The sequence below is a fragment of the Acinetobacter sp. YH12140 genome, assembly GCF_013418475.1.
Taxonomy (GTDB): domain Bacteria; phylum Pseudomonadota; class Gammaproteobacteria; order Pseudomonadales; family Moraxellaceae; genus Acinetobacter; species Acinetobacter amyesii.
Window position 1 is genome coordinate 519043 of record NZ_VPBZ01000003.1, and the last position, 94761, is coordinate 613803.

Here is a 94761-nt window from a genome sequence, read left to right on the forward strand (position 1 = left end):
CTTCAGGCTGATTCCATAAACAATGTTTTAAAATTAATAAATCACTCAAAATCACCGATGAACGATCATTTAAAAATGCACAGGCTTTGACTAAATAAGCCACACGTTGCCAACGACGGTCAGAGACATAGACCACGTGATCTTCAAAGTTATGATTGAGTCGAGTTTTAAGTTGATCAAACAGATTTAAAATCGATTCGGGTAAATCCACCTGATAAATCTGTTCCCGCCAATCTTGTAACTCTGCTTTTGTTATTTTTAAAGTTGCATCGACTTCAACACTGACTTGACTCGGTTTGGCCTCTAATAGTGCATGGAAGTTTTCTGCAATAGCAATCGGCGGCACTTCTAAACGCAAAATAAAACGATCATACAATGCATCTAGACCTTGATTTGGTTCGGGAATTTCATTCGATGCACTAACCAAAACATTCAATGGAACTTTTTGGACAATGTCACCATTTTTAAAACTCCGCTCATTCACCAAGGTCAGTAAAGTATTTAAAATCGCAGGGCTGGCTTTCCAAATTTCATCTAAAAAAGCAAAATCTGCCCGTGGTAAATAATGTTCTGTTTTACGTATATATTGATCTTCTTTTAAAGCTTTAATAGAAACTGGCCCAAAAATTTCTTCCGGCGTACTGAAACGATTCATCAAATATTCAAAATAGTCATGGACTTCAAAAGCAGAGGCTATTCGACGCGAAATCAAACTTTTTGCTGTGCCGGGCAAACCATATAAAAAGGTATTCATACCCGCAACACCAGCCAACAAACTCAAAGCAATAATCTGCTCACGTTCATACATATTTTTGCTGATTTCAGAAATTAAAGTATTGATCCGTGCTTGCATCTGATTATCTGTTTGACCGAAAACTGAATTGTAACGCCCTAACCGATGTTTCGCTGTAGCAGATGCAAAAATATCGCTTTTTAAATACAGCGCAACAGCGTGATATTGTATTTTCAGGTTATAGTAAAATTACACATCCCTTTGGAACTCTAGAAACTTTTCATCATGTTGCCCTTCTTTCCTACACTCATCCGACTGTTAAAACTTGATGGTTTTAAATATCGATCCCTCACGGCAGGTGAAATATCCATGTGTCAGAGTGTGTTTGGGGATTTGATTCAATATGAACAAGTGAAAGTGATGAATCACCCTTTTTTGCCTTGGCAATCGGCGCATGTGGTCATGGCGCCTCAGGGGTATATCCATGCACGAAATTTACTGTTTAAAGCGGACTATGCCAAAGCGTCCTTAGGATATCGCGCCCTGTTTATTCATGAGATGGCCCATGTTTATCAATACCAGCAGCAGATCAATGTTTTGGGCCGGGGTGCTGTTTTACAGATGGCGTATTTCTTCAGTTTTAAAAAATATAATCCTTACCGCTATACCCTCAAACCACACAAGGCATTTTTTGACTACAACATTGAGCAACAAGGTGACATTGCTCGTGACATCTATTTAAAGCGAATTAAAAATATTATTTTATATCCAGAACTTGTTCATCAAATTGAGCTGTAAAGCGTCAATGCTCTTTGACGAATATTTATAGATAAAATTAAATATCGCCTGATCATTCTATTTCACGCTATTGCTCGACCATTGACGCTATTTTAAGTACAAAAAAACAGCATTAATATTTACTTTATGGCACATAAGCTCAGCTAGGCTTTTAAAAGCTATGAATACCTCTAGTATCTCGCTTAAATTCAGATAAAATAGGTTCACCTTATTTTTTTGCTTTGCATCAAAACAAGTGAATTATCATACGATGATGGTGTTTTGTTTTCGCCTTTCGGCAGTATTTTTCGTATCTAAATACACTCGCTGAATAATCACAATAATACAAATCAGTGTGTTAAGTGTATTCACCTATAGGAATAGGATTTAGTTGGAATGAATAGTTTTAAAATTGCACTTGCTCAGTTCTCTCCGCATATTGGTAACCTAGAATCAAACGCAGCAAAAATGCTTCAACAAGCCAATGCTGCAAAAGAACAGAACGCAGATATTATTGTTTTTCCTGAACTTTCTACAGTTGGTTATCCTGCTGAAGATTTATTATTACGTCCAAGTTTAAATAAACGTACACAGCAAGCTTTTGAACAATTGGCGAACGTTAAGGACATCGTTTTAGTCTTTGGTTTTGTGAATCAAACTGAAGATGGTCAGCGCTATAACTCTGCTGCTGTCATGAAAAATGGTCAAGTTCTCGGGATTTACAATAAACAAAATCTTCCAAACTATAGCGTTTTTGATGAAAAACGTTATTTCAGTGAGGGTCATCAACACCTTGTCTTTGAATATTTAGGTCATAAGTTTGGTGTGTTGATTTGCGAAGATGTTTGGGCTTTACCAACTGTTCAACAGCTTGCTCAGTTAAATGTTGAAACCGCTTTGGTGTTGAATGCTTCACCTTATGAAGTTGGTAAACCACAGCATCGCATTGAAACCATGGGTGCATTGACCAAACAATTGAACATCAATCTGGTTTACTGCAACCAAGTGGGCGGTCAAGATGACCTTGTCTTTGATGGCACAAGCTTTGTGATGAACAATTCAGGTGAAGTTGCGTTGCAAGCACCAAGTTTTGTTGAAGATCTATATATCGCAGAATACGATGCTGAACAAAAAGCCTTTAAAACAGGTGCAATCACGCCTGTATTAAATACCATGGCTGAAATCTACCAAAGCCTTGTGATCGCAACACGTGACTACGTACAACGTTCAGGCTTCCCTGGCGTGATTTTAGGTCTATCTGGTGGTATTGACTCAGCATTAACTTTAGCGATTGCTGCCGATGCGATTGGCGCCGATAAAGTTCAAGCGGTCATGATGCCATATACCTATACCGCGCAAATCAGCGTTGAAGATGCTGCTGAACAAGCCAAGAATATGGGCGTAACTTTTGGTATTGCCGAAATCAATCCAATTGTGAATGGCTTTATGCAAACCTTATTCCCTTTCTTTGGCGCTGCACCGACTGATGCGACTGAAGAAAACCTACAAGCGCGTTCTCGTGGTACGTTGCTAATGGCCTTATCGAACAAGTTCGGCAATTTAGTCCTTTCTACAGGGAACAAGTCTGAATTATCTGTTGGCTACTGTACATTGTACGGTGACATGGTCGGTGGCTTTGCGGTTCTTAAAGACGTTTATAAAACGATTGTATTTGAACTAGCAAAATACCGTAACAGCATTTCAGAAACACCAGTGATCCCTGAACGTGTAATTACTCGTCCACCTTCTGCGGAACTTCGTCCAGATCAGAAAGACCAAGACTCATTACCTGAATATGAAGTATTGGATGCCATCTTGTATGCGTATATCGAAGAAGACATGAGCCAAGATGACATCATTGCCAAAGGTTTTGATGCTGAAGTCGTGAAAAAAGTCATCCGTTTGGTTGATCTAAACGAATACAAACGTCGCCAAGGCGCGATTGGTCCACGTATTAGCTCACGTGCATTTAGCCGTGAACGACGCTACCCAATCGTGAATGGTTGGAAACCGGGTATCTAATTACTCGATTCAAATTAAAAAAAGCCCAGTTCTATAACTGGGCTTTTTTATAGGCGCAAAATACGCAGCAGTAAGAATAAAAAATAATTGAGATGTGTATTTCAAAAGTTAGGACATCAATTCATAACATCAAAGATTTGAGTTCTCTTTTATTTCTACATTAACATCGTAAATAGATTATTTTATTAGTGCTGTAATTATTTCAATCTATTTGACTTTTTCTAGGCACAAAAAAAGAGACCAAGCTGAGAGCTTGGTCTATAAAAATGGTGGCTATGACGAGACTTGAACTTGTGACCCCCGCATTATGAGTGCGGTGCTCTAACCAACTGAGCTACATAGCCGTAAACTGTGGTGGCATTATCTAGATTTCACACATTATCGTCAAGCATTTTTGTTTGCAATTGTTCAGAGTTTAAACAAGCAAAGTTCAAGATGTTACTATTTAAGCAAATTATGCTATTTTTAGCCCTATTTACTATATTTTTTGATTAAAAATTAGAGTTTTATCATGCAATTCAATTCGATAAAAAAAGCCTGTCTGACCCTCAGCCTTGCCGTCATGACCTTAACGGGCTGCCAAATCGTCTCACCTATTTTTGTTGACTATAATGGTGTGCGACGTGATGTGGCGACTTGGATTAATAAACAGCCTTTATTGAGCATGCAACAAAAGCGCAGCATGGCTCAACTTAGCCGAGCACAGCAATCAATCATTCGTCTCGACTTCAATGATCAGGAGAAATTAGTCAGTGTTGCGCGCGCTAATGAAGCTGCGATGTATTGTGCCAATCAGCATTTATCAGCGCGACAAATTCAACGCCTGCAAAAACAGATTTTCCCTGAAGATGCGTTGCATAAATTAAGCTTGCTTGAGCAACAAGCGTTGCATATTACCCTGACAGAGCAAGAGAAACGGTGTGATTGAAACCATGTCCACTGATGGATGAATTATCTAGGCTTAATTTTTTCAGCACCAAATTGTCTTACAATCTAGACATAGCTGCTTACATTATTGAGCATTTTTGCTATCGCTAAGCGAGGTGAAAACAAGTCTATATTTTTGCAATATTTTTATTGCAAATTTCGCAATATCCTTATGAATTTACTTGGTTTTATTCCCAAATAAAAAAGCGTATGATGAAACTATGATCAATGTAAGTAGCACTTTTTTTCAGGTTTTTCCATCCAAATTCAATTGATCAGATAAGGAGAAATAAGATGGCTTTAAATAATATTTTAGTTCCAGTGGACGGTTCAGAAACTTCTTATGCTGCGGTGGCTAAAGCTGTCGAGTTTGCAAAAACTTTTGGCAGTAAAATTACTGTGGTTCAAGTACTGACGCTCGATCCATATATTGCTGCAGAGTATATTTCAGCAACACAAACCAATGATTTAATTGAACGTGCTCGTGCATCGATTTTAAATACACTTGAAGAAGCAAAAGCGAAATTTTCAACTGAAGGTGTCACTGTTGAAACTCGCTTACTTGAAGGTCAAGTGGTGCATACTGAACTGGTTAAAGCTGCAGAAGAAACACATGCGGACTTGATTATCATTGGTTCACATGGCCGTACAGGGATCAAAAAATTCTTCTTGGGCAGCGTAGCTCAAAGCGTACTAGGTGCTTCAGACATTCCTGTTTTGGTTGTACGCAAATAAGCCATTAGATTTATAGCGTGAAATAAAAAGCCTTCTGATCCTAGAGGGCTTTTTATTGACTACTTCATCAATTATAAAATTAAAATTCTATGTTTAAGGCAAGGATTTTTTAAGGTATCCATTGATATTGTTTCAATGAGATGCGTCCATTCACCACAAAGACATTTTCAGCTGCCAATTTCAATTGCTGGATATTTTCACCTTTTTCATTGCAACGCTGCGTGCTGATTTTTCCCTGAGCATTCACCACCCGATGCCATGGGATCGTTGATGTTGCATCTAAATGCTTGAGTACATAGCCAACCAGTCGTGCATGCTTCGGTAAACCCGCTAATTTGGCAATTTGTCCGTAAGTGGCAATCTTCGCCTGCGGTATCAATTGAATGACCGACAAAATTTGCGTTGCCAATTCATCACTCTGCTTCATCTGATCTCCTTTGAGCCGCATAAAAAAAGAGAACCCGAAGGTTCTCTTTGATTAATACTTAATTTTGACAGATTAGTACAGTAATTGGTTGTGATCGATTAAGTCTTGCAAAGTCACATCGGTATTTTTCAAAGTGAGTAATTCAACTTTATCACCAAATTTAGACCCTGTTCCATCACGATCAATGCTGATCACAGTGTTGCCCTTGCCATCAGATTTCACCGAAACAAACTGATCAATATTCGACTGATTGACATTTTGACCTTGTAACAAGGCTTTGATATTCACTTTATCACCTTCAGACGCATTAAAGTCATTCCAAGTATCATGTCCATTGCCACCCGTTGCATCTGCTTGATCCAATACTTTATAAATAACTGTATCAATGCCCGCTTTGGTGGTGAATTGATCATTGCCTACTTTATCTGTCACAGTGACTTCAATGGTTTCACCATTGGTTAATTAATTTTTAAATTCAACATCAAAATTCCCTGATAAATCCACTGTGCCTGCGCCAATGACTTTGCCATCTTGATCTTTTACTTCTACCGTTGTACCCGGCTCACCTTCACCTGTGACGTGCTCACCATCATCGGTGATCACCACATCTTTAGACGCGTGAGGTTTAGTCGTATCCTTAGAACCACCAGAATAATCAGATTCACCAACAATAGCTGCCCCCAATAAACCAGCACCATCTGCTCCCGCAATTCAGGGTAAAATTACATCCGTCAATGAATCGTTATAAAGCAGCAGTTTAATTTCTTCTAAAAGTTGATACTGAATAACATCCGCAATATCACCATTGGCTGTTGTAAATTTTGCCCAATACCATGTACCGTCTTCACCCTCAAATACCAAACTATTGTCTGGTGTCGCCTCACTAAAATAGTTTTGTACAGTAATCACTTCCCCATTTTTTTAAGGTGATTATTACGTCAGCACCATTCTTTGTAATTGAAGCAACATCCTCTTTCCGGATTTTGACTACGATGACAGAATTTTCGATAAGCCCAATTTGATTGGATTCAACTTGATCTAAGACTTTATGACTTTCTTTAGAAATGACAGAAATTTGCGGCATAGGTAAAACCTCATTTATTTGTATTAGGGCCGTTTTTATGCTTTTTGGTTTTGTAATGAATTGTTGGTGACTAATAATTTCTTTGATTACAACTCATTAAAAACAATTTTTTTAATTGTGTGCGTTCTATCATGCTTTGTGTATTTTTTTGCATAATTGTTTGAATATTTTAATATTTTTATCAATACATTCAGATTTTAGATCCATCTTTATACAAGTAATAACAAACACTTATTTGTGTGATGCAAGTCACAATAATACCGATGAATGACCAGTCATAATTTCCCGACTTTTGATGTTACTTGATGGAACACAACTAGAAATAAAAAAGGAAATGCCCAAGCATTTCCTTTTTTAAGTCAAACAAATCAGTTTTAGAAGTTTTCGGGGTTCTCTAAACGACGAACTTCTTGCACTTTTTCTGGGTTATGTACCGCAGCTACACCATCATCTGCTTTAGTATCGATTAACGCTTCTGGGTTATAAACCGTAATAGTTTCATTACCATGGATATCTTCACCCACAATATATTGGAAGCCCTTTTTATTCATTTTATGGCACATTCTTTGGTACCAACCTTTAAAGCCTTTGGTTTCTTCATTGGGATTGTAATAAAAAGCATTCATCACAGCAGGTAAACCTAGACCACACACGAGCCCCGACATTAATACCGCAATAAATGTATATCCAATCAAAATACTACTGTATTCACTAAGTTCAGGAATATTGGCAACAGCGAGAATCAAAGCCAATGAAATGCCTCCACGAACCCCACCCCAGGATAAAATCGCAAGACTACCGTTATAGCTTTTTTTACGGAAACTCGGGAAAAATGCGAAGGATAAATAGTTTGCTGCAAAGCGCGATGCATGCAAAATAATAAACGCTACCATACCACCTAAAATCAAGCTGATACTTAAATCTAAGATAAATAACTCGAGACCGATCAGGGTAAATAAAAAGGAATTGATGATTCCTTCCACGGTATGCCAGAAATGGTTCACTTCCCTTATTTCTCGATCTTGAAGAATTTCTTTCCATTTATTCCCAACGATCAAACCACCAATAACACATGCGATTGGTGCAGATGCATGTGCGAATAAAGCGACTAGATATGAACCACTTGCCAATAATGCTGTGGTTAAAATCAAGGACTCCATTTCATGTTTACCGCGGAGTAAACGTAAAATCCCTAAACCAAATGCCCAACCAATAATGATTGCAACAACAATTTCATATAACAGTGTTTCAAGCGTACCAAGGACGGTAAAATGCTCACCTTGCAAGACATTGAGTAAAGTCATAAACACGGCAATACACATGGCATCATTAAAGAGAGATTCGCCTTCTAATTTCACCATCAAATGATGTGGCGCACGTACCGAACTTAGTACACCTTTGACCCCAATCGGGTCGGTCGCACCTAAAGCCGCACCTAATAATAACAACACCAATAAATCAACATGATGACCAATTAAGAACTGATAACCATATAAAGCAACACCAAAAAACACCGCACAAAGCACCAAGGCAATACTGGCCAATATACTGATCGGCTTCCAATGCAAACGTAAATCTGAAACTTTAAATTTCAAGGCAGATGAGGTCAAAATAAAACAAATCACGCCATTAATTAAAAAGTCATAAAAGTCGATATGACGAACGGCCTCTTCAATATTGTGCAAATTAATCGTCACAAATTGATTGCCATTGAGCAGGCTTGCGCCCCATTGCAAAATAAAGACAAAAATTGCAGAAACAATGGGAACACCTATGGCTTGTGGAAAACCCAAGATACGTTTATTAAAAATCGTGGTTGCAATCGAAAGTGCAAAAATAACGGTAAAAACCTGTAGAAAAAAATAATTTCCCATTTCGTTCCCAATTTTGGTGCTGTGTCGCCTACAGAGTGAGATATAGGTATTTTAAAAATAAATACTAAATTATTTGGTATTTAAAAATAAAATATTTTAACGAATTTTATCTAAATACCGTGTATCAATTCAGTTTTTTTCACATCTTTTATCAAGATCATTTAACATAGCAAGCCTGCATAGATTTTATGCATTTTCATCATCTACATGATTTCTCCTATGCATCAGACTATTAAAACTGTTTTTCGACTCTTTTTTGCTGCGGTGATCTTTATCATTACGGCGGCCCTGATCCTCACTTGCTATAGTAAGACACAGGAAATTTTACGTGCTGAGCACTATTTTAGTCAGGCAAAAACGATCTCACTGGATTCAACACCCAAAGAACAATTGGTTTTGGTCTCCAATAATGAATCACCCGATCGTGCGATATTTATCATGCTGGCGAATAATGGTTATCTTGCCAAAATGAATTGTGAAAACTATGCACAAGATATTTGTCTCGATGAATTTAATCAGCAACACACCCGACAAATTCAACACCTCGATTTACTGAAAATCGGACAATTTCAATATATCCAAAATGTGAGTTTCATCAATAGCCGCACTGGACAAAAACAACAATTACGCTATAGCGATGCCCAATTAAAACAGTTCTATCAAAACGATATTTCAGGCCTTAAATATACAGTTTTTGGCGTGGCTTTATTTGCATTTGCCGCATTGTATGTCAGCTATCGTATTGTTCGAAACTTCAAATCATTTCTCAACAAATAAGCTTCAATCTATTTTTCAATGAAAAAAAGAGGATGTTTTGCATCCTCTTTTTTGTTTTAAATGGCTTGATTAAAGGTATCACAGCTATTGATATTGCCTGATTTCAACCCTGTCTGGAACCATTTCATACGTTGTTCACTGGTGCCGTGCGTGAAGCTATCTGGGACCACTTGCCCTGTTGCACTTTTCTGTAAATAGTCATCACCAATCTTATGTGCAGCGTCCATCGCTTCTTCTACATCACCCTGCTCTAAAAATTGGGTACGCTGTTGATTATGATGCGCCCAAATACCCGCAAAGCAGTCTGCTTGCAGTTCTTGCATAACCGAATAACGATTACCCTCAGCTTTAGATGCTTGCGCACGGGCCTGCTGGACTTGCTCAGAAATGCCTAAAATCGTTTGGATATGATGTCCAACTTCATGGGCAACGACATAGGCTTGCGCAAAATCTCCCGCCTGATCTTGGCGACTCAATTCTGTTTGATTTTGTTCACCCGTGATGCCCATTTGCGTACGCATATCTTTAAAGAATGCAGTATCAATATAGACCTTCTGATCTGCTGGGCAATAAAACGGCCCCATTGCCGCTTGTGCTGTACCACAACCTGAATTGACCACACCATTAAACATAACCAATTTAGGCGCTTTATACTGAGCATTTAACTGTTCTTGGAAGACTTTAGTCCATGTATCTTCCGTATCGGCCAAAACCGTTCCAACAAAATCCATCGCTTCTTGTTGTTCAGGCGTTGGATTATCCAGACCTTTAACTTCAGCCGTTTGACCCTGTGAAGTCACTTGTTTAGTCGCCTGATAAGCTTGCTGCGGATCTACACCAAAAAATTTCCACGCAACAAATGCCACAACCAAACCGAGAATACTGATACCACCCGCTTTTGCACCGCCACCACCGCGACGGTCTTCTACGTTTGAACTAACTCTTCGACCTTTCCAGCGCATAGTGATCTTCCTTATATAAAATAGTTGATATCCGTGCGTTTACAGATTAATCCTTTTGCGACTTTGGCCATACTTTTTGAACTAAAGATACGACGCACAGCACGATTAAACCTGCAATAAAACCTGTCACTAAATTGATTAAAGTCGGTGTTAATGCACCCACAATACTGCCAACTGTAGGAATATGTTCTGCATAATCTACAGAGCCTTCAATAAAATGGTGTAGTAAAGGCACACCATGGGTAATGATGCCACCACCCACTAAAAACATGGCAATCGTACCGACAATGGTCAATGTCTTCATCAACTTAGGTGCAAATGCCAACAAACCTTGTCCAACGGTCTTTTTAAATTGTGATGCTTGTTGAGTGAGATAAAGCCCTAAGTCATCAATTTTGACAATCATCGCGACAAAACCATAAACACCAACGGTCATTATAATTGCAATCACCGAAAGCACCATGACCTTGGTCCCAAATGCAGCGGTTGCAACCGTACCCAATGAAATCACCACAATTTCAGCAGATAAAATAAAATCGGTCCGGATGGCACCTTTGACTTTTTCTTTCTCAAAAGTTACCAAATCCGTTTCAATATGAGTCATCTCTTCACGAGCAACTTCTTCTGTTTTGGCTTTTTTATGATGCAAACTATGCAGGACTTTTTCCACACCCTCATAGCATAAGAACAAACCACCAATCATCAAAAGCGGTGTAATCAGCCAAGGTGCAACCACACTGATCAATAAAGCAGCCGGAACCAAAATTAATTTATTAACAAAAGAACCTTTGGCCACAGACCAAACAACTGGAAGTTCACGATCCGAGCGGACACCACTGACTTGTTGCGCATTCAGTGCTAAATCATCTCCAAGGACACCCGCTGTTTTTTTGGCTGCCATCTTACTCATGACAGCAACATCATCCAGCACAGTTGCAATATCATCAAGTAAGATTAATAAGCTACTCGCCATTATTTTTATCCTTTAGGCATTTTTTAATATTCTAATTCTATTTAACGCTAAAATTGTATTTAGTTTTTTAATAATTAACAAAATATTCACCCATTTTTTCAGTCAATTGTGCTGTGTCAGTAACAATCAAAAATAGAATGCCGTACAATGGGGACATTCTTTGAAAATCAGCCGTAGCTTTGACTACCACTTTGGAACAGATAATGAGTACTCAAGATAATCGTCCAGTGATTTTGACTGGCGACCGTCCGACTGGACAATTACATTTAGGTCATTTTGTAGGTTCTTTACGTTCACGTGTAGGTTTACAAGATTCGCATCATCAACATCTTCTTTTAGCTGATGCTCAAGCCTTAACTGATAATGCTGATAACTTCGAAAAAGTTCGTCGCAATATTATTGAAGTCGCAACCGATTATCTTGCTGTAGGAATTGACCCAACCAAAACCACGATTTGCGTTCAATCATGCTTACCAGCATTGAATGAATTGACCATGTTATATTTGAACTTTGTGACGGTTTCTCGCTTAGAGCGTAATCCAACCATCAAATCTGAGATTCAAATGCGTGGATTTGAGCGTGACATTCCTGCAGGTTTCTTATGCTACCCAGTGGCTCAAGCTGCCGATATTACAGCGTTTAAAGCATCTGTCGTTCCTGTCGGCGAAGACCAAATTCCAATGATTGAACAAACCAATGAAATTGTTCGTCGTTTAAATCGTCAAATTGGTCGTGACGTACTTCCTGAATGTAAAGCTTTACTCTCTAATGTAGGTCGCTTGCCAGGTTTTGATGGTAAAGCAAAAATGTCTAAATCTTTGGGCAATACTATTGTGCTTGACGCAACTGATAAAGATATCAAGAAAGCTGTTAATGCAATGTATACCGATCCAAATCATTTACGTATTGAAGATCCAGGTCAAGTTGAAGGTAACGTCGTATTTACTTACCTCGATGCATTCGACCCTGATAAAGATGCTGTTGCAGAATTAAAAGAACACTATCGTCGTGGTGGCCTAGGCGATGGTACTGTGAAAAAGCGTCTTGAGGGTGTGCTAAAAGAGCTCATCGGCCCGATCCGTGAACGCCGTTTAGAATTGCAAAAAGATCCTGACTACATCATGGATATTTTAAAAACCGGTACCGATAAATGCCGTGATATTACCCAACAAACGTTGGATGAGATTAAATCTGGCTTGGGTGTATTCCACTTCTAAATTTAAAAAATTCTATAAAATTAAGCCTTTCCAATGTGAAAGGCTTTTTTTACAGGCACTTTTTGTGAAGGCATTCACAAAATCTCCTTAGTTTTAACGTTAGGTAACATCACTTAACGTGAACACCAATGAAATGACTGACCGTTCACTCTATTATTTACTTATGTTTTAGGAATACCTAAATTCATAACATTTCTCCTTTACCGAACCTGTGAAAGCAGATTCGTTGTTATACGCAATGAACACCCCAATCATTGCGTATTTTTTTGTCTGAAAATTGGCTAAGAAGAATTAAATATACCCTATTGAAACAATAAAAAACCCGCATTAAGCGGGTTTTTTATTTCAAAAACTAAATTAGTTTTTATGACGCATATGTGGGAACAAGATCACTTCACGGATACTTGCAGCATTCGCAAACAACATCACCAAACGGTCAATACCGATACCCTCACCCGCTGTAGGAGGTAAGCCGTATTCCAATGCTTCAATGAAGTCTGCATCGTAATGCATTGCTTCATCGTCACCCGCATCTTTTTCAGCAACTTGGGCTTGGAAACGTTCAGCTTGGTCAATCGGATCATTTAACTCTGAGAAACCATTTGCCAATTCACGACCACCGATGAAGAATTCAAAACGGTCCGTAATATGTGGATTTTCATCATTACGACGTGCCAATGGTGAAGTTTCCGCTGGATATTCTGTGATGAATGTCGGTTGACGAAGTTTTGTTTCAACAGTTTCTTCAAATACGATGGTTTGAAGTTTGCCTAAACCAAAACCAGGCTTTACTTGCTCTTTTAGTTCATTTTTAACGAAATTTGCAAGAAACTCACGGTCAGATACATTTTCAGCGGTGAACGTTGGGTTATGTTCAAGAATCGCATCAAACATCGAAATTTTCTTGAATGGACCTTTGAAGCTATACACTTCATCACCATAAGGCACATCAGTCGAACCTAATATGTCAATGGCCAATTTTTCAAGCATATTTTCTGTCAAAGCCATCAGGTCTTTGTAGTCTGCATACGCTTGGTAGAATTCAATCATGGTGAATTCTGGGTTATGACGTGTTGATACACCTTCGTTACGGAAGTTACGGTTAATTTCGAACACACGCTCAAAACCACCAACGACCAAACGTTTTAAGTAAAGCTCAGGCGCAATACGTAAAAATAAAGGCATATCTAATGCATTGTGATGAGTTTCAAATGGACGCGCAGATGCACCACCCGGAATCACATGCATCATTGGTGTTTCAACTTCCATGAAACGCTCATTGCTCAAATATGAACGAATACCTGACACCACTTTTGCACGAATTTCAAAAGTTTTACGTGTTTCTTCGTTCATGATGAGGTCTAAATAACGCTTACGGTATTTAACTTCAGTATCAGTCAAACCATGGAATTTGTCTGGAAGTGGACGGAGTGATTTGGTTAAAAGCTCAAAATGTTCAATATGAACATAAAGGTCACCTTTACCAGAACGACCAATATAACCTTCAATGGCAATAATATCGCCCAAATCGAGTGCTTTAATTGTTGCAAGAACATCAGCATCCAACTCTTTACGTGGTACATAAAGCTGGATACGACCAGTCATATCTTGGATTACGATGAATGAACCACGGTTCAACATCACACGACCAGCAACTTTTACATAAACCTTTTCGCCTGCTTCAATTTCTTCTTTTGATTTTTCAGCGAATTGATCTTGTAGGTCTTGTGCATAGTGTTCACGCTTAAATGTGTTAGGCCACGGGCTAACACCTGTTTCCTTGGCGTGCTCTTTGATGTGCTCTAACTTGGCATGACGCTGTGCAATTAAATCGTTTTCGGAAATGGCTTGTTCAGAAGTCGATTGAGCGTTATGTTGCGTCATCTCTGTCTCAAATAGTTAAAAAACGGTAGTTGCATAGCATAGCAGATTTCCTTTGAATTGAGCAGTAAGCAATGCGCGCATTTTTTTAATAAGTAGAAATTTATCGAAGTAAGATGTTTTAATCGTTATACCTTCAGGTAGACATAGAACCTACCTTACAGATGTGCAGTAGATAAAAATTAAATACTCAAGCTCGAAAACCTACATTTTAATGATATCAGATGATAACTAAAAGCTTTAAAAAAATACTCATAACTATCAATACATTAAAATATATATCAATAACTTAATTCAACCTTTTAATCTATTTTCTTTAAGACTAAAGTCTTTTAAATGCCTACAAATTAGACCAAAAGCTAAATTCTCTTTTTGACAATTCTCTCTACAATGAAGTCATAAAATTGTTGAAAAATAAAATATTCAACACATCCAAAAATGTTTGAAAACAGTGTGTAGAAAAACAATGACTTCCTGCTTATCGAAAATTCTGTTTTTACATGGATTGGATTCTTCCCGTGAATCTACGAAGTTCCATGCCATCAATGCAAAACAAAAATTCTGCATTGAAGTGGACTATCGCAACTTAAATTTTCAAACTGTTGCGGACTTTTACCACGAGAGTATTGAAACCATTAAACCCGATATCATCGTCGGTCATAGTCTCGGGGCATACTGGGCTTTGAAAATGTCGCTGTTTCATCGCATTCCTTGTGTGATTGCTAACCCGAGTCTGCATCCAGACTTTCGTGACGACTACCCGGCAATCAATGAAATGGATTTGGATCACGATATTCCACAAATTGCATATATCGAACGTGGTGATGAAATCTTGGATATGTATGAGGCAGAAAAACAACTCGAAGACTATATGCAGGTTCAAGTCATGGATGGCGGACATCATCGCCTTCAATGCCCTGAAAATATTAATGATTTAATCCAACATATCGAATTAAATTACTTAAAAAAATAAGTCATCATATAAACATAAGCAGCAACGTCGTTTTATCGGACATTAAAAAGCCTTGTCATAGACAAGGCTTTTTACATTTTAAAACTGACGCTTAAGCTGCATCTGCTTCAGGACGTGTTTTATCATCTAAAACAGACCAAATATTTAGTCCTAAATCTTTATGCAAGTCAGGTAAATCTAAGAAAATGCTTGCGCCTAAAACTTGGTGTTTACATTTTTCAGCCAATTGTTTCACTGCACGAAGCGTACCGCCCGTCGCCAATACGTCATCCACAATAATTACTTTTTGTGATTCGATTTCAGCTGACATTTCAAGACGATCTAAACCGTATTCAAGGCTATAACCAACACCGACAACAGGTGGTGGTAATTTTCCGGCTTTACGTACCAACACCAAACCTTTGCCTGTACGCTGAGCAAGTAAGCTTGCCAAAACAAAACCACGCGCTTCAACTGCAATAAAGCTATCTACTTCTGCCAATTGCTCAGCTGGAATACTTGCAATTAGGGCATCAGTTAACGATTCGATGTTATTCATAAATAACGGCGTAAGGTCAAAGAAGCAAATTCCTGGTTTTGGGAAATCTTGGACAGTACGAATGTTAGACCACAATGCCGCAGCAGTAGAATTACTCATAATAGGAGAAAATAAATTAAGGAAGGAATGTGTGAATTTTAACGCGATTTGAGAGAAAAGAACAGCTAACCCCCGACTAAAATGCATATTTAAGATACAGCAAATTTACATAAGTTATTGATTATTAATATTGTATTTATTTAAAAAATATCAAATATATATTTTCCTAATCATAAAATAAAAGATTTTAGAGATTTTTTCTGCAAGACTTTAGTCTATGAAGATAGAAAAAGCGGTATTTAGAACCCAATTCACGGAAATGAATTCCAATATAGCTTTCAATAGGCATAAATATTGTCAGACAATTTTTCCCAGATCTGGGGTTTTGATGATATTTATTGTCCCTCACTGCCATTCTGCTTTTAATTTCACTCATTAAACTCTTAGCCACTTTACTTTATCGTTAGAACTGCGTAAAAATTTAACATAAGAGTCTACTGTATAAGGCTAATTAACCTTAAGGTATAAACTTATACAGTTATGAAGTATTTACTGACTTAATTTTGTGTCAGTTTTTGGAGAATGGAATGAAAAAGTATCAGTGCATCGTTTGTGGATGGATTTATGACGAAGCAGAAGGCTGGCCACAAGACGGTATCGTGGCAGGAACGAAATGGGAAGATATCCCAGATGATTGGACTTGCCCAGACTGTGGCGTCTCAAAAGTAGATTTTGAAATGGTTGAAATCTAATAAATAGAATCTAAGGCCATCATCGTTATGGTCTTTTTTTTGTCTTTAAAAAATATGAAATGTGTTTGGAGTTGAGTATGCACCCTATTGTCATTATTGGTTCTGGTATGGCGGGATATGCCGTTGCACGTGAATTTCGAAAGTTAAATACTGAACTAGAACTTATTATGATCTGTGCGGATGATGCCATTAACTACGCTAAACCGACATTATCCAATGCGCTCGTTGGTAATAAAACTCCTGAGCAAATCCCTCTAGGGGATGCCGAAAAAATGTCGGCTCAACTCAATATGCAAATCATCAATAAGAGTTGGGTTAAATCCATTGATGCAGCAAAACATGAGCTTACTATTGAAAGCCAAAATGGAACTCAAACACAACTATATTCAAAACTCGTTTTAGCCGTCGGCGCAAATCCAATTCGCTTAGCTATTTCGGGTGATGGCAGTGAAGACATTCATGTCGTCAACAATTTGGATCACTACAAAGCATTCCGTAAACAGCTTGCAGCACGTGAAGATAAACGTGTGGTGATTTTAGGGGCAGGCTTGATTGGCTGTGAATTTGCCAACGACCTCCAAAATACTGGGGCGAAAGTATCGGTGGTCGATTTAGCTCCGCAACCTTTGGGTCGTCTGCTGCCGTCTCATGTTGCAGCTAAATTCCAAAGCAATTTAGAAGAAACGGGTATTCAATTCGTTTTAGGTACGACAGTCGACAAAGTGTCACGTATTGAAAATGGTGATTATCAAGTGAGCCTTGCCAATGGTCAAAGCTTAGTGGCAGATGTTGTGTTGTCTGCGATTGGTCTACAGCCTGAGATTAACTTAGCAAAACAAGCCGGTATTCACACCAGTCGTGGCGTATTAACCAATAAAAGCTTAGAAACCAACTTGGCAGATATCTATGCTGTCGGTGACTGTGCTGAAGTCAATGGTACCCTTCTGCCATACGTGATGCCAATCATGCAACAAGCGCGTGCTTTGGCAAAAACCCTCAATGGCGAACATACCGCAGTGCATTATCCTGCCATGCCTGTAGCTGTTAAAACACCTGCTGCACCTTTAACTGTCCTTCCTGCGCCTATTGATGTAGAAACCCAATGGGAAACAGAAGAGCTTGAAGATGGCATGATTGCCCGTGCGATCGATCAAGATGGCGTATTACGTGGATTTGTACTGCTCGGTGCAACTGCTGGGAAGCAACGCTTAACTTTGACTAAGCAGGTTCCGGACTTGATTCCTGCTTCAGTTTAAGGTTTAAATACAAGGACGTCCTGATAATAATAGACGTCCTTTTTAAAGGAAAATAACAATGAATAGTGCCCTTCAGTTTAATATTTCACCTTATGCCTCTTTTATGCATGAAACTCGCGTAGAGTTAGGCAATGGCATTGAACTTCATGTCGAGGTGGGTGGTCATCCTGAAGATCCTGCAATCTTATTGATTATGGGACTCGGCGCACAAATGTTGTATTGGCCTGATTTCTTTTGTAAGTCCCTAATAGACCAAGGTTACCGAGTTATTCGCTTTGATAATCGCGATATTGGTCTGTCGAGTAAAATTCGTAACCCAGGCCCACGTCTTAACACCTTTAAACTGATGGGACGTTTTGCCTTAGGTCTAGAGAATCAAGGTGCGCCCTATGATCTCTACGATATGGCAGACGATGTTGCACTATTAATTGATCGTATGGGACTTGATAAAGTCCATATTTTAGGCGCTTCGATGGGCGGCATGATTGCTCAAATCGTGGCGGCACGCTATCCAGATAAAGTGCACAACTTAAGCTTACTTTTTACCAGTAACATCCAACCCTTACTTCCACCGCCATTTCCAAAGCAATTATTTAGTCTAATTGAAAAACCTGAATCTAACGATGAAGATGGCATTATTAACCATAGCCTGAAAGTTTTTAATATTATAGGCTCTCCAGGCTATATTAATCAGCTTGAAGCGATACAAACTGCACGTAAACTCTATAAGCGGAGTTTTTACCCAGCGGGTGTACTTCAACAGTTTTTAGCAATATTATGTACAGGTTCCCTGCTGCAGTTGGATAAACAAATTCAGCATAAAACCATTGTGGTTCATGGAGCTCGTGACCGTTTGCTGCCGCCAAGCCATGGTAAGGCCGTTGCAAAGGCTATTTCAGGTGCTAAATTTGAATTAATTGATGGAATGGGGCATGATATCCCACCGCATTTTATTCCATATCTTAGCGGTTTGTTTGCTGATCACTTTAAATCATAAATTAGGACACTATGGCTGCATTACCATCCTTAAGACAGCTGTCATATCTAGTAACACTGTCAGAAACGCTACACTTTACTGAAGCTGCGCGTCGTTCTTTTGTCACCCAGTCTACTTTGTCTGGCGGGATCATGGAACTTGAGCGTTTACTAGGTGGCGTATTGGTAGAACGCGACCGTCAAAACGTGCGTTTAACTCCTCTTGGCGAACAAGTTGTCGGACGAGCCCGAGTTCTATTGGCAGATGCGCAAGACCTAATGCGTTTAAGTCGTGAAATGAGCGAACCTCTAACGGGTGATTTACATCTAGGGGTCATTCCCACTATTGCGCCATTCTTACTTGCGCCATTATTAGAAGAAGTGCATAAGCAATTACCAAAAATTCAATTGCATTTACATGAAGCACAAAGTGAAAAAATTGTTGAGAAACTCGAGCACGGTAATCTAGATATTGTATTACTTGCTCTTCCTTTCGATACACGTAGCTTGAAAGTTGCAGAAGTAAACAAAGAAAAATTGTTCTTGGTGTACAACAAAGCTGATCAAAATGCTGCTCAAGCGAAATCTCTAGACGACTTAGATTTATCTCGTTTAATGTTGCTTGAAGAAGGCCATTGCTTACGTGATCATGCTTTGAGTGCTTGCCCGATTGGTGAACGTAAAAATGACCATCGATTAAAAGCAAGCTCATTGCCAACTTTGGTTGAAATGGTTTCCGCAGATTTAGGCTTTACTTTATTGCCTGAAATTGCAGTTCATACCAATATGATCAAAGCCAATGAAGATTTGGCTGTGAAAGAAATTGAAGCAAGTCCTACACGCACATTGGCATTGGTAACACGTAAGAGTACACCGCTTCAAAGTGAATTTGATGTATTGCTTCAAATCTTGCAGAAAATCACTAACAATCTGCACTAACTAATCAGTGTGAAAATTAAAGAGAGCCCTGTGCTCTCTTTTTTATTTGGCAGAAATGAATAATGCAGAAGTAATAATATTGAGATGAGTTTACAATTGAAAATGAAAAATACATTCTCTAGAAAAAAGAAAAGGCTAACCCAAATAGGTAGCCTGATAAGGTAATATATGACTTGATGTATATCTCAATTCATCGCCTCAACAATATCTTCACACTAGCCAGATAAGTAAGAAGATAAATACATCTTAGTAAAATATAACTTTCGTTAAAATCACTAGTTTCAGGTATTTTAGATAAAGTATTTCTGATTCATTTTTCAAAGGGCTTTTTTTATAGTTGTGTTTTGTGCTATAAAATAAATATAGATGAGAAATAAATCACATTATTTTAAATAATCACTAATATTTATGTTTAAAATAACTAATCAATTAGTCAATATTAACTCATCTCAGAAATAGTTCAATTTATCGGTTGTCAAAATACTGCTTTCACATTTCAATTATTATTTTCAATTCGAATCTAAATCTGATGATTATTTAATCAATATTCTAAAAATAAAAACGAAAAAACTATAAATCTTTGCATTCAACATAATGAAAAACACAAAAAACCATACATTAATTAAATTCTATTATATCACAATAACTTAATTATACTTTGATATATAAATCACTACTTCTAGGTATATTTTTCTAATTCACTTTCATGCACATTATGGAAATGCAATTTGATTAAAAATAATAAATGAGCGAAATGTATGATGAGTGAATTTTTATTACCAGTGCCCGTTTTGATCATTGATCATCAAGCAATGACTTCAAAAACAGTGCTGTTTAACATCTTAGGAAACCTCGGTTATCCTGAAGATCTCATCACATTTTCAGAAAACTTAGCAGATGCAGAACAACAAATTTTCAATCAATTACCTAATTTAATTTTTTTAGTGATCACTCAGCAGTCCGATATCTCTTTCATCCATAAAATCAAAAAGATCTATCCCTCGAGTAATCTCATCATTTTAGTCAATGAACAATCTACAGATTTAACCTTACATGCCATTCAGTTAGGTGCAACTGCCTATATGTTGATTCAACAACCGATGGAAGATACCTACAACCAACTGAAAACTATTTTAAGAGGTGGCGCTGCATTGCATCCAAGTTTTGCTAAATTTTTATTGAGTGAAACTTTTAGTCCGCAAAATGCAGCACCTAAACAGCTCAGTCTGAATCCAGCTGAATACCAAATTTTAGATATGGTCAGCCATAGCGCGACTCAAGAGCAGATGGTCCGTGAGTTAAAACTTTCAACGTATCAAATTGATGGTTTTGTTAAAAATATCTACCGAAAAATTAGTAGCTACAGCTAAATTTAGTTCAGATAAATGATTCAAAAAACTTATAAATTAAAAAAATAAAGGGAGCATTGCTCCCTTTTACTTTTCTAACGCATTTATTTAAATGCTTCTATAAGCACATGCTGTGAATTATGTGCTTCCTCACCCTCTTGAACATGCGTACGAATCCAACGCCCATCGCTTTGGAGTAACCAAGCTTGCTGATTATCTTTTAGATAATTTACTAAACCTAATTGATAAATACGCTTTTTCAACGCTGGATCTTCAATTGGGAAACAGGCTTCCACGCGATTAAATAAATTACGATCCATCCAGTCTGCACTTGAACAGAAAATACGTGAATCACCATTATTACTGAAATAATACACTCGAGTATGCTCTAAAAAGCGCCCAACAATAGAGCGCACGCGAATATTTTCAGACAGCCCCGGTAAACCTGGACGCAAACAACAAATAGAACGAATAATTAAATCAATCTGTACACCTGCTTGTGACGCTTCGTACAGTTTATTGATCAACTGAACTTCTGTTAATGCATTAACCTTGACTATAATTTGCGCAGACTTACCCGCTTTAGCATTAGTAATTTCATTATCAATATAATTGATGAGTTGAGTATGTAAGGTAAATGGCGCATGCAGCAGTTTTTTTAGCTTCGCCATTTTACCCATACCGGTCAATTCTTGGAAAATACGATGTACATCTTCACAGAGTTCTTTATCTGTGGTTAATAGACCGTAATCCGTGTAGATACGCGCATTTCCCGCATGATAGTTGCCCGTACCTAAATGCACATATCGCACCAATTTATTGTTTTCGCGGCGTACCACCAAAATCATTTTGGCATGAGTTTTATAGCCCACGATGCCATACACGACAACTGCGCCTGCTTCTTGTAATACATTGGCCACAGCAATGTTTGATTCTTCATCAAATCGTGCTCGAAGCTCAATTACAGCGGTGACTTCTTTACCATTACGTGCTGCTTCCGCTAAAACTTGCACAATCTCCGAATCTGCGCCACTTCGATAAAGCGTTTGTTTAATGGCCAAAACTTGTGGATCACGTGCAGCTTCACGCAGTAAATTAATTACCGGTGCGAATGATTCAAAGGGATGGTGCAGCAAAATATCTTGCTTTTGCATCGCACTAAAAATGTTTTCAGATTTTTTGAGTACTTTCGGTATAACAGGAATATGCGCGTCATAACGTAGATGTGGACGTTTAAAGTTTGACAGTAAACGTGCAAGGTTAACCGGCCCATCCACTTTATAAAGTTGCTCTTCTTCTAAATCGAACTCATCGAGCAAATATTCATAAATATGCTGCGGACAATTTTCTGTCACTTCCAAGCGAACGGCGCGACCAAAACGACGTGAATTCAACTCACCTTTGAGGGCTTTAGCCAAATCTTCAACATCTTCATTTAAAGCCAAATCGGCATTACGCGTCACGCGGAATTGGTAGCACCCCGTCGCCGTCATGCCGGGGAACAAATCAGAGACATGTTCATGAATAATTGCCGATAGCATCACATGATGCTCTTTGCCACCAGTTAATTCATCAGGAAGCCGAACGACACGTGGCAGCGAACGTGGTGCAGGTACAACAGCTAAGTCAATCTGACGGCCAAACGCATCCTTCCCTTCTAAAGTCACAATAAAGTTCAGCGACTTGTTGACCAAGCGAGGGAATGGATGTGCGGGATCTAAGCTAATTGGCGTTAAGACTGGAGCAACTTGCTCTTGAAAATATTTTTTCACCCATGCCGACTGTGCAGGGGTTAACTCACCACGACGTAAGAAGCAAATGTCTTCTTCACGCAGTTTGGGTAAAATTTCTTGATTTAAAATACGATACTGGCGCTCAATTGCCGCATGCGCTGTCGCAGAAATTTCATCTAATACTTGTTTTGGTGTTAAGCCATCTGGACTGCGGCTTTCATTACCTAAGTCTAGCTGTTCCATCATTCCCGCAACACGAATTTCAAAAAATTCGTCTAAGTTACGTGAAAAGATCAGCAAGAAATTCATGCGTTCAAGTAATGGATGTATCGGATCAACCGCTTGTTCGAGCACACGCAGATGAAAGTCGAGAATCGATAACTCTCGATTGATATAACGATCATTATAAGTATATTCAGTAGGTACTTGCGCGACTTCAGCTGCGGTATTCATCTCAAACCCATATAAAAAATGTGTGCTGTACTCAGTTTAGTATGCTTCAAATTTATGACAATTTCATAAAAAAAGCCCATAAAGATGAGCTTTTTGTTGTAATTCAAATCACTGCCATGCCATTTGACGGGTGTGTCGATTGTTCTTAATCTGGGATATGGCTATAACGCATATATTTTTGGATCATGCGCTTACGATAATTTAGCTTACGATCTTGTCGATTTTCATCATAATATTTTGGATTAGGTAAAATCGCCGCAATAAATGCCGCTTGCTCTCGGCTCAAACTCCGTGAACTTTTACCAAAATAGTGCTGTGTTGCAGCTTCTACACCATAGATGTTGTCCCCAAACTCAACCGAGTTGAGATATACCTCTAAAATGCGCTGCTTCGTCCACATGCGTTCCATCATCCATGTTGCAACGGCTTCCTGTCCTTTTCGGATAAATGAACGCTTGTTATATAAAAATAAGTTTTTTGCTAATTGCTGAGAAATGGTAGACCCACCTGCGACTACTTTGCCTTTATCTTTATTGCGTTCTAAGGCATTTTGCATGCCTTCCCAATCAAAACCTTTGTGTTGTAAAAACTTGCCATCTTCCGCGGCAACAACAGCATGTTTGACATAATCACTGATTTGGTCGTAATCACGCCATTCGTGTTTAATCGGTTTTGATGGCTCAGACCAATAATCTAAACGCATCATCATCGTGGATTCCACAGGATGTGTACGCCACCACACCAGACTACCAAAGATCCAAAGCTGTACCAAAAGCACAAGACTGACAAGAATTAACAATGTACGAACAATAAAGGCTTTCATGTCAGTGTGTTACTCCAGAAATTCTGTTTTTTCATGTTAAGCTTATTTTTAAATATTTTGACACAGTACAAGAATAGCATGTCTGAACTCAGCCCTCCTGCTGTATCAACCCGTAAGCTGCAAATCCAACTGTGGTGGATCACGGCACTCTTAATTACCATCAATGTTGGACTCTTTGGCTGGCAAGTGCTGCATGGAATGAACGTAAGCCAACCCGACACACTGGATGCTTTGCGTTGGGGTGCTGATTATGCACCTTTAACCTTTTTAGAGGAACCCATCCGCTTATTCAGCAGTATGTTTTTTCATTTTGGCCTGATTCACCTGATGTTGAATATGTGGGCTTTGTATATTTTTGGCAGTGTTGCCGAGCAAATGTTAGGTCGTTTCTACTTCCTTGGCCTGTATCTTTTAGCCGGACTGATGGGAAGTTTGTTGAGTGGGTATTTAACCATTCAAGACAGCTATGCATTATTGGCCGAAGGTGCAGCCAATCAGCAGCTTTTCCCGAGTATTGGTGCAGGTGCATCGGGTGCAGTGATGGGACTGGGTGCGGCGTTGACGATTATTTCGCTGCTTCCGATGTTACCTAAACAACAATTTTATCTGGATAAAAAAACCTTATTGATGGTGATGGGCATTAACCTCGCGATGGGCTTTATGATCAGTGGGATTAACAATGCCGCGCATATTGGAGGCATGTTGATGGGGGCTGCGTTGGCTTTCATTTGGTATGTGGGACAAAAAGTACATCAATCCCTAATCATTCAAATGATCGGTCTAATCGCCGCAACTGTCGGATGCTATCTGTTTTATCTGCATTGCCAACAATTAATCCAACCGATATTACCGCTTTGGGAACACTTTATCCTGCTGATGAAGCAATCTCTCGCAGCACGTTAAACTGTGGAATGAACCCTGTGGCTATCAACACGGATATGTTGAAAACACATCAAATCATGTCTAAACCTGAACTGCGCACTGGGTTCCTGCTCCACTCTTAACTTGCTCGGCTGTTAACCATCTCCACCCTTAACTATTTAGTTCACGTAAGCTTTCTAAGGGTGGGATGTCGCAAAGATAACTTAAGCGATAACGTCCGATCAATGTACAGACTAAGGTCATTACCAATGGGAGGATCAACCAAATTTCTGCATGTAGCTGGATGACCAGTTCCATTTTATAACTGACAATCGCACTGATTACTTCGGCAAAAATACATGCCACGACACCTGAAATTAGCCCCATCAAACCGACTTCCAAACTGAGCATCGACTTTAACTTTTGCTTGGAACTGCCGAAGGAACGCAGTAATGCCACTTCTTTTTTGCGTTCATCCATAAATAAGTTCAAACATGCAACCAAGACTAAAATGCCTGAAATACTGACCAACAGCGCCAAGATAGTAATAATCTGAACCAATACGCTGACGATGCGTTTGATCTCATCCAAAATCAGACTGACATCAATAAACACCGTATTCGAAAACTGCTGAATTAGACCAATTAACTGATTTTTATCTTGCGGTGGAACATAGAAACTCCCCAAATAGCTGCCTGCATTTTCATCCATGGTTTGGGGAGAGAAAATAAAGAAGAAATTTGGACTAAAGCTTTCCCACTCCACACTGCGAAGGTTGATCACCTTGGCTTGTAAAATCCCTTCAGGAAGGCTAAAACTCAGTCGGTCTCCAATTTGAATACCCAGTTCTTGTGCGGTTTTCACTTCTACCGATACTTCATTGACCTGTTGAAACTGCTGATTGCCCGCGATGATTTGATTATCTTTTGGAAAAGTTGCAGCCTGCGTGAGATTCAATTCACGGCGTAATGAATTATTGCTTTTAATTAAAGCATCCGAAAAAGGGAGATCATTTTTGGCAACTAATCGTCCACGAATATTCGGGTACATCGGCGTCCCTTGCCAACCATGCAGCTTAAGTTGTTGATTAAAATCCTGCAACTCAAATGGTGGTAATCCATAGACAAATTGGTTAGGTGTTCCGTGTGGCAATTGTTGTTGCCAACGTTCCAGTAAATCTGTACGCAATACCGCTAAAACCGTGATCAGACTTAGCCCCAATGCCAATGCAGTAATTTGAAATGCCGTTTGATACGGTGTGCGTATATACGCTGAGATTTTTGTCCCCCAACTTTTCAAGGCTCTCAAACTGAGCCAGACCATCATATATAGGCCAACACACAGGAAGATGATGGCGCAAATCAGCCACAGTGTGAGTTGTAAATTTTCAGTTAATACCACACAAAACACCACCAAACTGAGCGTGCCGAAACTGAGCATCCAAAGCATGGAACGTACAGAACGCTCTTGTTGTCGTATCACCCGTGCTGGCGGTGTCCCTAATAATTGCCAAAGACTTGGAAGAACAAACCCTAATAGCACAATCGCACTGGTGAATATTGCAATTGGAAGCGGGCCAAGCAGCATAGACAGGGCTGAAAACTCTAATTGTAAATTTGGAATCAGCTGTAGCATCAGTTGCAATAAGCCATAACCCAATCCCAGACCAATCACACTTCCAAACAGGATTGAAAGCCCGAGTACAACCAACAGTAAAGCCAGATAAGCACTTAATATTTGCTGTTTGGTCGACCCAATACAGCGCATCAGTGCAATGGCATCCTGATTTTGTTGGACATAGCGCTGACTGGTTAATGCGATGGCGATACCACAAAGTAGAATGGTTAAAATATTCGCCAGTTGTAAAAACGTTTCAAGATTGGCAATCGGCTTCATTAAGCGAGTATTGCCTTCACTGGCATTTCTCATTTTTAAACTGCTTTGAGCTGCATCCTGAACCTGCGTATGATCTGAGTTAGCGGAACGGTCTTCGCTTTGATCACCAAATTTTTGCTTATACAGTTTTTCAAAGCGCTGGGTATTTTGTGCATCTCCTGCCATTAACAGGCGATATTCAATCCGACTCCCGACTTGAATGGCATTGGTTCTCGCCACCTCAGACTGCGCAATCATAACTGTCGGTGAAAAACCACTGAAGCCAAGCTCTTGATTGGTATCATGAATGATTTTGGCACTGACTTGAAAAGCAGCATCGGCAATATTGATCTGATCTCCAACCTTTACACCCAATAAATCCATGGCACGAGGACTTAACCAGACCTCACCTGCTTGTATAGAACGGTTTAGTTTCGGTTCTGTTTCGAGTTCACCTCGTAATGGAAATGCAGCATCAACGGCTTTGACATTGACCATGACAAATTGCTGATCAGTGTGCGCCATGCTGCTAAATAGCGTGACATTCGATTGTTTTAATTGCTGTGCTTTGGCTTGTTGTTGCCACTCTTGTGGAATTGGTTCATTGGCTGTCAGCACCAAGTCTGCTGCCAACATTTCAGCAGCTTGTAGCGCTACTGCATTTTGAATTTGTACATTACTAAACTTTAAAGCCGTGGTGGCACTGATCGCCAAGATTAGTGCGATCAATAATAAATACACACCCGTGGTTTTAAAACTCAGCTGTAAGAGTGGTCGAAACAGTGCCAAAAGATTCATGCAGCATCTCCTGTTCGATGCTCAATCAATTGACCATTGACCAATTCAAAATGGCGCTGACATTGACGGGCCAACTCGGCATCATGCGTCACCAATACCAAAGTGGTTCCCATTTCACGATTTAACTGAAATAACAGTTGTTCAATTTCCTGTGCCGTTGCACTGTCTAAATTACCTGTCGGTTCATCTGCAAAGATCAGATCGGGTTCACTCACCAAAGCACGGGCAATCGCAACCCGTTGCTGCTCACCACCCGATAAAACTTTAGGGGCTTGATGCGCTTGGCGTTCTAGTCCGACCTTTGCTAACAGTTTTAATGCTTTTTCTTCGGCAGCTTTGACCTGAAAATTTGCTTGTAACCGTAGCGGCAGCATGACATTTTCCAGAGACGTTAAATGTGGCAACAACTGGAAAGACTGAAAGACAAAACCAATATGGACCAAACGGACTTGAGCACGCTGTTCTTCATTTAATAGATGAATGTCCTGGCCACAGACCCGTAATTGTCCCGAACTGGCCTGATCTAGTGTTGCCAAAATACCCAACAAGGTGGATTTACCTGAACCAGAACGACCAGTAATCGCAACTTGTTCCCCTGCAAAGATTTCAAGATCGAGTTGTTCAAAGATCGATAACTGTTTTTGTGGAAGTTGTATCTTTTGTGTCAATTGCTGTGCAGAAATAATCGCCTGTGGCATGATGTCAACATCTGTCGTGAGTTGGGTCATATCTTCCCTATATGCAAAATCGCATTCAAAATAATCGTCTATTGAGTTACTTGCTGGCTATTGCACTGATGTTCTGCCCGATGCTGCTCTCTGCCAAAACCATTATGATTTTGGGCGATAGCTTAAGTGCGGGTTATGGTGTTTCAGTGCAGCAAGGCTGGGTTCACTTATTACAAAAACGTCTAGACCAACAGTATCCGAAACAACATAAAGTGGTCAATGCAAGTGTCAGCGGTGAAACCACCAGTGGTGCTTTGGCACGACTGCCTAAACTGTTGCAGACCCATCGTCCAGACCTTGTGGTGATTGAGTTAGGTGGTAATGACGGTTTACGCGGACAGCCCCCTGCAAAAATTCAAAAAAATTTAGCGCAGCTGATTCAAAAAAGCCAACAGGCCAAATCGAAAGTGATTTTATTTGGAATGAAAATTCCACCGAATTATGGCAAGGCATATAGCCAAGCTTTTGAAAATAACTATCAAGTGTTGAGCCAACAGTACAAAGTCAAATTATTACCTTTCTTTATGCAAGGCGTGGCGGGGCATAAAAATTTGATGCAACAAGATCAAATTCACCCAAATGCCAAAGCGCAACCAATTTTGCTGAACAATGCATATCCATTGATCAAAGCAAGCTTATAAATTTAGTGGGTGAAAATGGATTCGTTAAAAAAGGCGCATCATTTGAGCGCCTTTTTTTAAATCTTGTATTTACTGTAATTTGCTTAGAAATCGTAGAAGCTCACTTCACCCGTTTCGAGTGAATACTCAGCGCCCACCACTTTTAATTTGCCTTGCGCAATTAAGTTTTCGAGGACTGCTGAACCATGACGCAGTTGATTTACTGATGCAAAAACGTTTGAACGTACTGCATGCATTGAAAGTTTTTCGAGGTCATCTTTCAATTCAGTTTGCATGAGTATTTCTACAGATGGACGAACGCGGTTCACAATCGACATCAAATTTGCTGATGGCGGTGTCGCAGGGTTAGTTAAAGCTTCAATCGTAGAATGAATCGCGCCACAGTGTGTATGACCCAATACAATGACCACAGGACATCCAAAACTTTCTGCTGCAAATTCCACGCTACCGACTTGAGACGGTGCCACAATATTACCTGCAACACGAATCACGAATAAATCGCCTAAGCCTTGGTCAAATACCATTTCAGCAGGAACACGTGAGTCTGAACACCCTAAAATAATCGCAAAAGGTTCTTGGCTTTCGGCCATTTCAGCACGTTGTTGATGCGTCAAAAGCTTCGGGTGATTCGTTTCACCGTTTACAAAACGTTGATTCCCTTTCTTTAAACGATCTAAAGCTTCTGCTGCTGCTAGCATGTTCTAATTACCCTTATCCGAAGTTGCAATATTTTAATCCCAGTCGAATCGATTGTCACTTGCAAAAACAATTGCTGTGAATTTTTTCTACGACGATGCAACTTGATAGAAAATGCTAGTCTACATTCATCAAAAAAAAATATTTTTTCTGTAATGGTTCACATTATTAAAACGCAAGTTTAACCACGTCAAAAAAGCAATGGATGACAAAGGTCATTTTTAATTTACAATATATTTCATAAATATACGCTTTTGCTATTTCAGCCCATTCTGATAATAGTCATATAAATGATCTAAAAAATATATCTATTCGATTTAACTGGGGTAAACGTCAATGAAAGGACATCATTCACGCGTTTTTGACTTTTTCAAGCTAGCAACAATTTGCTGTATGACGTTTACTGCCAACCATGCTTTGGCTGCAAATCCGTCTCCCATCAGCAAAAACCTGGCTGTACCCTCTATCGTGCAAAACTATTTGAGCCAAGAACGTAAAGCGGCTGGTTTAGTTACACATAGCGTTCAAGTCGGCAATGTGAATTGGAGTTATAGCGAAGGTGGTCAACGCTCTAAACCCACCATCTTGCTGATTCATGGTTTAGGCGGCTCACGTGATAATTGGAATCGTGTTGCGCATTATTTAACACCGAACTATCACGTAATCATCCCTGACCTTCCGGCCAATGGCGATACCCATGTCCCTGTCGATTTTGATGTCTCTGTCCCGAATGTCACGGAACAACTACGCCAGTTTGTCCTTAAAATAGATATTGAAGATAAACTGAATGTTGCAGGTCACTCATTGGGTGGTTCCATTGCCACGGTATATGCCTCTCAATATCCTTTTGATACACAAAGTTTATTTTTACTCAACAGCGCGGGCATTTATAAACAGGCCAATACCAGTTACACCCGCGACCCGTATAAACTTAAAAATTTAATCGTTTCAAAACCGGGGGATTTAGATGATGTCATGCATAAACTGATGCAAAATCCGCCCAATGTTCCAACACAGCTCAAAGAAGCGCAGGAAAATATCTTAATTGCGCGTGCGCCCTTCACCAGTAAAATGATCGATCAAGTTGTCACGCTCAATCGAATCTACACCCCTGAAACTTTTGCTCGTTTAACACGAACAGTAGAAGCCCCAACCCTGATCCTTTGGGGCAAACAAGATAAAATCTTTAATGTGGAAGTGGCTGGCGAACTCAAGTCTTTACTGAAACGTGCAGAAACCCCAGTGATTTTAAATAATGTCGGTCATATGCCAATCTTAGAAGCTGAACAACAAGTTGCAGAGCATTACTTGCCTTTCCTTGCGAAAAGTCAAAAGTTTAAAAACCCTTTGGTAGATAAACTGATTCAGTTAAACTGAGCATTCGCCATTTTTAGATACCCATGACTGGGACTTCAGGGAAAGTATGCAGAAAAACCCGATGATTGAGCAGTTGATTGACGCTCAACTGAACTTTTTAGATCAGAGCTTTTCACACAATGATACCGTAGCCACTGAATTCACCCATTTTTATCAATGGTTTCGTAAACAATCTTTGCAGCAGATTTGGAGCTTTGATCAAATCAATGCCTTGTTGCAGAAACAAATTTTAAATACCCCTGCAAGTCAATTCCTAATTGAGCAAATTGCTGAACATATCAAATTTGCACTGATTCACCCTGCAAATGACAGCACCACGATTGCCGAAATCATCCCAGTATTGACCATCGATAAAATTGCGCAGTATGTGGCAAGTAAACAAGGACATCGTCAGCGTTTAATTCATACCATGGTCAACAATCCTGCATTTTCAGCCATGATCAGTCAGTTGATTCAACATGCGATACAAGATTATTTAGACAACTCAGTGATTGCAAAATCGGTACCCGGTGTTTCACGATTTATGAAAATGGGGAAATCGGTACTGGAAAATGTCACAGATACCAATTTAGATAATGCGGTCAGCAAATACTTACAAAAGAATATTTTAAAGCTCAGTCAAATGAGTGAAACCGTGTTAAATCAGCACTTTGATGATCATAAGCTGTACCATTTCCAAGCCAATTTGTGGCATAAAATTAAAGCGCTGCCAGTTTCGGTATTAAAGAACTATGTTGAAGTTCAGGACTTGCCGCAAACGGTTGCCATGGGTCATGAAATTTGGGACTTTATGCGGCAGTCCGAGTATATGAAACAGCAAGTGCATGATGGCGTATACGCTTGGTACGTGCGTAATGCAGAACGCCCTTTTGATTTATTGCTACGTGATTTAAATATTGATGAAGCACTGATTCAGCATGAACTTCAAAACTTACTCAATCCTATCGTTCAACAAATGATTGAGTCGGGTTATTTGCGTGAGCGTTCACGTCTCTATTTAGAACAATTCTACTACTCAAGTGAAGCACTGAAAATTTTAAATATCCCAACATAAAAAAAGCCGCGTTAAGCGGCTTTTCTTTTGGACATACTTAGAACTGGTATTTCAAACTTGCATAATAAGCTCGACCCGGCTCGTTATATGTTTGGTTGACCGTTTTATCACGCAGTTTTTGCTCATCAAATAGGTTATTCACACCGATACGAGCACTTAAAGCCGCATTAAATTTATAACCAAAGTTAATGCCTGCAATGCCATAACTTTTCACGCTATCCATCGCCAAGCCATTTTTGCTTTCAAGACTGGTTTCTGCATATTGACGTGGTTTTTGACGACCATATTGGGTATAGACAAAGTTACTGTCTAATCGATCCGTGATGTTGTAGTTCAAAATAGAGTTTATGGTGTAATTTGGAATCACTGAAAGTGGATTGCCAGTACGTTTATCTTCAGAGTTGATCATATAGGTGACGTTATTGGTCCACGTGATATCACCCCAGTCCAAAGAAATACTTCCTTCAACACCTTCCACCAAGGCTTCTGGCGTATTCATCCAACGCAGTACATTATATGTTGTTCCATTTACTTCTAGTTCTTCTAGACGTGTATCCCCTGCAACGATCTTATTTTTATAATCATTACGGAACCATGCAAAGCTTGCATTTACGATGTCTTTTTCAAACTGTACACCTAATTCTTTATTCACTGAAGTTTCAGGTTTGAGATCGCCATTACCTTGTAATAGACATTGGCTCAGCCCAATCGGACAGCCATTACCGCGAGTGCTTAACAGATAACCTTCCGCATTTTGGTACATATTGGGTGCTTTATACGCCTTAGCCACACCACCTTTTAATGTCCAATAGTCGCCAAGCTTTTGCGTAATATTGAGACTTGGACTCCAGCTATCACCCGATTTACTATGATTATCATAGCGTAGTGCCAAAACGACATCGGTGCTCTCGCCCAAATTCATATTGTTTTCAATATAGGCCGACGCAATCCGTGAATCCATGTGTGAACGGTCACCTGAAGTCAGCACATCACCAAAACCGCCTGCGCCAGCTTGTGTATTAACCGTATCGATAAAGTCATCTTCAACCCATTCAGCGCCTAAAGTTAATACCTGTGGAACATACCATTGGAACGGCAGATTGGTTTCTGCATTAAGACGAACGGTTTCTAGATGTGACGTTTGTTTATTTTCAAGATTATTAATCTGTCCCTCTGTACTACCGCCTGTACCTTCAGGTAAGCGCTTATTTTTGGTTTTGTCATATTGCGCTATGATTTTACTGTCACCCCAACCCCACGTACCTTCATGGGTTAATGCAAAACTATCACGATAAATGGTATTGGTTTCTTCACCGATTAAAGCCGATAAGATTGGCGCTTTATTTGGATCCGCTGGATCAAATACACTGTTTTGACTGTCACCTGCAAAACGGTTACCTTGGCGGCCAACACTTGCGTCAAACATCAAGACTTGTTGATCGTTCAACTGCCAAGCCAAGCGCCCTGCGATATCTTTATTTTCAACGCCTTCTCGACCCGCCATACGCGCGCCATTGTCCATTAGAGCATTAATATCCGCAGCATCTGAATCGGTTTTGTTATAACTACCGTATAAACGATATGAAAGGACATCTTTGAGAATTGGCCCGCTTAAGTTAAAGCTTTCACGGTGACTTGCACCCTCTTTAGCGTCTTCAGGCTGATTGGTAAAAACTTCCACAGAGCCATGCACTTCATTGGTCACTTTCTTGGTTTTAATATTGACCACACCACCCATCGCACCTGAACCATAACGCGCTGCTGCTGGACCACGCAGCACTTCAATCGATTCAATGGCATCAGCAGGTACCCAGTTCGAATCGCCACGTGTATCACGCTCACCGCGCCAGCCATAACGTACTGAGTTTCTCGAATTTACAGGCTTGCCATCAATTAAGATCAACGTGTTTTCAGGCCCCATACCACGGATATCAATCTGACGGTTATTCCCTCGCTGGCCTGTGGCACTGTTACCAGTCAAATTTACACCCGGCATACGGCGCACATATTCTGAAATATCATTCACAATCGGCATTTTTTCTAAATCTTCTGCCGTAATTTTTGAAGCACCTAATGATTGTTTAACTTGTTCTGCTGCAGTAACAACAATGGTTTCCATCTTCGTTACGGATTCATCTGATGCTTCAGTGTGCACATCTTTTGCATGCGTCAAACTTACCAATGCACAGAGTATTGAAAGTGTAAGCGTTGATTTTAATAGTTGTTTGGTCATTGAGTGCTTCCAAATGAACGTATTTATGGAGAAATCTAGAATAATGTGTTGCACATTGTAACTACCACGAACAATATTGCAACTAATTTTAATAATCATTCTCATTTATATTTATGATATAGCTTATCATCTCGCTGTAAAAACCTCAGAAATCATTTAAAAATCTTCGTTTTATTTGATTTAGACAATAAAAAAGCCGCATCATTGCGGCTTTTTATAACAATACTGAACTTATTTGAAATAAGCACCTTCAGTATTACTGTGATCCGTTTGGTCAACAACGCGCATTAATTCAGGTACATGCTGCTTCAATGTTGTTTCAACACCTTGTTTTAAGGTTAAATCGATTGAAGAACAACCTTGACAACCACCACCGAATTTAAGCACTGCAGTTAAACCATGTTCTGCATCTTCAACCACCTCTACCAATGCACAGTTACCACCATGACCTGCAAGGCCAGGGTTAATTTCTGACTGTAGAACATAAGTGATACGCTCTTCTACAGAGGCATCTGGACCCACACGTGGCACTTTTGAGTTTGGTGCACGGAATGTTAACTGACCACCAAAACGGTCTTTGTTATAGTCAATCACCGCATCCAAAAGATATGGAATTGATGGGGTATCAATAAATGCAGGGAAATCTGGATAGTCTTGTTTATAGTCTGTAGGCACAACTTCTTCTGGTGCACTGTAAGCCATACAACATTCAGCACGTGGCGTACCCGGATTTTCCACAAAAACACGTACACCAATGCCCGGTGTATTTTGTTTATCCAAAAGATCTTTCAAATACTCTTGGGCATTTGGAGTGATCAATAGGTTTGGAATTTCTTCAGCAACTGCTGTGCTGTTGTTCTCAGTCGACATTACAATATTTCCTCAAGCTGAAGTCGCTATTTTAACTTAAGATGCGGGGCATTAGAAAAAAATCAACTAAAATTGTCGGAATTATTCTGAAAGTTCACGCTTTAGGCAGATTTAATGGCATTATTGAGCATAAATTTTAACAAGTAGAATAGTCATATATGTTGGGCCTACCCTTTAACCACACCGTGACCATTATCCTGATTACGGTGGTGATTTCACTGATTGCATTTTCAAATCAGAAAGTGATGAATCGTTTGTTATTTTGGCCGCCAGCCCTCAGTCGTGGCGAATATGACCGATTTATTAGCCATGGTTTTATTCATGCAGATGGCGCGCACCTATTGTTCAACATGATTACCTTATTTTTCTTTGGTAGCGTGATTGAAAGTTTTTATCGCCAATATTTCTTCGACATGGGCTTTGTATTGTTTTATTTAGGCGGTTTGATCGCTGCGATTATTCCGAGTTATTTAAAACATAAGCATGATACCCATTGGGCAAGTTTAGGGGCTTCTGGGGCAGTATCTGCAGTACTCTTTGCGTATATCTTGTTTGAACCGTGGAAACTGATTTTTGTATTCTTTATTCCTGTTCCTGCGATTATTTTTGCCGTGCTGTATGTGGCTTACAGTATCTGGTCAGGTAAACGTGGCAACAGTAACATTAACCACAGCGCGCACTTATGGGGCGCAGCTTATGGTGTGATCATGACGATTATTCTTGAACCGAAACTTATTCCGCATTTCTTAAGTCAGTTACTAAATGTTCCTTTCTAACGTTAAGTCTAAAAAATCAGTCTGATTTAAGCTGTAAAAATGATAGCCTAAACCGTTTCAGTTTAGGCTTTTTATTGCGCCGAGTTAAACCGCATGTCCTTTGATCTTTTCTTTAGCCAATTTCCCACATCTACAACACCGCACTTTGAATATCGAGCTATACAATTTCACAGCAGATTGAAACGCTATCTATCCTTGCCCTGATTTAAACTGAAATGACACAGAATAAAAAGGGAAAATTCCTATGAAAATAGTCCTGATGTTCTCAAGTTTGCTGTTGACCTGCGTGTTGAGTGCTTGTGCCGTTCACACTCGTGAAGGCAGTATCGTGGTCGACCCAGATCGTAATCACTATCCTTATAATTACCCAGATCGCCATGGCGACTTTTGCCCGCCCGGACAGGCTAAAAAAGGCCGTTGTTGATTTGCCGTTGCTGATTTCATACCCTCTTCTTTTAAGCCTTCAAAACGAAGGCTTTTTCAATTCCGACAATAAAAATTGACGCTGTATATTCTACGAAAGTTCACAAAAGCACATGACAAATCATATAAATCTGGCACTTTATGCCACCCTATTTTTTAATTTGGCATAGATAATGTATACATCTGTATATTAATGACAAAATTAGCTGAGATATTTTGCATGTCGAGTTCAACTGAAGGTCTTCAATTTCCCATTTCGGCTTCAAACCAAAAGCCGAGTACATCTAAAACTGGTCGTGAAATTATTGCTGAAGCCTTAGCTGCAGTTGACCATCAGTCTTCTGTACGTGCAAAACAAGAAAAAAACTGGCGTAAAAAATATCCTGAATATTTTAAAGCCTTGGTTGAACAAGGGATTCAATCATCTGAAGCAGCGATCAAAATTGCTGAGCAAGGTTTAAATAAAGCGCATCACGTCTTTGAGTTTTATCGTGATCAAGAAAAGCATACGCTCAAAGATGCAGTAGCTTTGACTGCACATCCGCTGCATACCGTGAAATTAAAAGGTGAAAGTGACGCAGCGCCTGAGTGGTATGTGCCCTATCATGGTCAAAAACTTCAAGGTGAGGCTTTACTGGCTCAGATTCAAAAATGGCAAGATGCTGGCATCATTGAAGCCAGTCATGCCGACGCATTACGTGAAGCCATTGCACACCCAGAATGGTTCGATTTGTCAGATCGGACTATGGTGCTTTTTGGTGCTGCCTCCGAAGCTGGCCCTCTGACGTGGTTAGCAAAATGGAAAGCCAATATTGTGGCAATCGACCTCAATAATGAACGTGTTTGGGATCGAATCTTAAGCACGGTTCAGGCCGGTAATGCCACTTTATATGCACCAAGTCTCGACGCTGTGCATGAAGACACACCCATTCAAGAACTAAAACACAAATTGGGCGCCAATTTACTGACACAAATTCCTGAAATTGCACAATGGCTTGCACATAGTGAACATCAACTAGATCTGGCTGCAATTGCCTATTTAGATGGTGAAAAGCATGTTCGTGTTGCAATGGCAATGGACAGCATCATGGCCTATGTCAGCCAACAAAAAGCCGACACCAGCTTGATGTTTATGTGTACTCCGACCGATGTCTATGCGGTTCCAGAAGAGATTGTTACGGCAGCGCAAGCCAAATTCCAAAACCGTGCTTCTGCACAAAAACTATTGACACAAAGTATTGCCAAAGTCACAGGTCAGCATTTCTTTAAGCAAAATAATGAGCAAACCACCACAGCAGACAATGGAAAATCCTATGGTATTGCTGACTGTCTGGTGGTGGAACAAGGTCCAAACTACGCACTCGCAAAACGTATCCAACAATGGCGCGCAACTGTCGCACGTCAAAATGGTCAGCGGGTTAGTATCAATATTGCGCCATCCACCACGACCCGCTCAGTGACGAAGAATCCATTATTAAAAGCCGCATTTAATGGTGCGAGTTTATTTGATGTGGAATCGTTTCAACCTGAAACCACTAATGCACTCATGGCGGCTTTATGGATTCACGACTTGAGAAACCCTCAATCGGTTGCTAACCCTGAAACAGCGCTAGACCATCCATTAGAACTCATGATGCATGGTGCCAACCATGGTGGCTTATGGCGTGTGGCTTATTTGGCGCGTACTGCCTTACCTTTTGCAGCGCTGTATGGTTTTGCTGAAGAAAAACTGCCCGTTAAAAAAGTATTGGGGCTGTTTAAAAAAGCGTAATTGCATTGGTTCAAATAAGTGTTGAACTTTGCAAAGTTTCAACTCGCTAGTTTGATTGTTCTAATTCAGCTCTCAGTCATCCCATTAAAATCGGTGATGTCTGAGATACAGCCATAAAAAAACGCTGCCGAAGCAGCGTTTTTTTATATCTGGAATTTGAGTTGCTTAGAACACTTTCAAGAATAACCAGTACAAGCAACCTGATAGACAGATCGTTGCAGGTAAAGTGAAGACCCAAGCTGATAGAATGGTTTTCACTGTTGCAAAGTTCAGACCCGATTTATTCGCGACCATGGTACCTGCAACCGCAGAGTTCAATACGTGTGTGGTCGATACAGGCATACCAAAACCATCCGCAGCAGCAATCGTTGACATAGCAACAAGCTCGGCAGACATGCCCTGACCATAGGTCATGTGGTTTTTACCAATACGCTCACCTACAGTCACGACAATACGTTTCCAACCCACCATGGTTCCAAGACCCAGTGCCAATGCAACAGCGACTTTCACCCATGTTGGAATGTACTGTAAGAACGAGTCTAAGTGACTACGATATTCCTTCACAGTCTTTTGTTCAGCTTCTGCCATTGCTGGTAGTTGGTCAGCTTTATCTAGACGTTTAAAAGCAGTAGTACTTAAGTACATGTCATTACGAATCGAAGATACTTCTTGTTCAGGAATATCTTTTAAGTCGCCATACTGTGCAACACGCTCACCTAAATGATCGGTCAAACTTGCTAAAGCTGGCACAACTTCTGGGCTGACTTCTTTGGTTTGAATGTATTTGGTGAGTACATCACGCGCTTGTGCATCAGGAATATCCTTATGCTCTGCGTAGATCGCAGTCGCAGTTTGAGCAGATAACTGATGGAAAGATTGAATATGTTGATTATCTAAGTTCTTATTCAATGAATAAGCCAATGGCACACATCCGATCAAAATCAGCATGATCAACCCCATACCTTTTTGACCATCATTTGAACCGTGCGCAAAACTTACACCTGTACAGGTAAAGATCAAAATTGCACGAATCAGTGGTGGTGGCGGCTTATTGCCTTCTGGTGGCTGAAACAATTCTAGCTGTTTGCGGAAAATACGCTTCACCAACAAGAAAACTAGGGCTGCAAATGCAAAACCAATCAGTGGAGAGAACAATAAAGCCTTACCGACTTTAAGCACCTGCTCCATATCTACACCGCTCGCACCACCGCCTGCATTTAACAGGTAGTTCATGATGCCAACGCCAAGAATAGAACCAATCAAAGTATGCGAACTAGACGCTGGGATGCCTAAGAACCAAGTCCCTAAATTCCACAAAATCGCTGCGATCAGCATTGCGAAAACCATGGCAAAACCTGCACCTGAACCAACGTTCATAATCAATTCAACAGGTAATAAAGCAATAATGCCGTAAGCAACTGCACCACTGGCAACCATTACACCCAGAAAATTACAGAAACCCGCCCACATTACTGCAACCGGTGCTGACAAGGCGTTGGTATAAATCACTGTTGCTACTGCATTTGCAGTGTCATGGAAACCATTTACAAATTCAAAGCCAAGTGCGATGAATAAGGCTGTGCCCAATAAAATCATTGAATAAAGACTTAAAGGCGGAACATGCGCTAAATCGGCAGTCACCTGAAAACCAATATAAATCAACGTTGAAATAATCACCGTCAAAAATACCGGCATAAAGAATTTCGGTGTAGGCACATGAACATTCGTGGACTTTTGAGGAGTCGACGTGTGCGCTGAATCTACGGGAGTTTGTTTAGAATTCATGCAGGCAGGAATAGAGGATTTTAAAATCCCCATATTGTTCAATTTAATTATGACAATTATATGACAAAGCGGTGTCATATAAAGCAATTTTTCATGCTTTATTTGTTTTTTTTAAGTGTTAAAAACCGACTTCCCTACTCTACTTTCATAAAGTAAATCAGTTATTTAATCTGCGTATTTAAACTTTATTTTCTTTGAAACCCAATATTTCAACTTATATTTCATCTGTCATGTTTTTTTGTCATTTTGCATAGCCCTAATGGATGTTTTTTAATCTTGCCTGAGCAATATGACAAATTCATGAAGCTTTCCATACATTTATATGAAATTGGAATATGAAATTATCAAGTTGCAATATTGCTCATTAATTCAACAAGCTAATAATTGCGTGCTGTGAAGATCATTGAATATCAATAAAACTGCAATGAATTCTGTTAATATATTTGCCGATTTTATATTCCATCGGATTGGGGTTATTTATGTCCACGCTTGCCACCCTAAAAGAGCTGCTCGCTCAACGGATTCTGATTATCGACGGTGCAATGGGCACCATGATTCAGCGTCATAAACTCGAAGAAGCTGACTACCGTGGTGAGCGTTTTGCAGATTGGGCATCTGACCTCAAAGGCAATAATGACCTATTGGTGTTGACTCAGCCGCAAATTATTCAAGGCATTCATGAAGCCTACCTCGATGCTGGCGCAGACATCATTGAAACCAACAGCTTTAACGGCACTAAAGTTTCAATGTCTGACTACCACATGGAAGATTTGGTATCAGAAATCAACCGTGAAGCAGCGCGTATTGCCAAAGCAGCTTGTGAAAAATACTCAACGCCTGAAAAACCGCGTTTTGTAGCAGGTGTGCTTGGCCCGACTTCACGTACTTGCTCGATCTCGCCAAATGTAAATGACCCAGCATTTCGTAACATTACTTTTGATGAGTTAAAAGAAAACTATATTGAAGCTGCGCATGCCCTGATTGAAGGCGGTGCAGACATTCTTTTAATTGAAACAGTATTTGATACTTTGAACTGTAAAGCTGCCATTTTTGCAGTGAAAGAAGTCTTCAACCAAATTGGCTACGAATTGCCATTGATGATTTCAGGCACGATTACCGATGCCTCTGGCCGAACTTTAACTGGCCAAACTGCTGAAGCGTTCTGGAACTCTGTGCGTCATGGTGATTTATTGTCGATTGGCTTTAACTGTGCCCTAGGTGCAGATGCCATGCGTCCGCATGTAAAAACCATTGCTGACGTTGCCGATACTTTTGTTTCGGCGCATCCGAACGCTGGCTTACCAAATGCCTTCGGCGGTTATGATGAAACCCCTGAACAAACCGCTGCCTTTATTAAAGAATTTGCAGAAAGTGGCTTGATTAACATCACTGGCGGCTGCTGCGGTACAACGCCGGATCACATCCGTGCTATTGCCAATGCCGTAAAAGACATTGCGCCGCGCCAAGTGCCAGAAACCAAACCCGCTTGCCGTTTAAGCGGTTTAGAGCCGTTCAACATTACAGAAGATTCGCTGTTTGTAAACGTCGGTGAACGTACCAACGTGACAGGTTCTAAAAAATTCCTACGTTTAATCCGTGAAGAAAACTTTGCCGAAGCTTTAGAAGTTGCACAGCAGCAAGTTGAAGCCGGTGCTCAGATTATCGACATCAACATGGATGAAGGCATGCTGGATTCAGAAGGCGCAATGGTGCACTTCCTTAATCTTGTAGCCTCTGAACCTGAAATTTCACGTGTGCCGATCATGATTGACTCATCTAAATGGGAAATCATTGAAGCGGGCTTAAAATGTGTACAAGGTAAAGCGGTTGTTAACTCGATTTCCTTAAAAGAAGGCTATGACGAGTTCGTTGCAAAAGCGCGTTTGTGCCGTCAGTATGGGGCTGCCGTGATTGTGATGGCCTTTGACGAAAATGGTCAGGCCGATACAGCTGCACGTAAAAAAGAAATCTGTAAGCGCTCTTATGACGTGTTAGTGAATGAAGTTGGCTTCCCTGCTGAAGACATCATTTTTGACCCGAACGTGTTTGCAGTGGCAACAGGTATCGAAGAACACAACAACTATGCTGTGGACTTCATTGAAGCGACTGGCTGGATTAAGCAAAACTTGCCGCATGCCATGATTTCTGGCGGTGTGTCTAACGTATCGTTCTCTTTCCGCGGTAACGAGCCTGTACGTGAAGCGATTCACTCAGTGTTCTTATACCATGCCATTCAGCAAGGCATGACCATGGGTATCGTCAACGCTGGTCAAATGGCGATTTATGATGAAATTGATGCTGAACTGAAAGCTGCGGTTGAAGATGTGATCTTGAACCAAAACCAAGGTGAAAGCCATCAAGAAGCTACAGAAAAGCTGCTTGAAGTTGCTGAAAAATACCGTGGTCAAGGTGCTGCGCAAAAACAAGTGGAAAACTTGGAATGGCGTGAGCTTCCAGTTGAAAAACGTCTTGAGCATGCTTTGGTGAAAGGTATCACAACGTTCATTGATGAAGATACTGAAGAAGCGCGTTTAAAATCAGCTCGTCCTTTAGATGTGATTGAAGGCCCGCTGATGGACGGCATGAACGTGGTGGGCGATTTGTTCGGTTCGGGCAAAATGTTCCTGCCGCAAGTCGTGAAATCTGCACGTGTCATGAAACAGGCTGTAGCTTGGCTGAATCCGTTCATTGAAGCGGAAAAAACAGCTGGCCAATCTAAGGGTAAAGTCCTAATGGCAACGGTGAAGGGCGACGTGCACGACATCGGTAAAAATATCGTGGGCGTGGTGTTGGGCTGTAACGGCTATGACATCATCGACCTTGGCGTGATGGTGCCTTGCGAGAAGATTCTGCAAACTGCCATTGATGAGAAAGTCGACATTATTGGTCTATCTGGCCTGATTACGCCGTCACTGGATGAAATGGTTTTTGTTGCGAAAGAAATGCAGCGCAAAGGCTTTAATGTTCCATTGATGATTGGCGGTGCAACCACTTCTAAAGCGCATACGGCAGTGAAAATTGATCCGCAATATTCAAATGATGCAGTCATTTATGTTGCCGATGCTTCACGAGCTGTGGGTGTAGCAACAACTTTACTTTCTAAAGAAATGAAGCCTAAATTTGTTGAAGACACACGTGCTGAATATGAAAAAGTCCGTGAGCGTATTGCCAATAAACAGCCAAAAGCTGCCAAGCTGACATATGCTGAATCTGTAGAAAATGGCTTAAAAATTGACTTTGCTGCCAATGCGCCTGTGAAGCCAAACTTTATTGGTACGCAAACGCTGACCAATTATCCATTGGAAACATTAGTTGAGTACTTTGACTGGACACCGTTCTTCATTTCTTGGAGTTTGGCAGGCAAATTCCCTGCTATCTTAACGGATGAAGTTGTAGGTGAAGCAGCAACTGACTTGTATGAACAAGCACAGACCATGCTAAAAGACATCATCGACAACAAACGTTTTGATGCTCGTGCTGTGTTTGGTATTTACCCTGCTAACCGTTCTGCAGCGGATTCGGTTGAAGTGTATAGCGAAGATGGTCAATCGGTTACGCATACCTTCCATCACATTCGTCAACAGTCTGATAAAGTGACAGGTAAACCAAACTTGTCATTAGCGGACTTTATTGCGCCTAAAGGTGTCGCAGAAGACTACTTGGGCGGTTTCACTGTATCGATCTTTGGTGCAGAAGAAATGGCCAATGAGTACAAAGCTAAAGGCGATGACTACTCTGCAATTCTTGCACAATCTTTAGGTGACCGTTTTGCGGAAGCGTTTGCTGAGCATTTGCATGAGCGCATTCGTAAAGAGTTCTGGGGTAACCAAGCGTCTGAAACGTTAAGCAATCAAGAATTAATTAAAGAGAAGTATGTGGGCATCCGTCCTGCACCGGGCTACCCTGCTTGCCCTGAGCATTCTGAAAAAGCGCCGTTGTTTGACTGGTTAGGTTCTACTGACAAGATTGGTACGCAATTGACCACTAGCTTTGCAATGTGGCCGCCTTCATCTGTCAGCGGTTTCTATTATGCAAACCCTGAAAGCCAATACTTTAACGTAGGTAAAATCGCAGGCGATCAGCTTGAGGATTATGCAAAACGTAAAGGCTGGACGTTGGATGAGGCGAAGCGTTGGTTAGCACCGAATTTGGATGATTCGGTTCAATAATTAGTTTGAAAAAATCCCCTCGAATGAGGGGGTTTTTTATTTATAATCAAAAATCTTAAAAACACATAAACGAATTTTATAAAATGAAAAAATATTCTTACTTTTAGTTTTACCTTTTATTTCATCTTTTGCTTTTGCAGAATGTAAGACAAGTAATGTTTATGATGAAATTGCCTGTTATGAAAAAGAATTAAAATCTAATAAAACCAAGCTCAACCAAACTTATCAAAAGCTTTATAACACTATGGATGAGGAAGGTCAGAAAATTTTAGAAACCTCTCAAAAGAATTGGTTGTTATATAAAAATAGTCATTGTGATGAACTCGTATCTTATCTATCTAGCAGTGTACAAGGTGCGGGATCTAAGCTAATCAATCTATCATGTAATGCCGATCTTATTGATCAACGAATTAAAGACTTAAAAGATTTACTTTAATTTTTAGGTAATCCCCCTAAATCCCCCTTTTACAAAGGGGGACTTTCGCGTATCGAATTCATTACGTGACAGCTCTTCGTTTTGTAAAGGAAGGTTGGGAGAGATTAATTGCTATAAATAAAACTAGTATTTAAAATACTTAAACCCATGAAAAATTTAAGATTGAAAAATGGCAATAATAAAAAGTTTAGATCTAGGAAGCCTAGAAAGTATCTGTAAAACTTTAGGTGAAACTAATAACGGGCTTTCAGGAACAGAAATCACCAAATATCTGACTGAATGTAATATCAAAGATCTTCAACTAAATTCAACAAAATGGAAACGTTTATATGATGCTCTATCCTCAAAACAAACTGAAGATCGCTGTTCTAATAATGTCTTAGCTTTTATTAAATATGTTATGCGCCCTTCACGTCATATCCATAGAAAAGAATGGTTTGAAAATATACGAACTGAATTGAATTATGTTTTGTCATTTGAAGGTTTTGAACTCACTGATAGTGGCGAACTCAAGCAAGCAGACAAAGTTCAAACTTTTGATGAAGCTGAAGCACGGGCGCAAAATTTAAGAAAAACTTTATTAGATAGAAAAATACATCCTGATGTCTTAGCGTTTTGTAGAGCAGAACTACTCGTAGATAATTATTTTCATGCAGTTTTTGAAGCAACTAAAAGTATTGCTGAAAAAATTAGAATCAAAACAAAACTAACCAGTGATGGTTCTGAATTAGTAGATCAAGCTTTTGCGTATAAAAATAAAGTTCCTTATTTAGCCTTAAATAGTTTAACTACACCAAGTCATCAGAGTGAACAAAACGGTTTTATGCATTTACTTAAAGGTATATTTGGAACATTTAGAAATACTACAGCTCATGCCCCTAAAATTACGTGGAATATAGATGAACAGGATGCTTTAGATATTTTATCAACTGTGTCCTTAATTCATAGAAAATTAGACAAAGTAGCTGAAGCTAAAAAAATGTATGAAGGACAAATATAATCCCTCCTAACCTTCCTTTTAAAAGGGAGGAACTACACGAATCCAAAACCATCATCTAATTCGCGTGAAGTCCCTCTTTCTTAAAGAGGGATTTAGGGAGATTTCTTAATACAGTAAAGATAAATAGCTTCCACTACTCCATCAATCTCCCTCAACACCTGCCCATTATCAAATCTCAACACCTTTAACCAAAGCTGAGCCAAAGCTTCATCTCGAATTCGATCTGCCTCTAATTCTTCAGGCGAAAAGTGCTGACTACCATCGCACTAAAGCCTACATTCAAGCCCTCACCCCAGCCCTCTCCCAAAGGGAGAGGGAGCACCATCTAATTTAATAATCAGGTTAATTCAATAGTGAAAGTTCCCTCTCCTCTCAGGAGAGGGTTAGGGAGAGGTAAATCAGTCATGTTATTGCGTAAATCACGCGAGGCTTGTTTTAAATTTTTATTGTAGGGTTTCATTTTATTCTTCTATTTTAATATTTTTAATCCCTCCTAACCTCCCTTTAAAAAAGGGAGGGACTATCACGTAATTCATTTAATCACATGAAAAAGTCCCCCTTTGCAAAAGGTGAGAAGCGTAGCTTCGCAAGAGAGGGATTCTATCGAAGAATATATACAACTGAGACGTCAATTTTCCACCACACTCATCGATCAACTGCCCTTTTTTACACTTTTATGTCAGACACCACGCCAATTTCCTTATAATAATCACTTTAGATCTCCCCAAATTCATAACCCATTGGTGCATTAATGAAAAAACTCATGAACGGTGCAGAAAACATCGTAATTGAAATGTGCAAAGGCTTTGTTCTTGCCCATCCAGAACTCGCATTTAACGAGTCGCACAAAATCATTACACGCAAAGAAAAGCACAATAACGTGGCACTTATCAGTGGTGGTGGTAGCGGTCACGAACCTGCCCATGCAGGTTTTGTCGGTACAGGCATGTTAGACGCTGCTGTGTGCGGCGACGTATTTGCATCTCCGTCGCAAATTCAGGTTTATAAAGCCTTACAGCAAGTCGCAACTGACAAAGGCGTGCTGATGATCATCAAAAACTATTCTGGCGATATGATGAATTTCCAGAATGGTGCAGCCCTTGCAACTGAAGACGGTGTCAAAGTTGACTATGTCAAAGTGGCAGATGACATTGCGGTCAAAGACAGCCTCTATACAGTCGGTCGTCGTGGTGTTGCAGGCACAGTATTTGTACATAAGATTGCAGGCGCAGCGGCATCAAAAGGTTTAGAACTTGTCGAAGTAAAAGCGATTGCTCAAAAAGCTGCAGACAACGTCATTAGCCTTGGTTTTGCTTATAGCTCATGTACCGTTCCTGCTAAAGGTACGCCAACCTTCACATTGGCTGATGACGAAATGGAATATGGCGTCGGCATTCACGGTGAACCCGGCATCCGCCGTGAAAAAATCTTGCCCTCTAAAAAAATGGCACAGCGCATCGTAGATGATTTATTCCTTGACCGCCCTGACATGAAAGAAGTTGCAGTCTTGGTCAATGGCTTTGGTAGCACACCGCTGCAAGAGTTGTACGTCTTCAACCATGATGTATGCGAACACCTTGCACGTAAAGGCATCAAAATTTACCGCACATTTGTCGGTAACTATATGACCAGTATCGACATGAATGGTGCATCTGTGTCCTTACTTGCTGTCGATAATGAATTGAAAACTTACCTCGACGCAGCAGCCAACACCCCTGCATTTAAAATGGATGGTTCAGCAGCACAGCCTTTAACTTTTATATCCAAAGATGCTTCAGCCGAAGCTGTAGTAAACACACAAGTTGAAACACAGCCTGAACATGCGGTGATCAGCAATGAGCAATTCACCATCGAAAACATGCGCTATGTGGTGGATGTGATGTCTGCCTGCATCATTAGAAATGAAGTGCCATTCTGTGAACTAGACGCGCATGCAGGTGATGGCGACTTCGGTATGAGCGTGGCGAAAGGCTTTAAGCAATTAAAACGTGAATGGCAAAGTCTGATTCAAGCGCAGCAGATGGATAAATTCATGCTGAACTGCTCAATGATCATTATGGAACATTGTGGTGGCGCGTCTGGCCCAATCTGGGGTTCAGCATTCCGTGCGGCAGCGAAATCAATTCAAGGCAAATCAGTTTTAACTGTCGCTGATTTTGCTGAGATGCTGCAAGCAGCGGTCAAAGGCATTCAAACTACAGGTGAGCGTTCATTTGGACGCGGCGCAGTGGTGGGTGATAAAACCCTGATTGATGCACTTGTGCCATGCGCAGATTCTTGGTCTGCCCATACAGATAAAACCTTTAAAGAAAACTTTGTACTTGGTGCAAAAGCGGCGGTTCAAGGCGCTGAAAATACCAAAGAGATCGTAGCGCGTATGGGACGTGCGGGAACTGTAGGCGACCGTAGTCTTGGCTATCCAGATGCTGGCGCACATGGTTTAGGTGTAATCTTTACGGATATTGCAGAACATATTAAATAACTGAACATCTTTAAAAATTGCCAGACTACATCAAAAGCATCGATTCGTCGGTGCTTTTTTTATGGCTATTTTAAAGCACTTTTTTTCATCAAATATCTCATGCATACAATACCTTTAGCATGAAATCCTTTTTCGAATAGTGCTTAAAAATTAACACAATTGAGCTGCTTTATCACCCAGCGCTTTGCTAAGTTAAAACACATAACGATAAAAAAGGATGAGACATGGATTTCACTCAAATATTCATCCATGACACTACATGGACTTTTGCTGCCGAAGTGATTTTGCGTAGCGTCATTATGTTCGTTTTAATCATCGTATTCTTACGCCTAACGGGCAAACGCGGCGTGCGACAGTTATCCATATTTGAAGTTGCGATACTCCTTGCTTTGGGTTCTATTGCAGGCGACCCAATGTTTGAAGAGGAGCTCCCCCTCCTGCAAGCTCTCATTGTGATGACGGTGGTAATTGGTTTATACTGCGTAATCACTTGGCTCATGATGAAATACCAACCCTTTGAAGATTTAATTGAAGGCAAAGCCCTCTACATTGTTGAAGATGGTGAATTGGTTTTAGAAAAGATTAAACAAGGTAAAATGTCACATGATGAATTCTTCTCTGAAATGCGTCAGCAAAATGTGGAGCATCTTGGACAAGTTCGAGTTGGTTTATTAGAAAGTGATGGAAAATTTAGTATTTTGTTTTATCCACCTGAACAAGTGCGTTAGGGACTGCCACTATTTCCGAAACCCTATAAAGCGGTTCGCGATATCAAAATGCATCAGCTGTATGCCTGTACGCACTGTGGCAAAACCATGTACATTTACGGTGCTCAGGATACCTGCCCGCGCTGCGGATGTTGTGACTGACTGGGCTGAAGCGATTAATACACAGCGTTTAGCTTAAGCATTCAACGCTTAAACTTAAAACTCCTGTGCCGCTTCAATTAAACACGTCATCAAATACAGTTAGATCCAACGACCATCACCACAGATTCACCCCTTGAATGTTTTTCGCCATCTAAAAGTGCAGCAGCAGCAGAGATTTCATTGGTTAATATCTGTGCATTAATTCAGTTCAGGCAAGACATACAGATTTCAAGTTTTAATGACCCCAAGATGCTCAGACAGACTACCAAAAATGTATCATTCGTCAATTTTCAGTTTCATTCTCGCACTAACATCTATCATTCAGATAAAAATACAAAATAATGGGCTGCCCTGAATTAACTCAGAAATGGCGCTATTTGTTTTTCATTTTTTAAACAGATTCAAAAAAAATAGTTTTTCACTTAATAATCATTCATTTAATTTTCTCATTGCAAATCACCATTGCACTATTTTAGTGCATTGTTGTCATACTCATGCAAGTCTTTGCTTTATATCGAGTCTTCTACATTTTTTAGTTTTTTTAATCAAAATTTCCCTCTCTCAATCCTCTTTTCGAAATTATTCCGCTCGATATACTGAACTTCTTTTCGTGAACTAGCGCACTAAACTGGAACACCTTATGCAAAATATAGATCTCCTCTTTCTCCTTCTTGGTGCAGTCTTGGTTCTTGCCATGCATGCTGGCTTTGCATTTTTAGAATTAGGTACAGTACGACATAAAAATCAGGTCAATGCGCTGAGTAAAATTTTGACTGACTTTTCTATTTCCGCAATTGCATACTTTTTTGTGGGTTATTACATCTCTTATGGTCAGCACTTTTTTCATATTGGGGACACTTTAGCCGCCGATCATGGCTACAACTTAATGCGTTGTTTCTTCCTGCTGACTTTTGCCGCAGCCATTCCAGCGATTATTTCAGGTGGTATTGCTGAACGTGCAAAAATGCGGACTCAAGCGATTGCCACATTATTATTGGTCGCTTTGGTCTATCCATTCTTTGAAGGCATGGTATGGAATGGTAATTTTGGGCTACAAGCATGGTTAGAACGCACATTTGGCGCAGCATTTCATGATTTTGCAGGTTCGGTCGTGGTACATGCGATGGGCGGTTGGATCGCTTTAGCTGCAGTACTTTTACTTGGCGCACGTCATGGACGCTATAAAAAAGACGGTCGTATCAGCGCTCACCCCCCTTCAAGTATTCCTTTTTTGGCACTCGGTTCTTGGATTCTCATTGTCGGTTGGTTTGGCTTCAACGTAATGAGTGCTCAACGCCTTGATGCGATTTCAGGATTAGTCGCGATTAACTCTCTCATGGCGATGGTCGGTGGCACATTGGCGGCAAACTTCATGGGTAAAAATGACCCGGGCTTTCTTCACAACGGCCCATTAGCAGGTTTAGTCGCTATTTGTGCAGGTTCTGACGTGGTTCACCCTGTAGGCGCATTAATCATTGGAGCAATTGCTGGAGTTATTTTTGTAAAATTATTCACTTACACGCAGAACAAACTCAAAGTCGATGATGTACTCGGCGTTTGGCCACTACATGGTGTCTGTGGAGCTTTTGGTAGCCTAGCTGTAGGCTTATTTGGGCAAAAATGGTTAGGTGGCTTAGGTGGTATTTCAATGATCTCTCAATGTATCGGTACGCTACTCGCAATCGTGATTGCATTGGCTGGTGGTTTCATCGTTTATGGTCTACTCAAAGTAACGATGGGTATTCGCCTAGATCAAGAAGAAGAATTCCGTGGTGCAGACTTAAGTATTCACCGTATTTCGGCAAACTCTGAAGAAAACATGTTCTAAACAACACAATCTAAAGCGGCATTTATGCCGCTTTTTTTTACCCTGAACTTCGCTTAAAGCTTGAGTCTAAATCACCTTATTTTAGAAAATCTAAGACCTGATCCAAATGCTGAATTTTATTCGGAATGCTGTGCTGTTGTTCAGCACTTAAAGTATGAAAGCCTTCAAGCAATACGGCAGACATCCCTGCTTGGCTCGCACCATAAATATCATTGACAGGATGATCACCAATAAATAAACACTCGGTTTCCATCACGCCCAACTCACGACAACTGTGCTGAAATATTTCAACTTTGGGCTTACTGATGCCTGCACTTTCCGAGCTGATGATCTGATCAAAATACGATGCAAAACCTAGTCCATTCAAAATATTCAGGCGTGTGGCATGTCCACCATTCGACACCACCGCCAGTTTATACTGCTGCTGTTTTAGTTGCTGCAGCAAGGTCAATGCTCCCGGCATCGCCACGGCGAACTGACCAAAGTGCTGAAACCAAAATTGTGTGAGCTCATCAAAATCGGGTTGATGTATCCAATCCAGCTCCGTTTGTAGAGCATAAGCGACAGATGCCCCAATACTCGGATGAGTAAGGAGTTCTTTTTTCGGATATCCCCCATTATCTATACGATTAATAATACGTTTAATCTGTACAAGGTCTACCTCCACTAGCGTCGACTGATAAGACTCGGCTAAATACTGCGTATAGGCCTGAACGCTGTGATCTCGGTGAGTCAAGGTATTATCTAAATCAAAAAGGACTGCACGTATGCTCATAAATCTTTATTACTGAGTTTTCAAAAACTTTAACACAATGCCCGTTTTGCTTTATGCACCTTCTTCACTATCGATATCAATACAGTTCAAATAGCCGATTAAGTCTGATTTAAGTTTTGTGGTTTCAAATAGCAGCATTCAAACAAAATAATTTCGGCACATCACACGACTTATGCTCTCGAACCGTACCTTTTTATTGCGACAAACCCTGCTGCTCACACTCAGTTTGGTTGGCCTCCTTTATGTTTTTCCCGTCGGTGGTTCGCTCGACCAAGCTTTTATTCAGCCTTGGGTCGACCTACATGGTAGTTTTCCTCATCGTAATGATTGGGCACTTGCTGTGCTGAACCATCGCTATATCAAGAATATCGTCATAGGCGTTTATGTTCTCTATATCGCAGCATGGATATGCAGTTTTAAATATCCGCATCTGAAAGCACGTAAGTTTGAATTCGGTTATTTTATCGTAGTGGTTCTACTCAGCACGGCAATCATTGGGTTGCTCAAATCACAATCTGCGCATGCCTGCCCTTGGAATATGACTGTCGCCACAGCCCAAGGCTTTTCTTGGGATTTTTCAGCACGCCAAGGACACTGCTTCCCCGGTGGCCATGCTGCGACTGGTTTTGCCCTAATCACCGGATATTTTGTTTATCGAATACATCGACCTGCCCGTGCGTACTTCTTTTTATGTGCAGGGCTGATTTTAGGCTTTGCTTTTGGCTGGGCGCAAATGATGCGGGGTGCACATTTTCTCAGTCATAATCTATGGACAGCATGGTTTATTTGGGCCTTTAACACAGTCATTTATACATTTGGCTATCGTTATCTACCCACAGAAAAAATCAAAACTGCCTATAAACACTTTGAATGGATATAGGCTTTATTCGCAAGGAGTAAATTAAAATAATTAGGAGTTTAAAGGTCTTAGCGGAATCTGAATCGTTACTTTCAACCCACCCAGCGTTTCACTTTTCGCAAAATCTAAACGTGCACCAATATGCGCAGCGGCCTTATCCACGATCGCCAAGCCTAAACCACTTCCAATTTCTTCATGATTATAAATTCGATAAAAGCGTTTTCGAATTTGCTCATATAAAGCTGAGTCGATGCCAGGCCCACTATCTTCAACCTGTACAACCGCCTGCCCCGCATGTTCAAAGACGGAGACATTAATCATGCCCTGTGCAGGGGTATATTTAATGGCATTATCAATCAAATTAAAAATGATTGAATGTACCGTTGGCTCAAGACTATATAAGGCAATGCTTTGTTGTTGCTCCATGCCAAGGTCAATATCTTTTTGCATAGCCAAATGTACCAGTTGCTCCACGCAATTGGTTGCGACTTGCTTAAGATCAAAATGTTGTTTGCGCTCAAGTTCAAAGACCGAGGCATCTTGTTTTGCCAAACTCAATAATTGACTGACCAAATGCTGAATACGAATTAAACCTTTACTCAAATTTTGTAGAGCGTCATCTTGTGGAAATTTTTGTAGCAAAATCTGCATTTGCAAATTCAGTGCGGTAATCGGGGTCCGTAACTCATGCGCTGCGTCAGCAATAAACTGGCGCTGTTCCTGCTGCGACAACGAAATCCGTTCAAACAACTGGTTCATTTCAATAATGGTTGGTGCAATTTCCTCTGGATATGGCATTTGAGAGATTGGAGAAAGTTCAAAGGCATCCCGTTTTGCCAGTTCTTTTTTAAATTTTTCCAGTGGATTTAAACTGCGTTGAATCAACCATCCCAAAGCGATTAATGCAAAAGGTATAAAAACCAAATAGGGAATAAACATGCTACTGGCCAATTCTGCTGCAAGATGCTGTCGAACCGATTCTTGCTGACTGACCTGAATTTGCCGATCTGCGAGTGGCAAAATATAGGTATGCCACTCATCCTGTTGGGTACTGTGGGTATAAAAACCGGCTTTGGGCTGAGGCGCGACCAATAATTTTAATTGATGGGTTTGATGCGCATTGGATTGATAGGTCCATACATCGACAAATAAATCTTCTTCATGATAATGCTTATGTTGATCAAATTCGCTGCGAATGGGCTGCGGATCATGCTCTGCAACACGTTCCGCCAAATTTTGCATTTGCGCATCTAAAATTTCATTAATTTCTTCAAGTGCAATTCGATAAGCTGAAAACACCAAAAGACAGCCCAAAAGCATACTGAAAACAGACACATAAATAATTAGTCTCTTTTTCAGAGAATAAGGCTGCTGCATGGTTGATAATTCCTTTGCCTTAACCGAGTCGATAACCTAAACCACGAATAGTGCGAATAAAATCTTTGTCTAATTTTGTTCTGAGATGATGCACATACACTTCAATAGTATTACTGCTGATATCACTATCAAAATCGTAAAGCTTATCTTCTAAATTGGCTTTAGAAAAAATCTTATTCGGATGTGTCACCAATGGAATCAATATGGCCCATTCACGGTTAGATAAATCGACATATTGCCCCTTATAGCGTGCAAGATGCTGTTCGATATCTAAAATCAATTCACCATGTTTTAAAATTTTCTGCGGTGCTTCGACTGAACTCTGCCCTGTGCGTCGAAGGAGCGCATGAATCCGTGCAAGTAATTCATCAAACTCATAAGGCTTAATCAGATAGTCATCTGCCCCATGGTTTAATCCATCTACACGATTTTGTAATTGATCACGTGCAGAAATGATTAATACAGGCAATTTAGGCTGCATTTGACGAATTTGTTTCAGGACTTGCATACCATCCATCATCGGCAAACCTAGATCCAGCAAGACGATATCAATTCCCTCTTGCATTATGAGCTTTAAGCCATCGATACCATTATTCACCCACTCGACTTCAAACTGTTGATAGTTCAACAAAGTTTTGGTCGATTCGGCAATCATGAAATCATCTTCAATAATAAGTATTTTGTGCATGGCTTAAGTCCTGCGCTGTACTGAAGTACATTGTTGCAACATATTGTTTTTTTCATCAATCACTTGAGTCTGCACATCAAGCAAACTCAATAGCGATGGAAATAGATTATCCTGACTTAATTTTTGGCTTTTTTGTGCCATTAAACAAGTATATTGCGCTGAATTATTTTTTTGCCAAGCCGGTGAAAACCACATCAACATCGGCACATGAGTTTGCTGTGACGGTGCAATTGCGTATGGAGAACCGTGTAAATACAAGCCATGCTCACCTGTCGACTCACCATGATCAGACAAATACCACAGTCCTGTTTGATAGTGGTCAGTCACTTTTAAGGTGTTAATCAATTCACTCAGCACATGGTCGGTATAGATAATACTGTTGTCATAACTATTTATTAATTCTGTCGAGCTACATCCCTGTATGGCATTGCTATTACAGGTTGGCTTAAATTTTTGATACGCTGTGGTACTTCGTTTGAAATAGGCAGGGCCATGACTGCCCATTTGGTGTAACACAATTAAACGGGGAGTTGGATCTGCTTTGGGGATCGACGCCAAATATGCCTTCAAACCATCCACCAAGATTTCATCATGACATTCGCCATCGGCATCACACCACTTTTTCTTCAATGCTTCAGGAAATTCATATTTTTCAACACGTGTGCATGTACCCTTACAGCCTGAATTATTATCTAGCCACGTCACCTTATAGCCTGCACGCTGTGCAATATCGAGTAAACCTTCGCGATGACTTGCAAGCTGTTCGTCATATTCGGTTCTCGGCATGCCCGAGAACATACAAGGAACAGACACAGCAGTTGCGGTGCCACATGAACTGACTTGGCTAAAATTGATAATATTTTGCTGACTGAGTTCAGGATTGGTATTTTTAGCATAGCCATTGAGTGAAAAACTTTCCGCGCGCGCAGTTTCACCGACCACTAAAACCATCAATTTTGGTAAGCTTTTGGCGCTTACGTTTTCAACCATATGTGCATCTTCACCATAGATCAGCAATGGCAAATTCTGTTTCGGTGCTTTTTTGTGATAATAGGAAAATGTCGAAGCGATACTGTTTTGTGGTGAGAGCATGCCTTTTAAGTCACGATGCTCACGAAAGATCGCTGCATAATCAACAAAATAAACAAACAGCAAAGCACCCATGAGGATGAGCGATAGCACTATATGTAGACCCTTTTTGGCTACCACCGTGCTTAGGGCTTCTTTATGCAGTGGCAAAAGCCAGATCAATAGCACTGGCAAAACAACCAGTCCAAAGACCCAGATAAAAAATTGTGGCGAGATTAAATCCTGCACTTCCTTTACATCTGTTTGCATCATGTTCTGCACTTGGTCAGATGTAATGGTCACGCCTAAACTATTGACGAAATAAGCACTCAAGCCACCAATGATCAGCAAAACACTCGCCAAAAGTTTTGAATTCCATCGCCATTGCAGGAGTTGCATCAGCACATTATAAAGTGCCACCACCACCAGTACGGTTGCCGCTAAAAATAGTCCGGCCTTCAGCCCCGTATAAGGTGTGAGCTGCTGGATTTGCTGATAAAACGCGAGGTTCAAAACCACCCCAAGCCATAAGGCAAGCACGAGGTTAAATTGACTTAAACTAAGTCTTGGAATTTTTTGCTGTATTTTAGCTATGACCTGAAGCATATTGGCATCAATTATTGATCTTTGATGCCCTAATCTAAAAATTCAAACTTAAAAATCACTTAAAACTGATCAAAACCAAGCAAGAAAAATCAAAAAAGGCGATGTAAAACATCGCCTTTTGAACAACTTAAATCAAGGTCTTAGAATTTAAATTCTAGACCAGTACCTAGAACAGGTTGTTCGCTTTCATTCGAACCTTGTTCAAGTGCTAAGTAACCTGCATAACCATAAGCTTTCACTTGTTTGCTAAATGCATAATCTGCACCTGCAATGAATTGCTGCGCTTCGAAATCACCATACTCTTTCTTATAGGTCGTGGTATTTTGACTATATTGTGCTTTGACTGTCCACGCTTTTGCAGATGGTAGATTGTATTCTGCACCGACTAACCAACCTTGAGCATCATCAATATTTGCTGCATTCTCTGCATTCGTGTTTGTGTCTTCTTTGCTTGAATATGGTGTTTTTTCTACTTCAGACGTTTGATATAAAGCTTTCAGTGCCAAACCACCCTCAAGATTTACACGACCGATCGCACGAATTGTATTTGCTGCTGCAAATACTTTAGTTCCAGTTATTTCAGAATTAGAAACAACTTTATCATTCACGATATATGAACCACTATTTAGCATCCCTACACCACCAAAGTTCGATGGAATGGCTTTGTCATAGGCTAAACCTGCAACAACAACGGGGCTGTCATAGACAACAGACGCCGACCAAGCATCGCCAAGACCACGACCTGCAGTTTTTACTACACCTTTATCGCTCTTAATTCCTGAAGACTCACCTGTTGCGAGCAATGCATTAACTTTAATTGCACCTTCAGCAATTTTAAAAGCTGGTGATTCATAGACAACAACGTTATCTACACGGTTTTCACCCGTCATGATGCCTGTAACATCAGCACGGTTACCCACGTAGTTGTTGAATGTATCAACCGGACTAGACAATTGTTTTAATGGTGTATCGTGTGCACCGACTTTCAATGTACCAAGTTTCGCATCTTTCAAACCAACGAAGCGGTTACGCTTAGACCAGTCATCGCCTTCGCCGTCTGAGTTAAATGCCCATTCAATTGCATAAACTGCGCTTAAACGGTCAGTCAGTTTTTCATCGCCCTTTAAACCCAAGAAAGAACTGTTTGAACTGATTTCAACGACATCTTTGTCTGAAACACCCGTTTTATTATCTTCAGGTAAATAATCAACAGACGCATCAATTTCACCGTAGAGGGTTGGTGCTGCAAAGGTTGAGCCAGCCAAAAGGCTCAATGCGATAGCCGCTGCTAACTTAGTTTTCATCAAAAATTTTCCTTAAATTATTTTGTAACAGATATTACACACGGGAAACATATTACAAAATTATTAAAATAATATTTGCATTGCTCTTTTAGTGCTTTAGCTGATAAAAAACAACCAAAATCATGATTTAGAAGTGATTTTGGTCATTTTTTGATGCTTTTCCCCAAAATAGAATCGGGACTAAGCTCAATGCAGCCAAACCTGTGATCCAAAATAAATAAGTGCTATAACCCAACTGATCGGCCACTATGCCACTGATGCTATACAGCCCTCCACTCACCGTAGCCATAATGGCAACCTGAAATGTAAAGTCCGTTGCTGCAAATGCTTTACGACTATATTGCATCACCAAAGTCAGCATGATCACGAGCAGCATGGCTGAAATCATGTCTTCGGCAGCATTGATCCCATAGATCAGCCATTCATGGACGGGCCGTTTTGCCTCGAACTGCAAAGCCAGCCATGCATAGGCAAATAAACTGAATATTTTCAATACCGAATAGAAAACCAAGGCCTGCGCCCGAGAAATATACTTCAAGCTAAGACCTGCAAGCCCCGCCCCAATTAAAGCAGCCACCGCACCTAACATGGTGATATACAGACCAATTTGACTAAAGCTCAATCCTAAATCGACCATCAGTGGCTTAAGTAAAGGACCTGCCAGACCATCTGCAAGCTTAAAACTCAACAAGATCATCAGCCACAGTGAGAGAGTTTTAGTTTGAGTAAAATAAGTCAGATACTGGCGAATGGCGTAGAACAAGCCTGAAGTATGTTTATGGTTGTTATCATTCTCTTGAGAGGAAATTATGTTGATTGGTGGCTTTGAAGGTTCTCGATACAGAAAAATAGGAATCGTATTGATGAACACCAATGCCGCTAAAAACAGAAAGGTGGCTTGCCAATTCAACCAATCCAAGGCCCAAAGCACAGCGCCACCACCCACGATAAAGCCAAGTCTTGAACCAATCACCTGAAAGGTATTGCCCCAGTGCTGTTGGTCAGTTTTTAAAATATTGACAGCCAAGCCATCCGTTGCAACATCTTGAGTTGCACCGACCAAATTCATACTGAGTAAAGCCACAAAAAACAGCAGCAAATACATTGGTTCATTCAAGCTTTGGATCGGCAAAAAAGACAGGAAGACCAAGACCAACACGGACAACAACTGCATTGGAATAATCCAACTCCGATAGTGCCCTTTGGACCTTGAACCATGTCGATCAATCCACGGTGCCCAAAAAACTTTGATCGACCATGGCAGCATGAGTAATCCAAAGCCACCTATATGTGCCAAAGAAACACCTTGCGCTCTTAAAATCACTGGTAAAGCATGCGTCATAAAACCGACAGGTAACCCTTGCGCCCAATATAAAGAAAACAGTAAAAGATTGAGCTGACGAAGCTGGATCATAAGTTCCTAAATGTTGAGTGCGCTGAAGTTACATTTAGAGTAGTCAAAATACGGCTATTTTGCCAATGATCTAAAAAAATCATCAACCTAAGATAAAGGTCAATGCTGATGCCGTACTTTTAAATGTGCATCACATCAAAAATGGATTTCACCTATATAAGAATATGCAATGAATCAAAAGACTCAATTATTTCCAGTTTTGCCCGATCAAGTTCCATCACGCGGCTCCCCCCTGAGCCGCGCTATTTTTAAAAAACTTTTTTTGGCACAAGGATGGAAATTTGACGGCGAATTTCCCAACCTTGCCAAAGCTGTAGCGATCATTTCTCCGCATACTTCTAATATAGATGCATGGCATGGTTTTCTTGCCTTGCTTGGAATCGGGATAAAAATAACCATTTTTGGTAAAAACACCCTTTTTGATACCCCCTTAAAACCACTTTTGGATTGGGTCGGCGTGATCCCTGTGCAGCGTGAAAATCCACATGGACTGACACGTGAAATTGCTGAGATTGTCCAAGCGACAGATCAAATTTGGATTGGAATGGCACCTGAGGGAACACGAAAAAAAGCCGATAAAATCCGCAGTGGTTTTTACTATATTGCCTATGAAGCACAGATTCCTATCGTGATGTTTAGCTTTGATTATGCAAAAAAAACCATTCATTGCTTGGGTGTTTTTGAACCGAGTGGAGATTTTGAAACTGATCTTGAAAAAATTTTGATGATTTATGACGGGAAATTTTCCCCGAAAAATCCCGAATGGTTGGCCTTGCCGTTACAAAAGCACTGGAAAAAGCCCTAGTCAAATGGCTCTTTTTTTGATGTGATGTGCACTTTGTATATTTAACCATCAGATTTCACCCATGAAACTTTTGCAATACCTGATTCCTAGCCTCTTTGTATTGGCACTCACTGGCTGTGATTCTGCAACCAAAACGCCTGCGACCACGACACCAACACCAGCCAAAGCACGTGAACCGGTGATCGCGATTGCGCTCGGTGGTGGCGGTGCCAAAGGTTTTGCTCATATTGGCGTGCTTAAAGTGCTTGAATCGCACGGTATTAAACCTAAGATTGTGACTGGGACCAGTGCAGGTAGTTTTGTCGGTAGCTTGTACGCCAGCGGTAAAACGCCTTATCAAATGCAGCAATTGGCCCTAAATTTCAAAGAGTCTGATATTCGCGATTTAACCTTAAACAGCCAAGGCATTATTCAAGGACAAAAACTGCAAGACTTTGTCAATAAAAACGTCGGCAATAAACCAATTGAACAGTTTCCAAAACGCTTTGCTGCTGTAGCTACCCGTTTGGATAATGGCAGTAAAACTGAATTTAACCGTGGTAATGCAGGCCAAGCGGTACGTGCATCGTGCAGCATTCCGAATGTATTTGTACCTGCGACTATTGCAGGGGTGAAATATGTCGATGGTGGCTTAGTCAGCCCAATTCCAGTGAAAACCGCACGTGATATGGGTGCAGATATCGTGATTGCGGTGGATATTTCTGCGCGTCCTGATGGTAGCAAAGCCGTAAGCATGTTTGGTTTGCTCGATCAAACCATTAACATCATGGGACAACAAAGTATTAATGAAGAACTAAAAAATGCCAATTTCGTGATTCAACCTAAAGTGGGACATATTGGCACACTCGATTTGAAGTCGAGCAATGCGACGATTTTAGAAGGTGAAAAAGCCGCACAGCTCAAAGTGAATAGCATTATTAAGGCGATCGATAACTTTAAACAGTCCCCTGCGGCCTTTAAACCAGCACCAAAAGCGAAAATATAATTCAACGATTTTTTTTATATTCATTGAGTTATACATCTGCTACATTGATATAGATACTGGTTCATCTATATTAATTCACCCTTATATAAGAGTAGATGTATGGAATTTATTTTAGAACCTTGGCACTGGTTTGTATTGGGCGTCGTTTTGATGCTTTTTGAACTGATTTTGCCGTCTTTTGCTGCGCTATGGTTTGGCGTTTCTGCAATTTTGGTTGGGATCTTATATTGGATCTTTCCATCCATGGACTTTAATGTCCAAATTGTGGTTTGGATTATTTTTGCCGTGCTCTGCACATTTTTGTGGTTCAAATTTATTAAACCTTTATCCATCGATAAAACCAAAGCAGGTCTGTCCCGTGAAGCGACGATTGGCCAAGTGGGTATGGTGATTCAAACCCAGCTCAATCATGGCAGCGTTAAAGTTCGCTTCCCAATGCCTGTTTTAGGTTCAGACGAATGGCATTGCCGTACCCAAGATGCACTTCAAGTCGGCGATCGTGTTCGCGTGACCGATATTTTAGGCAATGATTTAGTCGTCCAACTGCACAGCAGCAACCACCCCACTGACAATCCATAAATAAGTGAGAAATGACATGTCTGGTGTTTCTATTGTTTTTTTAGCGCTCTTAGTTTTTGTAGCCGTCACCATTTTTAAAGGTGTCCGTATTGTTCCCCAAGGTTATAAATGGATTGTTCAGCGTTTAGGTAAATACCATACCACGCTCAATCCGGGACTGAACTTTGTGATTCCGTATGTCGATGAAGTGGCTTATAAAGTCACAACCAAAGATATCGTGTTAGATATTCCCTCTCAGGAAGTGATCACACGTGACAACGCGGTACTACTGATGAATGCTGTGGCTTATATCAATTTAACCACACCTGAAAAAGCAGTTTACGGTATTGAAAACTACACATGGGCGATTCAAAACTTAGTGCAAACCTCTTTACGTTCTATTGTCGGTGAAATGGACCTCGATGATGCACTTTCATCGCGTGATCATATTAAGGCTAAACTTAAAGCCGCAATTTCTGACGATATCTCTGACTGGGGTATTACGCTTAAAACTGTAGAAATTCAAGACATTAAACCTTCTCATACCATGCAAGCGGCAATGGAAGAGCAAGCAGCAGCGGAACGTCAACGTCGTGCGACAGTGACCAAGGCAGACGGTGAAAAACAAGCGGCTATTTTGGAAGCTGATGGTCGTTTAGAAGCCTCTCGTCGTGATGCAGAAGCTCAAGTGGTACTGGCAGAGTCTTCTCAACGTGCAATTGAAATGGTGAGTTCAGCCGTCGGCGATAAAGAAATTCCAGTTGCGTACTTACTGGGTGAACAATACGTCAAAGCCATGCAAGATATGGCTAAATCTAATAATGCCAAAACTGTGGTATTACCTGCGGATGTACTGAATACGATTCGTGGTGTAATGGGACGTAATAACTAAATCTTCACATTAGTAAAAATGGGTCGTGACATACGGCCCATTTTTATGCCCAAAACAAAAAAGAAGGCAAAGTTTGTGAATTTATGTTTAAATTTCACGTTATTTTTTTGACGTTTTAGGACTTATCGTTCGATTTCACCTACTTGGCTTAGGCAAATCCCATTGAGTCCCCTAATTAAACGCAATTGTCCAACGCCAAAGCGGATACCGTATGAGCTCCCTGAATCCCACCCTAATTACCTTTCTCTTTTATATTGTCGCCATGGTCGTGATCGGTTTACTTGCATACCGTGCGACCAGTAACTTTTCTGACTACATTTTAGGTGGCCGCCGATTAGGGAGCTTTGTCACTGCCCTTTCTGCAGGTGCATCGGATATGAGTGGTTGGTTGCTCATGGGTCTTCCGGGGGCGATTTACCTTTCAGGTTTATCTGAAATGTGGATTGCAATTGGTCTGATCATCGGTGCTTGGCTCAACTGGTTACTTGTAGCAGGTCGTCTCCGTGTACATACCGAAGTTCAAAATAATGCTTTGACCCTACCTGACTATTTCTCAAATCGTTTTAACGATCAAAAGAAAATCTTACGTATCGTGTCTGCTGTGATTATTTTGATTTTCTTCGCAATTTACTGTGCTTCAGGCATGGTTGCAGGCGCTCGATTATTTGAAAGTATGTTTGGTATGTCGTATAGCACTGCGCTTTGGATCAGTGCCATCGCAACAGTGAGCTATGTGTTTATTGGTGGCTTCCTTGCTGTGAGTTGGACCGATACCATTCAAGCGGGCTTTATGATTTTTGCCTTGCTACTTACCCCTATCGTGGTCATGTTGTCATTCTCTGATTTAAGCCAGTTCACTCTGGCACTAGAAGCAGCACGCCCTCAAGCGATGAATGTATTTGCTGACTTAAGTTTTGTCGCAATCATGTCATTATTGGCATGGGGCTTAGGCTATTTTGGTCAACCGCATATCTTAGTGCGTTTCATGGCAGCAGATTCAGTTAAATCGATTCCTAATGCACGCCGTATTGGTATGACATGGATGACGCTCTGCCTCGGTGGCGCAGTTGCAGCAGGCTTCTTCGGTATTGCTTATTTCCAACAGCATCCAGAACTGTCAAGTGTCGTTACAGCAAACCCTGAAACGGTCTTTATGGAATTGACTAAAATTCTATTTAACCCATGGGTGGCAGGTATCGTATTGGCTGCGATTTTAGCTGCCATCATGAGTACCTTAAGCTGTCAACTTTTAGTCTGCTCAAGTACATTAACTGAAGACTTTTATAAATCATTCTTACGCAAAAATGCTTCACAAAAAGAATTGGTTTGGGTCGGCCGTATTATGGTGTTAATGATTGCGTTGCTTGCGATCTATATGGCGGGTAATCCTGACTCTAAAGTCCTTGGTCTCGTCGCATATGCATGGGCAGGCTTTGGTGCTGCATTTGGCCCACTGATTATCATGTCATTGTTCTGGAAACGCATGACACTCAATGGTGCTTTAGCAGGTATGGTGGTTGGTGCTGTTATGGTTATTCTATGGAAAAACCTCTGGGGCGATACAGGCGTTTATGAAATTATACCGGGCTTCATCTGCTCACTCATTGCAATCATCATTGTGAGCTTAATGGGCAAAGCACCATCTGCTGAAGTCACTGAAAAATTTGAAGAAGCAGATCGTATCTATAAAGAAAGTATTTAAGACCAATAGCACTTAAATTTAAGTTCTAAATTTTAATATCTGCAAAAAAGGACGCCTAGCGTCCTTTTTTGTTTTTTATCATGTCATCCATTTAGATATTACTTAGAGGTTTCTTGACTTCTGTTCCAAATGTACTTGATATAAAAAAAGCCCACAACATGTTAAATGTGTGGGCTAATGTCTTTACTACGTCATATTAACTTTGACGTTTTAATAAAAACTGCGTGATCTTGTGTAATTCTGCCGCATCTTCTGCAAAATAATCCAAAGCTTGAAGTGCTTGTGCATGTAATTCTTCTGCATAAGCTTGCGCTTGCTCGAGACCCATTAACGCAGGATATGTGGATTTATCCACTTGTTGATCTTTACCCGCTGTTTTACCCAATGCTTCAGTGTCAGCAATAATATCTAAAATATCATCTTGAACTTGGAACGCTAAACCAATCGCGAGACCAAATTCACGGAGTTTAGGAATGGCTTGATCTGTGCCATTAAATATTGTCACTGCAGCCATCATGATTGCAGCAGAAATTAAAGCACCAGTTTTATTTCGATGAATATTTTCCAGTTCATCCTGACTGACATGCTTGCCTTCCGCTTGTAAGTCTAGAACTTGGCCATTGACCATTTTGGAAGTTGCAGTCGCTAAAATTTGCATTTGCTTTAAGATGATCGGCGCTTCAACGGCTGGGCCTTGATCAAAGAGACGGCTGCCTAAAACTTCAAAAGCCATCGATTGTAAAATATCGCCAGCAAGTAAAGCCGTATCTTCACCAAAAGCCACATGACAGGTTGGTTGACCACGACGGAGTAAATCGTTGTCCATACACGGCAAATCATCGTGTGCCAATGAATAGCAATGAATAAATTCGATCGCCACTGCAGCACGGCGTACGGCTGCAAAATTTGTATTGGGTTTTAACGCTGCTGTTGCATAACAAAGTGCCGGTCGAACACGTTTTCCACCCAACATCACAGCATGATACACCGCCCCTTTTAAGGGTTCTGGAATTGAAAATGCATCAAGCGCTGTCAGTAAATCCTGCTGAATACGCTGCTGCGCTTCTGTCAGGGCATGTGTGGAAACGTCTGTTAAAGAAGACACATTCACCTCAAATACTTTAAATATTTAACTGCTTCGTTCATTAGCAAATTGATTGCCAATGTTTTCTGTCAATTTTGACCTGTTGCATCATACTGCTTTCTCAGATCTTTCTCTATGTTACGGCCTAAATCTATGTGTTTTTCCCACAATTTGATGGTTTTTTAAATGTCGTTTCCTCAAATAGCGCCACATTTTGTCCATCATTAAAACAGGTACAATTTTTCGAGCCTTTCTTGGCTTGATATAAAGCCTGATCGGCACGTGCCAATGTTTCAAAAAATGACTCCGTACCATCCCACAAAGCCACTCCGCATGAGATAGACAGTTGTAGAGCCTTATCCGCATAATTCATCGAAGAAGCATAGATTTGCTCACAACATTGTTGTGCAATCGAACATGCAGTCGATATAGCCGTGCGTGGCAAAATCATTGCAAACTCTTCCCCACCCATGCGATATATTTGTGCATCTGCATGTTGACTAATTTGCATCCTTAAAAGCTGCGCACTTTTTCTTAAAACTTCATCGCCAAACGCATGACCGTAGATATCATTGATTTGCTTAAAATTGTCTAAGTCGAGCATCATCAAACAAATTTCATTGGCTTGTTCAACCGCGAAGCTTTTTTGCCACTGAGAAAGATCTAAATCAAAACCTCGTCGATTTTTTATCCCTGTCAGATAATCAAAATAAACTTGTTGTTCGAGTTGTTGGTTATGTTTCAACAGTGATAATTCGACTTGCTTTAAATTTGTAATGTCCGCACAGCACAACAGTACATGTTCCAAATCCCCACTTTGTTGAAACTTTGGTTTGAGCGTGAACCAATAATGCCGTTCATTTTCACTATACATAAAGGGTTCAATGCTATCGTTCTCTAAACAGCGTAAATCAAACTCAGAACTTGTGGCTTTGGTCTTTTGCTGCATCACAGACACGTGATTTAATACGATCTCTTGTAAGTCTGACTGAAATCGATGTTTAAATATTTGATTGGCGCATATCAGCTCAGCTGTCGCAGAAAATAACGCAGCAGGCATTGGCAACGCTTCTAATACAGCCAATTGTTCAGTAGGTAGGTCCGATTTTATTAAGTCTTTTTTAAGCATGGTTTCGCTACTTTTTTTCAGGGTAAAGCTACGCAAAATGCTAACAAAATTAATCTGACATAAATCACAGAAACTTTCTAATATTAAATGCAGTTCATATTATATAAAAATATATAACAATTCATGATTTGCTTATTCATATAAAAGATAAAGGCAAAAAAAAAGCCCCTGCAAAGCAGAGGCTGATTTCTATTTCGATGTTAAATGCTTAATCTAAACTATCCCCAGGAATACGCACCCAGCCTTCCATTAAGACACGCGCACTTCGGCTCATCACGGCTTTTTTAACGACCCACTGACCATTTTCATAAATTGCTTGCGCACCTACACGTAGCGTCCCAGATGGATGTCCAAAACGCACAGCTTCTCGCTCCCCACCACCCGCGGCTAAGTTCACAAGCGTCCCCGGTATCGCCGCAGCTGTACCAATGGCAACTGCCGCTGTACCCATCATGGCATGATGCAGTTTCCCCATTGATAAGGCACGAACCAATAAGTCCGTATCTTGTTCTGAAATATGTTTAGAACTCGAAGATGTATAGGCTTTCGGCTTTGAAACAAATGCAATCTTTGGGGTATGTTGACGCTGTTCTGCTTCAGCAATATCTGAAATCAAACCCATTTGCTGCGCACCATAAGCACGGATTTTTTCAAAACGGGCCAATGCCTTGGCATCACCATTGATCGCATCTTGCAGTTCAGTGCCGACATAACCAATATCTTCTGCATTTAAGAAAATGGTTGGAATGCCTGCATTAATAAATGTTGCAGGGAAACTGCCTTCATCGGGTACGGTTAAGGTATCGACCAAATTCCCTGTAGGGAACATAGCGCCGCCATCTTCACCATCATCTGCGGGGTCTAAAAATTCAATTTGAACTTCGGCTGCTGGGAAGGTCACACCATCTAGTTCAAAATCACCAGTTTCTTGTACTGCACCATCAGTAATAGGTACATGCGCAATAATGGTTTTTTGAATATTGGCTTGCCAAATACGAACCGTACACAAACCATTTTCAGGAATACGTGATGCCTCAACCAGACCATTTGAAATGGCAAATGCACCAACCGCTGCCGTTAAGTTTCCGCAGTTACCACTCCAGTCGACAAATGCTTTATCAATCGACACTTGTCCAAATAGATAATCTACATCATGCTCAGGCTGTGAACTTTTTGCCAAAATCACGGTTTTACTGGTACTTGATGTCGCTCCACCCATCCCATCAATTTGTTTGCCATAAGGATCTGGACTGCCAATCACACGTAATAAAAGTTGGTCGCGAACTTTTCCAGCTTGTTGTGCTGCAAGCGGCAAATCATCTAGCTTGAAAAATACACCTTTACTAGTACCACCACGCATATAAGTCGCTGCAATCTTAATTTGGGGAGCAAAACTCATTTTTATTGAATCCTTAATCTTTATCATTGTGTTTTGGCAGAGCGTTCTTTTCTGCGCTTTTGCATCATACAATGTTTAATTGAATTTTTAACAATCACATGACTTAAGTATAAAAAAACAACATTCGATACCTTTTCCATATAAAGCCAAGCATCAGAATTTCAATTAAAATAAAATTAATCTATTGATTCATAAATTTTTAATTCAGCATTTAAAACGAAAAATAGGTTATTAAATATATAAATATTTTTCATAAATTTTGAGCTACTAGGCTATTCATTCTCTATACATTACAATTACCAAAATTAAACCATTCTCGGGAAGAGTAACTTGACTACCAATTCCTCCGAACTCAAGCGTGGCTTAAAGAATCGTCATATTCAATTGATTGCCATGGGTGGTGCAATTGGTACAGGCTTATTCTTGGGCTCAGCGCATGTGATTCAATCTGCTGGACCATCCATTATTCTCGGCTACGCCATTGGCGGTCTGATCGCCTTTCTAATTATGCGTCAGTTGGGTGAAATGATCGTCCATGAACCTGTAGCGGGTTCATTTAGCCATTTTGCATATAAATATTGGGGGAAATTTCCAGGTTTCTTAACAGGTTGGAACTACTGGATTCTCTATATTTTAGTGGCAATGACAGAACTCACCGCTGTTGCGAAATACATCAATTACTGGTGGCCTCATATTCCAGCGTGGGCATCTGTATTGTTCTTCTTCGTGATTATTACCTTAGTAAACTTAGGTAATGTGAAGTTTTATGGTGAATCTGAGTTTTGGCTGTCGATTATTAAAGTCACTGCAGTTATTTCGATGATCGTATTCGGTTTGTATTTGCTACTGACTGCAGATGCTAACTCAACAGCATCATTTACCAACTTATGGAGTCAGGGCGGCTTTTTCCCAAATGGTTTTGAAGGCTTATTCTTCATGCTGGCATTCTTGATGTTCGCCTTCGGTGGTATTGAACTGATTGGTATGGCGGCAGCGGAAGCTGAAAATCCAAAAGAAACTATTCCAAAAGCAATTAACCAAGTTGTTTTTCGTATTTTGATTTTCTACGTGGGTTCTTTGACTATTCTATTGTCACTTGTGCCATGGAATCAACTTGAACTAGGTGGTCTAGACAAAAGTCCATTTGTGATGATCTTTAGCCAACTGGGTATTGATTGGGCTGCACATTTACTGAACTTCATTATCCTAACTGCAGCACTGTCTGTTTATAACAGCGGTATGTATGCCAATAGCCGTATGCTTTACAGCTTGGCAAAACAAGGTAATGCCCCAAAAGTTTTCGCTAAAACCAACAAAAGTGGCGTACCAATTCCAGCAGTATTACTTTCTGCAGTACTGATTTTCGGCTGTGTACTCTTAAACTACTTCGTACCCGAAGATGCACTTGGTCACTTAATGTATGTGGTGGTTGGTGCACTTGTCCTGAACTGGGCGATGATTACCATGACTCACTTACAGTTCCGTCGTGCAAAACGTATTTTGAATTTTACAACGTCTTATCCTGCACTTTGGGCACCAGTCAGCAACTACATCGTTCTGATCTTTATTGCTTTAGTTCTATTTATTATGTGGACTCAGGGCTTTATGGAATCTGTTCTAATGATCCCTGTTTGGATTACAGTCATGTTATTAATGTTTAACTATCTTAATCCTAAAGATTTGAGCGACATTGACCCCAATGAAGTTCATAAAGACTAAGTAATTTAAAAAGTTATTGTTTCGGCAATAACTTTTTTTTTAGCTAAAATAGGAGTACATTAGCCTCCGTCTTGCGCTCTTAGCTTAACTGGATAGAGCAGTTGCCTCCTAAGCGACCGACGTGGGTTCGAGTCCCGCAGAGCGCACAATTTCTGAGATATCCCTCCTCCCTGTATTTGTAATCCCCCATATATACCAATAAATATAAAGAAAGAACCTTTCACACTAAAAACCCATCAATTACAGTTTTTAACTTAGTTATTGTTTTTACAAAGATTACTGTTCAAAGACTATTTTTAAGAACAGTTAAATAGCGCTTTAAAATGTGCTAACCACCTACCTCTCAATGCAAAAAACGACACATAGTATGGTCCATAAGGCCAAAAAATCAATTTATGACTGCTCATATCAAAATTTTTTCAATTTTTTTCTAGGTTTAGAAAATAATGCGCTAAATGAAAATATTAAATAATAATCAAAATGTTATATATACTAATTAGTACTTTTACTCTAAAAATAGCAACTTTTAGCCATATTTTTCAATCTAGAGCATTTACTCTTATTTTAATTGTGCTATTTTTGTCACATGGAGTAACAATTAAGCCTAAGAGTATTAAGAAGTTTTCCATAACGAATATATGCAGTAACCATAAAAATCAAATTCGTATCTCAAGGAATGACGAAGAATGAAATTAAAAACTTTAGCTACAGCCATGATTCTTGCTTCAGTTCCAATGACAGGTGCTTTTGCAGCAGCACTAGATCGTTCAGGACAATCTATTTCTGCATTTTTACAACCAGGGAACTATTTTGAAGCAGGTATTTCGGTTTTAGATCCGAATGTTTCAGGGAAGATGAACAGCACTGCACCTGCTAGCAACCCAACATTAGGAGCTCTTGCTAATACATCACTAGATGACATGGCGGGTGATTACTATTTTCCACACGCAGCATTAAAATTACAGCTAACTGATAATTTTTCTTTTGGTTTACTATATGATCAACCTTTTGGTGCAGAAGCTAAATATAGTGCAACAGATCAAACACTACCAGTTGCAGGTAACCCTGGCGCATTCCAATTAATGGGCGAAACAACGGAAGTCGAAGTTAACACTCAAAATATCTCGATGATATTAGGTTTTCAACCGACTGAAAATTTCAACATATACGGCGGTGGTGTTTATCAAACAGTAAAAGGTGATGTTCAACTACGCGGTATTGCATATGGAGCAAACCAAGCTCTCGGTTTATATAATGCAAATATGAAAGAAGATAGTGCCGTTGGTTGGTTAGCAGGATTAGCGTACCAAGTCCCAGAAATTGCTTTAAAAGCATCTATTACTTACCGTTCTGAGATTGATCACGAAGCTGCAACCACTGAAACTGGAAGCAGTGCTCTACTAGGCGGTGCTTTTTCAACGCGTGCTGACACTAAGATCACCACACCGCAGTCTGTTAACCTTGATTTTCAAACTGGTATCATGGCCGACACTGTCGCATTTGCAAATGTACGTTGGGTAGATTGGTCAAATTTTGCAATTCGCCCAACCGCTTTTGGTAAAGCATCTGAAACATTAGGTGCCCTTGGTCGTGGTCCTGTTGGTGGATTTGACCTTGTTGCTTATTCTGACGATCAAATCAATGCCACAGTTGGTATAGGTCGTAAATTGAGTGAACAATGGGCTGGTAACGTTTCTGTAGGTTGGGATTCTGGTGCAGGCAACCCTGTATCAACACTTGGTCCTACTGAAGGCTACTGGAACGTTGGCTTAGGTTTACAATTCAGCCCAGCGCCTAACTACTTTATCGCAGGTGGTGTTAAATACTTCATGTTAGGTGATGCTGAAGCACAACCTGCATCAATGTTTGGTACAAATGAATCAGTAGCATCATTTGAAGATAACGATGCATGGGCTTACGGTCTAAAAATCGGTTACCGCTTCTAATTCTCGGTATCAGTAGATTGGAAATATATCCAATCTACTTTTGTAAAAATAATTTAATTCAAATGTTCATAGATTGAGCATTTGAATTTCTTAAGTTCAAAGATAAACATTAAGTTAAATACTCTATTTTTTTATTTATAAATCATAAACATAAATAACACCTTCTAGAATAATTACTCTAGCATTGCTTATTTTTTAACTTATACAGTTCATTTTTAGAGTAGCAACTCTTATTTACTGTTTTTCTATTTATGTTACTTTCCACACATTGAAATAACATCAAAAGTTACGAACAGGGAAAAGTATGCGCTTAAATCACCTTAGCTACGCAATTTTACTTACCGCTTTACCAACAGCATCATTATTTGCAGCGGGTCTAGATCGTTCAGGTCAGTCTATTTCAGCATTCTTACAACCTGGTAACTACGCAGAAGCTGGCATTTCTATTTTAGACCCAAAAGTAGAAGGTCAAGATTTACTGAAAAATAAAGTTGATGACATGGGTGAAGACTACTACTTCCCTTCAGCAGCAATTAAAGTACAAGCGACTGATAAAATTTCTTTAGGTTTGATCTATGATCAACCGTATGGTGCAGATGCAGCATACGACAGCAATTCACTTTTCTTCGGTTCAAACGGCACGGGTACAAGTGTTGAAGTTGATACACAAAACCTAACAGCGTTAATTGGTTACCAACCAACAGAGAACTGGAACTTCTATGCAGGTCCAGTATGGCAAACTGTTGAAGCAGATATCAAACTCCGTGGTTTAGCTTACCAAGGCCTTTCTGGTTATAACATCAAGATTGCTGAAGAAGAAGCATATGGTTGGTTAGCAGGTTTCGCCTACTCTATTCCAAAAATTGCTTTAAAAGCTTCTGTAACGTATCGTTCAGAAATTAAGCACAAAGCAACTGGTGAAGAAACTTATACGCTTTCATCTCCTATGACTGTTGCTCCTGGTGTTACTCTACCTACAGGTACTACGATCGGTTTAGCTGACGCTCGTGTTGATGCAATTACACCGCAATCTGTAAACGTAGATTTACAAACTGGTATTGCTGCAAACACTTTAGCTTTTGCTAACCTTCGCTGGGTTCATTGGGATCAATTTGCAGTAACACCGCAAGCATTATTCCAACGTTCAGGCGGCAACAATTTAATTGATTATTCTGACGATCAGTACTCAATCACTACAGGTATTTCTCGTAAGTTCAATGATAAATGGGCGGGTACTGCAGCTGTGGGTTATGACTCTGGTGCTGGCAACCCTATTACGACTTTAGGCCCTGTTGAAGGGAATTGGAATGTTGGTCTAGGTGGTCAATATAGTCCTGCTGAAAACTATTTCATCCAAGCAGGTGTTAAATACTTCTGGTTAGGTGATGCTACTGCTCAAACTGGTGGTAATCCAGTAGGTGAATTTGAAGATAACCATGCGCTTGGCTATGGTTTGAAAATAGGCTATCGCTTCTAAGTTGTTAGAACAGCTTTGCATTAAACAAGAAAGGGCGCATAAGCGCCCTTTTCTATAACCAGCTATACAGAATTAAGCTGGAATATCACGAACTGAAGCATTACGAATCGCTTCTTTTAATGCAGCATAGCCATGAATTGGTGGGAATTGTGGAAATTCTGCAATCACATTGTCAGGCGCATCAAATAAGAAACCCGCATCTGCTTCACCAAGCATCGTCGTATCGTTATAAGAATCACCTGCTGCAATCACCCGGAAGTTTAACCCATGCAATGCTTGAACGGCTTTACGCTTTTGATCAGGTTGACGAAGCTTATAAGCTGAGATCATACCATTTTCATCAGTTTCTAATTTGTGGCAGAAAATCGTTGGCCAACCAAGTTGCTGCATTAATGGATGTGCAAACTCATAGAAAGTATCTGAAAGAATAATCAATTGAAAATGAGTACGCACCCACTCTACAAACTCTTTTGCACCTTCAAATGGCCCCATATCTGCGATTACGTCTTGAATATCGTTTAAACCCAAACCGTGTTGTTTTAGGATATTTAAACGCTGAGTCATCAACACATCGTAATCTGGAATGTCACGAGTCGTTGCTTCAAGTTCTTTAATGCCTGTTTTTTTCGCAAAATTAATCCAAATTTCAGGTACTAAAACCCCTTCTAGATCTAAACAAACGACTTCCATGCACTCTACCCTCTGTTAAGTGAAAAAATTTTTTCAATATCATAGCGGAAGAATAAAAAAATGCATTGTTCTTTTTTAAATCTATTTTTTTCATAAGTATCTATTTTTTAGTGATAAGTGTGTTTTAGCATTTCCATTAAAATAGTTCTGAAATAAATTAATATAGGTTTTAACGTTCCAAGCCTATAGCCAGGACATTCATGACTACCATCCCTACTATTGACCTTGTCGATGCACTTGCATCTGAATATGCAGATAAATCACCTTCTGAGATTATGAAACTTGCGCTTAGCCAGCAAGGTGAAGTTGCGATTTCCTTTTCTGGTGCAGAAGATGTTGTACTGATTGATCTTGCATCAAACTTAGGGATTCCTTTTCGTGTATTTAGTTTAGATACCGGTCGCTTACACCCTGAAACTTACCAATTTTTAGATACTGTCCGTAAACATTATAAAATTGATATCGAAATCTGTTTCCCAGAAAGTGATGCGGTACAAAAACTAGTAACAGAAAAGGGCTTTTTTAGCTTCTATCAAGATGAACATAAAGAATGCTGTGGTATCCGCAAAGTACAACCTTTGCGTAAAAAACTAGCCACTTTAGATGGCTGGATCACTGGTCAACGTAAGGACCAAAGCCCTGGTACACGTAATGAAATTCCAGTGGTACAAGCTGACCCAGGTTTTTCAGGTGCGGGCAAGCAATTAATTAAATACAATCCTTTGGCAAACTGGTCTAGCGCTGATGTATGGAACTATATCCGTCTCATGGAAATTCCATATAATCCACTACACGAACGTGGCTTTATTTCGATAGGCTGTGAACCATGCACTCGACCTGTTTTACCGAATCAACATGAACGTGAAGGTCGCTGGTGGTGGGAAGATGCAACCCATAAAGAATGCGGCTTACACGCAGGCAACATGAAAAAATAAAGAGCACAAAACCACTGCATAGCAGTGGTTTTTTTCAACGCATCGATACACATAATTCCGTATCATTTCAACGTAAAAACGCTATACTGCAAATGACAATTTAATAATTCTAACAATGCTACTCATACATGAGCAGCTGTAGAAATTGCAGTGAGGCAATCAACGCTATGCGTCCATTACATCCTATTGATTTCATATTCTTAAATTTAGAGAAACGGCAACAACCGATGCACGTAGGTGGTCTATTTTTATTTCAGATCCCTGACAATGCACCAGATACTTTTATTCAAGATTTAGTCGCAGATATTCGTAATTCAAAATCCATTCCTATTCCTCCTTTTAACAATAAACTCAACGGCTTCTTTTGGGATGAAGACGAAGAGTTTGATTTAGATCATCACTTCCGCCATATCGCACTGCCGCATCCCGGTCGTATTCGTGAACTTTTGACTTATATTTCTCAAGAACACAGTGCGCTGATTGACCGTGCAAAACCGCTTTGGACTTGCCATATTATTGAAGGCATTGAAGGCAATCGTTTTGCCATGTACTTCAAAATCCACCACGCGATGGTCGATGGCATTGCAGGTATGCGTTTAGTTGAAAAATCACTTTCACATGACCCAGATGCTAAAAGTATCGTGCCGCCATGGTGTGTTGAGGGCCCCCGTGCAAAACGCCTGAAGCAGCCTAAAGTCAGTCGTATGAAAGGTTTGTTATCGACCATTAAGGGACAACTTGACTCAACTCCACGAGTTTTGTATGAACTATCACAAACTGTAATGAAAGATATGGGGCGTAACCCAGATTATGTATCTAGCTTCCAAGCGCCGAGTTCAATATTAAACCAACGGGTCAGTTCTTCACGTCGTTTCGCTGCTCAGTCTTTTGAATTTTCACGTTTGTCACATATTGCCAAGTCACTTAGTGTAACAATTAACGATATTGTGCTCGCAATTTGTTCAGGTGCATTACGTGAGTATTTAATTACACAAAATGCTTTACCTAAAAAGCCATTGATTGCCATGGTGCCTGCATCTGTTCGTACAGACGATTCAGATATGTCAAACCGTATTACCATGATTTTGGCAAATCTTGGTACCCATAAAGAAGATCCTCTAGAACGGTTGAAGATTGTGCGTCGTAGTGTGCTCAATGCCAAAGAACGCTTTAAGCGGATGAACTCAAATCAAATTTTAAACTACAGTGCTTTTGTCTACAGTGCAGCAGGTTTAAATATTGCATCTGGCTTTATGCCAAAACGTCAGGCCTTTAACTTGGTCATTTCGAATGTTCCCGGCCCACAAGAGCCGTTATATTGGAATGGTGCACGTTTAGAAGCGCTCTACCCAGCGTCCATAGTGTTAGATGGTCAAGCGCTTAATATCACTATGACTAGCTATTTAGATAAGCTTGAAGTGGGTCTAACTGCATGTCGTAATGCACTGCCAAAAATGCAAAATTTACTGTCGCATTTGGAAGAAGAAATTCAACGATTTGAAGCTATTGTGAATCAAGATTCCCCAAAGTTACAGGCGGTTAGCTAACCGCCTGCTTCACAACTTAGTATCAGTTCATCAGCAGATTGAACCATCCAAAAAATTAAAAACCCGTCTAAATTAAACAATGTAGATGGGTTTTTAGTATTTGAACTTTGATTAATTTTTTGGAGTAATTTATGTGTATAAGCTAAAATTTAGGTGAACAAATCCGTTGTTATTGTTTAATTATGACTTGTAGATACACACTGATAATTAAATTTATTTTCCATTATTTATAAAATTTTAGCGCATTAAATATTTTAGAATTGCGCGTTAGCGCTTTAACCCTCTGGATTACATTATTTATATTTCAATATTTAAGCTTTAATTGCTCGGCACTGTTTAAGTAACTGATGACAAGCAGAACGAATCATAGACGCTGTAATTTGAACCTCATTACCACGCTCATCCACGATATAACCTGAATGGATCGCTTTTGCTTCAACGACAGTTTTAAGACCACTTTTCATTACTGTTTTACTAACACCCATAATACACCTCTTTTTGCTAAGCCATTTTCAAGTTCATTACGGGAAAACGGCTTTGGCTATTTGATGTGTCTAGTATTCAAAATAACAGTTCAAAAGTAAAATCTCAGTTGTAACAAGTGTTTAACGATATTCTGTTACAATTTCAACTCAGAATGATATCGTATTGCTCTTGCGTATATAAATTTTCCACTTGGAACTTGATCACACGACTAATAAAGTGCTCTAAATCAGCTACCGCAGGTGCTTCAGCAGTTAACAATCGGTCAATCACCGACGGATGTGCCACCACAGTGAAACCACTTTGTGACTCATAAGCACGTGCATATCTCAAGATTTCACGGAAAATTTCATAGCAAACTGTTTCAGCCGTTTTCACATAACCACGCCCCTGACAGGTCGGGCAAGAATCACAAAGCAGATGCTCCAGAGATTCACGGGTGCGTTTACGTGTCATTTCCACCAAGCCCAGCTCAGACACTTGAGTGATCTTGGTTTTGGCATGATCGCGCTCGAGCATTTTCTCAAACTGGCTCATCACTTCTTCTCGATGATGTGCTTCTTGCATATCAATGAAGTCAATAATGATAATCCCGCCCAAGTTACGTAGTCGAAGCTGACGTGCAATGACCTGTGTGGCTTCCATATTGGTTTTAAACACAGTGTCTTCAAGTGAACGACCACCGACGTAGGAGCCAGTATTGACATCAATCGTGGTCATCGCTTCAGTTTGATCGATCATCAGATAACCGCCAGATTTAAGTGCTACACGTGTCTGTAAGGCTTTCTGAATATCTTCTTCGACATTGTACAAGTCAAAAATTGGACGCTCACCCGGATAATGCAGTAAGCGATTTTGCATACTCGGTACAAATTCTTGGACAAATTCTTGCAATTTGCCATGCACTTCGCGTGAGTCGACCTGAATTTTAGACGTATCTTCGTTGGCCAAATCACGGATGACGCGTTGCGGTAAAGGCAGCTCTTCAAAAATCAGAGAAGGTACGACAATACTGCGTTGTTTACGTTGAATATATTCCCACAGTTTTGCTAAATAAGCCATGTCCTGCGCAATTTCACATTCAGGAATACCTTCGGCGGCAGTACGAACGATGACTGAACCCGGTAAGTTGTGTTCCTTTTGAATGCGTTCAATCATGCTACGCAAGCGATCACGTTCTTCTTCAGACTCAATGCGCTGTGAAACACCGGTATGACTGCCATATGGCATTAAAACGAGGTAACGGGAAGGAATAGAAAGATCAGTCGATAGTCGTGCACCTTTGGTACCCAACATATCTTTCATGACTTGTACGGTGAGTACTTGCCCCGGTTGTAACAGCTCAAAAACGTTCGGAGTCGGTTGATTGCGCTGCCAGACCATATCATTGATATGTAAAAAAGCCGTTCTCGACAATCCAATATCAATAAAAGCAGCCTGCATACCCGGAAGCACACGAACAACTTTCCCTTTATAAATATTGCCCACTAACCCACGCTTCACGGTGCGTTCAACAAATAATTCATTGACCGTACCGTTTTGAATCAACGCCACCCGACATTCCATCGGTGTGACGTTAATCAACAACTCGTCAGACATATCAAAACTCAAAACATTATAAAAATTCTTGTGTTGCAGCAGTTAATTTAATGCCTTAACTGTCTGTAATAACTGTACGGTTTCATACAAAGGCAGCCCAACGACATTGCTGTAGCTCCCTTCAATACAAGGAATATAGCGCGCAGCAATTCCTTGAATGGCGTAGGCTCCCGCCTTGCCGATTGGTTCACCTGTTGCCCAGTAGCTTTCCATGTCAGCTAGACTCAGCGTTTGAAATTCAACCTGTGTACGCACTACTATACTGTATATTTGATCTTTTGTACTGACACAAACACCTGAAAACACATCATGTTTTCGTCCAGAGATCATTTCCCACATAGAAAAAGCATGTGCTTTCGACGCTGGTTTTCCTAAAATGTGCTCATCAACGCCTAAACTGGTATCGGCGGCAATAACAATAGCATCAGGGAATTGTTGTTGTACTGCGCAAGCTTTGGCACGTGCTAAACGCTCTACATAATCCGCTACAGGTTCTCCTTCCAACACGGACTCATCAATATCTGGACTGAAAATTTCAAATTCCAGACCTAATTGTTGCAATAGTTCGCGTCGTCGAGGAGAACTCGAAGCTAAAATTATATGCGCCATTTTCTCAGGAAGTAATACATGATTGGCCAAATGAGTAAGCTAGTAACAATTGGCTGCCAATGGCGAGCAAATGAAAACTGTGCCCCACCCATCACTTGAACAATCCACACAAACAGTAAATGCGCGAAAATTGCCATTGCAGCAATAATCCATAAATTACCAAATGTGAGGATACGACGTTCACGCGTCAAAAAGCGTGTCACAAATGCAATGACAACAAAACTCAGTGCATTCATGCCAAAAGGCGCATCAGTCAATAAGTCCGTAAAGAGACCTGTGGCAAATGCAAACCAAACACCGCACCATGTCGGCTGACAGAGTACCCAAAATAACATGATCATCATCATGAATAATGGGCGCCAACCCGATAGGTCATAAGAAAGCGGATACACCATCAGCACGGATGCCAAAATGATGGAAAAGATAATCGGAAATAATGGGTCGCGCTCTGTATGACGACTAAGCTTAGCGAGTGACATGCGGTTGCTCCATCGCTAAAGAATCGGAAAATAGCACAACCACATGATGACCACCTGCCAATTGGGCAGCAGGATTGATATCAATTTGGGCAAATTCACCGCTATTGTGACGACTGACTTTCGACACTGTACCCACCAAATAACCCGCTGGGAAATGTGCCCCTAGCCCTGAGCTATAGACTTTTTCACCGACTTTGATATTGGCACTGGTTGGCACGTATTCCATCTTAAGTCGACCTAAGTCACCTGTACCCGTAACGATTGCACGCATACCGGTATGCTCCATACGCACGGATAAAGAGTGCTCTTTGTCTGAGAGCAACATGACACGGCTACTATGCGGGTAAACATTGATAATTTGCCCCATAATGCCCTTGTCATCGAGTACAGTTTGTCCCACTTTAAGCTGACTGCTGGCTCCACGGTTAATCACAATAATATGACGTAAGGGATCAGCATCGGTACCAATGACTTCGGCAATCTCCATACGACCATCAATAATGAGTGGTGTATCGAGCAGTCCACGCAGTCGAGTATTTTCAGCAGAAAGTTCAGAAAGTTTCTGTAAACGGACTTGAGCCTGAATTAACTCTGCTTGCATCGCGGTATTTTCACGACGTAATTGAGCTTCAGACTTGGTTTGTTGATTCAGCCATTCTCGCGATAACACTGGATAGCTTGCTAGTGCATAAATTGGATTATATGCCGCATACAAGACGTCTCTGGCCGGTTGAATTACATGCGGCATGCGCCAATCAAAGAAAAGCACCACCAAGCATGTAATCACCGCAATGATAAATGAGCGAAAAGATGGCGGTTGTCTTGAAAACAGTTGCGTTTGCACCCGCCGAGTCCTTTTCTTAGCCTACAAATAACATGTCATGATTAGGGTTATCGAAGAATTCGAGAACCTTACCGCCACCACGTGTAACACATGATAGTGGATCTTCTGCAACCACGACAGGAAGACCTGTTTCTTTTGCAAGAAGCTTATCAAGATTGCGAAGTAATGCACCGCCACCAGTCAACACAATACCGCGTTCTGCGATGTCTGAAGACAACTCAGGTGGCGTTTGCTCTAGTGCAGATTTAACCGCAGACACAATGTTTTGTAGTGGATCAGAAATCGCTTGAGTCACTTCATCAGAAGTTACGGTAATCGCACGAGGTACACCTTCAGCCAAGTTACGACCACGGACTTCAATTTCCAAAGGTTTTGCACCTTCTTCTGGAAGCGCCATACCAACTTCTTTTTTGATGTTTTCTGCAGTGGTTTCACCAATCACACAACCATGTGCTTTACGCACGTAATTAATGATTTGTTCATCAAATACATCACCACCGATACGTAGTGAGTCTGCATAGACACAACCTTGAAGTGAAATGATCGCGATTTCAGTTGTACCACCACCAACATCGACAACCATCGAACCACAAGCTTGCTCAACAGGCATACCTGCACCAATTGCAGCAGCCATTGGCTCTTCAATTAAGCGAACTTCACGTGCACCTGCATTGTATACAGCTTCACGGATTGCACGGCGTTCCACCAACGTCGATTTACATGGCACACACACCACGACACGCGGTGCAGGTGGGAACAAACGTTTTTCGTGCACTTTGCCAATGAATTGATTCAACATCGTTTCAGTGACTTCAAAATCTGCAATCACACCATCTTTCATTGGGCGAATCGCAGAAATATTTGCAGGTGTACGACCTAGCATTTGCTTCGCGTCAAGACCTACTGCGGCAACGATTTTTTGTGAACCACTGTGGCGAATTGCCACCACCGTCGGTTCATTTAATATAATGCCTCGTCCTGGCGCATAGATAAGTGTATTTGCAGTGCCTAAATCAATGGCAAGATCCGGCGAAAACAAGCCAATTAGTCGTTTTAGAATCACGGGGACGTTCTCAGTTAAACTTTTATATGGACGCAAGGTGGCAACTTTAACTAAATGTGATGATTTGAACAAGTCAATCGCTTATTATAAGCCACGATATTTTGAATTTTTTTAATACTGATTAGGTAATGTTATGTCTACATCGGATGCACAGCATTCTGCAGATCTAAATGCACAAACAGTTTCAGCGATTGCCCATCTGGCTCGATTGTCGCTAGATGAAGCGCAATCTGCTGACTATGCTCAAAGTTTAAATAAAATTTTAGGCATGATGGAAACCCTGAAAGGCATCGATACTGACGGTGTTGAACCACTAAAAAGTCCATTCGACAATCCACAGCCCTTACGTGAAGACGTGGTATCTGAGACCAATCATCGCGAAGCATATCAAGCAGTTGCTCCTGCCGTACAGGATGGCTTGTACCTTGTTCCGCGTGTGATTGAATAATTTTTATTCAGATCAACATTTTTTCAAATTAAACGTAAAGAAATATTTCTCATGACAGATTTACATCACTTATCAATTCGTGAATTGTCTGAAGGTTTGGCTGGCGCTAAATTTTCTTCACGCGAATTGACTGAACACTATTTAAAACGCATTGAAAAAATCGATGCTCAAGTCAAGTCATACGTGACCGTGACAGCTGAACAAGCACTTGCGCAAGCAGATGCGGCTGATGCTGCAATTAAATCAGGCAATGCCACTGCGTTGACCGGTGTACCAATTGCACATAAAGATATTTTCTGTACCCAAGGCATTAAAACCACTGCTGGTTCTAAAATGCTGGACAATTTTATCTCTCCTTACGACGCGACCGTTGTAGCGAAAGGTAAAGCTGCGGGCCTTGTCACTTTAGGTAAAGTGAACATGGACGAATTCGCCATGGGTTCAACAAGTGAAAACTCATTCTACGGCGCAACGGCTAACCCTTGGAACTTAAATCATGTTCCAGGTGGTTCTTCAGGCGGTTCTGCTGCTGCGGTAGCGGCTGATCTTGCGCCGTTCGCAACAGGTACAGATACAGGCGGTTCAATCCGTCAACCTGCATCTTTCTGTGGTTTGACTGGTCTTAAACCAACTTACGGTCGTGTATCACGCTTCGGTATGATCGCGTATGCATCATCTTTAGACCAAGGCGGCCCAATGGCGCGTTCGGCTGAAGACTGTGCTTACCTGATGAACGTGATGGCAGGTCATGATGCGAAAGATTCAACTTCGGTTGAAAAAGACGTCGATAACTACGTGGCGAACCTCAACGGCACATCGGTAAAAGGATTACGCATTGGTATTCCGAAACAGTACTTTAATGTTGCTGGTTTAGATGCAGACGTGAAAGCACGCGTTGAAGAATCACTGAAAAAGTTAGAAGAAATGGGCGCAATCTTGGTTGAGATTGATTTGACCATGACTGATGCCTATGTTCCAACGTATTACCTGATTGCTCCTGCTGAAGCATCTTCAAACTTACAGCGTTTTGATGGTGTACGTTATGGTTACCGCTGTGAAAATCCTGTGGACTTAATGGACTTGTACAAACGTTCACGTTCTGAAGGTTTTGGTAAAGAAGTTCAGCAACGTATCCTGATTGGTACATACGCGCTTTCTGCGGGTTACTACGATGCTTATTATGTGAAAGCACAAAAAGTTCGTCGTTTAATCCAGCAAGATTTCTTAAAAGCATTTGAATCTGTAGATGTCATCGCTGCACCTTCTGCACCGACTACTGCATACCGCATCGGTGCAAACCTGTCTCCTGTTGAAATGTACTTGGGCGACATCTACACCATCGCGGTAAACCTTGCAGGTCTTCCTGCGATTAACGCGCCTGTTGGTTTTGACAAAGACAACTTGCCTGTTGGCTTACAGTTGATTGGTAACTACTGGTCAGAATCTCAATTGTTGTCTGTGGTGCATCAGTACCAACAAGCAACGGATTGGCATACACAACGCGCTGCGATTGCTGAGGAGAATGCATAATGGCTAAGAACGCTGCTAAACCAAAATCTAACCTGATTGATGGTTGGGAAGTGGTGATTGGTATTGAGATTCACACTCAGCTTGCGACCAATACCAAAATTTTCTCAGGTTCATCTACTACATTTGGTCAAGACCCTAACACTCAAGCGAGTCTTGTTGACCTTGCAATGCCGGGCGTATTGCCAGTACTGAACAAAGAAGTGGTCGATCTAGCAATTCGCTTTGGTTTGGGTATCGATGCTTATATCGACCAAGCGTCTGTATTTGCACGTAAAAACTATTTCTACCCTGACTCGCCAAAAGGCTACCAAATCAGCCAAATGGACAACCCGATTGTGGGCTTGGGTCATATCGACATTCAACTTGAAGATGGCACAGTAAAACGCATTGGCGTAACACGCGCGCACCTTGAGGAAGATGCAGGTAAATCAATCCATGACCAATTTGAAGGTCAATCTGGTATCGATTTAAACCGTGCAGGCACACCACTTCTAGAAATCGTATCTGAACCTGATATGCGTTCGGTTGAAGAAGCAGTTGCCTACATTAAAGCGATTCACACCCTTGTACGTTGGTTAGGTATTTCTGACGGTAACATGGCAGAAGGTTCGTTCCGTGCCGACTGTAACGTGTCACTGCGCCGTCCGGGTCAACCTTTCGGTACACGCTGCGAGTTGAAAAACCTCAACTCATTCCGCTTCATTGAACAAGCGATCAATGTAGAAATTGAACGTCAAATGGAAATCCTAGAATGGGATGGCACCATTGACCAAGAAACACGTTTATTCGACCCTGTGAAGATGGAAACACGTTCAATGCGTTCTAAAGAAGAAGCGAACGATTACCGCTACTTCCCTGATCCTGACTTGTTGCCTGTGATTATTGCAGATGCGCAAATTGAAGCGGCACGTGCTGCTTTACCTGAGCTTCCTGCTGCACGTCGTGCTCGTTTTGTCGCTGACTTTGGTGTGACTGAGTACGATGCTCACGTTTTAACACTGACTCGTGAAATGTCAGAGTTTTATGAAGATGTAGTGAAAGCTGCTGGCGGTGCTGCGCAAGGTAAAGTGTCTGCAAACTGGGTGATGGGTGAGTTCTCAGGTGCTTTAAACAAAGCCGGCTTAGATCTTCACGACTCTCCTGTTTCTGCTGAGAAATTGGGTGGCATGATTGCACGTATTGTGGACAACACCATTAGCGGTAAGATCGCGAAACAAGTGTTCGGCTTTATGTGGGAAGAAGGCAAAACTGCAGACGAAATTATTGCTGAAAAAGGCTTGAAACAGGAAACTGATACAGGCGCGATTGAAGCGATTATTAAAGAAGTGCTTACTGCCAATGAGAAGATGGTTGAAGAATATAAATCTGGTAAAGAGAAAGCCTTTAACGGTCTAGTTGGTCAAGTGATGAAAGCGTCACGTGGTAAGGCCAACCCTGCGCAAGTGAATGAATTGATGAAGAAATTGATTGGTTGATTTATTCCCTAATCAATTGATATCATGTTATAAAACCTCGCTTAATGCGGGGTTTTTTATGGATTTCAACAAATTAAAATTAGATAAAAAAAGAAGTATTGAAGAATACTTTAATTTCTTTATTGCAAATTGCTTAGACATAGAAACAGCAATGAATGGGATCAATGATGGAAACGCTGTATTTATTGGTGATATCGATTTTGGTTTCTCTCCAGAAATAAACAGGTCTTGGCGAGATTTCTTGATCAATATTCTAAAAGCAAAAAAATTAATAAATTATGTTTCATACAAAACTATCGATAAAGAAACCAAAAAATTATTCAAAGAATACTTATTAAATAACAAAATAAATTTATATGAAAAATTTCAACAAACTATGTCTTATCTTGAAGAATATAAAACAGAAATAAAATTTCATTACTTCTATGTAAATGGATTTAAATCATCCCAAATATATCAATTTGAAAATATTAAAATTGGAAATTTTGAAGGAATCTGCCCTCTAACCAATATATCTTTTTCTGAAAAAATTAGATCCAATTTTGAAGAAATACATAAATATAAGTTAAAAAATAATAGTTTCAATTCTATTGATGAGTACAATAAAAAAGATTTAGAAAAATTAATTAGTTCTTTAGAAGGAAATACTGTTTTAGAAATATCCAATTTTGGTGACGATGAAAGTTCATTAAACCAAAGCATTCATGATGCCGAATCATTTATTAATGAATTGATTTTTTTAGCAAAAAATAGCACTAATCTAGATTTTAATATTAGTTTAGATTCAAAAAAACAGGAGAATACTTTCCCATTGATAGTAAATTACGATAACTCTAGATTAAGTTCCTCATCTGAAAAATTTGAACATCTTGTTGTCCTAGATCTTAATAAAAAAACAAATTCATCCATTCAAATTGGAGAAATTTTTAAAGATTTGAACTTCCCTTTACACTCAAAAAATAATGACAATAAATTAATTGAAAAACTTAAAATAGCTATAAATTGGTATTCTTCATCAATAAAATCTCAAAACCATAGAGAAAGCTTTCTATTTTGTGCAATAGGAATGGAAGCATTATTAACAAATGGTAGAGATTCAATAACTAAAACTTTATCTGAGAATACAGCTTTTCTTATTGCAAGCAAAGATATAAAAAGCTGAAAGTACATCTATAACAAAATGTCTTATTTATACGCTCAAAGAAGTGGAATTGCCCATGGAGGAAATGCAAATATTGAATTAAAAGATTTAAATCAATTACGTTATTATTTATCAGTCTGCATTACTTCTATCATAAAGTTGATCCAAAAAAATATAATTAATAGTGATATTGAACTATATCAATATCTAGAAGATGTAAAATTTGGATAATTATTAGTAAATATCAAAAAAGTATCCTCCATCGCCTAACTCAAGGACTTAAGATGCATTCAACTTTCAAGGTCCTTCTTTATACGTTATTTCTGCCCCTCACCCCAACCCTCTCCCTGAGGGAGAGGGAGCGGTCATGTAATTATTTTGATACGTGGTGTTCCCTCTCCTTTTTTAAAGGAGAGGGCTAGGGAGAGGATTATTAAAAGCGTACCTCTTCTGAGCAAGTTTTAAAGCACTGCTTTAAAACGAAGAACATGTAAGGACTAGGGAGAAGTAAATATTTAATTCTTTAATTTACAATAATCTAATTCATTATCTGCAGATAATGATCTTATGGGTTTCACTTCTTTTCGAGTTCCATTTATCAAGATTTGATTAACTTTTAATTGACAGAAATCATCCAAGCCTTGATCTAATATTTCATAATTTTTCTTTGATTTTAAAATGTAAACTACATGTTCATTACACGATTCTCTCATACCATCTCTCAAACGATATTTTCGAAGACCAAATACTATCTCTTTTTTTGCAGGCAATGTGAACTCTAAAAACTGAACACCATTAGGTTTAAAGCGCATCCCAAGACTTTTTGCTCCTAATTTAGGTGGCTCAGCATCAAAAGGATTAAAATTCTTAGTGAACATAGGCGATAACTTATTACGTAAAACTTGTCGGTAAAGACAATTTCCCTCTTCAAAACTTAATTCGAAATTAATTTTATTTTGTACTCTTAGATAACTAAAAGGTTTCCCCTCAAAATCTTTGTAATCTTTAGAAAATTGTATTCTTGGAGCAGACCAACTGCTTTCTGTTATTAATAATAGTATTAAAGTTAAATTTGCTTTCATGATCTATTTTTTCATCTGTAATATTTTTATTTTAATCAACTTTTACTATCTTACAAATGTGGCTAATTTTTTTCGAGAAAACACTGTCCTATTTTTCGCTCTGTAATCCATAAACACCACCTGCCTATAATTCAACCATGATTTAAAAAACTAAATGTAATACGCACAAGAAAATGAAATCAATCATCTTAGCAGCACACCAATACGGCCAACCCGAAGTGCTCGAATTTGCAAATTACGAACTGCCACCCTTAGCCGCAGGCATGGCACGTATTCACGTCAAAGCCTCAGGGATCAACCCGATTGATGCACGCCGCATGACAGGCGAATTTAAACATGCAGCCCTACCGCAAACCTTTGGTACAGAATACGCAGGCATCATTGCAGAAGTAGACAGCTCTCAAAATGAATGGACTGTAGGCGATGAAGTCCTCGGTTCAGGCGGTGCTTTTACCCATGCAACCGTGATTGATGTACCACTAGAAAATTTAATCCGCAAGCCAAAAAATATCGATTGGCCTATTGCTGGAACAATTGCAGGCGCAGCACAAACAGCCATGACCATTTTAGATGAAATGGGCCCTGCTCAATCTTTACTGGTACATGGCGGCTCAGGCGGTGTCGGCTCTATTGTGGTACAGCTCGCAGTAGAAAAAGGCATTGAGGTTGTCGCAACGGCATCAGCAGCCAATCAAGACTATATTCGCAAACTAGGCGCTACACCTGTCACTTATGGAGAAGGTTTAGTTGAACGTCTAAAAGCAGTGCATCCAACACCTTTTGATGTCTCTATTGATATGATCGGCTCGGAAGAAGCAACTCAAACCTCTCTTGCTGTGGTCAAAGTTGGCGGATTTATGGGAAGTATTGCTGGTAGAAAATTATCTTCAAATAAAATTCAGCCAGTATGGGTTAAACGTAACACTAAAAACTTACAACATATCGTCGATGGAATTGCTGAAGGTCGTTTCACATGGACAGTCAGCCGTGAATATGAATTTAAGAATGCGCAGCAAGCCTATAGTGATATTTTAGAAGGTCATACCAAAGGTAAAAGTGTTTTGGTTTTTGAATAACTCACTGTTTTAAATTTAGATTCAGCCAAAGCGTTTTGATCATCATTAGCCTGAGCAAATCGTTAAATTTTGCTTAGGCTTTTTTATGTTTGAATTGCAATTTTTCAATATAATTAGTCTGCACTAAAGGCTACAATGTACGTTAAATTTAATAAAAATTTAAATCATGCATAAGATAATTAAACATATGATTAAACACATAATAGCCCTGTCCTTACTCAGTCTTTGCTTAAGTATAGCCCAAGCGGCTAAACCTGAAGTTTTTGAACCTAGCTTCCCTCAATTTTGGGACAGTGCTGCCAACCGTAAAAACACTAATCAGTTCTATGCACTGGGACAAGCCACCTTTAACAACAATGTGAAAGTACCTATGTATGGCGTCACCGTTGAAAATCCGATGGAGGATGGACTACTTAAAGACGCAAAGGCCTGTGGCAAAAATGATTGCATCTATAAATTTACCTTAACGCCGCAACAAGCTAGTCAACTCAAATTAATTGTGCTACCGAGTATCGGCTTAACTTTAGTGCCAAAATCATGGAATAACATACAAGCTACTGCAGGAGCGAATGGTACTGGCTCTGTGGTGATTATGAATCCGCAGGGAAATGAGGCAATTGATTTATACAATTCATCGGCATGTGTAGGCTGTGGTCTGCCCTATGCCACTCTTTATTTTCCACATATTCTGAAAGAAAGTATAGAAAGTGAATTTGGTGGCTATGTCGATCCGCATAAAAAAATAAATCTCGTACATCCATCCAAAACCACCGCGTTTTTTAGCTATCAAATCCCCAAATTCGGTGCAAAAACCCATGGCATTGCTAAATACTATGATGAAGATACCTTTAATAAAGTATCGAAGTGACACTAAATGCAGAACATCAGGATTTAGCACGTCCAATCTTGAATTTTTATAACGCGATGCATTAAAAAGTAAGATGAGTGCACTCTCGATTGGTTTATCAATATTAGGCATCCTCTTTGTTGTGTGGATGTATGCCCTCGTTTTCAGTGAGAAAATACCCTCATTAAACTTTAGCAAATTACAATCTCTTTGGATTGAGGGTTGGCAGCGCTTTAAGCGGCAACCATTTTATTTGATGTGCTATGCACCCTTTCGTCTATTGAAATGGCTTCTATATCAACTCAGATCATTATCACTTAAGCTTTTAAAGTTTTTGATAAACGTGATTATAGAAATCATTTTTAATTTTATATTACGTGGAATTTGGTTCGTCTTTAAAAGTTTATTTCTTGCTATTTTCCATATTTTCGATTGAAAATATTTCAGTTAATACTAAATATAAGGTCTAAATCTGTAGATATTATTTTTTCTGCATCTGCTCAAGTCGTTTCAATATATAGCTGAGTCAAGGCGTATTTTCATTCTGCATATACAACACATCATTGGAAGCCATACAGGACAAAGCAGACAATACTGATTAAATGATTTTAATATTCCATCAATCATTTATAGATACAGACACAATCTGCTTATTATACAACCCTGAACTTAACATTTTGCTTGATGGTAATGTTCATCCACAAATTAGCCATAATCAATATTTAAGACTAAACATTAACGAACGATACCCAATTTATTCCAAATTTCTGGGGTTAAAAATTTAGTCACCAATTTATTCAAATCGACATAACGCAGTACGCCTTGTAGTTGTTGTTTAATTTCAGGCGTCTTTAAAATTTCATCCCCAGTAATACTACCAAGCTCTTGAAAACTTTCGCCTACAGCCTGTAGACCGTCGGCTTTAATTACGGCCTGCGTTTGCGTAGAACATTGCTCCACCAAGATTCGCTGCATCACTTGAGCCAGATTTTTATCGAGTTGTGTTTTTTGCGCATCGCTGACATTACTGTATTGTTTTAAATCTGGATGCGCTGCCAAGGCAGAAAAGGTCCATTGCAAAACCGTGGTTTTATCTGCGGCAGTGGTCGATTTCACTAAACATTGACTGAGCTGATCGACCGTCGGACTCGCTAAACTCACCTGAGTCGACCCGAGCATGATGAGCGTCAATACAGCTAAACCTGCACGTCGTGAAAAACGTAGATGTAATTTTTTAGATAAACCGTAAGCCATAGACCAAACTCCCAAAACTTGAGTCACCTTTGTATCATGAAGTGCTGTATTTGCTGTTTGGTCTATGTAACTCAACTATTCATTTTTGCTAGTCGGTGCATAGATGAGAGGATGAATCGTTGGCCTTCTATTCCAATACCAGTAAAAATGTCCGTGGGTATCGAGCAAACTATGGGTGGTCAATGTCGATTTATTGCTATCACCTCGCCAACATGCAAGTGCTGCATTACGGTTATTATGTAGGTCAATAAACTCGGGATTTAAATATTTTGGTTTCGCAGGAATGTATAAAGCATCTCCCGGATTGACCCATAAATCTGCCAAGTAAATCTTGCCTAGATTTGGAAAATAGCGCCCTACTGAGATGACCAGTGGCAATTGATCCTGATCGGTCGCGCTAAAAATATGCGGAAAGTCATGATGTTCTAAATCAGTAATGACAAATGGCGTTAAAGTTTTACAGCCATTTAAATTTGATGTTGCATTTTCATAAGGCAAATAATGCCCTGCCATCATGCCGTATTCATAATGAATTTCTGACAGTCGTTTTTGATTTGAATGAATCTGAATCGCTTCACCTTCATGGACTAGGGTGATACCAAAAGCTGCCGCGGTTTCTTTGGTTGCCACCAATGGCATAAACTCGAAGTGTTGCCCTTCAAAATCAAGCTCCGTTTGCTCCCCCCAATTGGTAATTTTAGTCGAAATTTCAGAAGGAACCTCGTAGCCATTTCCCATCGTCATTTTCGCATTGGTGGCCGACTCGGTAATTAAATGAATCCCTGACCCAAGTGATGCTAAATATGTTGGATGCCCACGATCATTCAAAAAGAACGGTGTTTGCTCGATATTGACTGTAATTTCTGTCAATTCTCGGTCAAATAATGGTGTATTAAAATAATTTTCATTTACTGAACTCATGGTTTTTCCTTATTATTTTTTAAAATTTTATCTGAGTACATCATTGGATCAGGATAAAAGCGTATTTCCCCAAATGGCTTTTATCCTGTTGAAGTTTATTTCATACGATTCAACATATTTTTTGCCCCTGCGTGGTTATAGTTGGTCGCTAAGTTTTGTAGGATGCCTTTTGCTCTTGCATTGGCGTTTGGATAACTTTTGCTATATGCAGGCACTGACGTTAAGCATTTTGCAACGAGCATACCTGATTCAGCATAGGCTCTATTGGCATTTGCACCATTTAATTTGCCATAGCTATAAGCGCGCTGTGCATTATTACAAGCGATGACTTGGTTTTTTCCGGCATTCAGGTCGCGTCGAGCATTCACATATAAACGCATTTGTATCTGCTGCGATGTTTCTGCAACTGGCTTCGCTGTTGGTTTATTTTCAGGCTCTTTGGCTTTGGTTTCTTTTTTAGTCTCTACTTCTTTTTTTGCTTCATCTTTCGCATTGTTTTTTATTGTCGTTGCTTTGGCTTTTCTTGGTGTGGCTTTTTTAGCTACAGTTTCTTCTTGTTTATTATAGTTTTTGCGACGTTCTTCGGGTCCAATGATTGCTGTATACAAACTGACTAAGCGGGTTTCAGAACGGTCATTTAATTTACGCTCTGAAACGGGTTCAATAGCAACCATCCAGCGCTGTCCATCTGCCTGACTACACTGAAATACACCTGTACCCTGTTTTATGCTGCTATAGGTCGCTAATAATTTACGACTCCATGCATTTTTGACTTGGTTCAAATTGCTTTTATTCAGTTGAATAAATTTGCCATTTTTGGCTTGGCAGTAACTGCTCATATTTTGCTTAGGTATGAGCGATTCTACCTCCACATTTTTCTTTTGTGGTCCCCAATCATAGACGTATTCTTTCGCCTTTCCATTTGAGCTATTTAGCTCTTTTTGATTGATCACTTCTTGTGGTGAAGCATAATGATTAAATGAATTTGGGTTTAAACTCTGCATGGTTGTACAACCATGTAATGCAAATCCAATACTCCCCACCCATAAAATTGCCTTTAAATTCACAGCAAAAATCTCAAAAAATTCACCCTTAAAAAATAGCGTAATTTAGTGCCTTCCACAATTTTATAATCTTGATTTTATTTATTATTTTTATAATTTTAATCACTAAAATCGCATACGTTTGAGATGTATACACATGTTGTTCATTTTAATTTGATGAGTTTCACATTTTATTTTGATCTAGCGGTGTTTATGAAGAAAATAAAAAAAAGCCTCCGAGGAGGCTCTTTTCTGATTGCTTAAATTCTATTTTAATAGAATATAAGTTGATTACTATCTAAAAGATCTTGCAGAGTAACATCAGTATTTTTCAAAATTACAAGACCTGTGTAATTACTTACACCAAATGTAGGTCCATCTAAATCAATACTTACTTTTACATCAGTACCAGATTGTTCAACTTGAATAAAGCCTCCAATATTTGCATCAGTTAGTGCAGTACTTGTATCACTGAATAAACCACGCAAATCCAACACGTCGCCTTCATTAAAATTATAATCCGCCCATGTATCATTGCCTAACAGGCTAGTATTACCACCAGCAGTTCCAGTTGACAACAAGTCATAAATTACAGTATCGGCGCCAGTACCTGTATTAAAGGTATCATCACCACTGGTACTATATTGAACTACTCCAGAATTATTCAATACTGGATTAATTGTAATAGAAGCACTATCAGTTGCACCTGTTGGGCTAATCAATGTGTAATTAATTACATCAGCAGACAAATTAGTCGTATCACCAGCTGCTTTTGCAGTATAGGTATAATCACCATTCCCTTTAACTTCAAAGTAACCTTTAGCTGTTTCATATGTAGTTGATTCATTGTAGCCAATAGTTACCCCTCCAACTAGAAGTTTAGTAAATGTTGTATCCAATGTATCTGTAGCTACACCATTATCAGCATAAATATTACCCGTAATGATCACTTGTGATGTACTGTCTGTATGCTCTCCATTGTATGTATAGGATGTCCCATCCAATACTGCAGTTACCTGAGATGCTGATGTAGCGGCCCCAAGTATATTTCCTGCAGCTTTAGTCACAGTGTAAGTTAACTCATAATTTCCAGCCGCTAAACTGCTCAAATCAATTGAGAATAAGTTACTGGCCGAAATGGTAGAGAGTGTTGCCGTTTTCACTACAGTATAAACATTAGAAGTGTTTGTACCTTGTGCACCAGAAATAGCTATTGCAACTCCATCCAATTTCAAACTATAGGTAATAGTAGTGGTTGCTGCCGAGGTCGCTAAAGCATTAGATAAACCTAAAGTACCTTTATTTACATCTCCTAGAGTAAATTGAATTGTGCCCGAATCACTTTGTGTAGCTGTGCTTGAGGCTACAGTCGAAACATCTGTTTGCTCATGTTCTTTGAACAAAACATTCTTCGCAACATTTACATCTAAATCGAATATGTCATTTTCAGCTGCCACAACACCAGTCACATCGTTACTACCAATATTGATAGTCAGCTGAGCTGTGTTATTGGTCGCATTAGTATCTGCTGGATCAGCAATTGTGTATTCAAAGACCTCTGTTTTACCCAAACTTTCAATTTTTGGATTTGCAGTATAAGTATAGGTACCATCTGCCTTAATATTTAATGTTCCGTATAAGCCCTGAATATTTACTCCATCAGTATCAACAGGTATCGCTACCCCACCAACTAGTTTGATCGTACTTACAACAGTATCCGCTAATACATTATCTGCTGTCGCACCGCCATCACCAGTGAGGACGTTACCTGTCGCTGTATCACTTGAGATCCCCAAATCTGTATCCGTTCCACTGATTGTCACACTTGGGAAAATACTTAATCCTACAGCACTATTAATTCCTAGATTAACACGGTATTGACCTTCCGGAAGATCCGTAACCGTACCAACTAAATTATTACCTAATAAGTTTAAGTTAATTAATGAATACTCGTCTTGAGTATTCCCAACTGCTACCCACTCATTATTTTCATACTTCTGAAGGACAATACTAAGTTGTTGACCCACACCTAAATTAATTCCACTGCTTACAGTAAAAGTTAAATTTTGCGTGTGGCCTTCTTCAACTGTAAATTGTGTTAAGGGACTACCAAGATTTAAATTAGCTCCGAGTAAGCCAACCACAGCAAATGCAACGTTAGAAGTTGGTGTGATATTCGTTGTGATTGGTAGATGTTCAAGATTTATATTTGCATCTACTTCATCATTAACTGCAATTGCATCGTTCACCGTCGGTAACACGATATCTGTCAATGCATCTAGACGATCTTGGAATTTACCAGCTGCGGTTGGATATTCAGTTTCAATCGCATCGACCGCTGCTTGTGCATCTGCTTTGGCTTGTTGTGCATCCGCCAAGTTTTGAGTCAACGTAGCCAATTCACTTGGCGTGATCAAGTTGTCCGATTCAGCTGCAGCCAGTGCATCTGCTGCATCTTGATAGGCTTGTTCTGCATCAGCAACTAAATCTTCTACGCCTGCGAGATCCGTTGCATCATCAATGCCATTGCCGTTTTCATCGTTCACCGTCGGTAACACGATATCTGTCAATGCATCTAGACGATCTTGGAATTTACCAGCTGCGGTTGGATATTCAGTTTCAATCGCATCGACCGCTGCTTGTGCATCTGCTTTGGCTTGTTGTGCATCCGCCAAGTTTTGAGTCAACGTAGCCAATTCACTTGGCGTGATCAAGTTGTCCGATTCAGCTGCAGCCAGTGCATCTGCTGCATCTTGATAGGCTTGTTCTGCATCAGCAACTAAATCTTCTACGCCTGCGAGATCCGTTGCATCATCAATGCCATTGCCGTTTTCATCGTTCACCGTCGGTAACACGATATCTGTCAATGCATCTAGACGATCTTGCAATGCATCTTTGGCATCTTGCACGGCTGCTGGTGCAGACGGTAAAGCATCGACTGCATCTTGCGCTGCGTCTTTGGCGTCTTGTGCCGCTTTGAGGGCTTCTTCAAGTTCAGCTTTTTCGGTTGGGGTGAT

The 94761-nt window shown here is 40.1% G+C and carries 80 protein-coding genes, 2 tRNA genes and 3 pseudogenes (1 of these 85 only partly in view); 43 read left to right on the forward strand and 42 right to left on the reverse strand.

What is annotated here, in order from left to right; all coding sequences use genetic code 11:
• A protein-coding gene (locus FTU75_RS06120) for an AAA family ATPase (protein ID WP_180115394.1) crosses the window boundary here: on the reverse strand, positions 1 to 853 show its 5' portion. 650 nt of this gene lie to the left of the window's left edge; only the first 853 of its 1503 coding nucleotides appear in the window; the start codon lies at positions 851 to 853; its stop codon lies beyond the left edge, outside the window.
• A gap of 162 nt (positions 854 to 1015) precedes the next feature.
• On the opposite strand from FTU75_RS06120, the gene FTU75_RS06125 reads away from it, so the two are divergent.
• Complete coding sequence (locus FTU75_RS06125; RefSeq protein ID WP_180115458.1) at positions 1016 to 1531, forward strand: hypothetical protein; 516 nt, start codon at positions 1016 to 1018, stop codon at positions 1529 to 1531.
• Between the two features lie 375 nt (positions 1532 to 1906).
• A complete protein-coding gene (locus FTU75_RS06130; RefSeq protein WP_180024107.1) occupies positions 1907 to 3532 on the forward strand; it encodes an NAD+ synthase in 1626 nt (541 codons plus the stop codon).
• A 267-nt stretch (positions 3533 to 3799) separates the two neighbouring features.
• On the opposite strand, the gene FTU75_RS06135 is transcribed toward FTU75_RS06130, so the two are convergent.
• Positions 3800 to 3876, reverse strand: a tRNA-Met gene (locus FTU75_RS06135).
• A gap of 167 nt (positions 3877 to 4043) precedes the next feature.
• On the opposite strand from FTU75_RS06135, the gene FTU75_RS06140 reads away from it, so the two are divergent.
• Both FTU75_RS06140 and FTU75_RS06145 read left to right on the forward strand, forming a co-directional pair.
• The gene (locus FTU75_RS06140; protein ID WP_078193001.1) at positions 4044 to 4460 is read left to right on the forward strand and encodes a hypothetical protein; all 417 of its coding nucleotides are present in this window, start codon (positions 4044 to 4046) and stop codon (positions 4458 to 4460) included.
• Between the two features lie 293 nt (positions 4461 to 4753).
• Entirely contained in the window at positions 4754 to 5194 is a 441-nt protein-coding gene (locus tag FTU75_RS06145) for a universal stress protein (protein WP_078193002.1), read from the forward strand.
• A 109-nt stretch (positions 5195 to 5303) separates the two neighbouring features.
• On the opposite strand, the gene FTU75_RS06150 is transcribed toward FTU75_RS06145, so the two are convergent.
• The 6 genes from FTU75_RS06150 to FTU75_RS06165 all read right to left on the reverse strand — a co-directional run bounded on the left by FTU75_RS06150 (position 5304) and on the right by FTU75_RS06165 (position 8579).
• Positions 5304 to 5621 carry an MGMT family protein gene (locus FTU75_RS06150; RefSeq protein ID WP_180115395.1) on the reverse strand — a complete coding sequence of 106 codons (318 nt, stop codon included), beginning with the start codon at positions 5619 to 5621 and terminating at the stop codon, positions 5304 to 5306.
• Positions 5622 to 5693: 72 nt separating this feature from the next.
• Positions 5694 to 6053 (reverse strand): type I secretion C-terminal target domain-containing protein, encoded by a 360-nt coding sequence (locus FTU75_RS06155; RefSeq protein WP_180115396.1) that lies wholly within the window; start codon positions 6051 to 6053, stop codon positions 5694 to 5696.
• Between the two features lie 30 nt (positions 6054 to 6083).
• Positions 6084 to 6305: an Ig-like domain-containing protein gene (locus FTU75_RS18390; protein ID WP_257223720.1), complete on the reverse strand. Its 222-nt coding sequence runs from the start codon at positions 6303 to 6305 to the stop codon at positions 6084 to 6086.
• Positions 6306 to 6332: 27 nt separating this feature from the next.
• Positions 6333 to 6530 carry a hypothetical protein gene (locus FTU75_RS18395; protein WP_180035355.1) on the reverse strand — a complete coding sequence of 66 codons (198 nt, stop codon included), beginning with the start codon at positions 6528 to 6530 and terminating at the stop codon, positions 6333 to 6335.
• On the reverse strand, positions 6505 to 6705 hold the full coding sequence (locus FTU75_RS18400; RefSeq protein ID WP_257223721.1) for a BapA prefix-like domain-containing protein: 201 nt from the start codon (positions 6703 to 6705) through the stop codon (positions 6505 to 6507). The genes FTU75_RS18395 and FTU75_RS18400 overlap by 26 nt, the downstream gene beginning before the upstream one ends.
• A 374-nt stretch (positions 6706 to 7079) precedes the next feature.
• Positions 7080 to 8579 (reverse strand): sodium:proton antiporter, encoded by a 1500-nt coding sequence (locus FTU75_RS06165; protein WP_180042274.1) that lies wholly within the window; start codon positions 8577 to 8579, stop codon positions 7080 to 7082.
• Between the two features lie 219 nt (positions 8580 to 8798).
• On the opposite strand from FTU75_RS06165, the gene FTU75_RS06170 reads away from it, so the two are divergent.
• Positions 8799 to 9356, forward strand: a complete 558-nt coding sequence (locus FTU75_RS06170) for a hypothetical protein (RefSeq protein WP_180115397.1) — start codon at positions 8799 to 8801, stop codon at positions 9354 to 9356.
• A gap of 56 nt (positions 9357 to 9412) precedes the next feature.
• On the opposite strand, the gene FTU75_RS06175 is transcribed toward FTU75_RS06170, so the two are convergent.
• Positions 9413 to 10318, reverse strand: a complete 906-nt coding sequence (locus FTU75_RS06175) for a neutral zinc metallopeptidase (RefSeq protein WP_180007459.1) — start codon at positions 10316 to 10318, stop codon at positions 9413 to 9415.
• A gap of 46 nt (positions 10319 to 10364) precedes the next feature.
• On the reverse strand, positions 10365 to 11291 hold the full coding sequence (locus FTU75_RS06180; RefSeq protein WP_180007458.1) for a DUF808 domain-containing protein: 927 nt from the start codon (positions 11289 to 11291) through the stop codon (positions 10365 to 10367).
• Between the two features lie 203 nt (positions 11292 to 11494).
• Here FTU75_RS06180 and trpS point away from each other — a divergent pair, with 203 nt between their 5' ends.
• Entirely contained in the window at positions 11495 to 12508 is a 1014-nt protein-coding gene (gene trpS, locus FTU75_RS06185) for a tryptophan--tRNA ligase (RefSeq protein ID WP_180007457.1), read from the forward strand.
• A 357-nt stretch (positions 12509 to 12865) separates the two neighbouring features.
• Here trpS and lysS read toward each other — a convergent pair whose 3' ends face one another.
• Positions 12866 to 14392: a lysine--tRNA ligase gene (lysS, locus tag FTU75_RS06190; RefSeq protein ID WP_180077256.1), complete on the reverse strand. Its 1527-nt coding sequence runs from the start codon at positions 14390 to 14392 to the stop codon at positions 12866 to 12868.
• 463 nt (positions 14393 to 14855) lie between these two features.
• Between lysS and FTU75_RS06195 the strand changes: the two genes are divergently transcribed.
• Positions 14856 to 15362: a YqiA/YcfP family alpha/beta fold hydrolase gene (locus FTU75_RS06195; RefSeq protein ID WP_180115398.1), complete on the forward strand. Its 507-nt coding sequence runs from the start codon at positions 14856 to 14858 to the stop codon at positions 15360 to 15362.
• Positions 15363 to 15453: 91 nt separating this feature from the next.
• On the opposite strand, the gene FTU75_RS06200 is transcribed toward FTU75_RS06195, so the two are convergent.
• Positions 15454 to 15999, reverse strand: coding sequence for an adenine phosphoribosyltransferase (locus tag FTU75_RS06200; RefSeq protein WP_078189930.1), 546 nt, complete (start codon positions 15997 to 15999; stop codon positions 15454 to 15456).
• 527 nt (positions 16000 to 16526) lie between these two features.
• Here FTU75_RS06200 and rubA point away from each other — a divergent pair.
• The 5 genes from rubA to FTU75_RS06225 all read left to right on the forward strand — a co-directional run bounded on the left by rubA (position 16527) and on the right by FTU75_RS06225 (position 21231).
• Entirely contained in the window at positions 16527 to 16691 is a 165-nt protein-coding gene (gene rubA, locus FTU75_RS06205) for a rubredoxin RubA (RefSeq protein ID WP_005179369.1), read from the forward strand.
• 77 nt (positions 16692 to 16768) lie between these two features.
• The gene (locus FTU75_RS06210; RefSeq protein ID WP_180115399.1) at positions 16769 to 17947 is read left to right on the forward strand and encodes an NAD(P)/FAD-dependent oxidoreductase; all 1179 of its coding nucleotides are present in this window, start codon (positions 16769 to 16771) and stop codon (positions 17945 to 17947) included.
• A 58-nt stretch (positions 17948 to 18005) separates the two neighbouring features.
• Positions 18006 to 18944: an alpha/beta fold hydrolase gene (locus tag FTU75_RS06215; RefSeq protein ID WP_218948325.1), complete on the forward strand. Its 939-nt coding sequence runs from the start codon at positions 18006 to 18008 to the stop codon at positions 18942 to 18944.
• Between the two features lie 11 nt (positions 18945 to 18955).
• Positions 18956 to 19861: a LysR family transcriptional regulator OxyR gene (gene oxyR, locus FTU75_RS06220; RefSeq protein WP_180007453.1), complete on the forward strand. Its 906-nt coding sequence runs from the start codon at positions 18956 to 18958 to the stop codon at positions 19859 to 19861.
• 758 nt (positions 19862 to 20619) lie between these two features.
• The gene (locus FTU75_RS06225; RefSeq protein WP_180115400.1) at positions 20620 to 21231 is read left to right on the forward strand and encodes a response regulator transcription factor; all 612 of its coding nucleotides are present in this window, start codon (positions 20620 to 20622) and stop codon (positions 21229 to 21231) included.
• 83 nt (positions 21232 to 21314) lie between these two features.
• Here the strand turns inward: FTU75_RS06225 and ppk1 are convergent, their stop codons facing one another.
• Together ppk1 and mtgA are read right to left on the reverse strand one after the other, a co-directional pair.
• Positions 21315 to 23396: a polyphosphate kinase 1 gene (gene ppk1, locus FTU75_RS06230; protein ID WP_111884435.1), complete on the reverse strand. Its 2082-nt coding sequence runs from the start codon at positions 23394 to 23396 to the stop codon at positions 21315 to 21317.
• Positions 23397 to 23541: 145 nt separating this feature from the next.
• Positions 23542 to 24219, reverse strand: coding sequence for a monofunctional biosynthetic peptidoglycan transglycosylase (gene mtgA / locus FTU75_RS06235; protein ID WP_078193019.1), 678 nt, complete (start codon positions 24217 to 24219; stop codon positions 23542 to 23544).
• Positions 24220 to 24297: 78 nt separating this feature from the next.
• On the opposite strand from mtgA, the gene FTU75_RS06240 reads away from it, so the two are divergent.
• Entirely contained in the window at positions 24298 to 25122 is an 825-nt protein-coding gene (locus tag FTU75_RS06240; RefSeq protein ID WP_180115401.1) for a rhomboid family intramembrane serine protease, read from the forward strand.
• A 129-nt stretch (positions 25123 to 25251) separates the two neighbouring features.
• Here the strand turns inward: FTU75_RS06240 and FTU75_RS06245 are convergent, their stop codons facing one another.
• Together FTU75_RS06245 and FTU75_RS06250 are read right to left on the reverse strand one after the other, a co-directional pair.
• Positions 25252 to 27753 carry an ABC transporter permease gene (locus tag FTU75_RS06245; protein WP_180115402.1) on the reverse strand — a complete coding sequence of 834 codons (2502 nt, stop codon included), beginning with the start codon at positions 27751 to 27753 and terminating at the stop codon, positions 25252 to 25254.
• Complete coding sequence (locus FTU75_RS06250) at positions 27750 to 28481, reverse strand: ABC transporter ATP-binding protein (protein WP_180115403.1); 732 nt, start codon at positions 28479 to 28481, stop codon at positions 27750 to 27752. Before FTU75_RS06250 ends, FTU75_RS06245 begins: the two co-directional genes overlap by 4 nt.
• An 11-nt stretch (positions 28482 to 28492) precedes the next feature.
• Between FTU75_RS06250 and FTU75_RS06255 the strand changes: the two genes are divergently transcribed.
• Positions 28493 to 29122, forward strand: coding sequence for an arylesterase (locus tag FTU75_RS06255; protein WP_180115404.1), 630 nt, complete (start codon positions 28493 to 28495; stop codon positions 29120 to 29122).
• A gap of 83 nt (positions 29123 to 29205) precedes the next feature.
• Here FTU75_RS06255 and FTU75_RS06260 read toward each other — a convergent pair whose 3' ends face one another.
• Positions 29206 to 29820: a carbonic anhydrase gene (locus FTU75_RS06260; protein ID WP_078189941.1), complete on the reverse strand. Its 615-nt coding sequence runs from the start codon at positions 29818 to 29820 to the stop codon at positions 29206 to 29208.
• 334 nt (positions 29821 to 30154) lie between these two features.
• Here FTU75_RS06260 and FTU75_RS06265 point away from each other — a divergent pair, with 334 nt between their 5' ends.
• Positions 30155 to 31195 carry an alpha/beta fold hydrolase gene (locus FTU75_RS06265; RefSeq protein WP_373685847.1) on the forward strand — a complete coding sequence of 347 codons (1041 nt, stop codon included), beginning with the start codon at positions 30155 to 30157 and terminating at the stop codon, positions 31193 to 31195.
• Positions 31196 to 31241: 46 nt separating this feature from the next.
• Positions 31242 to 32249, forward strand: a complete 1008-nt coding sequence (locus FTU75_RS06270; RefSeq protein WP_180024089.1) for a hypothetical protein — start codon at positions 31242 to 31244, stop codon at positions 32247 to 32249.
• Between the two features lie 37 nt (positions 32250 to 32286).
• Here the strand turns inward: FTU75_RS06270 and FTU75_RS06275 are convergent, their stop codons facing one another.
• Entirely contained in the window at positions 32287 to 34482 is a 2196-nt protein-coding gene (locus tag FTU75_RS06275; protein ID WP_180115406.1) for a TonB-dependent siderophore receptor, read from the reverse strand.
• Between the two features lie 231 nt (positions 34483 to 34713).
• On the reverse strand, positions 34714 to 35352 hold the full coding sequence (gene nfuA, locus FTU75_RS06280; protein ID WP_078189947.1) for a Fe-S biogenesis protein NfuA: 639 nt from the start codon (positions 35350 to 35352) through the stop codon (positions 34714 to 34716).
• A 158-nt stretch (positions 35353 to 35510) separates the two neighbouring features.
• On the opposite strand from nfuA, the gene FTU75_RS06285 reads away from it, so the two are divergent.
• From FTU75_RS06285 to FTU75_RS06295, 3 genes are all read left to right on the forward strand, one after another.
• Complete coding sequence (locus FTU75_RS06285) at positions 35511 to 36128, forward strand: rhomboid family intramembrane serine protease (protein ID WP_111884441.1); 618 nt, start codon at positions 35511 to 35513, stop codon at positions 36126 to 36128.
• A 244-nt stretch (positions 36129 to 36372) separates the two neighbouring features.
• The gene (locus tag FTU75_RS06290; RefSeq protein ID WP_180005268.1) at positions 36373 to 36552 is read left to right on the forward strand and encodes a hypothetical protein; all 180 of its coding nucleotides are present in this window, start codon (positions 36373 to 36375) and stop codon (positions 36550 to 36552) included.
• A 219-nt stretch (positions 36553 to 36771) separates the two neighbouring features.
• Positions 36772 to 38322 carry a hypothetical protein gene (locus tag FTU75_RS06295; protein ID WP_180115407.1) on the forward strand — a complete coding sequence of 517 codons (1551 nt, stop codon included), beginning with the start codon at positions 36772 to 36774 and terminating at the stop codon, positions 38320 to 38322.
• 165 nt (positions 38323 to 38487) lie between these two features.
• Here FTU75_RS06295 and FTU75_RS06300 read toward each other — a convergent pair whose 3' ends face one another.
• A complete protein-coding gene (locus FTU75_RS06300; protein ID WP_180024086.1) occupies positions 38488 to 40107 on the reverse strand; it encodes an inorganic phosphate transporter in 1620 nt (539 codons plus the stop codon).
• Between the two features lie 479 nt (positions 40108 to 40586).
• On the opposite strand from FTU75_RS06300, the gene metH reads away from it, so the two are divergent.
• From metH to FTU75_RS06315, 3 genes are all read left to right on the forward strand, one after another.
• A complete protein-coding gene (metH, locus tag FTU75_RS06305) occupies positions 40587 to 44276 on the forward strand; it encodes a methionine synthase (RefSeq protein WP_180115408.1) in 3690 nt (1229 codons plus the stop codon).
• 169 nt (positions 44277 to 44445) lie between these two features.
• On the forward strand, positions 44446 to 44712 hold the full coding sequence (locus FTU75_RS06310; protein ID WP_373685848.1) for a lysozyme inhibitor LprI family protein: 267 nt from the start codon (positions 44446 to 44448) through the stop codon (positions 44710 to 44712).
• A 169-nt stretch (positions 44713 to 44881) separates the two neighbouring features.
• Positions 44882 to 45712, forward strand: a complete 831-nt coding sequence (locus tag FTU75_RS06315) for a TIGR02391 family protein (protein ID WP_180115409.1) — start codon at positions 44882 to 44884, stop codon at positions 45710 to 45712.
• 92 nt (positions 45713 to 45804) lie between these two features.
• On the opposite strand, the pseudogene FTU75_RS18645 reads toward FTU75_RS06315, so the two are convergent.
• A pseudogene (locus FTU75_RS18645) lies at positions 45805 to 46172 on the reverse strand (endonuclease domain-containing protein).
• A gap of 291 nt (positions 46173 to 46463) precedes the next feature.
• On the opposite strand from FTU75_RS18645, the gene dhaK reads away from it, so the two are divergent.
• From dhaK to FTU75_RS06335, 3 genes and pseudogenes are all read left to right on the forward strand, one after another.
• Positions 46464 to 48194 carry a dihydroxyacetone kinase subunit DhaK gene (dhaK, locus tag FTU75_RS06325; RefSeq protein ID WP_180115410.1) on the forward strand — a complete coding sequence of 577 codons (1731 nt, stop codon included), beginning with the start codon at positions 46464 to 46466 and terminating at the stop codon, positions 48192 to 48194.
• 224 nt (positions 48195 to 48418) lie between these two features.
• Positions 48419 to 49100: pseudogene (locus tag FTU75_RS06330) on the forward strand (DUF421 domain-containing protein).
• A 603-nt stretch (positions 49101 to 49703) separates the two neighbouring features.
• On the forward strand, positions 49704 to 50891 hold the full coding sequence (locus FTU75_RS06335; protein WP_180115412.1) for an ammonium transporter: 1188 nt from the start codon (positions 49704 to 49706) through the stop codon (positions 50889 to 50891).
• Between the two features lie 76 nt (positions 50892 to 50967).
• On the opposite strand, the gene FTU75_RS06340 is transcribed toward FTU75_RS06335, so the two are convergent.
• Positions 50968 to 51666 (reverse strand): HAD family hydrolase, encoded by a 699-nt coding sequence (locus FTU75_RS06340; RefSeq protein WP_180115413.1) that lies wholly within the window; start codon positions 51664 to 51666, stop codon positions 50968 to 50970.
• A 172-nt stretch (positions 51667 to 51838) separates the two neighbouring features.
• Here FTU75_RS06340 and FTU75_RS06345 point away from each other — a divergent pair, with 172 nt between their 5' ends.
• On the forward strand, positions 51839 to 52546 hold the full coding sequence (locus tag FTU75_RS06345) for a phosphatase PAP2 family protein (RefSeq protein ID WP_180115414.1): 708 nt from the start codon (positions 51839 to 51841) through the stop codon (positions 52544 to 52546).
• A 30-nt stretch (positions 52547 to 52576) separates the two neighbouring features.
• On the opposite strand, the gene FTU75_RS06350 is transcribed toward FTU75_RS06345, so the two are convergent.
• From FTU75_RS06350 to FTU75_RS06370, 5 genes are all read right to left on the reverse strand, one after another.
• Positions 52577 to 53902, reverse strand: a complete 1326-nt coding sequence (locus FTU75_RS06350) for an ATP-binding protein (protein WP_180115415.1) — start codon at positions 53900 to 53902, stop codon at positions 52577 to 52579.
• 19 nt (positions 53903 to 53921) lie between these two features.
• Positions 53922 to 54590 carry a response regulator transcription factor gene (locus FTU75_RS06355; protein WP_180115416.1) on the reverse strand — a complete coding sequence of 223 codons (669 nt, stop codon included), beginning with the start codon at positions 54588 to 54590 and terminating at the stop codon, positions 53922 to 53924.
• 3 nt (positions 54591 to 54593) lie between these two features.
• Positions 54594 to 56264 (reverse strand): phosphoethanolamine transferase, encoded by a 1671-nt coding sequence (locus tag FTU75_RS06360; protein WP_180115417.1) that lies wholly within the window; start codon positions 56262 to 56264, stop codon positions 54594 to 54596.
• Positions 56265 to 56404: 140 nt separating this feature from the next.
• Complete coding sequence (locus tag FTU75_RS06365; protein WP_180115418.1) at positions 56405 to 57568, reverse strand: porin; 1164 nt, start codon at positions 57566 to 57568, stop codon at positions 56405 to 56407.
• A 127-nt stretch (positions 57569 to 57695) separates the two neighbouring features.
• On the reverse strand, positions 57696 to 58982 hold the full coding sequence (locus FTU75_RS06370) for an MFS transporter (RefSeq protein WP_180115419.1): 1287 nt from the start codon (positions 58980 to 58982) through the stop codon (positions 57696 to 57698).
• Between the two features lie 169 nt (positions 58983 to 59151).
• Between FTU75_RS06370 and FTU75_RS06375 the strand changes: the two genes are divergently transcribed.
• The 5 genes from FTU75_RS06375 to putP all read left to right on the forward strand — a co-directional run bounded on the left by FTU75_RS06375 (position 59152) and on the right by putP (position 63924).
• The gene (locus FTU75_RS06375) at positions 59152 to 59787 is read left to right on the forward strand and encodes a 1-acyl-sn-glycerol-3-phosphate acyltransferase (RefSeq protein ID WP_180115420.1); all 636 of its coding nucleotides are present in this window, start codon (positions 59152 to 59154) and stop codon (positions 59785 to 59787) included.
• A gap of 61 nt (positions 59788 to 59848) precedes the next feature.
• Positions 59849 to 60772 carry a patatin-like phospholipase family protein gene (locus tag FTU75_RS06380; protein ID WP_180115421.1) on the forward strand — a complete coding sequence of 308 codons (924 nt, stop codon included), beginning with the start codon at positions 59849 to 59851 and terminating at the stop codon, positions 60770 to 60772.
• A gap of 99 nt (positions 60773 to 60871) precedes the next feature.
• Positions 60872 to 61351 carry an NfeD family protein gene (locus FTU75_RS06385; RefSeq protein ID WP_111885593.1) on the forward strand — a complete coding sequence of 160 codons (480 nt, stop codon included), beginning with the start codon at positions 60872 to 60874 and terminating at the stop codon, positions 61349 to 61351.
• A 16-nt stretch (positions 61352 to 61367) separates the two neighbouring features.
• Entirely contained in the window at positions 61368 to 62222 is an 855-nt protein-coding gene (locus FTU75_RS06390) for an SPFH domain-containing protein (protein WP_078189969.1), read from the forward strand.
• A 211-nt stretch (positions 62223 to 62433) separates the two neighbouring features.
• Complete coding sequence (gene putP / locus FTU75_RS06395; RefSeq protein ID WP_180115422.1) at positions 62434 to 63924, forward strand: sodium/proline symporter PutP; 1491 nt, start codon at positions 62434 to 62436, stop codon at positions 63922 to 63924.
• A gap of 196 nt (positions 63925 to 64120) precedes the next feature.
• Here the strand turns inward: putP and FTU75_RS06400 are convergent, their stop codons facing one another.
• The 3 genes from FTU75_RS06400 to prpF all read right to left on the reverse strand — a co-directional run bounded on the left by FTU75_RS06400 (position 64121) and on the right by prpF (position 67536).
• A complete protein-coding gene (locus FTU75_RS06400; RefSeq protein WP_078193048.1) occupies positions 64121 to 65029 on the reverse strand; it encodes a polyprenyl synthetase family protein in 909 nt (302 codons plus the stop codon).
• A gap of 130 nt (positions 65030 to 65159) precedes the next feature.
• Positions 65160 to 66137, reverse strand: coding sequence for a GGDEF domain-containing protein (locus tag FTU75_RS06405; protein ID WP_180115423.1), 978 nt, complete (start codon positions 66135 to 66137; stop codon positions 65160 to 65162).
• 208 nt (positions 66138 to 66345) lie between these two features.
• Complete coding sequence (gene prpF, locus FTU75_RS06410) at positions 66346 to 67536, reverse strand: 2-methylaconitate cis-trans isomerase PrpF (protein ID WP_111885596.1); 1191 nt, start codon at positions 67534 to 67536, stop codon at positions 66346 to 66348.
• Between the two features lie 330 nt (positions 67537 to 67866).
• Here prpF and FTU75_RS06415 point away from each other — a divergent pair, with 330 nt between their 5' ends.
• The 4 genes from FTU75_RS06415 to FTU75_RS06430 all read left to right on the forward strand — a co-directional run bounded on the left by FTU75_RS06415 (position 67867) and on the right by FTU75_RS06430 (position 72678).
• Positions 67867 to 69255: an amino acid permease gene (locus FTU75_RS06415; protein WP_078189974.1), complete on the forward strand. Its 1389-nt coding sequence runs from the start codon at positions 67867 to 67869 to the stop codon at positions 69253 to 69255.
• 73 nt (positions 69256 to 69328) lie between these two features.
• Positions 69329 to 69401: transfer RNA gene (locus FTU75_RS06420), tRNA-Arg, on the forward strand.
• Between the two features lie 540 nt (positions 69402 to 69941).
• Complete coding sequence (locus FTU75_RS06425; protein ID WP_180115424.1) at positions 69942 to 71201, forward strand: OmpP1/FadL family transporter; 1260 nt, start codon at positions 69942 to 69944, stop codon at positions 71199 to 71201.
• A gap of 304 nt (positions 71202 to 71505) precedes the next feature.
• On the forward strand, positions 71506 to 72678 hold the full coding sequence (locus FTU75_RS06430) for an OmpP1/FadL family transporter (protein ID WP_180115425.1): 1173 nt from the start codon (positions 71506 to 71508) through the stop codon (positions 72676 to 72678).
• 72 nt (positions 72679 to 72750) lie between these two features.
• On the opposite strand, the gene thrH is transcribed toward FTU75_RS06430, so the two are convergent.
• Positions 72751 to 73368 (reverse strand): bifunctional phosphoserine phosphatase/homoserine phosphotransferase ThrH, encoded by a 618-nt coding sequence (gene thrH, locus FTU75_RS06435; protein ID WP_078189978.1) that lies wholly within the window; start codon positions 73366 to 73368, stop codon positions 72751 to 72753.
• Positions 73369 to 73568: 200 nt separating this feature from the next.
• Between thrH and FTU75_RS06440 the strand changes: the two genes are divergently transcribed.
• Complete coding sequence (locus FTU75_RS06440) at positions 73569 to 74303, forward strand: phosphoadenylyl-sulfate reductase (protein WP_180108050.1); 735 nt, start codon at positions 73569 to 73571, stop codon at positions 74301 to 74303.
• A gap of 167 nt (positions 74304 to 74470) precedes the next feature.
• A complete protein-coding gene (locus tag FTU75_RS06445) occupies positions 74471 to 75850 on the forward strand; it encodes a wax ester/triacylglycerol synthase family O-acyltransferase (RefSeq protein WP_180115426.1) in 1380 nt (459 codons plus the stop codon).
• A gap of 311 nt (positions 75851 to 76161) precedes the next feature.
• Here the strand turns inward: FTU75_RS06445 and FTU75_RS06450 are convergent, their stop codons facing one another.
• From FTU75_RS06450 to FTU75_RS06475, 6 genes are all read right to left on the reverse strand, one after another.
• Entirely contained in the window at positions 76162 to 76335 is a 174-nt protein-coding gene (locus tag FTU75_RS06450) for a PA1571 family protein (protein ID WP_168379036.1), read from the reverse strand.
• Positions 76336 to 76477: 142 nt separating this feature from the next.
• Positions 76478 to 77932: a ribonuclease G gene (gene rng, locus FTU75_RS06455; protein WP_078189981.1), complete on the reverse strand. Its 1455-nt coding sequence runs from the start codon at positions 77930 to 77932 to the stop codon at positions 76478 to 76480.
• A gap of 42 nt (positions 77933 to 77974) precedes the next feature.
• Positions 77975 to 78541 (reverse strand): Maf-like protein, encoded by a 567-nt coding sequence (locus FTU75_RS06460; RefSeq protein ID WP_180115427.1) that lies wholly within the window; start codon positions 78539 to 78541, stop codon positions 77975 to 77977.
• Positions 78529 to 79020: a rod shape-determining protein MreD gene (mreD, locus tag FTU75_RS06465; protein ID WP_168379038.1), complete on the reverse strand. Its 492-nt coding sequence runs from the start codon at positions 79018 to 79020 to the stop codon at positions 78529 to 78531. The genes FTU75_RS06460 and mreD overlap by 13 nt, the downstream gene beginning before the upstream one ends.
• Positions 79007 to 79864, reverse strand: coding sequence for a rod shape-determining protein MreC (mreC, locus tag FTU75_RS06470; RefSeq protein ID WP_078189984.1), 858 nt, complete (start codon positions 79862 to 79864; stop codon positions 79007 to 79009). Before mreC ends, mreD begins: the two co-directional genes overlap by 14 nt.
• A 16-nt stretch (positions 79865 to 79880) precedes the next feature.
• A complete protein-coding gene (locus FTU75_RS06475; RefSeq protein ID WP_078193300.1) occupies positions 79881 to 80927 on the reverse strand; it encodes a rod shape-determining protein in 1047 nt (348 codons plus the stop codon).
• 133 nt (positions 80928 to 81060) lie between these two features.
• On the opposite strand from FTU75_RS06475, the gene gatC reads away from it, so the two are divergent.
• The 4 genes from gatC to FTU75_RS06500 are packed head-to-tail and all read left to right on the forward strand — an operon-like array spanning position 81061 to position 85542.
• The gene (gatC, locus tag FTU75_RS06480; protein ID WP_078189985.1) at positions 81061 to 81375 is read left to right on the forward strand and encodes an Asp-tRNA(Asn)/Glu-tRNA(Gln) amidotransferase subunit GatC; all 315 of its coding nucleotides are present in this window, start codon (positions 81061 to 81063) and stop codon (positions 81373 to 81375) included.
• Between the two features lie 51 nt (positions 81376 to 81426).
• Positions 81427 to 82905, forward strand: coding sequence for an Asp-tRNA(Asn)/Glu-tRNA(Gln) amidotransferase subunit GatA (gatA, locus tag FTU75_RS06485; protein WP_180115428.1), 1479 nt, complete (start codon positions 81427 to 81429; stop codon positions 82903 to 82905).
• Complete coding sequence (gene gatB / locus FTU75_RS06490; RefSeq protein ID WP_180115429.1) at positions 82905 to 84380, forward strand: Asp-tRNA(Asn)/Glu-tRNA(Gln) amidotransferase subunit GatB; 1476 nt, start codon at positions 82905 to 82907, stop codon at positions 84378 to 84380. The genes gatA and gatB overlap by 1 nt, the downstream gene beginning before the upstream one ends.
• Before the next feature lie 58 nt (positions 84381 to 84438).
• The gene (locus FTU75_RS06500; protein ID WP_257223723.1) at positions 84439 to 85542 is read left to right on the forward strand and encodes a hypothetical protein; all 1104 of its coding nucleotides are present in this window, start codon (positions 84439 to 84441) and stop codon (positions 85540 to 85542) included.
• 494 nt (positions 85543 to 86036) lie between these two features.
• On the opposite strand, the gene FTU75_RS06505 is transcribed toward FTU75_RS06500, so the two are convergent.
• Positions 86037 to 86603 (reverse strand): hypothetical protein, encoded by a 567-nt coding sequence (locus tag FTU75_RS06505; RefSeq protein ID WP_180115431.1) that lies wholly within the window; start codon positions 86601 to 86603, stop codon positions 86037 to 86039.
• 173 nt (positions 86604 to 86776) lie between these two features.
• On the opposite strand from FTU75_RS06505, the gene FTU75_RS06510 reads away from it, so the two are divergent.
• Together FTU75_RS06510 and FTU75_RS06515 are read left to right on the forward strand one after the other, a co-directional pair.
• On the forward strand, positions 86777 to 87679 hold the full coding sequence (locus FTU75_RS06510; protein ID WP_180115432.1) for an NADP-dependent oxidoreductase: 903 nt from the start codon (positions 86777 to 86779) through the stop codon (positions 87677 to 87679).
• Between the two features lie 187 nt (positions 87680 to 87866).
• Positions 87867 to 88612 (forward strand): annotated as a pseudogene (locus FTU75_RS06515) (DUF4850 domain-containing protein).
• Between the two features lie 649 nt (positions 88613 to 89261).
• Here FTU75_RS06515 and FTU75_RS06520 read toward each other — a convergent pair.
• The 4 genes from FTU75_RS06520 to FTU75_RS06535 all read right to left on the reverse strand — a co-directional run.
• Positions 89262 to 89705 (reverse strand): hypothetical protein, encoded by a 444-nt coding sequence (locus FTU75_RS06520; protein ID WP_257223729.1) that lies wholly within the window; start codon positions 89703 to 89705, stop codon positions 89262 to 89264.
• A gap of 150 nt (positions 89706 to 89855) precedes the next feature.
• Complete coding sequence (locus FTU75_RS06525) at positions 89856 to 90701, reverse strand: hypothetical protein (RefSeq protein ID WP_180115434.1); 846 nt, start codon at positions 90699 to 90701, stop codon at positions 89856 to 89858.
• A gap of 95 nt (positions 90702 to 90796) precedes the next feature.
• On the reverse strand, positions 90797 to 91768 hold the full coding sequence (locus tag FTU75_RS06530) for a hypothetical protein (RefSeq protein WP_180115435.1): 972 nt from the start codon (positions 91766 to 91768) through the stop codon (positions 90797 to 90799).
• Positions 91769 to 92016: 248 nt separating this feature from the next.
• On the reverse strand, positions 92017 to 94761 hold a 2745-nt coding region (locus FTU75_RS06535; RefSeq protein WP_180115436.1), incomplete at its 5' end, for a BapA/Bap/LapF family large adhesin.

Coding starts and splice junctions, on each gene's coding strand:
- FTU75_RS06130 (WP_180024107.1), top strand. CDS start 1,907: ATGAATAGTTTTAAAATTGCACTTGCTCAGTTCTCTCCGCATATTGGT.
- FTU75_RS06140 (WP_078193001.1), top strand. CDS start 4,044: ATGCAATTCAATTCGATAAAAAAAGCCTGTCTGACCCTCAGCCTTGCC.
- FTU75_RS06145 (WP_078193002.1), top strand. CDS start 4,754: ATGGCTTTAAATAATATTTTAGTTCCAGTGGACGGTTCAGAAACTTCT.
- FTU75_RS06150 (WP_180115395.1), bottom strand. CDS start 5,621: ATGAAGCAGAGTGATGAATTGGCAACGCAAATTTTGTCGGTCATTCAA.
- FTU75_RS18400 (WP_257223721.1), bottom strand. CDS start 6,705: ATGCCGCAAATTTCTGTCATTTCTAAAGAAAGTCATAAAGTCTTAGAT.
- FTU75_RS06165 (WP_180042274.1), bottom strand. CDS start 8,579: ATGGGAAATTATTTTTTTCTACAGGTTTTTACCGTTATTTTTGCACTT.
- FTU75_RS06170 (WP_180115397.1), top strand. CDS start 8,799: ATGCATCAGACTATTAAAACTGTTTTTCGACTCTTTTTTGCTGCGGTG.
- FTU75_RS06175 (WP_180007459.1), bottom strand. CDS start 10,318: ATGCGCTGGAAAGGTCGAAGAGTTAGTTCAAACGTAGAAGACCGTCGC.
- FTU75_RS06180 (WP_180007458.1), bottom strand. CDS start 11,291: ATGGCGAGTAGCTTATTAATCTTACTTGATGATATTGCAACTGTGCTG.
- trpS (WP_180007457.1), top strand. CDS start 11,495: ATGAGTACTCAAGATAATCGTCCAGTGATTTTGACTGGCGACCGTCCG.
- lysS (WP_180077256.1), bottom strand. CDS start 14,392: ATGACGCAACATAACGCTCAATCGACTTCTGAACAAGCCATTTCCGAA.
- FTU75_RS06195 (WP_180115398.1), top strand. CDS start 14,856: ATGACTTCCTGCTTATCGAAAATTCTGTTTTTACATGGATTGGATTCT.
- FTU75_RS06200 (WP_078189930.1), bottom strand. CDS start 15,999: ATGAGTAATTCTACTGCTGCGGCATTGTGGTCTAACATTCGTACTGTC.
- rubA (WP_005179369.1), top strand. CDS start 16,527: ATGAAAAAGTATCAGTGCATCGTTTGTGGATGGATTTATGACGAAGCA.
- FTU75_RS06210 (WP_180115399.1), top strand. CDS start 16,769: ATGCACCCTATTGTCATTATTGGTTCTGGTATGGCGGGATATGCCGTT.
- FTU75_RS06215 (WP_218948325.1), top strand. CDS start 18,006: ATGAATAGTGCCCTTCAGTTTAATATTTCACCTTATGCCTCTTTTATG.
- oxyR (WP_180007453.1), top strand. CDS start 18,956: ATGGCTGCATTACCATCCTTAAGACAGCTGTCATATCTAGTAACACTG.
- FTU75_RS06225 (WP_180115400.1), top strand. CDS start 20,620: ATGATGAGTGAATTTTTATTACCAGTGCCCGTTTTGATCATTGATCAT.
- ppk1 (WP_111884435.1), bottom strand. CDS start 23,396: ATGAATACCGCAGCTGAAGTCGCGCAAGTACCTACTGAATATACTTAT.
- mtgA (WP_078193019.1), bottom strand. CDS start 24,219: ATGAAAGCCTTTATTGTTCGTACATTGTTAATTCTTGTCAGTCTTGTG.
- FTU75_RS06240 (WP_180115401.1), top strand. CDS start 24,298: ATGTCTGAACTCAGCCCTCCTGCTGTATCAACCCGTAAGCTGCAAATC.
- FTU75_RS06245 (WP_180115402.1), bottom strand. CDS start 27,753: ATGAATCTTTTGGCACTGTTTCGACCACTCTTACAGCTGAGTTTTAAA.
- FTU75_RS06250 (WP_180115403.1), bottom strand. CDS start 28,481: ATGACCCAACTCACGACAGATGTTGACATCATGCCACAGGCGATTATT.
- FTU75_RS06255 (WP_180115404.1), top strand. CDS start 28,493: ATGCAAAATCGCATTCAAAATAATCGTCTATTGAGTTACTTGCTGGCT.
- FTU75_RS06260 (WP_078189941.1), bottom strand. CDS start 29,820: ATGCTAGCAGCAGCAGAAGCTTTAGATCGTTTAAAGAAAGGGAATCAA.
- FTU75_RS06265 (WP_373685847.1), top strand. CDS start 30,155: ATGAAAGGACATCATTCACGCGTTTTTGACTTTTTCAAGCTAGCAACA.
- FTU75_RS06270 (WP_180024089.1), top strand. CDS start 31,242: ATGCAGAAAAACCCGATGATTGAGCAGTTGATTGACGCTCAACTGAAC.
- FTU75_RS06275 (WP_180115406.1), bottom strand. CDS start 34,482: ATGACCAAACAACTATTAAAATCAACGCTTACACTTTCAATACTCTGT.
- nfuA (WP_078189947.1), bottom strand. CDS start 35,352: ATGTCGACTGAGAACAACAGCACAGCAGTTGCTGAAGAAATTCCAAAC.
- FTU75_RS06285 (WP_111884441.1), top strand. CDS start 35,511: ATGTTGGGCCTACCCTTTAACCACACCGTGACCATTATCCTGATTACG.
- FTU75_RS06290 (WP_180005268.1), top strand. CDS start 36,373: ATGAAAATAGTCCTGATGTTCTCAAGTTTGCTGTTGACCTGCGTGTTG.
- FTU75_RS06295 (WP_180115407.1), top strand. CDS start 36,772: ATGTCGAGTTCAACTGAAGGTCTTCAATTTCCCATTTCGGCTTCAAAC.
- FTU75_RS06300 (WP_180024086.1), bottom strand. CDS start 40,107: ATGAATTCTAAACAAACTCCCGTAGATTCAGCGCACACGTCGACTCCT.
- metH (WP_180115408.1), top strand. CDS start 40,587: ATGTCCACGCTTGCCACCCTAAAAGAGCTGCTCGCTCAACGGATTCTG.
- FTU75_RS06315 (WP_180115409.1), top strand. CDS start 44,882: ATGGCAATAATAAAAAGTTTAGATCTAGGAAGCCTAGAAAGTATCTGT.
- dhaK (WP_180115410.1), top strand. CDS start 46,464: ATGAAAAAACTCATGAACGGTGCAGAAAACATCGTAATTGAAATGTGC.
- FTU75_RS06335 (WP_180115412.1), top strand. CDS start 49,704: ATGCAAAATATAGATCTCCTCTTTCTCCTTCTTGGTGCAGTCTTGGTT.
- FTU75_RS06340 (WP_180115413.1), bottom strand. CDS start 51,666: ATGAGCATACGTGCAGTCCTTTTTGATTTAGATAATACCTTGACTCAC.
- FTU75_RS06345 (WP_180115414.1), top strand. CDS start 51,839: ATGCTCTCGAACCGTACCTTTTTATTGCGACAAACCCTGCTGCTCACA.
- FTU75_RS06350 (WP_180115415.1), bottom strand. CDS start 53,902: ATGCAGCAGCCTTATTCTCTGAAAAAGAGACTAATTATTTATGTGTCT.
- FTU75_RS06355 (WP_180115416.1), bottom strand. CDS start 54,590: ATGCACAAAATACTTATTATTGAAGATGATTTCATGATTGCCGAATCG.
- FTU75_RS06360 (WP_180115417.1), bottom strand. CDS start 56,264: ATGCTTCAGGTCATAGCTAAAATACAGCAAAAAATTCCAAGACTTAGT.
- FTU75_RS06365 (WP_180115418.1), bottom strand. CDS start 57,568: ATGAAAACTAAGTTAGCAGCGGCTATCGCATTGAGCCTTTTGGCTGGC.
- FTU75_RS06370 (WP_180115419.1), bottom strand. CDS start 58,982: ATGATCCAGCTTCGTCAGCTCAATCTTTTACTGTTTTCTTTATATTGG.
- FTU75_RS06375 (WP_180115420.1), top strand. CDS start 59,152: ATGAATCAAAAGACTCAATTATTTCCAGTTTTGCCCGATCAAGTTCCA.
- FTU75_RS06380 (WP_180115421.1), top strand. CDS start 59,849: ATGAAACTTTTGCAATACCTGATTCCTAGCCTCTTTGTATTGGCACTC.
- FTU75_RS06385 (WP_111885593.1), top strand. CDS start 60,872: ATGGAATTTATTTTAGAACCTTGGCACTGGTTTGTATTGGGCGTCGTT.
- FTU75_RS06390 (WP_078189969.1), top strand. CDS start 61,368: ATGTCTGGTGTTTCTATTGTTTTTTTAGCGCTCTTAGTTTTTGTAGCC.
- putP (WP_180115422.1), top strand. CDS start 62,434: ATGAGCTCCCTGAATCCCACCCTAATTACCTTTCTCTTTTATATTGTC.
- FTU75_RS06405 (WP_180115423.1), bottom strand. CDS start 66,137: ATGCTTAAAAAAGACTTAATAAAATCGGACCTACCTACTGAACAATTG.
- prpF (WP_111885596.1), bottom strand. CDS start 67,536: ATGAGTTTTGCTCCCCAAATTAAGATTGCAGCGACTTATATGCGTGGT.
- FTU75_RS06425 (WP_180115424.1), top strand. CDS start 69,942: ATGAAATTAAAAACTTTAGCTACAGCCATGATTCTTGCTTCAGTTCCA.
- FTU75_RS06430 (WP_180115425.1), top strand. CDS start 71,506: ATGCGCTTAAATCACCTTAGCTACGCAATTTTACTTACCGCTTTACCA.
- thrH (WP_078189978.1), bottom strand. CDS start 73,368: ATGGAAGTCGTTTGTTTAGATCTAGAAGGGGTTTTAGTACCTGAAATT.
- FTU75_RS06440 (WP_180108050.1), top strand. CDS start 73,569: ATGACTACCATCCCTACTATTGACCTTGTCGATGCACTTGCATCTGAA.
- FTU75_RS06445 (WP_180115426.1), top strand. CDS start 74,471: ATGCGTCCATTACATCCTATTGATTTCATATTCTTAAATTTAGAGAAA.
- FTU75_RS06450 (WP_168379036.1), bottom strand. CDS start 76,335: ATGGGTGTTAGTAAAACAGTAATGAAAAGTGGTCTTAAAACTGTCGTT.
- rng (WP_078189981.1), bottom strand. CDS start 77,932: ATGTCTGACGAGTTGTTGATTAACGTCACACCGATGGAATGTCGGGTG.
- FTU75_RS06460 (WP_180115427.1), bottom strand. CDS start 78,541: ATGGCGCATATAATTTTAGCTTCGAGTTCTCCTCGACGACGCGAACTA.
- mreD (WP_168379038.1), bottom strand. CDS start 79,020: ATGTCACTCGCTAAGCTTAGTCGTCATACAGAGCGCGACCCATTATTT.
- gatC (WP_078189985.1), top strand. CDS start 81,061: ATGTCTACATCGGATGCACAGCATTCTGCAGATCTAAATGCACAAACA.
- gatA (WP_180115428.1), top strand. CDS start 81,427: ATGACAGATTTACATCACTTATCAATTCGTGAATTGTCTGAAGGTTTG.
- gatB (WP_180115429.1), top strand. CDS start 82,905: ATGGCTAAGAACGCTGCTAAACCAAAATCTAACCTGATTGATGGTTGG.
- FTU75_RS06500 (WP_257223723.1), top strand. CDS start 84,439: ATGGATTTCAACAAATTAAAATTAGATAAAAAAAGAAGTATTGAAGAA.
- FTU75_RS06505 (WP_180115431.1), bottom strand. CDS start 86,603: ATGAAAGCAAATTTAACTTTAATACTATTATTAATAACAGAAAGCAGT.
- FTU75_RS06510 (WP_180115432.1), top strand. CDS start 86,777: ATGAAATCAATCATCTTAGCAGCACACCAATACGGCCAACCCGAAGTG.
- FTU75_RS06520 (WP_257223729.1), bottom strand. CDS start 89,705: ATGCTCGGGTCGACTCAGGTGAGTTTAGCGAGTCCGACGGTCGATCAG.
- FTU75_RS06525 (WP_180115434.1), bottom strand. CDS start 90,701: ATGAGTTCAGTAAATGAAAATTATTTTAATACACCATTATTTGACCGA.